This is a genomic window from Streptomyces sp. RKAG337 (assembly GCF_023701715.1).
Lineage (GTDB): Bacteria > Actinomycetota > Actinomycetes > Streptomycetales > Streptomycetaceae > Actinacidiphila.
The window spans coordinates 1,428,344-1,543,281 of the sequence record NZ_JAJOZA010000001.1; the positions used below are offsets into that span (position 1 = coordinate 1,428,344).

The following is a 114,938-nucleotide window of genomic DNA, read 5'->3' on the forward strand; positions in this document are numbered from 1 at the left end:
AGCGATCACTCGGCGGCCTTCGCCGCGTTCTCCCTGTTCAGGTAGTTGTAGACGGTGAAGCGGCTCACGCCCAGCGCGGAAGCGACCGTTTCGACCCCGTGCCGCACGGAAAACGCGCCGCGCTCCTCCAGGATCCGGACGACGCTCTGCTTGTCCTTCCGGTCCAGCTCGGACAGCGTTCCGTGCCGGCGCTGGAGGTCGGCCAGGATGTGATCGAGCGAATCGGCCAGATGGGGCAACCGGACGGCGAGCACCTCCTCGCCCTCCCAGCTGAGCACCACATCATCGCCTCGCGCCTGATCCGGCGCGACCATCTCGGCCCCCATCGCGTCCACCAGCGGCTTGACCGCCTCGGCGAACGGGTGCCCCCCGGTCCCGGTCACTGATCGCCCTCCCCGATGACGTTCACCTGAAGCGAGACCCGGGTGGCGCCCGCGGCGAGGGTGCGCCGGAGCAGTTCGGCCACCGCGGCCACCACCGCCTCGGGAGAGCCCTCGGCGGTGTTGCCGAACGGTCCGACGTCCACCGCGTCCAGGTCCGCCGTCTCGACGACCTCGCGGGCGACCAGCGCATGGCCGGGAGCCTCGTCCAGGTCGAACGGTTCCGTCGTGAATTCCAGCCTCAGTTTCACGGGCCCAACCTAACCGGTCGGCCTCATGTGGCGACATCCGCACTTGACAGCCGGCGTCCGGTTCGTTCAGTCTTCCGTTAAGCAGAAACTAACTTCCGCAATACGGAAGGAGCGCAACGCTAGTGAGCCTCTCCGAAGCGCGCTTCGATGTGAACCTCTCGATCCTCTTCACGGAACTCCCGCTCCTGGAGCGTCCCGCGGCAGCCGCCGCGGCCGGCTTCTCGGCGGTCGAGCTGTGGTGGCCCTGGATCGAAACACCCACCCCCGCCCAGGCCGAACTCGACGCACTGCGCGACGCGCTGAACGACGCCGGCACCCAGCTGGTGGGCCTGAACTTCTACGCCGGGCAGCTGCCGGGCCCCGACCGGGGCGCGCTGTCGATCCCCGGCGAGGAGTCGGACCGCTTCCGCGCGAACATCGAGGTCGCCGCGGAATTCGCCCGGTCGCTCGGGTGCAAGGCGCTCAACGCGCTCTACGGTAACCGGGTCGAGGGCGTCGACCCCGAGGTCCAGGACGCCCTGGCCCTGGAGAACCTGGTGCTGGCGGCCCGTGCCGCCGACCGGGTCGGCGCGATCCTCCTCGTGGAGGCACTCAACAAGCCCGAGTCGCCGCTGTGCCCGATCGTCAGCGCACCGCGGGCGATCGAGGTCGTCGACCAGGTCAACGCGGCCACCGGACTCGGCAACGCCAAGTTCCTGATGGACCTGTACCACCTGTCGATGAACGGCGAGGACCTCAACGAGGTCATCGACCGCTACGCCGACAGGACCGGCCATGTGCAGATCGCCGACAACCCGGGCCGCAACGCTCCGGGCACCGGCACGCTGCCGCTGGACGACCTCGTGGGCCGCCTCCAGAAGGCCGGCTACGACGGCTGGATCGGCCTCGAGTACAAGCCCCTCGGCCCGAGTGCCGACAACTTCCAGTGGCTCTCCGCCCACTGATCCGAAAGGTCAACCATGAGCAACCTCCCCAAGATCGCATGGATCGGCCTCGGCATCATGGGCTCCCCCATGGCCGAGAACCTGGTCAAGGCGGGCTACTCCGTCACCGGCTACACCCTTGAGCAGGACAAGCTGGACCGCCTCGCGGCCAACGGCGGCACCGCCGCCGGCTCCATCGCCGAGGCCGTCAGGGACGCCGACGTCATCATCACGATGGTGCCCGCCTCCCCGCAGGTCGAGGCCATCGCCTACGGCGAGAACGGCATCCTGGAGAACGCGAAGTCCGGCGCGCTCCTGATCGACACCTCCTCGATCACCCCGCAGACCTCCGTGGACCTGGCGAAGGCCGCGGCCGCCAAGGGCATCCGCGTACTGGACGCCCCGGTCTCCGGCGGCGAGGCCGGTGCCATCGAGGCCGTACTGTCGATCATGGTCGGTGGCGAGAAGGCCGACTTCGACGTCGCCAAGCCGATCCTCGACACGCTCGGCAGGACGATCGTCCTGTGCGGCCCGCACGGCTCCGGCCAGACGGTCAAGGCCGCGAACCAGCTCATCGTCGCGGTCAACATCCAGGTCTGCGCCGAAGCCGTGGTCTTCCTGGAGAAGTCCGGCGTGGACCTGGAAGCCGCCCTGGAGGTCCTCAACGGCGGTCTGGCCGGTTCCACCGTGCTGACCCGCAAGAAGGACAACTTCCTCAAGCGCGACTTCGCCCCGGGCTTCCGGATCGACCTGCACCACAAGGACATGGGCATCGTCACCGACGCCGCCCGCAACGTCGGCGCGGCCCTGCCCGTCGGCTCCGTCGTGGCCAACCTGGTCGCCTCGCTGCGCGCCCAGGGTGACGGCGGCCTGGACCACTCGGCGCTGCTGCGCGGTGTCGAGCGGCTGTCCGGCCTGCCCGTCAACAGCTGACGACCCGGCTTCGGCCACCCCGCGAGGCTCCGCCTCGCCCCTGATCCCGCCCGGCGGTGCGTGACCTGTCCTGTCGCGCCCAAACGCACCGCCGGGTGGCACCAAACCTCGCATCACCAGGAACTTCAACAAACTGTTGACATTCCTCGGGGCCGGTCCTTACTGTCCGGTCTACCGACCCACACGCTTTCGCTTCCCTTGGTAGTTACGGAAGGCCGCCATGCCCAAGCACACGCTGACAACTGAGTCCGGCGCACCAGTCGCCGACAACCAGAACTCCGCCTCCGCCGGCCTCGGCGGCCCTCTGCTGATCCAGGACCAGCAGCTCATCGAGAAGCTGGCCCGCTTCAACCGTGAGCGCATCCCGGAGCGCGTGGTGCACGCCCGCGGCTCCGGCGCGTACGGCTACTTCGAGGTCACCGACGACGTCACCGGCTTCACCCGCGCCGACTTCCTCAACACGGTCGGCAAGCGCACCGAGACGTTCATCCGCTTCTCGACCGTCGCGGACAGCCTCGGCGGCGCCGACGCGGTACGCGACCCGCGCGGCTTCGCGCTGAAGTTCTACACCGAAGAGGGCAACTACGACCTCGTCGGCAACAACACCCCGGTGTTCTTCATCAAGGACCCGATCAAATTCCCGGACTTCATCCACTCGCAGAAGCGCGACCCGTTCACGGGCATCCAGGAAGCCGACAACGTCTGGGACTTCTGGTCGCACTCCCCCGAGGCGACCCACCAGGTCACCTGGCTCTTCGGTGACCGCGGCATCCCGGCCTCGTACCGGCACATGAACGGCTACGGCTCGCACACGTACCAGTGGACGAACGCGCAGGGCGAGGCGTTCTTCGTCAAGTACCACTTCAAGACCAACCAGGGTGTGCGCTCGCTCTCCTCGGAGCAGGCCGCCGAGCAGGTCGGCGCGGACGCCAACAGCCACCAGCGCGACCTCGTGCAGGCCATCGAGCGCGGGGTGAACCCGTCCTGGACGCTGCACGTGCAGATCATGCCGGCGGCCGAGGCGGCGGACTACCGCTTCAACCCGTTCGACGTCACCAAGGTGTGGCCGCACTCGGACTACCCGCTGCAGCGCGTGGGCCGGCTGGTACTGGACCGGAACCCGGACAACGTGTTCCAGGAGGTCGAGCAGGCCGCGTTCTCCCCGAACAACTTCGTGCCCGGCATCGGCCCGTCCCCGGACAAGATGCTCCAGGGCCGGCTCTTCGCCTACGCCGACGCGCAGCGCTACCGCCTGGGTGTCAACCACACCCTGCTGGCGGTCAACGCGCCGAAGGCGACGGAGGCCGTCAACTACGGCCGGGACGGCCTGGCGGCCACCCGCAACGGCAAGCGCGGTCTGAAGAACTACGAGCCCAACTCGTACGAGGGCCCGTCGCAGACCGACCTGGCGCTGTCCGCCCCGCAGGCGGTGTCCGGCTGGACCGGCACCCACGAGGCGCCGCTGCACGTCAAGGACGACCACTTCTTCCAGGCCGGCGAGCTCTACCGGCTCATGTCGGAGGACGAGAAGTCCCGTCTGATCGCCAACATCGCCGGGTTCCTCTCGCAGGTCACCCGCGATGACGTGATCGAACGCAACCTGGCCCACTTCCACGCCGCGGACACCGAGTACGGTGCGCGCCTGGAAGAGTCGGTCCGCGCACTGCGCGAGGGCTGACCCAAGAGCTGGCCCGCGCCGCCGTGAACTTCTGAGGGGTAGGTCACGGCAGCGCGGGCTACAGGTTCCGCCCGGCGGCGCGACGACTGTCCTGTCGCGCCAACTGCGTCGCCGGGCGGGTCCAATCTCCTGCAAGATGGGGTAACCCCCATTGCCGGAGCCCGCCTTGGAGAACGAACCATGGCAGAGAGTGTGCCCGTGCGCTGCCCGGCCTGCCGCCGCGAGCACGCGTTCAGCACCACCACTTACCCCTGCGCCTGCGGCACCCCGCTGACGCTCCCGCTGCTGCGCGGCGGAGTCCCGGTCGAGATACGGCACCGTTCGTGGGACGACTCCTGGGTGAGCATGCGCTGCCCCGACTGCGGCCGGCAGGACCAGTGGCCGCAGCCCGAGTTCGGCTGCGATTGCGGTTCGGTGATCCGGCTGCCGGTCGACACCACGGCGCTCACTCCTCCCGGCCCGGCCACCGCCGCCCTGCGCCCGCTGTCCGCCGCCCCTTCACCGCCCGCGGTCCCCGGCCCGCCGCCGCCCGCGCCGCGGCCGCCGTTCCGCCCGGTCACCATCCGCACCGCCCGTGACGCGCTCACCGCCGCCGCCCAGTACCTGAAGTGGCTCGGCTTCGCCGGCGTACGGGTGGCGGGCGACCACGCCGCCAACGGCATCGATCTGCGCGGCGACGACCTCGTGGCCCAGATCGACCCCACCACCCAGCCCACCGCGCTGCGCGACATCGAGTGCCTGTGGCTCAACTGCCTGAACGAGGACGCCGTCGGCGCGTTCTTCTCGCTCGCGGGCTACGCGCACGACGCGCGGCTGCGCGCCGACCAGTTGGGCGTCCCGCTCTTCGTGATGGATCTGACAGGCACTCCGCAGCCGGTCAACGACGCGGCCGACACGCTCATGCGGACGGGGCCCGTCATCCCCTGACCTCCCGAGATTTCGCGCGTACCGAGAGCGGGCTGCCGGTCGGCAGCCCGCTCTTTCGCGTCCTGAACAGGTCCGGAGCGAGACCGGAGCAGGTACCGCCTTGACGGGCGGAAAGCCTCGTTCTAGATTACTTCCATATAGCAGAACTAGACTTCCGCATTACGGAAACTAGCACTACGGAAAACCGGGCGCCCTGGCCTCGCAGCAAGAGCCCACCCCGACAGTCCGACCCAGGAGTACTCGATGCCTCGTATGACTGCCGCCCGTGCGGCCGTGGAGATCCTCAAGCTCGAGGGCGTCACCGACGCGTTCGGTGTGCCGGGCGCCGCGATCAACCCCTTCTACGCCGCGCTCAAGGCCGGCGGGGGCATCGACCACACGCTCGCCCGCCACGTCGAGGGCGCGTCCCACATGGCCGAGGGCTACACCCGTGCCAACCCGGGCAACATCGGCGTCTGCATCGGTACGTCCGGCCCGGCCGGTACCGACATGATCACCGGGCTCTACTCGGCCATCGCGGACTCGATCCCGATCCTGTGCATCACCGGCCAGGCCCCGGTCGCGGTCCTCCACAAGGAGGACTTCCAGGCCGTCGACATCGCCTCCATCGCCAAGCCGGTCACCAAGGCCGCCACCACGGTCCTGGAGGCCGCGCAGGTCCCCGGCGTCTTCCAGCAGGCGTTCCACCTGATGCGCTCGGGACGGCCCGGCCCGGTCCTCATCGACCTGCCGATCGACGTCCAGCTGACCGAGATCGAGTTCGACCCCGAGACGTACCAGCCGCTGCCGGTCTACAAGCCGACCGCGTCGCGCGCCCAGGTCGAGAAGGCGATCTCGCTGCTGCTGGAGTCCGAGCGCCCGCTGATCGTCGCCGGTGGCGGCATCATCAACGCCGACGCCTCCGAGCTGCTGGTCGAGTTCGCCGAGCTGACCGGCACCCCGGTCATCCCCACCCTGATGGGCTGGGGCATCATCGCCGACGACCACCCGCTGAACGCCGGCATGGTCGGCCTGCAGACCTCGCACCGCTACGGCAACGCGACGATGCTCGAGTCGGACTTCGTCCTGGGCATCGGCAACCGCTGGGCCAACCGCCACACCGGCAAGCTGGACGTCTACACCAAGGGCCGCAAGTTCGTCCACGTCGACATCGAGCCCACCCAGATCGGCAAGATCTTCGCGCCGGACTACGGGATCGCGTCGGACGCCAAGGCCGCGCTGGAACTCTTCGTCGAGGTCGCCAAGGAGCTCAAGGCCGCGGGCAAGCTGCCCGACCGCGCCGAGTGGGCCGCGTCCACCCAGCACCGCAAGGCCACCCTGCAGCGCCGTACGCACTTCGACAACGTGCCGATCAAGCCGCAGCGCGTCTACGAGGAGATGAACCGCGCCTTCGGCCCGGAGACCCGGTACGTCACCACCATCGGCCTCTCCCAGATCGCCGGCGCGCAGATGCTGCACGTCTACAAGCCGCGGCACTGGATCAACTGCGGCCAGGCCGGCCCGCTCGGCTGGACCATCCCGGCCGCGCTGGGTGTCGCCAAGGCCGACCCCGAGGGCTCGGTCGTCGCGCTCTCCGGCGACTACGACTTCCAGTTCATGCTCGAAGAACTGGCGGTCGGCGCGCAGCACAAGATCCCGTACGTCCACGTCCTGGTGAACAACGCGTACCTGGGCCTGATCCGTCAGGCGCAGCGCAACCTCGACATCAACTTCCAGGTCAACCTGGAGTTCGAGAACATCAACTCCCCGGAGCTGGGCGTCTACGGCGTCGACCACGTCAAGGTCGTCGAGGGTCTGGGCTGCAAGGCGATCCGGGTCACCGAGCCGCACGAGCTGCTGCCCGCCTTCGAGCTGGCCAAGAAGCTCGCCGCCGAGTACCGCGTCCCGGTGGTCGTCGAGGCGATCCTGGAGCGCATCACCAACATCTCGATGAGCGGCAGCGACATCGCCAGCGTCAACGAGTGGGAAGACATCGCGACCGAGCCGGGCCACGCCCCGACCTCGATCCTGCCGCTCGTCTGATCCCGCTCCCCTTACGGCACGACCGCACCCCCGGAGGACGGCCTGGGGTGCGGTCGTGTTCTGTTTCCAGCCCTAACCGCCCAGCGCGCCGAGGTAGTCGTGCACCGCACCGGCGTCGCCGGCCGGGGCGGTGAGCGCGATGTGGCCGTCCGGGCGGACCAGCACCAGGGCGTCGCCGGTGACGCCGTACTCGCGGGCCGCGTGCCCCGCGAAGTCGTCCAGGCCGCCGGGGCCCGCACCGATCGCGTAGGTCCACACCGAGTCACCGTGCCGGTCGGCGCTCTCCCGGAGCGCCGCCGCACTGCCGGCGCCGAAGCCGAGCAGTGTGAAGTGCGTGCCGCTGAAGATCTCGAAGAGCCGGACGGCGGCGCCGTCGGCGTCCCGCAGCGGGGCGTCGGGCGCGCGGTCGCCGGCGCGCAGCGGAGCGTCGTCGGCGCGGGCGTCGTGCTCGACGGCCAGCGAGCTCCAGCGGTAGCCCAGCCCCAGGCCGAGGATGTCGGGCGTGACCACGCCCTCCGTCCCGCTGCCCGCGGTCCTGATCGACCGCGAGACCTGGCGCCACAGCTCACCGCTGGTGTCGATGGTCCAGGCGGCGATCGGCAGCCTCTCCTCCTGGTAGGTGTCGAGCAGCCCGTCGCCGGCCCGGCCGGCGGCCACCAGCGCGAGTTTCCAGCCGAGGTTGTAGGCGTCCTGGATGCCGGTGTTCATCCCGAGGCCGCCCGCGATGGAGTGCACATGGGCGGCGTCCCCGGCGAGCAGGACCCGGCCGACGCGGAAACGGTCGGCCATCCGCTCGTTGACGCGGTAGGTGGAGATCCAGGCGGGGTTGGTGAGCCTGATGCCGGGGATCCGCGCGTGCCGGTCGAAGATCCGCTGGAAGCTCTCCAGCGACGCCTCCACCGGGAGTCCCGCCGCGTCCCGCTCGGGGGCCGCCTGGAGCTGGAACACCGAGGTGGCGGGGAGCGGGCAGAGCATGATGCCGCCGTCCTCGTCGATCCACTGGTGCCACAGCTCCTGACTCAGACCCTCGGCCTCGACATCGCCGATGACCATCAGCTGCTCCGGCAGCGTCCGGCCCTCGAAGGTGACCGGCAGCGCTTTGCGGATCCCGCTGCGGCCGCCGTCGCAGCCCACCAGGTAGGACACCTCGAGCCGCTCGCCGCCCGCGAGCGTGGCGGTCACCGTGTCGCCGGTCTGCTCGAACCCCGTCAGTTCGGTGCCGAACTCGACGTGTACGCCCCATTCGGCGAGCCGGTCCCGCAGCACCCGCTCGACGTTCCACTGCGCGACGAGCAGCCCGCGTACGTACGGGGTGCCGGGCGACGGGGAGAAGGTCGCGAAGGGATCGGTGTCGGAGACCACCTCGCCGCCCCGGTACTTGCGGAAGTGCAGGTCGTCGCGCCCGATCGCCCGCATGCGGTCGAGAATCCCCATGCCCTCGAAGACCTCCAGGCTGCGCGCGTTGAGCCCCTTGCCCCGGGAACCCGGCTGCGGTCCCGGGGACCTCTCCACGATCCGGACGGCGGTGCCGCGCCGGGCCAGTTCACAGGCCAGTGTCAGCCCGGTCGGTCCCGCTCCCACGATCAGCACGCTGGTCATCCGCTGTCCCCTCATCGAGCTCATCGGCGTTCGTCTGACAGCGATGCAACCATGACCGAGTTTCATATTCAACCGAGTAACGTTTTTGACTTGATTGCACTTCGGTTAGGATGGGCGCCATGGAGAACCGGCCAGGACCAACGGGCGGACTGCGGGAACTGAAGAAGGCCAGGACCCGGCAGGCCATCTCGGACGCGGCCATCACGCTGTTCCTCCGGCACGGCTTCGACCAGGTGCCGGTCGCCGAGATCGCCGCCGCGGCCGAGGTGTCCAAGCCGACGCTCTTCCGGTACTTCCCCACCAAGGAGGACCTGGCGCTGCACCGGTTCGCCGACCACGAGGGCGAGTTCGCCCGGGTGGTGCGCGACCGCCCCGCGGACCAGGCGCCGCTCACCGCGCTGCACCGGCACTGCGCGGCGGGCCTCGACGCCCGCGATCCGGTCACCGGGCTCAACGACACCCCCGAGGTGCTGGCGTACCTCGCGCTGCTCTACTCGGCGCCCGGCCTGGTGGCACGGCTGGCCGAGTACACCGTCCGCGACCAGGAGGCGCTGACCGGGGCGCTGCGGGAGGCTTCAGCGGCCGCGCCCGGCGACCTGCTGCCACGCCTCGCGGCGGCGCAGATCATCTCCGTGCGCCAGGTCGTCGCGCTGGCCAACTGGCGGAAGCTGTCGGACGGGCGCAGCGCCGACGACGTGTATCCCGAGGCGGTCGCGGAGCTCGACCAGGCCTTCGGACTACTGGGGCGGGGTCTCGCCGTCCACTACGGATGACATCTCCCGGATCGCGTCCTCCCGCAGTTCGATCTTGCGGATCTTGCCGCTGACCGTCATCGGGAAGGCGTCCACCAGGCGCAGCCGGCGCGGGATCTTGTAGTGCGCGAGCTGTCCGCGGCAGAAGGCGCCGAGCTCCTCCAGGGTGAGCGGGTCCGCGGGGTCGCGGAGGATGACGCAGGCCAGGATCTCCTCGCCGTACCGCTCGTCCGGCACCCCGACGACCTGCACATCGGCGATCTTCGGGTGGGTGTACAGGAACTCCTCGATCTCCCGCGGATAGACGTTCTCCCCACCGCGGATGATCATGTCCTTGATCCGGCCGACGATGGACAGATAGCCGTCGGGGCGCATCACGGCGAGGTCGCCGGTGTGCATCCAGCGCGCGGCGTCGATCGCCTCGGCGGTCCGCTCCGGCTCCTCCCAGTAGCCCAGCATCACCGAATAGCCGCGGGTGCACAGCTCGCCCGCCGTGCCGCGCGGCACCGTCGCACCGGTGGCCGGATCGGCGACCTTCACCTCGAGGTGCGGCATGACGCGGCCGACGGTGGCGGTACGGCGCTCCAGGTCGTCGTCGCGCCGGGTCTGGGTGGAGACGGGCGAGGTCTCCGTCATGCCGTAGGCGATGGACACCTCCGCCATGTGCATCTCGGCGACGACGCGTTTCATCACCTCGACCGGGCACGGTGATCCGGCCATGATCCCGGTGCGCAGCGACGACAGGTCGAAGGTCGCGAAGTCCGGCAGGTCCAGTTCGGCGATGAACATCGTCGGCACGCCGTAGAGCGAGGTGCAGCGCTCCCGTTCGACCGCGTGCAGGGTGGCGACCGGGTCGAAGGCCGGGGCCGGGATGACGATGCAGGCGCCGTGGCTGGTGGCGCCCAGATTGCCCATCACCATGCCGAAGCAGTGGTAGAAGGGCACCGGCAGGCACACCCGGTCGTCCTCGGTGTAGCCGATCATCTCGCCGACGAAGTACCCGTTGTTGAGGATGTTGTGGTGCGAGAGCGTGGCGCCCTTGGGGAAGCCGGTGGTGCCCGAGGTGTACTGGATGTTGACCGGGTCGTCGCAGCTGTTCGCCGCCTCGCACGCGGCCAGGTGCCCGGCCGGCATCCGGGACCCGCCCGCCACCAGCTCGTCCCAGCCCGGGTCGCCGATGTACACGACCTCGCGCAGCAGCGGACAGCCGTCGCGTACCTGCTCCGTCATCGCCCGGTAGTCGCTGGCCTTGTACGCGGTCGAGGCGATCAGCACCCCGATGCCGGCCTGCCGGAGGACGAACTCCAGCTCGTGCACCCGGTAGGCCGGGTTGATGTTGACCATGACGGCGCCGAGCCGCGCGGTCGCGTACTGGACGAGCACCCACTCCGGGCAGTTGACCGCCCAGATGCCGACCCGGTCGCCCCGGGCCACGCCCTTGGCGGCCAGCCCCAGCGCCACCTCGTCGACGGCCCGGCCGAACTCGGTGTAGGTCCAGCGGCGGCCGGTCGGCACGTCCACCAGCGCCTCGCGCCCGGGGTACGCCGCGACGGCCCGGTCCAGGTTGCGGCCGATGGTGTCGCCGAGCAGCGGGGTGCCGCCGGTGCCGCTCGCGTAGGACGGTTCGGCCGGGGAGGGTTCGGCCGGCTCCTTCGCGGGCGACGGTCCGGCCGGTCCGGTCCCGGTCATCGGTGGTCCTCCTCGCGGTACTCGGCGCTGCCGTCCCGGGCCGTGGCCTCGCGCAGCTCGATACGGCGGATCTTTCCGGAGACGGTCTTGGGCAGCTCCGCGAACTCCAGGCGGCGGACGCGCTTGTACGGGGCGAGCGCCGCGCGGGAGTGCGCGAAGATCGCCTTCGCGGTCTCCGCGCCCGGCTCCCAGCCCGCGGCGAGCACGATGTACGCCTTCGGCACGGCGAGCCGCAGCGGGTCGGGCGCCGGCACGACGGCGGCCTCGGCGACCGCCTCGTGCTCCAGCAGCACGCTCTCCAGCTCGAACGGGGAGATCTTGTAGTCGGAGGCCTTGAACACGTCGTCGGAGCGGCCGACGTAGGTGATGTAGCCGTCGGCGTCCCGCGAACCGATGTCGCCCGTGCGGTAGTAGCCGCCCGCCATCGCCTCCGCGGTGCGCTCCGGGTCGCCCGCGTAGCCGGTCATCAGCCCCACCGGGCGGTGCGCGAGGTCCAGGCAGATCTCGCCCTCGTCACCCTCCTTGCCGGTGACCGGGTCGACGAGCACGACCACGTAGCCGGGGCACGGGCGGCCCATCGAGCCGGTCTTGAGCGGCTGGCCGGGGCTGTTGGCGACCTGCACCGCCGTCTCGGTCTGGCCGAAGCCGTCCCGGATGGTGACGCCCCAGGACCGGCGGACGTGCTCGATGACCTCGGGGTTCAGCGGCTCGCCCGCCGCGACCACCTCACGCGGCGGGGTGCGCAGCGCGCTCAGGTCCGCCTGGATCAGCATCCGCCACACGGTCGGCGGGGCGCAGAAGCTGGTGACGCCGCAGCGGTCCATCTCCGCCATCAGCCGGGCCGCGTCGAAGCGCGTGTAGTTGTGGATGAAGACCGTCGCCTCCGCGTTCCACGGTGCGAAGAGATTGCTCCAGGCGTGCTTGGCCCAGCCCGGCGAGGAGATGTTGAGGTGGACGTCCCCGGGCCGCAGACCGATCCAGTACATGGTGGCCAGATGGCCGACGGGGTACGAGAGGTGGGTCTGCTCGACGAGCTTGGGCCGGGCGGTGGTGCCGGAGGTGAAGTAGAGCATCAGCGGGTCGGCGCCCCGGGTGGGGCCGTCCGGTTCGAAGGAGGCCGGGCTCGCGTACGCCTCCTCGTACGGGTGCCAGTCCAGGGCCTCGCCGCCGACGACGATGCGGGTGTAGTCCCCCGGCACCCCGTCGAACTTGGCGGTGTCCTCGGCCCGCACCACGACGTGCTTGGCGCCGCCGCGCTCGATGCGGTCCGCCAGGTCGGCCGGCCCGAGCAGCGGGGTGGCGGGGATGACGACGGCGCGCAGCTTCATGGCGGCGAGCGCGGTCTCCCACAGCTCGACCTGGTTGCCGAGCATCACGACGATCCGGTCGCCGGCCCGCACTCCGAGGCCCCTGAGGTGGTTGGCGACGCGGTTCGACCGGTCGGCCAGCTCCGCGAAGGAGAAGACGCCTTCCGAGCCGTCCTCCTCCACGATCCACAGGGCGGTGCGGTCGTTGTCCTCGGCGATCCGGTCGAACCAGTCCAGCGCCCAGTTGAAGTACTCGGGCTCGGGCCAGCGGAATCCCGCGTAGGCCGTCGCGTACTCCTCGCGATGCCGCAGCAGGAAGTCGCGGGCCGCCCGGAACTCCCCGGTCGGCCCCTCGGTCGCTCCGGTCGTCCCACCGGTCACCGCCATGTGTCCTCCTCAGTGCCTGACCGCTGAGTAGCATCGTCCATCCAGTGACCCGGGTCTCACCACCCCCGGACGGGGGTGTCGGGCTGAAGGAGTGACCGTGACCGAATCCGGCGAAGCCGTCGACGTACGGGCGGCCCTGCTGCGCATGCGGCGGTCCGGCGGACTGCCGGTCGCCTTCGGCGGGCTGCTGTCGGGCGGCCGCCAGCTGCGGATCTCGGAGCTTTCCGGCACGGAGACCTCCGCCCTGCGCACCCTGGCGATCACCCCGGGCAACGGCCTGGGCGGCAAGACCATCGCCATGGCCCGGCCGTTCGCCGTCACCGATTACCACGCGTCGAGGGTCATCAGCCATGAGTACGACCAGGCCGTCGCCGCCGAGGGTCTGCGGTCGGTCCTGGCGGTGCCGGTGGTCGTCCGCAGCAGGGTCCGCGGGGTGCTGTACGGCGCGCTGCGCCAGCCCATGACGCTCGGGGACCGGCCGCTGACGGCCGCCGTGGACGCGGCGCGGGAGCTGGAGCAGTCCCTCACGGTCCGCGACGAGGCGCACCGGCTGCTGGCCGTCTTCCACCAGCCGGTCTCCGTCGACCCCCGGGCCTGGGAGGAGGTCCGCGAGGCGCACGGCGAGCTGCGCGCCCTCGCCCCGCGGATCACCGACCCCCGGCTGCGGCAGGCGCTGCTGACCGCCTGCGGGCGGATCGCGGCCGCGTCGGGGGCGGCGGGGCGGGACGGCGCGGTCCTCGATCCGCTGCCACCGCCGGCGGTGCCGGTCCCGCCGCTGGCGCCGCGCGAGATCGATGTGCTCACCGCGGTGGCCTCGGGCGCGACGAACGCGGCCGCCGCGCGGCGGCTGGGGCTCCGGCCGGAGACCGTCAAGAGCTATCTGCGCTCCGCGATGCGAAAACTGGGTGCTCACACCCGGCTGGAGGCGGTAGTGTCCGCGCGCCGGGCAGGCCTGCTGCCCTGACGGCCACGGAGGTGACGGTGATGGTCTCGACCGACCGCCTGCTGGCGTTCGCCGCGATGTCCCTGCTGCTGGTCCTGATACCGGGCCCCAGCGTGCTGTTCGTGCTCGGCCGGGCCCTCGCCCACGGCCGCCGCACCGCCCTGGAGAGCGTGCTCGGCAACACGGTGGGCTCCTATGTCCTGGTCGTGGCGGTGTCGCTCGGGCTCGGCTCGCTGGTGGCGGGCTCCGCCGCGGTGTTCCTGGCGCTGAAGCTGGGCGGCGCCGCGTATCTGGTGTTCCTCGGGGTGAAGGCGCTGCGGCACCGCGGCGATCTGACGATGGAGCGGAACGTCCCCGGCACCGCCGCCCACGGCGGGCTGCGGACCCTGTGGGAGGGGTTCGTGGTCGGTGTGACGAACCCCAAGACGATGGTCTTCTTCGCCGCCGTGCTCCCGCAGTTCGTGGACCGGTCCGCGGGCCGGGTGCCTCTGCAGCTGCTGATCCTGGGCATGGTCTTCAGCCTGACCGCGCTGGTCTTCGACAGCCTCTGGGCCCTCACCGCCTCCGCCGCCCGCACCTGGTTCGCCCGCTCCCCGCGCCGGCTGGCGGCGATCGGCGGCACGGGCGGTCTGGCGATGATCGGCCTCGGCGTCACGGTCGCGGTCACCGGCCGGACCGACTGACCCCCCGGCGATCGGGCCGCCCGGTCGCCGTCCGCCCGGGATACCGGTAGACGTACGGAGCCGGGCCGTCGGCGCCGCCCTCCCGGGCGACCGCGCGGACCAGGCCGTGGTCCGGGGAGAGACCACAGGCCGGGTCGGTGCGGGCGGCGTCGCCCGTCAGGGCGAAGGCCTGGCACCGGCACCCGCCGAAGTCCTCGTCCCGGCGGGAGCAGGACCGGCAGGTGTCGCTCATCCACGCGGTGCCCCGATAGCGGTTGAAGGCCGGGGACCGGTCCCATATCCACTCCAGGGTGTGGTCCCGGATGTTCGGCGCGTCCAGGCCGGGCAGCGTGGCGGCGGCCGGGCACGGCAGGACGGTGCCGTCCGGAGAGACCGTCAGCGAGACCGCGCCCCAGCCGCCCATGCACGGCTTGGCGACGCCGTCGAAGTAGTCGGGCACCACCCACACCAGGTCGGGGTTGCCGCCGAGCCGGGTACGCCACCGGTCGACCGCGTCCCGCGCCACGGCCAGCTGTTCGTGGGAGGGCAGCAGCGCGGCACGGTTGAGCAGGCCCCACCCGTAGAACTGGGCGTTGGCGAGTTCGATCCGGTCGACGCCCCAGGCCAGGCCCAGTTCGACGAGGGCGTCCAGGGCGTCCAGGTTGTCGCGGTGCAGGACGACGTTCAGGCCGAGCGGCAGTCCGGCGGCGCGCACCAGCGCGGCCGCCCGTTCCTTCGCGGCGAAGGAGCGGCTGCCGGCGATCCGGTCCGAGGCCGCCGGGTCCGCGTGCTGCACGGACAGCTGGACGCTGCGCAGCCCGGCCGCGGTGAGCGCGCCGAGCCGGGCCTCGTCGAGGCCGGTGCCGCTGGTGACCAACTGCGTGTAGATCCCGGCGGATTCGGCGGCGGTGATGATCTCCTCCAGATCGGGCCGCAACAGCGGCTCGCCGCCCGACAGATGGGTGTGCACGACGCCGAACTCCCCGGCCTGGCGCATCAGGTCCTGCCAGTCACTGGTCGACAGCTCCTGCGAACGGGCCTTCAGCTCGAGGGGGTTGGAGCAGTACGGGCAGTGCAGCGGACAGGCGTGGGTGAGTTCGGCGAGCAGCGCCCAGGGGCGCGGCACCGCGGGTTCGGACGGCGCGGATCCGGCAGGGGTGGCGGGGGCTGTGGGGGCGGCTGGGGTGGGGTCGGCGGGTACGTCCGGGGTGGTCATCGCAGCCAGCCCTCCGCCCGCAGCCGGTCGAGGAAGACGGGTACGTCCGTGGCCACGGGTGCGCCGGGGAAACGTTCGGAGAGTTCGCCGACGATCTCCGGAACGCTGTGGCCGCCGTCGCAGAGCCGGACGATGGCGCCCGCCCGGCCGCTCAGCACGACGACCCGCTCGGGCAGTACCAGCAGGTCCGTCGAACGGACCCGGTCGCGGCGCAGCAGGATGGCGGGGGCGAGCGCGGGCCGCCAGTCGTCGCTCGTCACGGTCGTCACGCGTGGTCCACGGCGTCGAGCAGCGCCCACAGCACATCGCACTTGAAGCGGAGCGCGGCCACCGCGCGCTCCTGGTCGTCCCGGGTACGGGCCCAGCGCATGACCAGATCGAGCGCCTCCCCACTGTCCCGGCGGCCCTGCGTGACGCGGGTACGGAAGTAGTGCAGCCCGTCCGGTTCGATCCAGCGGTAGTGCCGTTCGAAGGCGTCGATGCGGGTGCGCATCAGGTCGGGGGCGGACAGTTCGGTGAGCGAGGCCGCGACGGCTTCGAGCGCGGGGCGCAGCCGGCAGAAGTTGACGTACCCGTCGACCGCGAGACGTACCCCGGGCAGCACGGTGGCGCCGGAGAGCAGTTCCGCACGGTCGAGCCCCGCGGCCTCGCCGAGGCGGAGCCAGCGTTCGATGCCGCCCTCGCCGTCCCGCGAGCCGTCGTGGTCCTGGATACGGCGCAGCCACATCCGCCGCAGTGCGGGGGTGTCGAACTTCGCGGTGATCAGGGCGTCCTTGACGGGGATGTGCCGCTGGTAGTGGAAGCGGTTGGCGATCCAGCGGCGCAACTCGTCCTGGCTGAGCGTCCCTTCGTGCATTCGCAGGTTGAAGGGGTGGCGGTCGTGGTACCGCTCCTCCCCCACCGCGCGCAGCCGTGCCTCGAATGCGGCCGGGCTCCAGGGCCCGATGCCGATGGCGGAGTCCGTGGGCGCTGCCGTCATAGCTCGATCACCATCCCGTCGGAGGCCACCTCGATGCCCAGCCCGGCCAGCAGCTCGTGCTGCGGCGCGGCCGGGTCCACGAGGGGGTTGGTGTTGTTGAGGTGGGTGTACAGGCGGCGGCCCGGCAGGCCGGTGAGGCGTTCCGCGGTGCCGTGCGGGCCGTCGATCGGCAGATGTCCCATGCCGGTGGCGGTGCGCCCCGAGATTCCGGTGCGACGGGGCTCCTCGTCGTCCCAGAAGGTGCCGTCGACGATGACGCAGTCGGCCGCCGCCGCGGCCCGCTGGAGGGCGTCGGGCCAGTCGGCCAGGGCGGGGGCGTAGACGGCGGAGGCGCCGGTGGCGCGGTCCCGCAAACGGAGCGCGATGACCCAGGCGGCGTCGGGCGCGCTGTCGGCGGCGTAGCGCGGCCGTTTCCCGGACACCGGTATGGCGTCGATCTCCACGTCCGAGCCGGCGGCCAGCGGCTCCGCGCCGGTCCCCAACTCCCGCCATTCCAGGATCGTGTACGGCGTCAGGACGTCACCCAGGCGCAGCCTCGTCAGAAGTGCGTGTCGTACGGGCGCGGTCGACACCACCTGCAGTCCGCGGGCCTCACGGAGCCGGGCGAGGCCGAGGGTGTGGTCGAGTTCGGCGTCGGTGAGGACGATTCCGGCGACCGGCGACTGCCGTGCGCCGGGTCCGGGGCGCAGCTCCGGGCAGTCCTCGATCTGATCGCCGATGTCAGGGGTCGCGTTGACGATGTACCAGCGGCCGGTGGCCGCGCGGACCGCGAGCGACGCGTGGCGGCGGCGCCACCCCGGGTGGCGGCGTGCCCCGGAGCACCCGGGGCACGCGCAGTTCCACTGGGGGACGCCGCCGCCCGCCGCGGTACCGAGTACCCGCAGCAGCACGGCGGCGGGCTCAGCGAGTGGCGAGCGAGTAGGCGGTCACTTCGAGCGCGGTCTCGACGACCGTGTACTCGGGCGTACTCCAGACCGCCGGGCTCTCCGGTCGCTCCCCCTGAGCCGGGGGCTGTTCCGTCGTGTCGGCCATGGCTGTGCACCGTCCTTCCTGTCGTGATGTCCTCGCGTGGATAGATCCGATCAGTTGGTGCGCGTGTGATAGCAGAACTGCCACAGCAGGCAGCAGTGCCATCAATCGGAGCGTATTCATCCGATCTGCTATCTGTAAAGGTTCTTGACGATTACTCGGCGGGCTCCTACCTTTCCGGTGCCGACCCGAGGAGGATGCCGTGAGACCGCACCGCCTGCTCTGCTCCGTACTGGCCACCGCGACCATCGCCGCCGCCGGAACCTTCGTAGCCCTGGCCCCCGCCGCCCCCGCCCACGCCCTGGAGAACGGCCTGGCCCGCACCCCACCGATGGGCTTCAACAGCTGGAACACCACGCAGTGCAGCGCCACCTTCAACGAGGCGATGGTCAAGGGCGTCGCCGACAGCTTCGTGTCGCTCGGCCTCAAGGACGTGGGCTACCAGTACGTCAACATCGACGACTGCTGGGCCGAGAAGACCCGCGACGCGAGCGGCAACCTGGTGCCGGAGCACACCCGCTTCCCGCACGGCATCAAGTCCGTCGCCGACTACGTGCACGCCAAGGGCCTCAAGTTCGGCCTCTACACCAGCGCGGGCACCAAGACCTGCAACGGCACCGGCGGCTTCCCCGGCGGGCTCGGCCACGAACAGCAGGACGCCGACCTGTTCGCGTCCTGGGGCGTGGACTACCTCAAGTACGACAACTGCAACAACCAGGGCGTCGACGCGCAGCAGCGCTACAAGGCGATGCGTGACGCGCTCAAGAAGTCCGGCCGGCCGATCGTCTACAGCATCTGCGAGTGGGGCCGCACCGACCCCAAGGTGTGGACCTGGGGCGCCGACGTCGGCAACCTCTGGCGCACCACCGGTGACATCAGCGACAACTGGTCGAGCATGATCAGCAGGGTGCACACCAATGACGATCTCGCCGCGCACGCGGGGCCGGGCCACTGGAACGACCCCGACATGCTCGAGGTCGGCAACGGCGGTATGACCGCCACCGAGTACCGCACCCACTTCAGCCTGTGGGCCATGATGTCGGCGCCACTGCTGATCGGCAGCGATGTCCGCTCGGCGTCCGCCGCCACCCAGGCGATCCTGAAGAACACCGACGTCATCGCCCTGGACCAGGACCCGTTGGGCAAGCAGGCCACCATCGTCTCGGCCACCGGCGGCCTCGCCGTCTACAGCAAGCAGCTCGCCGACGGCGACCGGGCGGTGGCGCTGCTCAACGAGACCGGCGCGACGGCGACGGTCTCCACCACCGCCTCGGCGATCGGCCTCGGCGGCTCGCCCTCGTACACGCTCAAGGACCTCTGGTCCAAGGCCACCCGCTCCACGACCGGCGCGATCAGCGCGTCCGTGCCGTCACACGCCACCGTCGTCTACCGGGTCTCCCGGGCCGGAGCTCAGCCGGACGGCTGGTACCAGGCCGAGGACGCCACCGTCGCGCAGGGCGCGGTGGAGTCCGACCACACCGGCTACACCGGCAGCGGTTTCGTCAACTACGACAACGTGACCGGAAGTTACGTCCAGTGGTCGGTGACCGCCGCGCAGGCGGGGCCCGCCACGCTCACGCTCCGCTACGCGAACGGGACGACGACCGGCCGGCCGATGGACCTCGCCGTCAACGGCACGGCGGTCTCCACCGGGCACCCGTTCGCCGGGACCGGCGACTGGAACACCTGGCAGAGCGCGTCCCTGACGGTCACCCTCAAGGCGGGCGCGAACACCGTCCGCGCGATGGCGACCACTTCGAACGGCGGACCGAACGTGGACCGGCTGGAACTCACCCAGCCATAAGGATCACGGCACGCTCCGCAGGACCGGACCATGGCGCCCAGCACTGCCTTCCCGCGCGGTGGGCGCCATGGTCCCGGCGCCCGCCGTGCGCTAGGCTCGCGCGCATGTTCCTCACCTCTCGTGCCTAGGCCGCAGCCCGCCCTTCGCGCCGGCCTGCCCGCCTCTGCCTGAGGAACAACCACCATGTCTTCGCCACGCCCGACGGCGTCCTACGCCGCCGTCCTGCGGGTCCCCCATGCCCGCCGCACCTTCGCCGCCGCCCTGTTGGGCCGGCTCTCCTACGGGATCGTCTCCCTCTCCCTGCTGCTCTCGCTCGCCGCGGCGACCGGCTCGTACGCCGCCGCCGGCATGATCACCACGGTCTTCGCCGCGACCAGCGTCGTCCTCGGCCCGGCCCGTGCCGGGCTCATCGACCGCTGGGGGGCACGACGCGCCCTGCCCACCCTCGCCACCCCGTACGCGGTGGCACTGTCCGCGCTCTGCCTGGCCACCTGGCGGCCGGGTGCCCCGCTCTGGCTGCTCACCCTGCTGTCGGCGACCGCGGGCACCCTCACCCCGCCGCTCGGCCCGACCATGCGGGCGCTGTGGAGCGCCCTCGTTCCGGACAAGCGCCTGCTGCAGCGGGCGTTCAGCCTGGACACGGTGGCGGAGGAGGGCCTGTTCATGACCGGTCCGCTGATCGCCGTCGCCGTCCGCCCCGCGCTCGGTCTGGCCCTGTCCGCCGCCCTGGTCCTCATCGGCACTCTCGCCCTGACGGCGTCCCCGGCCGCGAAGCTGCTCACCGCGCGCGAGCCCTCGGCTCCGGCCGCGCGGCTGCGGTCGGCGGGGGTCCGCAGGGCGGCGTACGCGGCGGCCGGGCTCGGCTGCTGCCTGGGCGCCCTGGAGCTGTACGTCGTCGTCTTCGCCGACCACCACGACCGCGCCTCCGCCGCCGGCTGGATCCTCGCCGCGCACGCGGCGGGCAGCGCGATCGGCGGGCTCCTCTACGGCCGGATCGCCTGGCGGCGCCCGGCCGCCGGCCGGCTGCCGTATCTGCTAGCCGCCCTCGCCCTGCTCTTCGCCCTCACCGGCGCCGCCCCGACCGTCGTCCTCTTCGCCCTCGGCATCGCGGCCGCCGGCACCGTCGTCTCCCCCACCATGGCCACCGCGTACCTCGCGGCCGACGAACTCGCCCCGCCGGGGACCGCCACCCGCGCCAGCGCCTGGGTCAACACCGGTGTCAACGCGGGCTCCTCGCTGGGCTCCGGCACCGCCGGGCTGCTCGTCGACCGGCTGCCGCTGCCGCTGTGCTTCCTGCTGGCGGCCGCGCCTCCGCTGCTGCTCGCGCTCCGCGCGTATCCCCGGTCCGGGCGGGACGCTCAGGGCCGGAGCGCCGTGCCCCTCGCGGAGGCTTCCGAGGGCCGGGCGTAGCGGGTTCCGGGCCGATACCTCGCGTGTCCGCCCATACCTCGCCCGCCGCGTACTTCAATCGTCAACTTCCCTATGCCACAGGCATGTTGGCGCTTACTGTGGCCCGCAGCACCAGACGTCAAGGAGCTGCGGTGGGCAAGCGCCAATTAGGACAATATCCCCAGTCACGGTACACACACCTGCTCTCGTCCGAACGTAACAGCAACTACACACAGCACCGGCCGGCGACCTTCGAGATCCCCGTCGAACGGCCCCCGAAGGGCTGCCAGTCGTGCACCCTCGCCTGTGAGACCTGCCGTACGTCGCTCACGTACACGGTCTTCAGCATCCCGGCGACCAGAGCCCGGCGCTGGGCGTGGCTGCTCACCACCCTGGCGGGTATCGCGTCGATGCTCGTCTCGGTCCTGGCCATCCACCACCTCGGCGGCGAGCACCCCGGCGAGCCCGGCGAGGGCGTCAGCGGACTCCTGACCCTCGGCTCGGTCGGCGGCTTCATCGTCGCCGCCATCGGCCTGAGCTTCTGGTGGTACGAGGACGGCGTCCGCGGCCCCGGCCGGCTGATGGGCATCGGCGGCCACACCATCAAACGCTGACGGCGCGCCACCGGCCTCATGGCCGTGGCGCGCCGCAGTGGCGTGCGTTGTTCCGCGTGCGTCGTTCCGGGTGGGCGAAGGAGGATTTGAACCTCCACAGCCGAAGCGGGGGCTTTACAGGCCCTTGGGATCACCGATTCCCAGTTCGCCCGGGACGGAGGAGGTGGGGGTCGAACCCACACGGATGCTTGCGCACCCCAACGGTTTTCGAGACCGCGGCCGGCGCCGCCTTTCGGCTGGCTCCTCCATGAACTGCGGGACGTACGCGGAGAGTGCGCGGATCGAACGCGCGCGGGCTCGCACCCGACTACGGCTTAGCAAGCCGCTGCCTTACCACTCGGCCAACTCTCCCAGCTGCCGGACGAGGACTCGAACCTCGAATCTCCTGATGCAGAGTCAGGCGTGCTGCCCATTGCACTATCCGGCAGGGACACAGCAGACGGGCGGCCACGAAAAAGCCGCCCTGGCGGGAATTCCCGCGGGCGGCCCGGCGACATCCGTCACCGATGGCTAGGTGACCTGCCCGGGGCTCCCCTGCTGGGAAGGGGTACTGGAAGAGCGCTGATACGCCTGTGACAGACCGGCCTGGACGTTCATCGTGCGCTCCCCTCTCGCCTCGTTGGTGATGTCACCACTGTGCCGGGCGCCGACCGCCAGGGCAACGGATTATCCGCCGGGCTCAGCCGAACGCGGCAGGACGAGCAGCGCGTCGTCGGTGGGGTTGCCCTCCCCGCGGGCCGGGAAGTGGCGGACCAGCGCGTGGCGCATCCTGTCCACAGACGTTGGCCAACAAGCGTTGGCATCACCGCGAAGGGGGCACCACCATGAACGCCACCGCACTCCCCGCCACCACCCGGGTCGCGATCGTGGGCGCCGGTCCGACCGGCCTCGCACTGGCCGTCACGCTGGCCGGGGCCGGAGTCGACTTCGTACTGCTGGACCGGCTGAGCGAGGGCGCGAACACCTCCCGCGCCGGAGTGGTGCACGCCCGGACGCTCGAAGTGCTGGACGAGCTCGGTGCCTCGGCCGCTCTGATCGAACGGGGCCTGGTCATCGACCGGTTCCGGGTCCGCGACGGCAGCCGGCAGCTCGCCGCGATGGACTTCTCCGCGCTCCCCACCCCGTTCCCGTACGCGCTGATGGTCCCGCAGTACGAGACCGAGGCCGTGCTCCTCGCCCGGCTGCGCGAGCTCGGCGGTGACGTGCACCGGCCGTACGAGGTCGCCGGAGCCGAGCAGGACGACGACGGGGTCACGCTCACGATGGCCACCGGCGAGACGCTGCGCGCCGAGTACGCGGTCGGCGCGGACGGGATGCACAGCGTCGTCCGCGAGGCCGCCGGCATCGGCTTCCGGGGCGGTGCGTACGCGCAGTCGTTCGTGCTCGCCGATGTGACGATGGACTGGGCGCCGGGCCGCGACGAGGTGTCGCTGCAGTTCGACGCGGCGGGACTGGTCGTCATCGCACCGCTGCCGAAGGACCGTTACCGCGTGGTCGCCACCGTCGACGACGCCCCGAGCGAACCGGACACCGCCTACGTCCAGCGCATCCTGGACGAGCGCGCTCCCGGCCGCGCCAAGGTCACCGGGACGGTGTGGAGTTCACGCTTCCGGGTGCACCACCGGGTCGCCGACTCCTACCGCAACGGCCGGCTGCTGCTCGCCGGGGACGCCGCGCACGTACACAGCCCGGCCGGCGGCCAGGGCATGAACACCGGTATCCAGGACGCCTTCGCGCTCGGCCGCGCCATCGCGGAGGACCGGCTGGACGACTACGAGGCGCGGCGCCGCCCGGTCGCCGAGCGGGTCGTGGCGTTCACCGACCGGATGACCCGGATCGCCACCACCCGGAGCCGCGTGCTCCGCACGGCGCGCAACCTGGCGCTGCCGGTGGTCAGCCGGATCCCGGCCTTCCGCACCCGGCTGGCCACCGAACTGGCCGAGCTGAACTACCGCTGACCGGTGGCCGGCCGGCAGCTGGCGGCGCGGTGACGATCGCCTCCGGTTCAGGGTCAACCGGGCGTCGACGAGCGGTCCGCGAGGTGAGTGGGGACGGTGGGGGCGATACCGTCGGGAACGTCGGGGCGGCATCCGCACCGACGCCCCCGCCCCGCCCGGCCGCCCCGGCGCCGGAACCACCCGTCCGCTCCCCCCGGAGGACCGCAATGCCGCGCAGCCGCGCAGAAGAGCCCGGGAACGACGTCCCGGCGGGCCCGCTGTACGTACCCGTACGGCGCGGTCCCGCCGGTTACGCGCTGCGGCTGTGCCGTACGCCGCTCGGTTCGAGGACCGCCGTCGCCTTCACCAGCGAGCGGCGGCTGCGGTCGGTCATGGGCGCCGGGCAGGAGTGGATCCGGCTCTCCGAGCCGGCGGTCCGGGCGCTGTCGGCGCCGCTGGGCGCCGCCACGGTGACCGTCGACCCGCTGCTCACCGCCCGCCGGGTGCGGGACCCCGAGGCCGTCGCCGTCGCCCTGTGCTGACGACGGCCGCGTCCACCACCCCCGCTCACACCGCGGGCTGTACGTCGCCCACCATCGAGGAGGGGACGTCGCCGCGGCCCGCCAGATCGCCCGGCGGGATGCCGGGGTGGTGCCGGGCGGCCGCGTCCGGGCCCGGAGCCCCGGCCTCGCCGAGGGCGAGCCGGGAGACGATCCGGTAGCGGTCGCCGCGGTAGAGCGAGTGGACGTACTCGACCGGGCGGCCGGTCTCGTCCTTGGTGAGACGTTCGAAGAGCAGCGCCGGGGAGAGCAGCGGCACGCCCAGCAGCCGGGCCTCGACCTCGTTGGTGACGGTCGGCTCGATGGACTGGACCGCCTCGTGGACCCGCACCCGGTGCTGGTCGCGCAGGAACTGGTAGAAGTCCCCGGACTCCATGTCCGCCGGCCGCAGACCCGGCACGAGCAGGGCGGGCACGTGCAGGTACTCGATGGCCATCGGCTCGCCGTCGACGAGCCGGAGCCGGGCGATGTAGGTGATCTCGGCCGCGGGCGAGATGTGCAGTTTGCGGCCCACCCTGGCACCGGCCTGGACGGTGGTCAGCTCCAGGACCTTGCTGGACCAGGTGCCGTCGGCCTTCGGCAGCGAGAACGAGTGCTCGTCCGCCACCAGTTCCTGGGTGATCTTGGCGGGAGCGACGAACATCCCGCGCCCGTGCTCGCGGACGATCAGTCCGGTGTTGACCAGTTCGTCGACCGCGGAGCGCAGCGTCGGGCGGGAGACCGACAACTGCTCGCACAGGGTCCGCTCGGAGGGGATCGGATCGCCGGGCACATGGGATTCGACGAGCTCCAACAGGTAGTCACGCACCCGTTCGCGCTTGAGCGCCGACCGCGGCGACTCGCTTCCCATACCTGACTCCTTCGTGCCGTCCGGGGTCCGCCCCGGCGCGTCCGGGCTGTGTGCCGTCTGCGTCCTGTCCAGTCCCGCCCCTGAAGGCTATCCAGATCCTGACCAGTACGCCAGGCCGGTCCGTCCCGAGTCGGCGGACGGGTTGCGACCGGAACCGAAGATCCGGGGGAATCAGGGGGTCAGGCCTTTGCCTGCACGACCTCTTGACGGCATCACTGGTCTATGCCACCTTCTCCAACCAGCACCAGACCAGTTGTGAAGTGGTAAGTTCCGCCGCTCCTATTCGAGGTGACAGACCCCGTGAGAACCAGACTCCTTGCAGGCACCGCGGCGCTCGCGATCGCCGTAGCCGGCCTGAGCGCCTGCAGTTCCTCCTCCGACTCGTCGGACACCGCAGGCGACGGCAAGAGCCCCGCCGAGCTCACCGTGTGGATCATGAAGGGCAGCGTTTCCGATCCCTTCCTCCAGCGGTTCAGGACGGACTTCGAGACGACCCACTCCGGAACCACCCTGAAGATCCAGATCCAGGAGTGGGACGGTATCGGCGCGAAGATCACCAGTGCTCTGGCGAGCAAGGACGCGCCGGACGTCATCGAGGTCGGCAACACCCAGGTCGCGCAGTACGCCGCCAGCGGCGGGGTCAGGGATCTGACCGGGAAGGTCGCCGACCTCAAGGGCGCGGACTGGATACCGGGCCTGGCCGAGCCCGGCAAGATCGACGGCAAGCAGTTCGGCATCCCCTGGTACGCCGCCAACCGTGTGGTGGTCTACAACAAGGACCTCTTCACCCAGGCCGGCATCACCACCCCGCCCAAGACCCGCGACGAGTGGATCGCCGACACCACCAAGCTCAACACCGGTGGCAACGACGGGATCTATCTGACGGGACAGACCTGGTACGCGCTGGCCGGCTTCGTCTGGGACGAGGGCGGTGAGTTCGCCGTCAAGGACGGCGACCAGTGGAAGGGCACCCTCGACACGCCCCAGGCGCAGGCCGGGATGGCGTTCTACAAGAAGCTCCAGGCCCTGGGCAAGGGCCCGAAGGACTCCGACGAGGCCAAGCCGCTCCAGGCGGAGGTCTTCGCCAAGGGCAAGAGCGCGCAGATCATCTCGGTCCCCGGTGGCGCGGCCGCGATCATCAAGGCCAACCCGGCGATGAAGGACAAGATCGGCTTCTTCCCGATCCCCGGCAAGACGGCCGACAAGCCCGGCGCGGTCTTCACCGGCGGCTCCGACCTCATCATCCCGGAGGCGTCGCAGCACCAGGACGCCGCCTACGAGGTCGTCAAGGCGCTAGCCGGCGAGAAGTGGCAGACGGACATGGCCAAGGAGATGAGCTACGTCCCCAACAGGACGTCCTTGGCCGGTGTGCTGGCGGGCAACGAGGGCGGCGCGGTGATGGCGGTCGGCGCGGCCAACGGCCACGGCACCCCCAACTCCCCCAACTGGGCGGCCGTCGAGGCGAACAACCCGATCAAGCAGTACATGACGCAGTACCTCACCGGAGCGGACCCGGCCGCGGCCGCCCGTACCGCGTCCGAGGCCATCACCAAAGCCCTGAACACCGCTTCCTGAACGGGGACCGGTCCGTGCGGGCCCGCGCGGCCGCCCCCGCCTGACGAGAAAGCCCCCACCAGGACACCAGGAGAAGTGCCGTGCCCGCTGCACCCCCCGCCGCCCGCCGGCGGCCCCCTCAACAGGCCTCCGTGGATCCGCCGCCGGCACCCCGCCGCCGCCGGCGACCCGTGCTCGGCGCCGTCTGGCCGTATCTGTTGATCGCTCCCACCGTGGTGGGCACGGCCTTCCTCCTGCTCTACCCGCTGATCCGCAACACCGTGATGTCCTTCCAGCACTTCCGGCTGGGCGAACTGATCCGCGGCGGCGCCACCTTCGTCGGATTCGACAACTACTCGGAGGTGCTCAACGACCCCGAGTTCTGGACGGTGGTACGCCGCACCCTGTGGTGGACCGCGATCGACGTCGTTCTCATCATGGTGATCGGCACCCTGGTCGCGCTGATGCTGGCGCGGCTCGGCAAGCGGATGCGGCTGGCCGTGATGAGCGCCCTCGTCCTGACCTGGGCGACGCCGGTGATCGCCGCCACCACCATCTTCCAGTGGCTCTTCCAGTCCCGCTTCGGAGTGGTCAACTGGGTGCTGGTGGAGCTCGGGTTCGACTCCTACCGCGACTACTCCTGGTTCGCCGACGGGAACTCGACCTTCTTCATCCTGGTCACCCTGGTCGTCTGGCAGTCGGTGCCGTTCGCCGCGCTGACCCTCTACGGCGGGCTCACCACGATCCCCGCCGAGCTGTACGAGTCGGCCCGGCTGGACGGCGCCGGCGGCTTCCAGGTCTTCCGGCACGTCACCTTCCCCATGCTGCGGCAGCTGTTCGCCCTGGTCACCTCGCTCGAAGTGATCTGGTGCTTCAAGTGCTTCGCCCAGATCTGGGTGATCAGCGAGGGCGGCCCGAACGGGGCGACCACCACCCTGCCCGTCTACGCCTTCCAGATCGCGCAGTCGCTCCACAAGTACGACGTCGGCTCGGCGGTCTCCACGCTCACCGTGCTGATCCTGCTCGTGGCGCTCGTCTTCAATCTGCGCCGGATGTTCCGGCAGGAAGGAGAGGCGCTGTGACCCGGTCGCTGCGCAAGGTCCCGCTCAACCTCGCCGCGCTGTTCGTGGTGGCGGTGTCGGTCTTCCCCGTCTACTGGATGGTGCTGACCGCCTTCAAGCCGACCGTGGACATCCAGGCCGACACCCCGTCGTTCTGGCCCCGGCACCTCACCCTCGCCCACTTCTCCACCGCCGTGCACGCCGACGGCTTCGGCACCTTCTGGCGCAACAGCCTCACCGTCACGCTCGGCGCGGTGCTGCTCTCGCTGGCCGTCGCGCTGCTGGCCGCCTTCGCGGTCGGCCGGATGCGCTGGCGCGGCAGGCGGGCGTTCATCCTGATGGTGTTCACCGCGCAGATGGCGCCCTGGGAGGCGCTGCTGATCCCGATGTACGTCATCGCCCGGGACACCGACATGCTCGACAAGCTGTCGATGCTCACCCTGGTCTACTTCATGACCACGCTGCCGTTCACCATCGTGACGCTGCGCGGGTTCCTCGCCGCGATACCGGTGGAGCTGGAGGAGGCGGCCCAGGTGGACGGCTGCACCCGGCCGCAGGCGTTCCGCCGGGTGACGTTCCCGCTGCTCGCCCCCGGGCTGCTGTCCACCTCGCTGTTCGGGTTCATCACGGCCTGGAACGAGTTCGCGTTCGCCAACACGCTGATCATCAAGAACCAGGACGCCAGGACGCTGCCGGTGTGGCTCTCCTCGTTCAGCAATGTCTTCGGCACCGACTGGGGCGCCACCATGGCCGCCTCCTCGCTCTTCATGCTCCCTGTCCTGGTGGTCTTCCTCGCCCTGCAGAACCGGGTCACCTCCGGGATGACCGCCGGTGCGGTCAAGGGCTGATACGCGTGCTGAGCGGGCTGACCCGATTCCGTCCGGGCCTGGAGGCCGAGCTGTGATCATTCCCCACCCCAGTCATCTGGTCCGTATCCCGGGCCACTTCACCTTCACCACCGACACGACCGTCCGGGTCACCGAGGGCGCGGAGGGCGCCGCCCGGCTGCTGCGCACCCTGCTGGGCCCCGCCACCGGGCTCCCGCTCCGCTCCTCCCCCGACGGCAACGTCATCCTCGCCCTGGACCCGCAGCTCGGCGGGCTGGGCGCGGAGGGCTACGGGCTGACCGTCGGCCCGGACGCGATCCTGCTGCGGGCGGCGCAGCCGGCCGGGCTGCTGAACGGCGTTCAGACGATCCGCCAACTGCTGCCCCCCGAGGCGCTGTCGGCGGTGCCGGTCACCGGGGTGCCGTGGCGGCTGCCGTGCGTCCAGGCCACCGATGTGCCGCGGTACCACTGGCGCGGGGCGATGCTCGACGTCGCCCGGCACTTCCAGCCGGTGTCGTTCCTGCGGCGCTTCGTGGACCTGCTCGCCTTCCACAAGCTCAACGTGCTGCATCTGCACCTCACCGACGACCAGGGCTGGCGGATGCCGGTGCCCGGGTACCCGCTGCTGACGGAGACCGGCGGCCACCGGGCCCGCAGCATGACCGGCCGGGCCGGCAGCGCCAGTTACGACGACACCCCGCACGGCGGTGTCTACACCGCCGCCCAGCTGCGGGCGCTCGTCGGCTACGCGGCCGAGCGCGGTGTCACCGTCGTCCCCGAGATCGAGATGCCGGGCCATGCGCGGGCGGCGCTCGCCGCCTATCCACAGCTGGGGAACGTCCCCAGCCGGCAGCTGGACGTGTGGACCGAGTGGGGGGTGTGCGAGAACGTCCTGGGCGTGCACGACGAGGTGCTGGAGTTCTGCCGCACGGTGCTCGGCGAGGTCCTGGACGTCTTCCCGTCCCCGTACATCCACATCGGCGGCGACGAGTGCCCCACCGTCGAGTGGGAGAACAGCCCGCGGGCGCGGCAGCGGGCCGTGGCCGAACGGCTGGCGGGGCCGAAGGCGCTGCACGGCTGGTTCCTCGGACGGATCGGCGACTTCCTGCTGCGCGAGGGCCGCAAGCCGGTGTGCTGGGCGGAGGACGGCGGGATCCTGCCGCCGGAGTTCACCGTCATGCCGTGGCGGGACTCGGGCCACGGGCTGGCCGCCGCCCGCCGGGGCCATGACGTCGTGATGGCGCCGTACCGCTCCACCTATCTCGACTATCCGCAGACCGACCGGCCGGGCGAGCCCTTCGGGCAGTCCGGTGCCGTCGTCGATCTGCGGGCCGTGCACGGCAACGACCCCGCGCCGCCGGACTGGGAGCCGGCGGCCGCCGCCCGGGTGCTGGGCACGCAGGGGCAGTTGTGGACCGAGTTCGCCGCCACGCCCGCCCAGGTCGAGTACCTCGCCTTCCCCCGGCTGTCGGCGCTCGCCGACAGCGCGTGGAACCCCCGCAGCGACTGGACCACCGACTTCCTCCCCGCCATGCGCCACCACGAGGCCCGGCTCGCGGCGCTCGGCACCCACCGCTGACAGCCGTCCCGGCACCGCCGGGCGCGTCCCCCACAGATGTTCCACCGTGCACCACCCGCAAGCGCACCACCCGCAGTCGCACCAGCAGTAGTTCCTTCCAGCACCTCCCCCTGCGACACCCCCACCTGGAAAGGGATTCACCGTGTCCGCAAGATCACGTATACCCGTCCGCGTGCGTACGGCGATGGCCCTGTGCACCTCCGCGGGACTGGCCTGTGCCGCGCTGACGGCCATGCCCGCCTCGGCCGCCCAGGACTCGCTCAGCGCGCAGTACCGCACCAGCGCGACCGGGGCCACCGCCGACCAGTCGGAACCGTGGCTGAAGGTCACCAACACCGGCAGCACGACCGTGCCGCTCAGCGGTGTGACGGTGCGCTACTACTTCAAGGCCGACACCGCCGACTCCTCGTACCGCTTCGCCTGTTCCTGGGCGGTGCGCGGCTGTGCCAACATCACCGGCACGTTCGGCACCCTGGCGCACCCCACCGCCACCGCCGACCGCTATCTGGAGATCGGCTTCACCGCGGGCGCCGGCTCGCTCACGCCCGGCGCCGACACCAGCGACATGCAGCTGCGGTTCTACCGCTCCACCTGGGCGACGCTCCGGCAGAGCGACGACTACTCGTTCAACGGCGCCCAGACGTCGTACGCCAACTGGTCGAAGGTCACCGTGCAGCGCGGCGGGACGGTCCTGTGGGGCACCGCACCCGACGGCAACGACCCGACACAGCCGCCGACCGACCCGCCCACGACGCCCCCCACCACGCCGCCGAACCAGAACGGCCCCGCGCTCTTCGACGACTTCAACTACACCAGCAGCAGCGACCCGCTGGTGCAGCAGCACGGCTGGACGGTGAAGTCCGGGCAGGGCGGGCCCGGTGTCCCGGGCGCCACCTGGTCGCCGCAGGACGTCACCTTCGCGCCGGAGAACGGCAACAGCATCATGAACCTCCGGCTCACCACCGACGGAACGGCCGCCGGCACCAAGGAGACCGAGATCCAGACCACGGCGCGCAAGTTCCGCAACGGGACGTACGCCGCCCGCGTGAAGTTCAACGACACCCCCGCCACCGGCCCGGACGGGGACCACGTCAACCAGACGTTCTTCGCCTTCACGCCGCTCGCCCACGACATGGACCCCGACTACGGGGAGCTGGACTTCGAGTACCTGCCCAACGGCGGCTGGGGCGAGACCGGCGACATCATGTACACCACGTCCTGGGAGACCTACCAGAACGACCCCTGGAACGCGGTCAACACCCACACCGAGAGCCGGCAGAGCTACGACGGCTGGCACGATCTGATCGTCACCGTCGACAACACGAACATCAAGTACTACATCGACGGGCAGCTGTTCGGGACGCACGGCGAGCCGTACCTGCCGGAGACGCCGATGTTCATCGACTTCAACCACTGGCTCATCGACCTCGCGGGACAGACCGGCAGCACGCCCCGCTCCTACGACCAGAAGGTCGACTACGTGTACTTCGCCAAGGACCAGGTGCTGAGCCCGGCCCAGGTGCAGGCCCAGGTGGCCGCCTACCGGGCGGCCCATGTCACCCAGGTGGACACCGTCCCGGCGGGCTGAACCCGCCGGAGCGGCGGCACCGTCAGCCCGCGGGTTCGATCCGGACCTCGTGGGTCCCCGCCGCCGGGTCGCTGACGGCCAGCAGCCGCGCGCCCTCCGCCATGAGGGCGTCGCGGTCGCCGGCCGTCAGGCGTACGAAGGGCGTGACGCTCACCGCGGCGCCGGCCTTCGTACGATCGAACCGCCAGGTGCCGCCGACGAAGCCGTCGACCAGGATCGTGCCGCGGACGATGCCGTTGACCGTCATCACCCGCTTCCGGTGCTCGTCGGCGAGGATCCGGGTCCGGTCGGCGTGCGACAGCAGCAGGTTGTCGAAGTCGGCGACGAAGCGGGCCGGGACGGGGACGTCCCGGTCGGGGAGCGCCGCGCCGGGCAGATCGTGGAGCTCCCGGCCCTCCTCGTCACGGTATGGACGAAGGTCCAAGCCCGCCACGACCGAGCGCAGCCCGGTCAGTCCCGACCACTTCTGGATGTCGGCGACGGTCGCGGGGCCGAACGCCGCCAGGTAGCGCTCGACGACGGGGCCGGGGTCGGGGTCGGCGAGCGGCGCGCCGAGGTACTCCTCGACGGTGGCGTAGGTGGGCTGCCCGCTCTCCCCCCACAGCCCCCGCGGCGGCAGCTGCACCAGCGGCGCCCAGGTGCGCAGCGCCTTCTCCAGCGAGTCCGGTGCGGTGTCCGGCCAGCGGAGGGCGAGCAGCTCGCGCAGCTCAGCGGGATTGCGCGGACGCTCGGCGAGCAGCTCGCGGCCGGCGGCCACCAGCTCGTCGCGGTCCACGCCGGCCAGCGCCGCCCCGCCCCACGTCGCGCTCCCGGCCACCCGGTCGAGCATCGGCTGCAGCACCGGCCGCAGCAGCAGCGCGTCGGCCGCGCTCACCAGGTGCACGGTGCCGCGCATCAGCGTCAGCCGCACCGCGCCGCGGTCCTTCATCAGCCGCGCCAGCTCGTCGAAGGAGAAGTCCCGCAGCCGGGTCCACAGGCCGATGTACGGGGCGCTGGACGCCTGGGATTGCATGCCGAGCAGCCGCTCGATCATGTCGATCGCGGGCATCTCCGCCCGCTCCAGGAGGAGTTGGCGCTCCAGCAGAGCACGGTTGAGCGTACGGCGGTCCAGCGTCGTCGTCGGCATGGCGCCTACGCTACGACGCCTTGCGGACGGTTCCGGTCCGCAACAACGACGCGAGCAGGCGCTATGCCGCGGAGGAGCCGACCCGCCGGGCTATCGGGGGTTCGGCCTCGTGGTGGATCGGCGTGTGCGCTCCGGTCAGCGGGACGCCGCTGCCGCCGCGCCGGTGGGCGACGATCTCCGCGGCGATGGACAGCGCGGTCTCCTCGGGCGTCCGGGCGCCGAGGTCGAGGCCGATCGGCGAGCGCAGCCTGGCCAGTTCGAGCTCGGTGACGCCGACCTCCCGCAGCCGCTCCAGGCGGTCCAGGTGGGTGCGGCGTGAGCCCATGGCGCCGACGAAGGCGATGGGAAGCTTCAGGGCCCGCTCCAGCAGCGGTACGTCGAACTTGGCGTCGTGGGTCAGTACGCAGATGACCGTACGGCCGTCGACGCGTCCCGCGGCGGTGGTCTCGTCCAGGTAGCGGTGCGGCCAGTCGACGATGACCTCGTCGGCCTCCGGGAAGCGCGCGCGGGTGGCGAAGACGGGGCGCGCGTCGCAGAGCGTCACCTCGTAGCCGAGGAACTTGCCGACCTTGACGACGGCGCCGGCGAAGTCGATCGCACCGAAGACGATCATGCGGGGCGCCGGCACGCTGGACTCGACGAGCAGGGTGAGGGGTTCGCCGCAGCGGCTGCCGTCCGCGCCGATCCCGATGGTGCCGGTCCGGCCCGCCTCCAGCAGGGCGTGGGCCTCGGCCGCCGCCGTGCGGTCCCGCTCGGGGTCGCCGAGGCTGCCCTCGTACCGTCCGTCGGCCCGCAGGGCCAGGGCCCGGCCGAGCAGTTCGGCCGGTCCCTCGACGATCCTGGCCACCGCGGCCGTCTCTCCCGCTGCGGCGGCGGCCAGGGCCGCCGTGAACTCCGGCCGCACGCCGGGGTCCACTCGCTGGACGAAGATGTCTATGACGCCGCCGCAGGTGAGTCCCACGGCGAACGCATCGTCGTCCGAGTATCCGAAGCGCTGGAGCACGGGCTCCGCCGAGTCCCCCGACTCCAGCGCTTCCTTGCAGAGCTCGTAGACAGCTCCTTCGACACACCCTCCGGACACGCTGCCGATCGCGGTGCCGTCGGAATCGACGGCGAGCGCGGCACCGGGCTGCCGGGGAGCGCTTCCGCCCACCGCGACCACGGTCGCGACGGCGAACGGACGCCCCTGGCGGCACCAGCGGTGCAGCTCGTCAGCGATGTCCAGCATGGTGAACAGCTCCTCTACTTGACGCCGAGCCAGCTCTCGATGGGGTGGAGAGCGAAGAAGACGAAGAACACCGCCGTGAGCACCCACATGAAGAGGCCGGGCTCACGCCACTTGCCCTGCGCCGCCTTGATGGCGGTGTAGGAGATGACGCCCGCGGCGACACCTGCGGTGATGGAGTACGTGAAGGGCATGAGGGCCACGGTCAGGAAGACCGGGACCGAGACCGAGCGGTCCGACCAGTCCACGTGCCGGGCGTTGCTCATCATCATCGCGCCGATGACGACCAGCGCCGCGGCCGCGACCTGGCCCGGGACGATCTGGGCCAGCGGGGTGAAGAACAGGCCTGCCGCGAAGAGCAGACCGGTGACGACGCTGGACAGACCCGTGCGGGCGCCCTCGCCGACTCCGGTGGCCGACTCGATGAAGACCGTCTGGCCGGAGGCGCCGGCGACGCCGCCGATCGCACCGCCCGCACCGTCGATGAACAGTGCCTTGCTGAGGCCGGGCATCCGGCCCTGCTCGTCGGCGAGCTTGGCCTCGGTGCCGACGCCGATGATGGTGGCCATCGCGTCGAAGAAGCCGGCCAGCACCAGGGTGAAGACGATGACGCCGACGGTCATGCCGCCGATGGAGCCCCAGCCGCCGAACTCGACGTGTCCGAAGAGTCCGAAGTCGGGCATGGACACCGCGCTGCCGTGCAGCTCCGGGGCCGCACCGCCCCAGTCCTGGTCGGTCAGGCCGCCGACGGAGTTGACCACGACCGAGAGGATCGTGCCGACGACGATGCCGATCAGGATCGCGCCGGGGATGTTGCGGGCCTGCAGCATGAAGATCAGGAGCAGCGTGACGCAGAAGAGCAGGACCGGCCAGCCGGAGAGCTGTCCGCCGATGCCGAGGGTGACCGGGGCGGTGCCCTTCACGTCACCCTTGCCGACGAAGCCGGCGTTCACCAGGCCGATGAGGGCGATGAACATGCCGATGCCGATGGTGATGCCGTGCTTCAGGGCCAGCGGTATCGCGTTCATGACGATCTCGCGGAGCCCGGTCACCACCAGCAGCACGATGATGACGCCGTAGATCACGCACATGCCCATGGCCTGCGGCCACGTCATGTTGGGGGCCACCTGGGTGGCCAGTACACCGGAGACGCTCAGTCCCGCGGCGAGGGCGAGCGGAACCTTGCCGAGGAAGCCCATCAGCAGGGTGGAGACCGCCGCGGCGAGGGCCGTCGCGGTGATCAGTCCCGCATGGCTGAGCTTGTGCCCGCTGGCGTCCGGGCCGGAGAGCAGAAGGGGGTTGAGGAGCAGGATGTAGCACATCGCCATGAAGGTCGTGATGCCGCCGCGGACCTCGCGGGGAATCGTCGACTCTCTTTCGGAGATGTGGAAGTACCGGTCGAGCCAGGATCGGCCGGCCGGTGGGCGCGAGCCCGCGCCCGCGTCCTCCGCCGTGGTCTTCAGCTCTACAGGGGTTTGGGTCATGGTGCCGACTCCCAAGGTTCAATGGGACACCCGCACATGGTGTGCGGATTTTGGGATGCTGCTATGGCTGCACGACCCGGGGGACGGCCCGAGGCGAACGGGGTGGAGCGGGGTGGCCGGTGCGCGCGGCGGGAGCCGGGCACGGGCCGGAACGGCGTCCGGTCGGCGGCCGCGGGTGCGGCCGGTCCGGTCGGGGTGCCGTTGCCACGGAGGCCGGGTGGTGGCGCCTCGGTGGCCCCGGACGGGGCGGGGATCGTCATTCCCCCACCCCGTCCGGAGGTCGTCACGTGCCGGTGAGGTGTTCGGGCCTGACCGGTACGCGCTTGAGTGCCAGACCGGTCGCGGCGCGGATGGCGGCGACGACGGCGGGCGTGGAGGAGAGCGTCGGGGCCTCACCGATGCCGCGGAGCCCGTACGGGGCGTGCTCGTCGGCGAGTTCCAGCACGTCGACCGGGATGGTCGGCGTGTCGAGGATGGTGGGGATCAGGTAGTCGGTGAAGGACGGGTTCCGTACCTTCGCGTTCTTGTCGACGATGATCTCTTCCATGACGGCCAGGCCGAGGCCCTGGGTGGTGCCGCCCTGGATCTGGCCGACGACCGACAGCGGGTTGAGCGCCTTGCCGACGTCCTGGGCCGCGGCCAGCTCGATGACCTTGACCAGGCCCAGCTCGGTGTCGACCTCGACGACCGCGCGGTGGGCGCAGAAGGAGTACTGGACGTGACCGTGGCCCTGCCCGGTGACCAGGTCGAACGCCTGGGTCGGACGGTGCCGCCACTCCAGCTCGAGATCGATGGTCTCGCCCTCGATGACGTCCACCAGATCGGCGAGCACCTCGCCGCCGTCGGTGACGACCTTTCCGCCCTCCAGGAGGAGTTCGGCGGTGGCCCACGCGGGGTGGTAGCTGCCGAACCGGGCGCGGCCGAGCTCCAGGACCTTCTCGCGGACGGCCTCGCAGGAGTTCTTCACCGCGCCGCCGGTCACGTACGTCTGCCGGGAGGCGGACGTGGAGCCGGCGGAGCCGACCTGGGTGTCGGCGGGGTGGATCGTCACCTGCGCGACGCCGAGTTCGGTGCGGGCGATCTGGGCGTGCACGGTGACGCCGCCCTGGCCGACCTCGGCCATCGCGGTGTGCACCATGGCGACCGGTTCGCCGTTGATGACCTCCAGCCGCACACGGGCGGTGGAGTAGTCGTCGAAGCCCTCGGAGAAGCCGACGTTCTTGATGCCGACCGCGTAGCCGACCCCGCGCACGACACCTTCGCCGTGGGTGGTGTTCGACAGACCGCCGGGCAGCGCGCGGACATCGGTGCTCCGGCCGGCGGAGTCGCCGGCCAGCCACTGCTGCTCGGGCGGCATCGGGAGCGCCTTGACGCGGCGCAGCAGTTCGGCGACCGGGGCCGGGGAGTCGACCGGCTGGCCGGTCGGCATGATCGTGCCCTGGCTCATGGCGTTGAGCTGACGGAACTCGACCGCGTCCATGTCGAGCGCGGCGGCGAGCTTGTCCATCTGCGCCTCGTAGGCGAAGCACGCCTGGACCGCGCCGAAGCCGCGCATCGCGCCGCAGGGCGGGTTGTTGGTGTAGAGCGCGACGGCCTCGATCTCGACGTCGTCGATCACGTACGGGCCGACCGCCAGCGAGGAGGCGTTGCCGACGACGGCCGGGGAGGCCGAGGCGTAGGCGCCGCCGTCCAGCACGATCCGGCACTTCATGTGCGTGATCTTGCCTTCGCTGGTGACACCGTGCTCGTACCAGAGCTTCGCCGGGTGGCGGTGCACATGGCCGAAGAAGGACTCGAAACGGTTGTAGACGATCTTGACCGGCTTGCCGGTGCGGAGCGCCAGCAGGCACGCGTGGGCCTGCATCGACAGGTCCTCGCGGCCGCCGAACGCGCCGCCGACGCCGGACAGCGTCATACGGATCTTGTCCTCGGGCAGACCGAGGACCGGGCCGAGCTGGCCGAGGTCCGAGTGCAGCCACTGGGTGGCGATGTACAGGTCGACGCCGCCGTCCTCGGCGGGCACGGCCAGGCCGGACTCCGGGCCGAGGAAGGCCTGGTCCTGCATGCCGACCTCGTACTCACCGCTGATGACGATGTCGGCGCGCTGGGCGGCCTCGTTCGCGTCGCCGCGGATGATCGGCTGGCGGTGCACGATGTTCGGGTGCGTGACGTGGTCCGCGTGGTGGTCGTCGCGGTTCGGGTGCAGGATCGGCGCACCGTCCGCGAGCGCCGTCTCCTCGTCGATGACCAGCGGCAGCAGCTCGAACTCGACCTTGATCTTGGCGGCCGCGCGGCGCGCGGTCTCCGGGTGGTCGGCGGCGATGATCGCGATCGGCTCACCGTGGTAGCGCACGACGCCGTCGGCGAGGACCGGGGTGTCCTTGTACTCCAGCCCGTACTTGGTGAAGGCGGGCAGGTCGTCATGGGTCATGATCGCGTAGACGCCGGAGGTGGCGAGCGCCTCGCCGGTGTCGATCGACAGGATCTTCGCGTGGGCGTGCGGGCTGCGGAGCGTGAAGCCCCACAGCATGTCCTCGTGCCACATGTCCGAGGAGTACGCGAACTCACCGGTGACCTTCAGGGTGCCGTCCGGGCGCAGCGTGGACTCGCCGAGGCCGCCCTTGGTCTTGCTGCCCTGGGTGATGTTCGTGGGATTACGGGTAACGCCCATGGTCAGACGCCCTCTCCGGCGGTGACGGACTCGCCGCGCGCTGCCGCGAGGCGGACCGCGTCGAGGATCTTCTCGTAGCCGGTGCAACGGCACAGGTTGCCCGAGAGCGCCTCGCGGATGTCCTGGTCGGACGGGGACGGGTTGCGCTCCAGCAGTTCGTCGGCGGCGACGAGGAGGCCGGGGGTGCAGAAACCGCACTGCACGGCACCGGCGTCGATGAACGCCTCCTGGATCGGGGACAGGTCCCCGGACTCGGTGCTCTCACCGGTCTGCCCGTCGGCCGGCTTGGCGGCCCACTTCTGGGCCTCGCCGAGCGGGGTGCCGCAGGCGCCGGTCCCGCAGCGGCCGGCCGCGCGGTCCTTGGCGTAGTCCGCCAGGCCCTCCACGGTCACGACGTCGCGGTCCTGGACCTGAGCGGCGGCCACCAGGCACGCACACACCGGAACACCGTCGAGGCGGACCGTGCAGGAGCCGCACTCGCCCTGCTCACAGGCGTTCTTCGAGCCCGGGAGTCCCATGCGCTCGCGGAGGACGTAGAGAAGGCTCTCGCCTTCCCAGACGTCGTCGGCCTCCTGCGGGCGGCCGTTGACATTGAAGGTCACGCGCATGACTGCGTCCTCTCGTTCCCACGGTACTCGTCCCAGGTCCAGCCGAGCGTGCGGCGGGCCATGACGCCCAGCGCGTGACGGCGGTACGAGGCGGTGCCGCGTACGTCGTCGATGGGGTTGGCGGCCCCGGAGACCAGCTCCGCGAACTGCCGTGCCACGGCCGGCGGGATGATCTTGCCGTTCTCCCAGAAACCGCCCTCTTCGAGCGCGGCGGTGAGGAAGTCCTCGGCGACGCGGGCCCGCAGCGGGGTGGGAGCGGCCGAGCCGATGCCGGTCTTGACCGTCCTGGTCTCGGGGTGCAGCGCCAGGCCGAACGCGCAGACCGCGATGACCATCGCGTTGCGGGTGCCGACCTTGGAGAACTGCTGCGGCCCGTCGGCCTTCTTGATGTGCACGGCGCGGATCAGTTCATCGGCGGCGAGCGAGTTCCGCTTCACGCCGGTGTAGAACTCCTCGACCGGGATCAGCCGGGTACCGCGGACGGAGACGGCCTCGACCTCGGCGCCCGCGGCCAGCAGGGCCGGGTGCGAGTCGCCGGCCGGGGAGGCGGCACCGAGGTTGCCGCCGACGCTGCCGCGGTTGCGGATCTGCGGGGAGCCGACGGTGTGGGCGGCGAGCGCCAGACCGGGCAGCTCGGTCCGCAGGTGCTCCATGATCCGGGTGTACGGGACCGAGGCGCCCAGGCGGACGGTCTCCTCGGTCACCTCCCACTCCTGCAGCTCACCGATCCGGTTCAGGTCCAGCATCACGTCGGGCCGGCGGTGGTCGAAATTGATCTCGACCATCACGTCGGTGCCGCCCGCGATGGGCACAGCTGTGGGGTGCTCGGCCTTTGCGGCGAGCGCCTCCTCCCAGCTTGCGGGGCGCAGGAAGTCCATGGGGGTTCTCTTCTCGAATCTCGAGCGGGGCTGTTCACGTGTTGTTAACGCTGCGTGGGGCCCAGTACACGGCCCACCACCCTTCCGGGTGCAGTCACTGAAAACATGAAGGACTTGGCTGGCCAGTACTCATGTCTTGTAGATTCCTATGAAAGGGCGCCGTCCGAAACCTCGCGGCATCGGACCGGCAACACCGATGGAACGAACCAGGCGCCACCCTGGTAGGGCTTTGACCAGGCAAGCGTTCGAGACAAGGCGACAACGATGCGGCTGCGCGCACTGCTGGACACCGATGTTCTAGGCCTGCGCCTGCTCGGTGGTGAGGACGAGCTGGATCGCACGGTCCGTGGCGTGATGACCACGGATCTTCGCGATCCGAGCCGTTATCTCACGGGCGGTGAGCTGGTGCTCACAGGACTCGCCTGGCGGCACGAAGCGGAGGACTGCGAGCGATTCGTACGAATCCTCGCCTCGGCCGGTGTAGCGGGACTCGCGGCGGGCGAGGCCGAGCTGGGCTCCATCCCCGACGATCTGGTGGCGGCCTGCTTCCGGCACCGGCTGCCGCTGTTCGCCGTGGACGAGAACGTCGCCTTCGCCTCGATCACCGAGCACGTGGTCCGGCAGGTCTCCACGGAGCGGGCCGGCGATCTGGCCGCGGTCGTGGACCGGCACCGGCGGCTGATGTCGTCGGGCCCCGCGGGCGGCGGCCCCGACGCCGTGCTGGATCTGCTCGGCACCGACCTGGACCTGCGCGCCTGGGTGCTGTCGGCCACCGGGCGGCAGATCGCCGGCTCGGAGCATCCGCTGCCCACCGCGGTGCGCGCCGAGCTCGCCGGCGCCCATCTGGCCGCCATGCGCACCGCCCGGCCGTCCCCGCACCGCACGTCGATCGCGTCCGGCGGCACCACCAGCACGTACTCGCTCTTCCCGATCCGCACCGGCGGCACCACCCCCGCGGCCGACGTCCGGGCCACCCTGCTCTCGGACTGGTTCCTCGCCGTCGACGCCGACGCCGGGGACTGGCCCGCGGAGCGGCTGGACCTGCTCCAGGGCGTCACCCAGCTGATCGCCGTCGAGCGCGACCGCCACGACGCCGCGCGCACCGTGCGCCGCCGGCTCGCCCACGAGGTGCTGGAACTGGTCCAGGCCGGCTCGCCGCCGGCCGAGATCGCCGCCCGGCTGCGGGTCGCCGCCCCCGTCCTGGTCCCCGGGCTCGGCGCCGCGCCGCACTGGCAGGTCGTCGTCGCCCGGGTCGACTGGGCGGGCGGCGACGTGCCCGCGGGACCGGCCGCCCAGATGCTGCTGGAGGAGGCGCTGGTCGACCCGGCCGCCATCGGCCCCGACCCCACCGACCGCATCGCGGTGGCGCACGCGGGCGACGAGGCGATGGCCCTCGTACCGCTGCCGCCCGCCGACCCGTCCGACGACGGCTTCACCGACGACTGGCGCGCCGACGGCCTGCTCGACACCCTGCGGGGCCCGCTCAGCCGGGGCCTGGCCGACGACGGACGGCTCACCATCGGCGTCAGCGCCACCGTGCACTCCGCCGAGGGATTGCGCGGCGCCCTGGAGGAGGCCCGGCACGCCCGCCGGGTCGCCGCCGCCCGCCCCGGGCGGGTCTGCGTGGCCGGGCACGAGGAGCTCGCCTCGCACGTCCTGCTGCTGCCCTTCGTGCCGGACGACGTCCGCCGCGCCTTCACCGCGCGGCTGCTCGATCCGCTGCGCGCCTACGACCGGCGGCACCGCGCCGAGCTCATCCCGACCCTCGAGGCGTTCCTGGAGTGCGACGGCTCCTGGACCCGCTGCGCGACCCGGCTGCATCTGCACGTGAACACTCTGCGGTACCGTATCGGCCGGATCGAGCAACTGACCGGGCGTGATCTCGCGCGTCTGGAAGACAAGTTGGACTTCTTCCTCGCGCTCCGCATGAGCTGACGCCGTACCGGCGGACCCTCGATCACTCGGATCAGGAGCAATTGATCACCGCCCTCTTGGCGCGGGCCCCTGCGGCATGCTGGACTTCGACCACTTGGCTCGACGATGCGCTTGGGGGGTAGGTTGTGGCGGATACCGCCATGCCGGAATCTGTGGTGGGCACGCCCGATGTGTGGCGCCTCAGGGCCCGCGGCTGCTGGGCGGAGGCGGCGGCGATACTCGCCCCGTACTGCGCCGACAGCCCGGACACGGCGCTGCGCCGTGCCGCACTGCTCGTCGAGGGGTGCATGTTCACCCTCGACGGCTGGTCCGAGGCGGAGGACGCGCTGCGCTCCGCCGAGGCGCTGGCCGGCAGTGACGAGGAGCGGGGCGCCGCCGCGTGCGAGCGCGGCCATCTCGCGTACGCCGCCACGCTCTTCTCCGTCCGTGACCGCGCCGACGAGGCCCGGGCCGCGTTCGGCCGCAGCGCGGCACTGCTGAGCCAGGTGTCGCCGGGAAGGCCGCTGCTCGACTTCCGCCGGGGTCTGTTCGCCGAGAACGTCGCCCAGAACCCCACCGCCGCCCGCGCCGCCTACCGGCGCGCTCACGCGGGCGCCGTCGCCCACGGCGACGCGCTGCTGACCTCGTTCACCTGGCGCCATCTGGCCGGCCTCGCCGCCGCCGACGGCGACCTCGCCGAGGCCCACCGGGGCTTCACCGAGTCCCTCCGCATCCGCGTCGACATCGGCTACCTCGTGGGCACGGCCCCGGCCATGCTCGCCCTCGCCGCGGTGGAACCGGAACCCGCCGCGACGGCCCTGCGCGCCGAGGCCGCCCGCCTGCACGCCCTGCTGGGCGGAATCCCGGTCTGGCTCCCGCATCCGGCGGAGAGCGCCTGATCGGGGCCGGGCGCCGCGTCAGCCCCAGGCGGAGCCGGAGAAGTGCTCACGGACGAGTGATTCGACCGTGACCACGTCTCCGGCCACCAGCGCTTCCAGCAGCACGGCGTGCTCCGTCGCGTCGGCGAGCAGCTCCGCCGGGCGCGACGGAGTGCGGGACGGTCCGGAGACCGGCCACTGGGAGCGCCGGTGCAGCTCGTCCGCGACGGCGACCAGCTGGTGGTTTCCGGAGAGTTCGAGCATCGCGCGGTGGAAGACCCGGTCGGAGTCCGCGTAGGCGGCCCGGTCGCCGCGGGCGGCCGCGGCGACGGTGGCGGCGGCGAGCGGGCGCAGCGCCTCCCACCGCTCGGGGGCGATGGTGCGGGCGAGGCCGAGGACGACGGGGACCTCGATCAGCGCCCGGACCTCCGCCAGTTCCGCGAGGTCGCGCGCACTGCGTTCCGCGACCCGGAATCCGCGGTTGGGCATGGCCTCGACGGCACCCTCCCGGGCGAGCAGCTGCATGGCCTCGCGGACCGGCGTGGCCGATACGCCGTAGCGCTCGGCGAGCGAGGGCGCCGAGTAGACGGCGCCGGGCCGCAGTTCACCGCTGACCAGGGCGCTGCGCAGCGCGTTCAGCACCTGGTCGCGGACCGAGTAGCGCTCGGGCAGCCGCCGCTCGGCGGGGACGGTGTCACCGGCCGGTGCGGCGAATGCCGCGGCATGCGGGTGAGTTCCGCGGACCTGCCCGGGGCGGCGGGGCGGCGGGACGGACGGGGTTCCCGCAGGGCGCGCGGCGGCGGTGTCGTTCACCGGGTCCTTCCCTCTTGGACAGCACCACTCGTGTGGCGTAGTGCCGTTAGGTTAAACCCCCACCCCATCGGATAAGGTAAGCCTTACCTCCCTTGGAACCCTTTCTGGACGGTCCGCCATGCTCGCCATGCCTGTCACCGCGCCCGCCTACGCCCGCCTGACCGGGGCGTATCCCTCGCTGCGCGTGACCGAGGAAGCGCCCCGCAGCGGGGACGGCTGGGTGCGCGCCGACGAGCTGGCGGCGGGCGGAGCGGCCCTCGACGCCTTCCTGGCCTGGGACGAGCAGCAGGTACTGCGCGACCACGGGAAGCGCGCCCGCCCCGATGTGATCGCCGGCTTCGGCCTGCACCGCTACGCCTGGCCGGCCTGCCTGCTCTTCACCGTCCCGTGGTTCCTGCACCGCAGGGTCCCGTGGCTGCCGGTGTCCGATGTGTCGTTCCACCGCACCCAGGGCCGGCTGACGGTCCGCACCCATGACTTCAGCTGTCTGCCGGACGACCCGGCCGCCGTTCTCCCCGGAGCCCGCGTCGTGCCCTCCGAGGAGGCGCTGCGCCTGGAACTGCGCTCCGCGCTCGCCGAGCACCTCGGGCCGCTGCTGGACGGCTTCCAGTCCCGGCTGAGGCGGGGCAGGCGCGCCCTGTGGGGCATGGCGACCGACGAGGTCACCGAGGGCCTGTGGCGGGTCGGACATCTGCTCGGCGAGGGCGAGCGGGCGATGTCCGAGCTGACGGCCCTGCTGCCGGGTACCAGCGCCCCGTACACCGGCGGCGCGGGCTTCCGTGAACTGCGCGCACCCCGGCCGCTGCCGGACCGCGCGCCGTCCGGCACCCGGGACCGGGTCACCTGCTGCCTGTTCTACACGGTGCGCCCCACGGAGACCTGCGGCACCTGCCCGCGTACCTGCGACGCCGATCGGATCGAACGTCTGGCCGCCGCCAGCTGACCTGTTCGACCTTTCCATCCATAGGCGTGTTATTCCGGCGAAACCTCTTCACGTCCGTGCGCCGTTCGCCAAGATGGCGCCCGTAAGCCGTCCCGCGGCCCGAGCGCGACGGAAGCGACGCTAGGAATCGCACATGAGACTTACCGACATATCGCTGGACTGGACGCTCTCGGGGGCCGTGGGCCTGGCGGTCCTCGCGGCCTCGGCGGTCGCGCTGCGCAACCGCCGTGCGCGCGGCGGCGACGAGAACGTACCCGGCAGCGATTCATGGGAGCGCAGCGAGGAACGCCGGCGCCGCAAGGAAGCGGTCTACGGAAGCGCGTCGTACGTCCTGCTCTTCTGCTGTGCGGCGGTCGCCGCGGCGCTCTCCTTCCACGGACTGGTCGGCTTCGGCCGGCAGAACCTCAACCTCGACGGCGGCTGGGAGTACCTGGTCCCGTTCGGCCTCGACGGCGCGGCGATGTTCTGCTCGGTGCTCGCGGTGCGCGAGGCCAGCCACGGCGACGCGGCGCTGGGCTCCCGGATGCTGGTGTGGATGTTCGCGGGCGCCGCGGCCTGGTTCAACTGGGTGCACGCGCCACGCGGTATCGAGCACGCCGGTGCCCCGCAGTTCTTCGCCGGGATGTCCCTGTCGGCGGCGGTGCTGTTCGACCGGGCGCTCAAGCAGACCCGCCGGGCCGCGCTGCGCGAACAGGGCCTGGTGCCGCGTCCGCTGCCGCAGATCCGGATGGTCCGCTGGATGCGGGCCCCGCTGGAGACCTACGGCGCCTGGTCGCTGATGCTGCTGGAGAACGTGCGCTCGCTCGACGAGGCGGTGGAGGAGGTCCGCGAGGACCGCAAGCAGAAGGAAGTGAACGACGTCCGCCGCCGCGACCACGACCGGCTGGAGCGGGCCCGGGTCAGGGCGCTCAACCGGCAGCACCGCGGCTGGAGCCGGGACCGGGGCGACCGTCGCCCGGAACTGCCCGGCGGAGGTTCGGGCGGCGGAGGTCAGGGCGGCACCACGGAGCCCGTCATAACCGCCGGGACGGCCGAACTGCCGGTGCGCCCGCGTCCCCCCTTCCAGCCGGAGCGCTCGGAGCGGTCCGAACTGCCGGCGGCGTCACCGGTGCCGGCGGAAGCGCCGCTCACCGTCGACCTCACGGCCGAGGACGACACGCTGACGATCCCCAGGCTGGATTCACTGGAGCGCAAACTCCAGGACCTGGAACGGCAGTTCGGCTGATCGTCGGGAGCACCGTCGGCACGTCAGGCGGTGTCGACGTCCAGCTCGAACCAGACGACCTTCCCGGAGCCCAGTGAGCGCACGCCCCAGGAATCGGCGAGCGCCTGCACGAGCAGCAGCCCGCGGCCCGACGTGGCGTTCTCGCCCGGTGTGTGCAGCCGGGGGCGCCTGGCCGCGTGGTCGTGCACCTCGACGCGCAGCCGGTGCACCGGCCCGCCGGAGAGCGTCGCGGTGAGCACCGCTCCCTCGTCGGTGTGCTGGAGCGCGTTGGTGACCAGTTCGCTGGCCAGCAGTTCAGCGATGTCGACCAGTCCCGGCACACCCCAGTGCCGCAGCTGCTCGCGCAGCAGCCTGCGCGCCTCGGCTATCGCCGAGAGATCCGCGTGGCGCAGGGCGTGCCGCAGTTCCCGCACCTCGACGGTGCCTCGTGGTCCGTGGCCGCATTCTTCCTTCGGCTGACGCTCCATCGCTCCGCTCCGGCCGCCGCCCTCATCCCCGTCGAACATCCTGTCGGGATGCATGCCCACCGCGGGGCCATCCAGTCCTGGGCCCAGGCTCCTCCGGGGGCACGGCGGAGCCGCCCACGACCGGCCGGACGGGCGCTTGTTGCGGACGCTGGGGGAACGGGTAACCCCTCGCATGAGCCGATTCCGCCGGGGGGTGACCCCCGAACCCCTCAGGAGCCGTGATGCACGACGACCGGCAGTTGGTCGAAGGACGTCTGGACCGGGCGCTCTCCCAGTTCATCAGGCCCGCCCAGTACGCCGCCCGGGTGCCGCTGGCCCTGTCCGTGTGGCAGGTGGCCGGTGAACCGGTGCCGGTGGAACAGGCGCTGCGGGGGGTCTTCGAACCCTTCGCGCCCGGCACGGAATGGGGCACTCCGTGGTCGACCAGCTGGTTCCGGCTGGAGGGCGCCGTGCCGCAGAACTGGGTCGGGCAGCGCGTCGAGGTGGTCATCGACCCCGGATTCACCGGCGAGGGGCCGGGGTTCCAATGCGAGGGGCTGGTCCACGACGCCGCCGGGGTGCCGTTGAAGGGCATCCACCCGATGAACCGCCATGTCCCGGTGACCGCTTCGGCGCTGGGCGGCGAACCGGTGCACCTGCTGCTGGAGGCGGCCGCCAACCCGGCCGTGCTGCAGCACTTCGCCCCCACCCTGCTCGGTGACGTGCTGACCGCCGGGGACCGGCCGCTGTACCGTTTCGCCTCGGCCGACCTGGCGGTCCTCGACGAGCAGGTCTGGCATCTGCTGCTGGACATCGAGGTGCTGTCCGAGCTGATGGGCGAGCTGGCCCCGCACGAGCCGCGCCGGCACGAGATCCTGCGCGCGCTGGAGAACATGCTGGACGCCCTGGACCTGCACGATGTGCGCGGCACCGCGCGCGCCGCCCGCGCCGAGCTGGTCGAGGCGCTGTCCCGGCCCGCGCACGCCAGCGCCCACCGGATCTCCGCCGCCGGGCACGCCCACATCGACTCGGCCTGGCTGTGGCCGCTGCGCGAGACCGTCCGCAAGGCGTCCCGGACGTTCGCCAACGTCACCGCGCTCGCCCAGGACTACCCCGAGCTGGTCTTCGCCTGCTCGCAGGCCCAGCAGTACGCCTGGGTCAAGGAGCACCAGCCGCACATCTGGCAGCGCGTGCAGCGGGCCGTACGCGACGGGTCCTGGGCGCCCGTCGGGTCGATGTGGGTCGAGTCGGACGCCAACATGCCCGGCGGCGAGGCGCTGGCCCGGCAGCTCGTGCACGGCAAGCGGTTCTTCCTCGACGAGCTGGGGGTGGAGACCGAGGAGATCTGGCTGCCCGACTCGTTCGGCTACACGGCCGCCTTCCCGCAGCTGGCGGAGCTGGCCGGGGTCCGCTGGTTCCTCACCCAGAAGCTGTCGTGGAACCAGTCCAACAAGATGCCGCACCACACGTTCTGGTGGGAGGGCATCGACGGGACGCGGGTGTTCACCCACTTCCCGCCGGTCGACACCTACAACTCGCGCTTCGCGGGCCACGAACTCGCCCGCGCGGTAAGGAACTTCGCCGAGAAGGGCCGCGCCACCCGCTCCCTGGTGCCGTTCGGCTGGGGGGACGGCGGCGGCGGTCCGACCCGCGAGATGATGGAGAAGGCCCGCAGGCTGCGGTCGCTGGAGGGCTCACCGCGGGTCGACATCGAGAAGCCGGCCGCCTTCTTCGCGGCGGCGGAACGCGAGTACGCGCGCGAGGCGCCGGTCTGGTCCGGCGAGATGTACCTGGAGCTGCACCGGGCCACGTACACCACCCAGGCGAAGACCAAGCAGGGCAACCGGCGCAGTGAGCACCTGCTGCGGGAGGCCGAGCTCTGGGCCACCACCGCGGCGCTGCGCGACCCCGCGTACGGCTATCCGTACGACGACCTGGACCGGATCTGGAAGACGGTGCTGCTGCACCAGTTCCACGACATCCTGCCGGGCAGCTCGATCGCCTGGGTGCACCGCGAGGCCCGCGACACCTACGAGCGGGTGCGCGAGGAGCTGACGGGGATCACCGCCGCAGCCGTCCGGTCGCTGGGCGGTGGCGCCGCCGCCGTCCTCAACGCCGCACCGTACGGCCGGGACGAGGTGGTCGAGGCCGACGCCGCCGAGCTGCCGGACGGCGTCGGCGCCCAGCGGCTGGCGGACGGCCGGGCGGCGGTCGCCGTCCGGGTGCCCGCGCTCGGCTCCGCGCCGCTGGCCGGCACCGACCCCGGGCACACCCCGGTCTCGGTCACCGTCAGCGGTGGCACCCACGTCCTCGACAACGGCCTGCTGCGGGTGGTCGTCGACGCGGACGGGCTGCTGGCCTCCGTCATCGATCTGCGGGCCGGCGGACGCGAGGTGCTGGCGCCCGGCACCCGCGGCAACCTGCTGCAGCTGCACCCCGACCACCCCAACAAGTGGGACGCCTGGGACATCGACCGGCACTACCGGCGGCGGCGCACCGATCTGACGGCCGCCGAGTCGGTCGCGGCGACCGCCACCGGCCCGCTGCTCGCGGTGGTGCGCACCGTACGGGCCTTCGGCGCCTCCCGGGTACGGCAGGACATCCGGCTGCGCGCGGGCAGCGCGCGGCTGGACTTCGTCACCGAGGTGGACTGGCACGAGTCCGAGAAGGTGCTCAAGGCCGCGTTCCCGGTCGATGTGCACGCCGACCGCAGCGCGTCCGAGATCCAGTTCGGCCATGTCTTCCGCCCGACGCACACCAACACCAGCTGGGACGCGGCGCGTTTCGAGATCTGCGCGCACCGCTGGCTGCGGGTCGCGGAGCCCGGCTACGGCGTCGCGGTGCTCAACGACTCGACGTACGGCCATGACGTGACCCGCACGGTGCACGCCGGACGGACCGGGACCACCGTCCGGCTGACCCTGCTGCGCGCGCCGCACAGCCCCGACCCGGAGACCGACCAGGGCACGCACCGCTTCACCTACGCGCTGCTGCCGGGCGCCGGGACCGGCGACGCGGTGGCCGAGGGGCTGGCGCTGAACCTGCCGCTGCGGATCGCCGGGGCGCCGGCGTCGCCGTCACTGGTGTCCGCCGATCACCCGTCGATCACCGTCGAGGCGGTGAAGCTCGCCGACGACCGCTCGGGCGATGTGGTGGTGCGGCTCTACGAGTCGCGCGGCGGCCGCGCGGCCGGCACCCTCTCGACGGCGTTCCCGGTCGCCGACGCGACGGTGACGGATCTGCTGGAGCGTCCGCTGCGGGCCGCGGAGCGGGCCGGGGGCGGCGGCGTCGCGCTGGAGCTGCGGCCGTTCCAGATCCTGACGCTGCGACTGCGGCCGGCGCGTTCCTGAGCAACCACCGCAAGGGGCCGGGGTCAGGGCCGCGGCACGTTCCGCAGGTTGGAGCGCGCCATCTGCAGCATCCTGCCGACCCCGCCGTCGAGCACGGTCCTGCTCATCGACAGCGCGAAGCCGCCGATCTGCTCACCGGTGATCTTCGGCGGGATGGACAGCGCGTTCGGATCGGTGACCACGTCCACCAGCGCCGGCCCCTTGTGCCGGAACGCGCCGCGCAGCGCGTCCCGCAGCTCCTTCGGCTTCTCCACCCGGACCCCGTAGGCCCCGCACGCCCGCGCGACCGCCGCGAAGTCCGGGTTGTGGTTGGCCGTTCCGGACGCCGGCAGTCCCGCCACCAGCATCTCCAGCTCGACCATGCCCAGCGAGGAGTTGTTGAACAGCACGATCTTCACCGGCAGATCGTGCTGCACCAGGGTCAGGAAGTCGCCCATCAGCATCGCGAACCCGCCGTCGCCGGACATCGCGACGACCTGGCGGCGGCGGTCCAGGAACTGGGCGCCGATCGCCTGCGGCATCGCGTTGGCCATCGAGCCGTGGGTGAACGAGCCGATCACCCGGCGCCGGCCGTTCGGGGTCAGGTAGCGGGCCGCCCAGACGTTGCACATGCCGGTGTCGACGGTGAAGACCGCGTCGTCGGCGGCCTCCTCGTCCAGGACCGAGGCCACGTACTCGGGGTGGATCGGGACGTGCTTCTCGACCTTGCGGGTGTACGCCTTGACGACGCCTTCCAGGGCGTCGCTGTGCTTCTTCAGCATCCGGTCGAGGAACTTGCGCTGCGTCTTGACCCGCACCTTGGGCGTCAGACAGCTCAGCGTCTCGCGCACATCGCCCCACACCGCCAGATCCAGCTTGGAGCGGCGGCCGAGGTGTTCCGGGCGGACGTCCACCTGGACGATCTTCACGTCGTCGGGCAGGAAGGCGTTGTACGGGAAGTCCGTGCCGAGCAGGATCAGCAGGTCGCACTCGTGCATCGCCTCGTACGCGGCGCCGTAGCCGAGCAGTCCGCTCATGCCCACGTCGTACGGGTTGTCGAACTGGATCCACTCCTTGCCGCGCAGGGCGTGGCCCACCGGTGCCTTCACCCGCTCGGCGAACGCCATCACCTCGTCGTGCGCGCCGGCCGTGCCGCTGCCGCAGAACAGCGTCACCTTGTCCGCGGCGTCCACCATCCGGGCGAGCGCGTCGAGCTCGGCGTCACCGGGCCGCACCGAGGGCCTGCGGGTGACGAGCGCGTGCTCGATGCTGCGCTGCGGGGCGGGCTGCGCCGCGATGTCGCCGGGGAGGCTGATGACGGAGACGCCGCCGCGGCCGATCGCGTGCTGGATCGCGGTCTGCAGCACCCGGGGCATCTGCTGCGGGTTGGAGATCAGCTCGCTGTAGTGGCTGCACTCCTTGAACATCTGGTCCGGGTGGGTCTCCTGGAAGTAGCCGGTGCCGATCTCACTGCTGGGGATCTGCGCGGCCAGCGCCAGCACCGGGGCCATCGAGCGGTGCGCGTCGAACAGGCCGTTGAGCAGATGGACGTTGCCGGGGCCGCAGGAACCGGCGCAGGCCGTCAGCTTCCCGGAGATCTGCGCCTCCGCGCCCGCGGCGAAGGCCGCCACCTCCTCGTGGCGCACATGCACCCATTCGATGGCCGCGTTGCGCCGGATCGCGTCGACGACGGGGTTGAGGCTGTCGCCGACGACGCCGTACATCCGCTCCACCCCGGCGCGCACCAGGACGTCGACGAACTGCTCGGCCACGGTCTGCTTCGCCATCGGGCGCACCAATCGCTCGTCGCGGGGACTTCGCTCCATCTCCCCACGACGAGGACGGGTCCGCCACTCAGGCGCCCGCGGGCGCGTTCAGGCGTCCCAGACGCCGACGGCGGTGCGGTCGTCGGCGTAGCCCTTGACACGGGTCTGCGCCTCGGCCAGGAACGCGGTGAGACCGGGCGGGCGGCCGCTGCCCCACTGGTGGGCCAGCCGGGCGGCGAGGGCCGGCTCGCCGCGCAGCGGTTCGGCGAGGCCGCCGCTGCACAGCAGCAGCGCGTCGCCGGGGTGCGCGACGGAGGCCCGGAACCGGAAGCGCTCGCCGGGCTCCGGCTCCTTCCCGACCGGGTCCAGGTCCTGCCAGCTGCCGTCCCGGATCCGGAACAGCCCGCCGTCCCCGACCCCGAAGAACAGCCGGATGCGGCAGGACGGGTCCACCGGCAGCAGCAGACAGCGCAGCGAGGCCGTGTACTGGCCCTCCTCCAGGCCGAGATCCTCGCCGCGGGCGCGCAGCCGCCCGTAGCAGCGGTCGGTGAGCCGGTGCAGCCCCGACTTGAGCGAGCCGCGGCGGGCGGCGCGGATGTCCTCGGACAGCCGCAGCTGGCTCCGGCCGACCGCGCCGGCGATCCACCGGCAGGCGTCCTGCGCGGCCCGGGGCGCGTCATCGGCGGCCCGCGCTCCGCTGGCGACCGCCAGCAGCAGGAGGCCGTCGTCGCCGCTGCCGAAACGTGCCGTCAGCAGCGCGTCCCGGCGGGGCTGGCCCCGGTACCGCGCGGAATCCCCGCGCACGGAGGCGGTCCGCAGCGTCAGGACGCCGTACTGCGCCCCGTCCAGCACCGTGTCGGGTACGAGGCTGTCGAGCTCGTCCGGGTGCGCCACCGGCCAGGCCGTCGGCTCCGCGGCGTACGTCGGGGGCCCGTCGCCCACGAACGGCGGCGCCGTCTCGACGGCCGGCTCCGCCGCCGCCCACCCGGGCGGCAGGTCCGGCGCCGGGCCGGGATCAGGATCGCTCCAGGTCACCGGGCCTTCGCCGAAGGCGGTCGGCGCCGGTGCCTCGTAGGGCTGCTGGTACGCCTGCCGCGGTTCCCCGTAAGGCTGCTGGTACGACTGCGGCCCCCACGCCTCGCCCGCGGTGGGGATCACCCCGCCGCGCGGCGGCCGGTCCGCCGGGGCCGGCTGCGGGGTCATCGGCGGGGCCGTCTGCTGGGACGGGACGGTGGGCGATGGCGATGCGGGCGGTGCGGGTGGTGCGGGCGCCACGGGCGGTGCCTGCGCTGGTGCGGCCTGGGCGGCGGTCTGGCCGGTCCGGCGGAGCCGGAGGGTGTCGGGCGGGCCGGGGTCGTCGTGCTCGGGCGCGTCCTGGTCGTACGGGCTCCGGTCGTACGGGCCCGCTGCGTACGGATCCCGGGCGGGCGGCACCCCGTCGGCGGACGGCTCGTCTCGAACAGGCGGATCGTCCCGAACAGGTGGATCGTCCCGGACAGCCGGTTCGTCCGGAGCGCCCACGGCGGACAGGGCCGAGGCGTAGTGGTCGTCGACCGTTTCGGCCGACTCCTGTGGATCGCCCGGCTCCGGGCTCCCGTACAACTGGCGCCACCACTCGTCCTCTTGACGAGGGTGCGTCTCCCCCTGCTGGCTCATGCCCTTATTGTCCACCGCGAAGGGCCTTCGGAAACGGTGGATGGCATACCTGACGCGGGTCCGTCGGCCGGCCCTCCCCCCACGGTGGGGTCGGCCGACGGCGCTCGAGCGAAACGACCCAAGTCGTGCCAAGTCATGCCCGCATCGCCGCCACACTGGCAGAACAGGGGGGTGAGCAGGGAAGATGTCCGCGGCGGGAAACCGCCGTGGCTCATTCCCGCCACCTTGGGGAGGGGGCGCCGTGCTCGGTGCCATAGGACTCGACGACGTCCAGGAGTCCGCTTACCGCGCGTTGATCGGTCTCGGTGCCGCCGAGATATCCGATCTCGCGCAGCGCCTCGGCACGTCCGAGGAGGATGCGGCCCGCACACTGCGGCGGCTGGAGGGGCACGGGCTGGTGGCCCAGTCCTCGGCCCGGCCGGGCCGCTGGGTGGCCGCACCGCCGGGCGTCGCGCTGGCCGCGCTGCTCACCCAGCAGCGGCATGAACTCGAACAGGCGGAGCTCGCGGCGGCCGTGCTCGCCTCGGAGTTCCGGGCCGAGGCCACCGAACCCGCCGTCCACGACCTGCTGGAAGTGGTGACCGGCGCGAACGCCGTCGCCCAGCGCTTCCTGCAACTGCAGCTCGGCGCGGAGAAGGAGGTCTGCGCCCTGGTCACCGGCACCCCGGTGGCCGTGACCGGCATGGACAACAGTGCCGAGGAGCAGGCCGCGGAGCGCGGTGTCGCCTACCGCGTGGTGATCGAACGCGAGATCCTCACCAGCGCGAACGGCATCACCGAGCTCTCCGCCGCGATGAACCGCAGCGAGCAGGTACGGGTGATCGACCGGGTCCCGACGAAGCTGGTGGTGGCCGACGCGTCGCTCGCCATGGTGCCGCTGACCCGCCGCACCGGACAGCCCGCCGCGCTGGTCGTGCACGCCAGCGGGCTGCTCGAATCCCTGATGGGGCTCTTCGAGGGGGTGTGGCGCACCGCGATGCCGCTGCGCCTGAACGGCCCCGGCGTCGACGAGGTGCCACTGGACGCGCCCGACTTCGTCGATCTGCAGATCCTCTCGCTGCTCCTCGCCGGGCTCACCGACGCCAGCGTCGCCAAGCAGCTCGATCTCGGGCTGCGCACCGTACAGCGCCGGGTCAAGCACCTCATGGAGATCGCCGGGGTCACCACCCGGCTCCAGCTCGGCTGGCACGCCTACGAGCGCGGCTGGGTCGCCCGGCACGGGTGACCACCCGGCCGATATCCGGGGGCGGGCGCGGCGACTATCCGGCAGGGTGAGCCCATGGGGACACCACAGCTGTGCCTGATCGGCGTCGTGATGCTGCTCGGCCTGCTCGGCGTGCTGGTCCCCGGTGTGCCCGGGTCGCTGCTGTGCTGGGGCGCCGTCCTGTGGTGGGCGACCAATCTGCACACGCCGCTGACCTGGGGGGTCCTCGCCGGCGCCACCGGTCTGCTGGCGCTCAACCAGGTGGTCCAGTGGCTGCTGCCGGCCCGCCGCATCCGCGATTCGGAACTCACCTGGCGCAATGTCTTCGCCGCCGGTTGCACCGCCATCGCCGGGTTCTTCGTCCTCCCGGTGATCGGCGCGCCCATCGGCTTCGTGGCGTACATCTACGCCGTGGAACGCGTCCGGCTCGGGTCGCACGGCGGCGCCTGGACCGCCACCCGCACGGCCATGCGCGCCATCGGCCGCTCCGTCCTCGCCGAGCTCTTCGCCTGCCTCCTGGTGGCGGGCGCCTGGCTCGGCGCCGTCGCCTTCGGCTGACGGCAGGCTTCATGGGCCCATGGGCCCAGGCCGGACCTAGGTCCAAGAGCTGATGCACCGGCGTCACCCCGGTGTGAGGCTGGCCGTATGACGATTTTCAGCGCGGACGAGCGGGCGTATCTGGACGAGCAGAAGCTGGGCCGGCTGGCGACGGTGGACGGGAAGGGGCAGCCGCAGGCGAACGCGGTGGGGTTCGTGGTGCGGGACGACGGCTCGATCGACATCGGCGGTCATGCGATGGGGACGACGAAGAAGTGGCGGAACATCGCGGGGAATCCGCTGGTGTCGCTGATCGTCGACGACATCGTCACCCAGCATCCGTGGGCGGTGCGCGGCATCGAGATCCGGGGGGACGCGGAGCAGCTGACCGGGGCGCACGATCTGGGCGCCTACCTCAGCCCGGAGGTGATCCGGATCCGGCCGCGCCGGGTGATCACCTGGGGCATCGGGGGCGGGGAGCCCGGGATGCACGGGCGGACGGTGTCAGAGGACGCCCTCTAGCGCGAGCAGGGTCCGCTTGCGCTCCAGACCGCCGGAGTAGCCGGTGAGGCTGCCGTCCGCGCCGATCACGCGGTGGCAGGGGCGGACGACGAGCAGCGGGTTGGCGCCGACCGCGCCGCCGATGGCACGTACCGCGCCGGGCGATCCGGCGGCTTCGGCGAGCCCGCGGTAGCTGACGGTCGCGCCGTACGGAACGGTATCGAGCGCGTTCCACACCCGGAGCCGGAAGTCGGATCCGGCGGGGGCGAGCGGGAGGTCGAACGTCCGGCGCTCGCCGGCGAAGTACTCCTTGAGCTGGCGCTCGGCCCCGGCGAACGCGGTGGGCTCACGGCGCCAGCCGGGCAGGACGGTGGCACCGCCGCGCTGGCCGGGGACGGAGAGCGAGGTGAGGGCGGTGCCGTCGCCGGTGAGGAGCAGCTCCCCGAGGGGGCTGTCGACGGTGGTGTAGAGGGTCACCTGGCCGGCCGCGGGGGTCGCGGAGGCTACGGGCGGTACGGAGGCTGCGGGCGGTGCGGGGCTTACGGGGCTGGTCATGTGGTCGTCATCTCCAGTCGGGGGCGGGCGCGGTGGCCCGTGGCCCAGAGGTGGTGCAGGGCGTAGCTCCGCCACGGGCGCCACGCGTCGCTGAGCGGTGGTTCGTTGGGCAGCGCGACATCGGGGTCGCCGAGGGCGCGGAGCCGGATGTATCCGGCCGTCCACGCGTCGACGCCCGGCAGGGCCAGCAGTGCGCGGCCCGCCTCGTCGCGGTCGGCGCCCGGGTCGAGGCGCAGGGTGCCGGCGGCGAGCGCGGTGGTCAGCGGGCGCAGGGCGGGATCGTCGATGCGGGCGGGTTCGGGGAAGAGATGGGTGAGTCCGCCGTCGGGGGCGGGGAGCGGATCGCCGCAGGCCGTGACGAGCTCCCCGGCGGCGGCCGGGTCGGCGAGTACCGCGCGCACGGCGAGCTCGTCGGGGTCGGCGGCGCCCGGTGAGCGCAGCCCCGGCCGGGCGGCGACCAGCGGTCCGAGGAGCGGGTCACCGCCCAGCGAGTCCGCGACGGCGTACGGGTCGGCGTCCAGGTCGAACAGCCGGCGTACCCGCTGGACGGCGGTGGTCAGGTCCCGCAGGTCGGCGAGGCGGAGCCGGCAGTCGAGCCAGCCGGCCCGGCGGCGCTCGTCCACCTCGGCCACGCCGGGGCCGTGCGGCAGCCGCAGCGTCCGCCGGTAGGTGCGCCGGCCGGGCGGTCCGGTGATCTCCTCGATCCCCGGCACCAGGTCCGTGTGCAGGAAGTCGAAGACCCCCCGCGCGTCGTAGGGACCGCGGTAGGCGAGCCGCAGGGGCACCCCGGAGGCCGAGCCGGGCTCCGCCGCCCGCCCGGTGGTGGCGGGGACGGTGCCGGCCCGCGCGGCGGCGCGCAGCTCGCTCGGGGTGCGGGCGTAGATCTCGCGGATGGTGTCGTTGAACTGGCGGACGCTGGCGAAACCGGCGGCGAAGGCCGTGTCGGTGACGGACAGGGTGGTGGTCTGCAGCAGGACCCGTGCGGCCAGCGCGCGCTGCGCGCGGGCCAGCGCCACCGGGCCCGCGCCGACCTCGGCGGTGAGCTGGCGGTGGACCTGGCGGGAGCTGTAGCCGAGCCGGTCGGCCAGGCCCGCCACGCCCTCGCGGTCGACGACGCCGTCGCCGATCAGCCGCATGGCGCGGCCCACGACGTCGGCGCGGACGTTCCACTCCGGGGAGCCGGGCACCGCGTCCGGCCGGCAGCGCCGGCAGGCGCGGAAGCCACCGCTCTGGGCGGCGGCGGCCGTGGGGTAGTAGCGCACGTTCCGCTGCTTGGGCGTCACCGCCGGGCAGCTGGGGCGGCAGTAGATGCCGGTCGTCGCGACCGCGAAGAAGAAGACGCCGTCGAAACGGGCATCGCGGCCGCGTACCGCCGCATATCCGGTCTCTTCGTCAATCATGTTCCCCAGTCTGCGGCATCGGGCGGCCGTCGACTGGCGGAAATCGGACAGGGAGATCAGCGGGAGATCAGGGATGAGCGGCAACCTATGAGAGCGCTCTCCCGAGGCTGGACCAGGGAGATACCCTGTCCGCATCCAGCTCGCAGAGGAGCGTGCAGTGTCCGAGCAGACCTTCCCGTCCCGTCCCACCCTGGAGGCCGTCGCCGAGCGGGCCGGGGTGTCACGGGCCACCGCCTCCCGCGTGGTCAACGGTGGTGCGGGGGTGCGCGCGCCGCTGGCCGACCGGGTGCGGCAGGCGGTCGACGAGCTGGGCTACGTACCGAACCAGGCGGCCAGGACGCTGGTCACGCGCCGCAACGACGCGGTGGCCGTGGTGGTCGCGGAACCCGAGACCCGGTTCTTCTCCGACCCGTTCTTCGCCCAGCAGGTGCGCGGCATCAGCAAGGAGCTGACCGCGCACGACAACCAGCTGGTGCTGCTGCTGGTCGAGGGCACCGCCGACTACGACCGGGTCGGCCGCTATCTCGCGGGCGGCCATGTCGACGGCGCGCTGATCTTCTCGCTGCACGCGCACGACCCGCTGCCCGAGCTCGCCCGCAAGGCGGGCATCCCCACCGTCTTCGGCGGGCGGCCCGGCTGGGCGGAGACCGACCGGGACCGCAACGCGCTCTATGTGGACTGCGACAACCGGGGCGGGGCGCGGACCGCCGTGCGCCATCTGACGGGGCTCGGCCGCCGCCGGATCGCCCACATCAGCGGGCCGCTCGACCAGACCGCGTCCGTCGACCGGCTCGACGGTTTCCGCGACATCCTGCCGAACGCCGATCCGGCGCTGATCGCCGAGGGCGACTTCACCCCCGACGGCGGCGAGCGCGCGATGGCCGAGCTGCTGGACCGCTGCCCGGACCTGGACGGCGTCTTCGCCGCCTCCGACCTGATGGCCTCGGGGGCGCTGCGGGTGCTGCGGGAGCGCGGGCGCAGCGTGCCGGACGACGTCGCGCTGGTCGGCTTCGACGACATGGTCCAGGTCGCGCAGCTGACCGATCCCCCGCTGACGACGGTCCGTCAGGACATCGAGGAGATGGGACGGCTGATGGCCCGTCTGCTGCTGCGCAGCCTCGACCCGCGGCGTGACGCCCCCGGCGCTCTGCCGCTGTCCTCGGTGGTCACCCCCACCCACCTGGTCCGACGGCGCTCCGCCTGACGCGGTGGGCGAGCACGGTCCGGCCGGGGTCGCCGGGGGTGGGATCCGGCCGTCGAAGTACTGGTTCCCGCTGGGACGGTTGGGAACGGAAGGCAACGGGAAGGTCACGGAACGACAGCGATTGTGAAGGTGCGGTGACGGTACGCACCCCCGCCAACAGGAGGACGCTCATGGTCTACACGATCATCCTCGGCATTGTGATCGTGGCCCTCGGTATCGCGAGCGTCGTGGCCACGTTCTGGAGCGAGGGAAGCCCGATCGCGATCCGGCGCCGTCATCGTCACAACGGCGCCGGCTGAACCCGCGCTCACCGCGGCCTCGTTGAAGGCCGTGGCGGGTCCGTCACCGGACCCGCCACCGGACCGTCTCAGGCCTGCCTGCGGTGGCCGCCACCACCACCGCGCTTCGCCTCGTACATCGCCCGCCCCGCCGCCGACTTCATCTTCCAGTCACGGCGCATCTCGGCACGCAGCCGCTGGTCGGTGCGGGAGGCGATCCAGGCGTTCTCGCGCAGCAGTTTGCGATAGCTCTCCAGCCTGCGGTGCGGCAGCGAGCCGTCCTCCAGGGCGGCGAGCACCGCGCAGCCGGGCTCCGCGACGTGCGAGCAGTCGTGGAAGCGGCAGTCGGCGGAGAGCGCCTCGATCTCCGAGAAGACCTGTGAGAGCCCGGACTCGGCGTCCCACAGCCCGACCCCCCGCAGCCCGGGGGTGTCGATCAGCACCCCGCCGGACGGCAGCGGCAGCAGATCCCGCGTGGTGGTGGTGTGCCGCCCCTTGCCGTCGGCGTCACGGATGGCCTGGACCTCCTGGATCTCCTGGCCCAGCAGGGCGTTGGTGAGGGTGGACTTGCCCGCGCCGGACTGACCGAGGAGCACGGAGGTGCTGCCGGCTAGCACCGCGGCGAGCACCTCGATGCCCTCGCCGGTGGCGGCGCTCACCACGAGCACCTGGACGCCGGGCGCCGCGCCCTCGGCGTCGGCCAGCAGATGCGTCGTGTCGGGCACGACGTCCGCCTTGGTCAGGACGACGAGCGGCTGCGCGCCGCTCTCCCAGGCCAGGGACAGGAAGCGTTCCAGCCGGCCCAGGTCGAGTTCGGCGGCCAGCGACACGGCGATCACGGCGTAGTCGATGTTGGCCGCCAGCACCTGGCCCTCGGAACGGCTGGACGAGGTCGAGCGGACGAAGGCCGTCCGGCGCGGCAGCAGCGCGCGCACGGCGGGACCGGTCGGCGCGTCCGGGTCGAGGGCCACCCAGTCGCCGGTGCAGGCCAGCTTCATGGGATCGGACGACGAGTTGACGAAGGTGGTGTCCGCGCGCAGCGTGCCGTCAGGGGTGACGACGTCGCAGAGCCCGCGGTCGACCCGCACGATCCGGCCGGGCAGCAGGCCCTGGTCGGCGTACGGGGTGAATTCGGTGTCGAGAATGGAGTCCCAGCCGTACGAGGTGAACGGGAGGGAAGCAGATCCGTTGGTCAACGGAATGCCCTTCGAAAGGGCGGCCCCGGAGCTGAGGGTCTGGAAGAGGTCAGCCGGCGACCGCGGAAGTGAGGATGCTGTGCGACGGAATGAGGGCAGCGCCCTGCGCAATGACAGTCATCGAAAAACACCTCCGCGTTCGTGTGCCGGCCGCGGTCTTCCACCGCTGCGGTCCTGAGGACGGTACGACGGGGCCCGAAGCGCTGTCCATCGATTTATCGCGACGGGTTTGTCGCGACGAGTTCGTCGCGACGGGGCGAAGCGGTTCGATGTCCGATTCGTTCAAGACCCCGGGGCCACGGCGCACCTAACGTGGCGGCCATGACTCCTCGATTCGCGTTCATCGGTCTGCTCGCCTCCGACATGGCCGCGTCGCTGGCCTTCTACCGCCGGCTCGGCCTGGACATCCCGGCGGATGCCGACACCCAGCCGCATGTGGAAGCGGCGCTTCCGGGCGGTCCGCTCCTCGTCTGGGACACCGAGGAGGTCGTACGGTCCTTCACCCCGGACTGGCAGGCCCCGCCGCAGGGCAGCGGCCGGGCCGGACTGGCCTTCACCTGCGACGGTCCGGCGGCGGTCGACAAGGTCTACGCCGACCTCACGGGCGCGGGTCACACCGGGCACCTCGCACCGTTCGACGCCCCGTGGGGCCAGCGCTACGCCACCGTCCTGGACGCCGACGGCAACCACGTCGACCTGCTGGCGGCGCTGCCGGCCGAGCCGGGCCCCGCCGCATAGGGACTGTCCGGCCTCAGCCGACGAGCTCGCCGAGCGGCACCCCGGCCAGCGCCTTCACCTCGCGCGCGAGGTGGGCCTGGTCGGCGTACCCCGCCGCCACCGCGACCCCGGCGAACGGGGTGCCGCGCCGGGCCAGTTCCAGCGCCCGCTGCAGGCGCAGGACCCGCGCGAGCGTCTTCGGGCCGTAGCCGAACGCCGCCAGGCTGCGCCGGTACAGCTGCCGCTCGCCCAGCCCGGCGGCTGCCGCCGCGGCGGCCACGCTCCCGCCGGAGGCCAGCCGGGACGCGGTCGCGGCCAGCAGCGGGTCCGCGGCTCCGGGCTCGCGCCGGGCGCCGGTCCCGGGTACGGACCCGGTCACCGCGTCCTCCAGCGCGCTCCCCGGGTCGGCCGCGTCCCCGATCCGCTCGGCGATCCGCCGCGCGGTGCCGCCGGGCCACACCGCGTCCAGCGGCACCCGCAGATCCCGCAGTTCGTACGCCGGAACGCCCAGCACGCCCGGCCCCTGCCCGGGCGCGAACCGCAGCCCGGCGAAGCGCGCGCCGGCGGGGGTCTGCGCGACGTGGGCGCGGGTGTCGGGGCCGGTGACGATCAGTTCCCCGTCGCACCAGATCACGTCCATGCAGCCGTCGGGCAGCACCCGGTAGGGCCCGCCCTCCCCGGCCCCGACGGTCCGGGTCCAGAGGACCGCGCCCGCGACCCGCGACCGCCTCTCCTGGTACACGGCTCTATTCTGCGCCGCGCCGGTCGCGGCGGCGAAGGCGCGCGCGGACGTCCGACGGCGGCAGGAAGCGCGTCCAGCGTTCGGGGAACTCGGCGGGCGGGGGGTCGTCCGGGCCGAGATCCCCGTCGTCGTCGAAGTCGTCGTCGCGGCCGTCCTCCGCCGCACGCCGTCGGGCGGCGTCGGCGACCACCCGGACCGCGGCCGCCTCCAGGGCGCGGGCGTTCTGCGCACGGGCGGCGGCGGTGGCGAGCGACGGCCAGATACGGTCCACGGCCGCGTTGACGGCGGCGCCCACGAGCACCGCGAAGGCGGAGATGCCGATCCACAGGAGCACCGCGACGGGCGCGGCCAGCGAACCGTAGATCGTCGGGCCCTCGACGGTGTTCGTGAGGTAGATGCGCAGCAGGAAGCTGCCGAGGACCCACATCATGAGCGCGATGAGCGCGCCCGGCACGTCCTCGTACCAGGGCGACCGCACGGGCACCGACACGTGGTAGAGCGTGGTGAGGAAGGCGATCGACACCAGCAGGACGACCGGCCAGTAGAGGATGTGGATGGTGCCCTGGCTGCGCGGCAGCAGCGAGACGAACGCGTCGGGTCCTGCCACCATCAGCGGCAGCACCAGCGCGCCGACGACGAGCGCCACGATGTACAGCAGCAGGGCGAGCAGCCGGGTCTTGACGATCCCGCGGTGCCCTTCCAGGCCGTACATGATCGTGATGGTGTCGACGAAGACGTTGACGGCGCGGGAGCCGGACCAGAGCGCGATCACGAAGCCGAGCGAGATGAGATCGGGCCGCCGCCCGTGGAAGACGCTGTCCACCAGCGGCCGGACCAGCTGGTTCACGCCCTTGTCCGACAGGACCGTCGCGGACGCGGTGAGGATGTTCTCGCGCAGGTGCGCGATGGTGTCGGTGCGGATGACGGTGTCCACGTAGCCGAGCGCGCCGACGAGGCCGAGCAGCAGCGGCGGGAGGGACAGCAGCACGAAGAAGGCCGCCTCCGCGGCGAGTCCGGTGACCCGGTACTCGATGGAGGAGTTGACGGTGTCCTTCAGCAGCAGCCAGCCGACCTTGCGCTTCGACACGTTCCGGTACAGAGCCCGAGCCCTGCCCCAGCGGCCGGGAGGCCGCCCTTTTCTTCCATCCGCTGCTTGCACCCGCCTACGGTATCCGCCCCGGGCGGGCCCGGTCCCACCCCCTGCCGGGCTCTCCTGCCGGCCCGGCGGCGGCGGGTGCGGCGCCTTCCTTCCGGCGCGCGCGGGCGCCTACGGTTGCTGCCATGAGCGCCCCCACGCACACCGTGACCAACCAGCCTCCGCCGCTGGTCGGATATGACGTCCACGCCTCCGACACCGCGCTCGTCGAGGCCGTCGAACGCCACGCCGCTCCGGAGCGGCTGGCGGAGATCCAGAACGAACTGGGCGAGCTGGGCCGGGCCGCAGGTTCGGCCCAGGCGCAGCGCTGGGGGGACGAGGCGAACAGCAGTTCCCCGGTGCTGCGCACCCATGACCGGTACGGCAACCGGATCGACGAGGTCGACTTCCATCCGTCCTGGCACCGGCTGCTGGGCCACGCCGTGTCGGCGGGCCTGACCGACGCCTGGTCCCGCCCCGACGGACATCTGCGCCGCGCGGCCGGGTTCCTGGTCTGGTCGCAGGCCGAGGCCGGACACGGCTGCCCGGTGTCGATGACGCACGCGGCGGTGCCGGCCCTGCGCGCCGATCCGGCGCTGGCCGCCGAGTGGGAGCCGCGGCTCCGCTCGCGGATCTACGATCCGCTGCTCGCCCCGGCCGGCGCGAAGCCCGGCGCGCTGTTCGGCATGGGGATGACGGAGAAGCAGGGCGGCTCCGACGTCCGGGCCAACACCACCCGAGCGGAACCGCTCGCCGAGGACGGCGCCTACGCGCTGACCGGCCACAAGTGGTTCTGCTCCGCGCCCATGTCGGACGGCTTCCTGGTGCTGGCCCAGGCCCCGGACGGGCTCAGCTGCTTCCTGCTGCCGCGGGTGCTGCCGGACGGGACCCGTAACGTCTTCGCGATCCAGCGGCTGAAGGACAAGCTCGGCAACCGTTCCAACGCCTCGTCCGAGGTGGAGTTCGACGGGACGTGGGCGCGCCGGGTCGGGGAGGAGGGCCGCGGGGTGGCGACCATCATCGAGATGGTCGCGGCGACCCGGCTGGACTGCGCCGTCGGGTCCGCGGCCATCATGCGGCAGGCGGTCGCCCAGGCGGTGCACCACGCCACCCACCGCGGCGCGTTCGGCGGCCCGCTGATCGACAAGCCGCTGATGCGCAATGTCCTGGCGGACCTCGCCCTGGAGTCGGAGGCCGCCACGACCACCGCGCTGCGGCTCGCCGCCTCCTACGACACCGGCACCGAGCAGGAGCGGCACTTCCGGCGGCTGGCGGTGGCCGTCACCAAGTACTGGGTGACGAAGCGCTGTCCGGCCGTCGCCGTGGAGGCGCTGGAGTGCCTCGGCGGCAACGGGTACGTCGAGGAGTCGGGGATGCCCCGGCTGTTCCGCGAGTCACCGCTGAACTCGGTCTGGGAGGGTTCGGGCAACGTCCAGGCACTGGACGTGCTGCGGGTGCTGCGGCGCGACCCGATGGCCCTGAACGCGTTCCTCACCGAGATCGGCCTGGCCCGCGGCGCGGACCACCGGCTGGACGGTGCCATCAAGGGGCTGCTGACCGAACTCGCCGACCTGGACGGTGTGGAGGCCCGTGCCCGGCGCATCGTCGAACGGATGGCCCTGATCCTCCAGGGCTCCCTGCTCGTACGGTTCGCCCCGTCCGCCGTGGCCGACGCGTTCTGCGCCTCGCGGCTCGGCGGCGACTGGGGAGCCACCTTCGGCACCCTGCCGCACACCCTCGACCTGGCCTCGATCGTGGACCGCGCCCGGCCGCTCACGGACTGAGCGCCGCTACGTGCCGGGCGCGGAGGGGGTGCGGGGCGGCGCAGGTGGTCGCGGGAGGGGTGGCAGGGGTGGCGCGGCGGCGGCTCTCACCCTCGGAGGGGGGCCTGGAAGGGTGAGCGGCCGCCACCGCGCCGGCAGAGGGTGGCGCCGCGCCGACTCGGCACCACCCCCGGTCCTGGTGCCCTCGATGCCCGAGGGCAGCCGTGCCGGAATCACGAGGTCGGCCGGGACGGCGAGCGACGCCGACAGCCCGTCCACACAGGCTACTTGGGAGCGTGAAGAAGGGGACCCGTCAAGCACGTATCCGACGTCGGGAGCACCACCGGTGACCACCCGGGACGGAGTGGTCGACATGGCGGGATTCCCCCCTTGTGTGGCGCGTCGGACGGTGCAACGGATCTCGCCGGACCGGATGCGGCACCGTCGCGTCACTGTCCGTCGGGCCCCCGCGCACCCGCAACAGTTGCAGCTCGTTGCAATGGATATGCCGGTTGCCGGGGCACCGCGGACGGAGCGGCGGCACCATGGGCAGCAGGACGTGAGAAGCAGGCAAACCGGGGGCAATGTGTCAGACCCACCGATCGGTCTCGGCCGTCTCGGGGCCATGGGCGTCCGCGAGTCGGCGCGGTTGCTCGCCGGCGTGCACGAGGCCGCCCTGGCGGGTGACGCCCCGCCCGCGGTGCCCCGCACGGTGATCAGCGAGTCCTGGCTGCGGGTCAGGAACCACGGTGTGGATCCGGACATCGGCCGGCACGCCGGCCTGCTCTCCACGGAGGAGCTCGAACACCGCCGACAGTCCTCGCCGCTGGGCGACGTCATGCCGCTGCTGCGCGAGGGGCTGCTGACCGTCGCCGACGTCGCCTGGCACATCATGGTGGTCACGGACGGCGAGGGCCGGGTGCTGTGGCGGGACGGCAGCCTCGCGGTGCGCAGGAGCGCGGACCGGCTCGGCTTCGCCGAGGGCGCCTCCTGGGCCGAGGACGTGGTCGGCACCAACGCGATCGGCACCGCGCTGGTGACCCGCGCGCCGGTCCAGGTGCACTCCTCCGAGCACTTCGTACGGACCCACCACGCGTGGACCTGCGCCGCCGCGCCCCTGCACGATCCGCGGGACGGCCGGCTGCTCGGCGTCGTGGACATCAGCGGCCCCGCCGCCACCATCCATCCGGCCACCCTGTCCCTGGTCACCGCCGTGACCCGGGTCGCCGAGGGCGAACTGCGGCTGCGGCACTGGGCCTCCATCGAACGGCTGCGGGCGATCGCGGCACCGCTGCTGGCGCGGATGGCGGGGTCGGACGACCGGGCCGTCGCGGTCGACCGCAACGGCTGGACCGCCGCGGTCACCGGCATGGCGCCCCCGGACCGGGTGGCCCTGCCGGCCGCCGTACGGTCCGGCGAGATGTGGCTGCCGAGCCTGGGCAGGTGCTCCCTGGATCCGCTGCCCGGCGGCTGGCTGATCCGGCTCGGCGACGACCGAGACCCGGCGGCCCCCATGAGCCGCGTCGTCCTGGACGTCAGCCGGGCACGCGCCTGGACGGTGACGGTCTCGGGCGCGGCGGGCAGCTGGGCACAGCAGCTCAGCCCGCGCCATGCCGAGCTCCTCTTCGTCCTGGCGCTGCACCGGGGCGGCCGCAGCGCGGCGGAACTGGCCCAGGACCTGTTCGGCGACGCGGGACGGACGGTGACGGTCCGCGCCGAACTGTCGCGGCTGCGCCGCAACCTTGCGGGGGTGCTGGCGCATCGGCCCTACCGCTTCGCGGACGGGGTCGAGGTGGAGTTGGTGCGTCCGGAGCGGGGTGTCGATCTCCTGCCGCATTCGGTGGCACCGGCGGTTCTGGCTGCTCGGCGCTAACCGTTGCCCACGGGCAGGAGAGAACCGGCCGCAAGCGCAGCCTTAGAACTGGTGCGGCCAGGGCGGGTTCGCGCCCTGGACCGCGCACGTGGCGGCGGCCACCGCCGTGCCCAGGGCCACCGCCTCCCGGACCCCCGCGGGGGTGAGTGCGGTGAGCCGGCCGCCCAGGTGACCGGCGGCGTACAGATGGTGCAGGAGGCCCGCCATGAACGCGTCGCCCGCTCCGACGGTGTCGACGACGTCGCACGGCTGGGCCGGTACCTGGAGCCGTTCGCCGTCGAGGGAGGCGAGGGCCCCGTCGGGGCCGAGGGTGATGACGACGAGGGGGACGCCGAGGGCGTGCCATTCGTCGCAGGCTTTCTCCAGCGGGGTGCCGGGGTGCAGATGGGCGAGGTCGTCGTCGCTGAGGCGGAGGATGTCGGCCGCCGCGCACCAGCGGGACAGCCGCTGCCGGTAGCGGTCCGGGGGTACGAGGCCCGGCCGGACGTTGGGGTCGATGCTGATGGTGGTGCGGGGGCGGAGGTCGTCGAGGAGCTCTTCGATACGGCCGGCCCCGGGGTCGCGCACGAGGGCGAGGGAGCCGGTGTGCAGACAGGCCGGGTCGGCGGGCAGCCCGGCCGTCAGCTCGGCCGCCGTCCACTGCCAGTCGGCGGTGCCTTCGGCGTGGAAGGTGTAGCGGGCCCGGCCGGCCGCGTCGAGATCCGCGACGGCGAGCGTGCTGGGCTCGGCCGCGTCGGGGCAGCCGGTCAGGTCGGCGCCGGAGCCGGCCAGCCGCTCGCGGAAGAGCCGGCCGAAGACGTCGCCCGACAGCCGGCCGAGGAACCGGGTGGGCGTGCCGAGCCGGGCCAGCGCGACCGCGGTGTTGGCGGGGCCGCCGCCCGGGACGACGGTCAGGTCGAGACCGGCGGCCGGCTCGCCGGACCGGGGGGCGGCGAAGGCGTCGGCCACGCATTCGCCGAGGACGACGACGGGGCGGCTCGGACTCGTGCGGGACATGCGGGACAGCGTACGAGGCCCTGCCGGGTGGCGGCAGGGCGTGGAGGGGGCCGGCTCCGGCGGCCGCGGGGCGCGCGCTCCGCGCCACCCGATCGCCTGTCAGCTGTCGCCGCCCGCCCGCCGCGCGTCTAGCGTTTCGGAGGGTGGTCCCCCCGGGGGCCCCGAGCGGGAGGAAGGCCATGGCCACGGAGCAGCCGGCGCGCAAGGGCATCGGCGCACCCGTCGCCGTCGCCCTGATCGCCGTCGTCGGGGTGGCCCTGATCCGCGGCGGTGCCGCGGAGCGGGCCCTTCCGCCGCAGCCCGCCGCGGCGGCCGGCGTCGACACGATTCCCGGTGTCGTCCCGCCTGCCGCCCGGCAGGTCACGCCGCCGTTGCCGGCCTCGCCGCCGGTCCGGGTCAGGATCCCGTCCATCGGGGTGAACGCCCCGCTGATCACCGTCGCGCTCGACAAGGACGGCTGGGTGGGCTCGCCGCCGCCGGCCGACAAGAACCTGGCGGGCTGGTTCAGGAACTCCCCCGCGCCGGGCGCGGCCGGCACCTCCGTCATCGACGGACATGTCGACAATCTGGCCGGGCCCGCCGTCTTCTACGGGCTCGGCGCCCTGAAGAAGGGCGGCCGTATCGAGGTGACCCGCAAGGACGGCCGCACCGCGGTCTTCGACGTGTACGGCGTCGAGGTGTTCGCCAAGAACGCGTTCCCGGCGAAGCGGGTGTACGGCGACACCGGCGCGGCCGAGCTGCGCCTCATCACCTGTGGCGGCGGGTACACGGAGAAGGGCGGATACGACGGGAACGTCGTCGTCTTCGCGCGGCTGGGCGCGGTGCGCTGATCCGGTCACGGCCGTCGGGTCGTGGCCGGCCGGCGGCGGCTGTCCCGCGGCGGCGAATTAGGCTGGTGTCATGAGCATCAGCGTGACCACCTGGTCCCTCGAACAGACCGCACCGGCGGATCTGCGGCCCTCGGCCGTGCCCGCCGCCGGGTCGGGGGTCCGGATCGTGGCCGCCGAGGTGCCGTCGCCCGACTTCAGCCGCTTCCTCTATGCGTCGGTCGGCGCGGACTGCCGCTGGACCGACCGGCTGGGCTGGACGTACGGCCGCTGGCAGGCGCATCTGGACCGGCCGGGCTCGGAGACGTGGGTGGCGTACGACCGGGGCACCCCGGCCGGGTTCGTGGAGCTCGACCCGCAGGACGACGGCGTCGTGGAGATCATGTACTTCGGGCTGCTGCCGGCCTTCCGGGGCCGCGGGATCGGCGGCCATCTGCTGTCGTACGGAACCGCCCGCGCCTGGGACCTGGCCGGCCGGTGGCCGGGGCGGGCCGCAACGAAGCGGGTGTGGGTGCACACCTGCAGCCTGGACGGGCCGCACGCGATGGCGAACTACGAGCGGCGCGGCTTCCGGCTCTTCGACACCAGGACGGCGGACGAACCGGATCAGCCGGTCCCGGCCGGGCCGTGGCCCGCGGAGCAGTGACGCAGAGCACAGTGTCTCACCTGATGGGATATTCTGGTCCACATACTGGACGACGGTGGACTCGTCCAAGACCCTCATGCCACGCTTCCGACATGTCCCGCACTGGAATCGCCTTGGTAGGTCGGCCGCACGTCGACTTCTGCCGCGTGTCCAGCGCCATCTGTCCGGCGAGCTGATCGCGCCGCGCCGGTTGGCGCCGGCACCCCCGCCACCCTCTCGCGCCGTGGTCGCGCATGCGCCCCGCCGCCGCCAACTGCCCTGATCGTTTTCAGGTTTCCGCAGGCCATAGGGTGCATCCGCGCTACCACCGACGTATTCGCCCCTGCCCGAAGGACGCATCGCCATGGCCTCCACTCCTGATCAGCCAGCCGACACCACGGCCCGCCGCAAGGCCGGACGCCACCGTGGTGAGGGCCAGTGGGCCATGGGCCACTTCACGCCGCTCAACGGCAACGAGCAGACGAAGAAGGACGACGACGGTCTCAACGTGCGGACACGCATTGAGACGATCTACTCCCAGCGCGGTTTCGACTCGATCGACCCCGCCGACCTCCGCGGCCGCATGCGCTGGTGGGGTCTCTACACCCAGCGCAGGCCCGGGATCGACGGCGGCAAGACCGCCATCCTGGAGCCGCACGAGCTCGACGACGAGTACTTCATGCTGCGGGTCCGCATCGACGGCGGCCGGCTCACCACCGAGCAGCTGCGCGTCATCGGTGAGATCTCGCAGGAGTTCGCCCGCGGCACCGCCGACCTGACCGACCGGCAGAACGTCCAGTACCACTGGATCCGGATCGAGGACGTGCCGGAGATCTGGCGCCGGCTGGAGGCCGTCGGCCTGTCCACCACCGAGGCGTGCGGCGACACCCCGCGCACCATCCTCGGCTCGCCGGTGGCGGGCATCGCGGCCGACGAGATCATCGACGGCAGCTCCGCGATCGACGAGATCCACTCGCGCTACATCGGCTCCAAGGACTTCTCCAACCTCCCGCGCAAGTTCAAGACGGCGATCTCCGGTTCGCCGCTGCTGGACGTGGCGCACGAGATCAACGACATCGCGTTCGTCGGGGTGCACCACCCCGAGCACGGCCCCGGCTTCGACCTGTGGGTCGGCGGCGGGCTGTCCACCAACCCCAAGCTCGGGGTGCGGCTCGGCGCGTGGGTCCCGCTGGACGACGTCGCCGACGTGTGGGCCGGTGTGATCGGCATCTTCCGCGACTACGGCTACCGCCGGCTGCGCACCCGCGCCCGGCTGAAGTTCCTGGTCGCCGACTGGGGCCCGGAGAAGTTCCGGCAGATCCTCGAGGACGAGTACCTCCAGCGCAAGCTCACCGACGGCCCCGCCCCGGAGTACCCCGAGCAGCAGTGGCGTGACCACGTCGGTGTGCACCGCCAGCAGGACGGCCGCTTCTACGTGGGCTTCGCGCCGCGGGTCGGCCGGATCGACGGCTCGACGCTCTCCAAGATCGCGGACCTGGCCGCCGAACACGGCTCAGGCCGGCTGCGCACCACCGTCGAGCAGAAGATGATCGTGCTGGACGTCGAGGAGCCGCGGGTCGAGTCCCTGGTGGCCGGTCTCGAGGCGCTCGGCTTCCAGGTGAAGCCGTCCCCGTTCCGGCGCGGCACCATGGCCTGCACCGGCATCGAGTTCTGCAAGCTGGCCATCGTCGAGACCAAGGCGCGCGGCGCCTCCCTCATCGACGAGCTGGAGCACCGGCTGCCGGACTTCGACCAGCCGCTGACCATCAACGTCAACGGCTGCCCCAACTCCTGCGCCCGCATCCAGGTGGCGGACATCGGTCTCAAGGGCCAGCTGGTCACCGACGAGAACGGCGAGCAGGTCGAGGGCTTCCAGGTGCACCTGGGCGGCAGCCTCGGTCTGGAGCCCGGCTTCGGCCGCAAGGTGCGCGGGCTGAAGGTCACCTCCGCCGCGCTGCCCGACTACGTCGAGCGGGTGCTGCGGCGCTTCGAGGAGGAGCGCGAGGACGACGAGCGCTTCGCCACCTGGGCCGCCCGCGCCTCCGAGGAGGCGCTGTCATGACCGAACGCGCCGCGCCGTTCTACTGCCCGTACTGCGGGGACGAGGATCTGCGCCCGTCCGAGGAGAAGGTTCCGCACGGTTCGGGTGCCGCCTGGGAATGCCGGGCGTGCAACCGGGCCTTCCAGTTGAAGTTCCTCGGTCTGCTGACCGAGGGACTTCGCAAGAACCCCCCGACCGGAGGCGAGTCGTGACCACCGCACAGCACACCGCCGAGGACCTGCGCGGTCTGGCCGAGCAGGCGGGCCGCGACCTGGAGGACGCGTCCCCGCTGGACATCCTGCGCTGGGCCGCCGAGACGTTCGGCCCGCGCTTCTGCGTCACGTCCTCGATGGAGGACGCCGTCGTGGCGCACCTCGCGTCCCGCGCCTTCCCGGGCGTGGACGTGGTGTTCCTCGACACCGGCTACCACTTCCCCGAGACCATCGGCACCCGTGACGCGGTCGGCGCGGTGATGGACGTCAACCTCATCACGCTGACCCCGGTCCAGACCGTCGCCGAACAGGACGCCGAGTACGGGCCGAAGCTGCACGACCGCGACCCGGACCTGTGCTGCGCGCTGCGCAAGGTCAAGCCGCTGGAGCAGGGCCTGACCGGGTACGACGCCTGGGCCACCGGGCTGCGCCGCGACGAGTCCCCGACCCGCGCGAACACCCCGGTCGTCGGCTGGGACGAGAAGCGCCGCAAGGTGAAGATCTCCCCGATCGCCCGCTGGACGCAGGCGGACGTGGACGCGTACGTCGCGGAGCACGGGGTGCTGACCAACCCGCTGCTGATGGACGGTTACGCGTCCGTCGGCTGCGAGCCGTGCACCCGCCGGGTGCTGGAGGGCGAGGACGCCCGCGCCGGCCGCTGGGCCGGCCGCGGCAAGACCGAGTGCGGACTGCACGGCTGATGACCACTCAGATATCCCAGGAGCGAGCGATGAGCGTGCCGGCGAGCCCGCAGCAGGCGGGTGCCACGGTGTGGCTCACCGGTCTGCCGAGCGCGGGCAAGACCACGGTCGCCTTCGCGCTGGCCGACCGGCTGCGTGACGCGGGCCACCGGGTGGAGGTGCTGGACGGCGACGAGATCCGCGAGTTCCTCTCCGCCGGGCTGGGCTTCAGCCGCGAGGACCGGCACACCAACGTGCAGCGGATCGGCTTCGTCGCCGAACTGCTGGCCTCGAACGGCGTCAAGGTCCTCGTCCCCGTCATCGCTCCCTACGCGGACAGCCGCGAGGCGGTCCGCGGGCGCCACCGGAAGCAGGGCACCCCGTACTTGGAGGTGCACGTGGCCACACCGGTCGAGGTGTGCTCCGAGCGCGATGTGAAGGGGCTGTACGCCAAGCAGGCCGCGGGTGAGATCTCCGGTCTCACCGGGGTCGACGACCCGTACGAGGCGCCCGGGGCACCGGATCTGCGCCTCGAGACCCACGGCCGCACCGTCGAGGACTCCGCCGCGGCGCTGGAAGCGCTGCTCGTCGAGAGGGGACTGGCACTGTGACCACCGTCGCCGCACCCAATGAATCCGCGTACGCGCTCAGCCACCTGGACGCGCTCGAGTCCGAGGCCGTGCACATCTTCCGCGAGGTCGCGGGCGAGTTCGAGCGGCCGGTGATCCTCTTCTCCGGCGGCAAGGACTCCATCGTCATGCTGCACCTGGCGCTGAAGGCGTTCGCGCCCGCCGCGGTGCCGTTCTCGCTGCTGCACGTGGACACCGGCCACAACTTCCCCGAGGTGCTGGAGTACCGGGACCGTACGGTCGCCGAGCACGGACTGCGGCTGCACGTGGCGCGGGTGCAGGACTACATCGACGACGGCCGGCTGCGCGAGCGCCCCGACGGGACCCGCAACCCGCTGCAGACGGTGCCGCTGCTCGACGCGATCGGCGAGGGAAAGTACGACGCGGTCTTCGGCGGCGGCCGCCGCGACGAGGAGAAGGCCCGCGCCAAGGAGCGCGTCTTCTCCCTGCGCGACGAGTTCGGCGCCTGGGACCCGCGCCGCCAGCGCCCCGAACTGTGGCAGCTCTACAACGGCAAGCACGCGGCCGGCGAGCACGTCCGGGTGTTCCCGCTGTCCAACTGGACCGAGCTGGACGTGTGGCAGTACATCGCCCGCGAGGGCATCGAACTGCCGCAGATCTACTACGCGCACGAGCGGGACGTCTTCGCCCGCAGCGGCATGTGGCTGACGGCGGGCGAGTGGGGCGGCCCGAAGTCCGGGGAGACCGTCGAGAAGCGGCTCATCCGCTACCGCACCGTCGGTGACATGTCCTGCACGGGCGCGGTGGACTCCGACGCCTTCACCATCGACCAGGTCATCGTGGAGATCGCCGCGTCCCGGCTCACCGAGCGGGGCGCGACCCGCGCCGACGACAAGATGTCCGAGGCCGCGATGGAAGACCGCAAGCGCGAGGGGTACTTCTAAATGACCACCATCAGCGACGTCACCAGCGCCGAGCAGATCGCGGCCACCTCGCAGCTGCGCTTCGCCACCGCCGGCTCCGTCGACGACGGCAAGTCCACCCTGGTCGGGCGGCTGCTGCACGACTCCAAGTCGGTCCTGACCGACCAGCTGGAGGCCGTCGAGCACGCCTCGCGCCGCCGCGGCCAGGAGGCGCCGGACCTGGCGCTGCTCACCGACGGCCTGCGGGCCGAGCGCGAGCAGGGCATCACCATCGATGTGGCGTACCGGTACTTCGCCACACCGCGGCGCCGGTTCATCCTCGCCGACACGCCGGGCCATGTGCAGTACACCCGCAACATGGTCACCGGTGCCTCGACCGCGGAGCTGGCCGTGGTGCTCGTCGACGCCCGCAACGGCGTCGTGGAGCAGACCCGGCGCCATGCCGCGGTGGCCGCGCTGCTGCGCGTCCCGCACGTGGTGCTGGCCGTCAACAAGATGGACCTGGTGGAGTACGCGGAGCCGGTGTTCGCCGCCATCGCCGAGGAGTTCACGGCGTACGCGGCATCGCTCGGCGTCCCGGACATCACCACGATCCCGATCTCGGCGCTCGCCGGGGACAACGTGGTGACGCCGTCCGCGAACATGGACTGGTACGGCGGCCCCACCGTCCTGGAGCACCTGGAGACGGTGCAGGTCGGCACCGACCTGACGGACGCCCCGGCCCGCTTCCCGGTCCAGTACGTGATCCGTCCGCAGACCACCGAGCACCCGGACTACCGCGGCTACGCGGGCCGGATCGCCTCCGGCATCCTGCGGGTCGGTGACGAGGTGACGGTCCTGCCGTCCGGCGCGACCAGCACCATCACCGGCATCGACGCCCTCGGCGAGCCGGTCGACGTCGCCTGGGCGCCGCAGTCGGTGACCGTGCTGCTCGCCGACGACCTGGACATCTCGCGCGGCGACCTGATCGCGCCGACCGCCTCGGCGCCGGCGACCACCCAGGACGTCGAGGCGACCGTCTGCCATCTGCACGAGCGGCCGCTGAAGGTCGGCTCGCGGGTGCTGCTCAAGCACGCGACGCGCACGGTGAAGGCCGTCGTCAAGGCGCTGCCGTACCGCATCAATCTCACGGCCGGGCTCGCGCACGAGTCCGGGCCGGCGCAGCTGGACGTCAACGACATCGGCGCCGTCGTGCTGCGCACCGCCGAGCCGCTGCCGCTGGACGCCTACGCGGACTCGCGGCTGACCGGCTCCTTCCTGCTGATCGACCCGGCGGACGGCACGACGCTGACCGCGGGCATGGCGGGCGAGGCGTTCGCCGAACCCGCGGCGGCCGGTGCGTCCGCCGTGGAGAAGGAACAAGAGGGGTGGGACTTCTGATGGTCGATGCCTATTCGGGCTTCGCGAAGGAGGGTGGCCGCGTCGGCAGCGGCCTCCTCGGCGCCGGCACGGGCGGGGTGGCGCGATGTGCGCTCTAACCGCTCAGCCCCGCACCCGCACGCGAGTACGCCCGCACCACCGAAGACCTGACGACTTTCCGGCCGCGCCCAGATAGGCGCGCTCCGGCTCTCCGAGAGGAACACCTCCCGTGTCTGCCGCAAGAACCACCCGCAGCCTGAAGCGATCGATCGCCGCTGCCGCGACCCTCCCGCTGCTCTTCGGCGCTCTCGCCGCCTGCGGGTACGGCTCGAAGTCCGACGACACGAAGGACAGCAACGCTGCCCCGGTGGCCAGTTCGGGCGCGAAGAAGCTCTCCGCCGACGAAGTGAAGATCGGCTACTTCCCGAACCTCACCCACGCCACCGCGCTCGTCGGCCTCAACCAGGGCCTGTTCGCGAAGGAGCTGGGCGGCACCGCCATCAAGACCCAGACCTTCAACGCGGGCCCGTCCGAGATCGAGGCGCTGAACGCCGGCTCCATCGACATCGGCTGGATCGGCCCCTCGCCGTCCATCAACGGCTACACCAAGTCGAAGAGCACCAGCCTGCGGATCATCTCCGGCTCCGCCTCGGGCGGCGTGAAGCTGGTCGTCAACCCCGCGAAGATCAAGACCCTGGACGACCTCAAGGGCAAGAAGATCGCGACCCCGCAGCTGGGCAACACCCAGGACGTGGCGTTCCTCAACTGGATCGCAGAAAAGGGCTGGAAGGTCGACGCGCAGAGCGGCAAGGGCGACGTCTCCGTCTTCCGCACCGACAACAAGGTCACGCCCGACGCCTACAAGTCCGGTTCCATCGACGGCGCGTGGGTGCCGGAGCCGACCGCGTCCAAGCTGGTCTCCGAGGGCGGCAAGGTACTGCTCGACGAGCGCGACCTGTGGCCCGACAAGAAGTTCGTGATCACCAATGTGATCGTGTCGCAGAAGTTCCTGACGGCGCACCCGGACGTCGTCGAGGCGGTGCTGCGCGGTTCGGTGAACACCAACGCGTGGATCACGGCCAACCCGGACAAGGCCAAGGCCGCCGCGAACGCCCAGCTCAAGAAGGACACCCAGAAGGCGCTGCCGGCCGAGATCATCGACCCGGCCTGGGCGAGCATCCAGGTCCTCGACGACCCGCTCGCCAAGTCGCTGACGTCCGAGGCCGACCACGCCGTCAAGGCCGGTCTGCTGAAGAAGCCCGACCTCGCCGGGATCTACGACCTGACGCTGCTCAACAAGGTCCTCACGGCCGCCGGCAAGCCCACGGTGGACGCGGCGGGACTCGGCAAGCAGTAGCAGCACCGCGTCACGGAAACACCCGGAAGCAGCCGGTGTCCGGCCCGCGATGGCCGGACACCGGCGGCCTGCAGCACGCACCGCCCGCCCACGTACCAGGAGGTGACCGGATGGCCACGGCAGTCAGGACCACCGAGCAGCACAGCGCGGACACCGCCGTCGCGGACGGCGCGCCCGCCGTTCGCATCGACCACGTCCACAAGGTCTTCGGCCGTCCGGGCTCCGCCCAGGCGGTGCTCGACGACATCACCCTCGACGTCCGTCCCGGTGAGTTCGTCTGCCTCCTGGGTGCCTCCGGCTGCGGCAAGTCGACGCTGCTCAACCTGGTCGCGGGCCTGGACCGGCCGACGGCGGGCACCATCACGGTGCCGGGCGGCGGCCGTCCGGCGCTGATGTTCCAGGAGCACGCGCTCTTCCCCTGGCTCACCGCCGGCAAGAACATCGAACTGGCGCTGCGGCTGCGCGGCGTGCCGCGCGCCGAGCGCCGCCCGGAGGCCGAGCGGCTGCTCAGCCTGGTGCGCCTCGACGGCTCCTACGGCAAGCGGGTCCACGAGCTGTCCGGCGGTATGCGGCAGCGCGTCGCGCTCGCCCGTGCGCTGGCCCAGGACTCCAACGTGCTGCTGATGGACGAGCCGTTCGCGGCGCTGGACGCCATCACCCGGGACGTCCTGCACGGCGAGCTCACCCGTATCTGGGCCGAGACGGGCGTCTCCGTCCTCTTCGTCACGCACAACGTCCGCGAGGCCGTCCGGCTCGCGGAGCGCGTGGTGCTGCTGACGTCCCGGCCCGGCCGGGTCGCCCGCGAATGGGCCGTGGACATCCCGCAGCCGCGCCGTATCGAGGACGCCGCGGTCGCCGAGCTGTCCATCGAGATCACCGAAGAACTGCGTGGGGAGATCCGCCGACATGGCCAGCACTGAGACCGTTCCGGCCGACAAGAAGGGTAGTGCGGGCTCCCAGGACCTCGCGGGTCTGGAGGCCGGGCTCGACGCCCTGGACGCGGTCCAGGTCCGGCGCACCCCGTTCACCCAGGTCCTGGTCAAGAAGGTCCTGCCGCCGGTCTCGGCGGTCCTCCTGGTGCTCGTGGTGTGGCAGCTCGCCGTGCTGGCCGGCTTCGCGCCGGAGACCAAGCTGCCCGCCCCCCGGGCGGTCGGCAGCAGCTTCATGACGCTGTGGAACGAGGGCCAGCTCCTCGACATCATCTGGACCAGCGTCGAACGCGGGCTGCTGGGCTTCCTCGCCGCGGTCGCCATCGGCACCCCGGTCGGCCTCGTCGTGGCCCGCGTCCCGTTCGTCCGGTCCGCCATCGGGCCGATCCTGTCGGGCCTGCAGTCACTGCCGTCGGTGGCCTGGGTGCCCGCCGCGGTCATCTGGCTCGGCATCACCGACTCCGCGATGTACGCCGTCATCCTGCTCGGCGCGGTGCCCTCCATCGCCAACGGGCTGATCTCCGGCATCGACCAGGTGCCGCCGCTCTATCTGCGCGCCGGCCGCACGCTCGGCGCCAGCGGGGTGAGCGGTGCCCGGCACATCCTGCTGCCGGCCGCGCTGCCCGGCTACCTGGCCGGCCTCAAGCAGGGCTGGGCGTTCTCCTGGCGCTCCCTGATGGCCGCCGAACTCATCGCCTCCTCCCCCGACCTCGGTACCGGCCTGGGGCGCTACCTGGAGAACATGCGCGAGGGGTCCGACATGCCGGGTATCTTCCTCGGCATCATCCTCATCCTCGTCGTCGGTATCGCCATCGATCTGCTGATCTTCAGCCCGCTGGAGCGCCGTGTGCTGCGCACCCGCGGCCTGGTGTCCCGGAGCCAGTGATGAACGGTCCCGCCCTCCCGTCGCCCGCCACCACCCTTGCAACGTGGCTCCCCCAGACTCCGTCCGGGGGGACCCCCGACGCGCCGCCCCTTCTGATCATCGCCCACGGCAGTCGCGATCCGCGCCATGCCGCGACCGTCCATGCGCTGACCGAGCAGGTACGGGCCGCCCGGCCGGGGCTCCGCGTCGTCACCGGATATCTCGACTTCTGCGCGCCGACCGTGGCGCAGGTCGTCGACCGCCTCGCGGCGGAGGGGGTCCGCGACATCGTCGCGCTGCCGCTGCTCCTCACCCGCGCCTTCCACGCGAAGGCCGACATCCCCGCCGTGCTGCGCGAGTCGACCGCCGCGCACCCCCGGCTGCGGGTCGCGGTGGCCGATGTCCTCGGCCCCTCGCCGCTGCTGACCGCCGCCCTGGAGCGGCGGCTGGCCGAGGCCGGGGTCACCCCCGGCGACCGCTCGACCGGGGTCGTCCTGGCCTCGGCGGGCTCCACCGACCCGGAGGCGATCGCAGTGATCGCTGAAATCGCGCGGGAGTGGCGGCACACCGGTTGGTGCGCCGTGCGGCCTGCGTTCGCCTCCGCATCCCTGCCCCGGACCGAGGACGCGGTCCGGCAGCTGCGGGCCGAGGGCGTACGCCGTATCGCCGTCGCCCCGTACGTCATCGCGCCGGGCTTCCTGCCCGACCGCATCGTCCGCGGTGCCCGCGAGTCCGGCGCCGACGCCCTCGCTCCTGTGCTGGGCGCGGCCCCGGAACTCGTCGAGCTGCTGCTGGAGCGCTATGCGGGGGCCCTTCTCCCCCGCCGGATGCTGCTCTCGGCCTGACGCGTCAGGCGGTGGGTGTGGTGCCGTTCGCGGTCACCGAAGGACCGGTTCCCGCGGCGGTGACCGCCGCGATGGTGACCTGGTACGCGGTGCCCGGCGTGAGACCGCCGACGACGCGGAACATCCCCTTGCCCGACGGCTGCGTGACCAGCGCGTCCCGGCCGGCGACCTCGATCGTGCGGCCGTCGGAGACGGTGATCAGATAGCCCGTGACCTCGGCGGCGCCGGTGTTCACCGGCGGCGTCCAGACGACGGTCGCCGCGTGCGCCTGGACGCGGAGCTTCGCCCCGGTGGGTGCGGCGGGCAGCGTCGTCACGGCGGCGGGCACCAGAGCGTTCGACGGCAGCGAAGCCGCTCCGCTTCCAAGGGAGTTGGCCGCGCTCACGGCGACGGTGTACGGCTCACCGGACCGCAGCCCGGTGACCCGGAGGTAGCCGCGGGTGCGGAACTCCGCGGCCGTGACCGGCACCGTGGCCGTCTCATGGCCCGCGGCGTCGTACACATGGGCCGTGTAGGACGTCACGGGCGCTCCGCCGTCGGCGAAGGTGGGGTTGAAGGTGACGACCAGCGCGGTCGTGCCGCCGGAACTGGTGCCGACGCGTGACGGTGCCTCAGGAGTGCTGAGTGCGCCGATCCGCCGGTTCAGCAGCCCGCGGTAGGCGGGTTCGAGGCCCGCGTTGGCGACGATCGCCGCGGGGGCGTCGGAGGGGGCGGCGATGATGCGGTTGCCGGTGGTGACGAGTCCCTTGTTGTCGGCGTCGCCGGTGCCCTCCTCCCACCAGTTGTCCTTGACGAGCGTCGGGTCGTTGTTGCCGAGCGCGTCGCGGAAGTCGGTGTGGCGGCTGGCGACGTTGGCGTACGAGGCGCCGTACAGGACGTTGCCCTGGACCGTCTCGTACGTGCAGCCGTTGTCGGTGTAGACGCTCTTGCCCAGGCCCCACTGGCCGTGGATGACGTTGCCGGTGACCTTCTCGCCGTCGGCGATCGAGCTGCCGGTCAGCCCCTGGGTGTAGATGCCGCCGCCGTCGTCCAGCATCTGCATGTAGTCGAAGATGAGGTTGTCGCGTACCGCGTTGTCGTGACTGCTGTTCGGGGTCGCGGGCGAGCCGACCTTGTCGGGCCAGCCGCCCCAGCCCAGTGAGATCGCGGAGTAGCCGACGTGGTCGATCTGGTTGTGGGCGATCGTGGTGCGCTGGGTGTAGCCGTTGACGATCGCGACCCCGCCGTGGAATTCGCGGGGCAGCGCGTAGAGGTGGTTGTCGGTGACCTGGACGCCGGTGGCGGGCTCGGCGCCGTCGACCCCGCCGATCTCCAGGCCGTTGCCGGAGATGTCGGTGAAGATGCTGCCGCTGACCCGGGCGTCCTTCGTCCCGGTGCCCAACTCCAGTCCGGCGGCGCCGAGATGCGCGAAGACATCACCGGAGAACTCGACTCCGCGGCTGTGCGCCAGGGAGACGTTGCCCGGCATCTTCGTCCAGTCGGCGAACGGGCAGGTGCCGCCCTCGACGAAGTGGCACAGGCCCTGGGTGGCCCAGCCGGTCGGCCCGGTGATCGTGTAGCCGGCCTGGATCTCGGAGAACCCGCCGGGACCCGACGGGGTCAGCCAGGTCGCGTAGCTGAACTGCAGCCCGCGGAAGGAGACGTCGTGCAGGGGCACCGCGGCCGTTCCGCCGCCGTCGATCAGCTTCTGCGCGGCCGGTGCCTCGACATCCGCGTGCCGCGGGTCCTCGCCGGGGCGCGGGAGGTAGTAGACGGTGTGGGCTCTGCGGTCGAAGTACCACTCGCCGGGCTGGTCGAGCAGCTCGTAGGCGTTCTCGATGTACGAGGCGTGGCCGCTGTTGGTGAGCTTGCCGGGGCCGACCATGCTGACGGTCCGGCCGGGGATGTCGGGGAACTCGACACGTTTGTTGGAATTGTCCCAGCAGGGCTGGGCCATGGTGATCGTGGTGCCGGTGGCGGAGGCGATGGGGCAGCGCGGCTCGGTCCACTGGCCGAGGCCGTCGCGGTCGATGTTCCACAGCGATTCGCCGCTGGTGTAGACGAACTCGGCGTCGCCGATGTTCCGCCAGCCGGCGAGGGTGCCGGCGGAGGCCGTGTAGCCGGTGGCGGTGGCGGTCAGTCCGACGGGCACCTGGCCACGGGCGCGCTGGGCGCGCACCCCGTCCACGTACAGCTGCCGGGTGTTGGTGAGGCCGCTCGGTGCGGGTGCGGACCACAGTCCGGGCCGGCCGGCGACCTGGTGCCAGCCGGTCACCTGGCGGCCCCCGCTGATGACCGCGGACCCGGCGCCGTCCCAGATCACCCGGTGGCCGTTGCCCCCGGAGTCGCGGGCGTCGAGCACGAGGGGCTTGGACTGCCGGTAGGTACCGGGTGCCAGATGGACGGTCAGATCGGCGGTGAGGTGTCCGGCGCGGGCGCGGACGAGGTCGCGGGCGTGCTCCAGGGTGCGGACGGGGTGCTTGGTGGTGCCGGCGGCGTGGTCGTCACCGGCCGGGGAGACGTAGACATCGCGTGCCGCGGCCGCCGGAGCTCCGGCGGCCGGGGATATTCCGGTGGTGGCGAACACGGCGACGGCCGCCAGCGAAGCGCAGACGGCTGCGGCTCTGCGGCGAACGGGCCTCAGGGGTGCGGGCATGGTCCCTCCCGTGGGATCGGCCTCGTAAGTGCCGGAAACATACGACCACTGACAGTCGATGGTCAAGGAAATACGCAGCAATCACCGCTTCATTGCGGGGAAGTTGGCTGATTCATCGGAGCACTGAAGGATGGTTTCCTTAGGCGATCTTTATAGGTGTAAGGGACCGGCGTCCTCTGAGGGTGGGGCTAGCCTCCCCTGGATGGGGGAGAACCCCCACCGCCAAGTCACCTGGAAGCCTGATGGGTCGGCCGCCCCTCAGCCCCTAGCGTCATGGGTGAAGCAAGCGGTGCGGTGCCGCTGCCATGACGAGGGGGAACCGTGAGTCGCGGACGCGCACACGGCAGCAAAATGGGAATCGCTGCGGCAATGGGTGGCTGGAGCGCCCGGCACCGCTGGACCGCCGTCATCGGCTGGTTGGTCTTCGTGGTCCTCGCGCTCGCCATCGGACAGATGGCCGGCCGGGTGGACGCCAGCCAGGAGGAGGGCCTGCCGGGTGAGGTCAGCCAGGCGGCGGGGATCATCGACGACGCGGGCATCAAGGGTGCCGCCGGCGAGATGGTGCTCATCCAGGTCAAGTCCGGCGGCACGGTCGCGGACCCCGCGGTCCACACCGCCGTGGACGCGGTCATAGCCGCGGTCAAGGGCACCGGCCAGACCACCAACATCAGCTCGCCCTACGACACCAAGGCGATCTCCGCGGACCAGAAATCCGCACTGGTCCGGTTCGAGATGACCGGCGAGAAGGAGACCGCCGACGACCGCGTCACCAAGGTCACCGACGCGGTGGCGGGCACCCAGGCCAAGTACCAGGACCTGCGGATCGAGGAGTTCGGCGACGCGAGCTCCGAGAAGGTGCTCGGTGACGCGTTCGGCGACGACTTCAAGACCGCCGAGTTCTCCGCGGTCCCGGTCGCGCTCGGCATCCTGCTGATCGCCTTCGGCGCGCTGGTCGCCGCCCTGCTGCCGGTCCTCCTCGCGGTGACCGCCTTCGTGGCGACCACCGGCCTGGTCGCCGTCGTCAGCCACCTGGTGCCGATGAGCGACACCGCCAACTCCGTGATGCTGCTGGTCGGTCTGGCTGTCGGCGTCGACTACTGCCTGTTCTACCTGCGCCGCGAACGTGAGGAGCGGGCCGCGGGACACGATGCGCAGACCGCCATCAAGATCGCCTCGGCGACGTCCGGCCGCGCCATCCTCATCTCCGGCATCACCGTGATCGTCGCGATGGCCGGCATGCTCTTCACCGGCATCGCGGACTTCAAGGCCATGGGTGTGGCCACCATGATGGTCGTCGCGGTCGCCATGTTCGGCTCCGTGACCGTCCTTCCCGCCCTGCTCTCGCTGCTCGGCCACCGGGTCGAGAAGGGCCGTCTCCCGTTCCTCAACCGCGCCCGGAAGAACACCTCCCAGCGCTCCGCCACGAGCAACAGCCGCTTCTGGACGGCCGTTCTCACCCCCGTGCTGCGCAACCCGAAGACCGCCACCGTCATCGCGGGCGGCGCACTGATCCTCATCGCCTCCCCGGCGCTCGGGCTGCACACCGCGAACCTCACGATGAACCAGGAGCTCGGCGACGGCCTGCCGATCATCCAGACCTACGACCGCATCAACGTGGCGTTCCCCGGCGGCCCCGACCCGGCGCACGTGGTCGTCAAGGCCGACGACATCAACGCGGCGCCCGTCAAGCAGGCGATCGAGGACTTCCGCGCCGAGGCCGTCTCGAAGGGCGCCAGCAAGGGCCCGGTCACCGTGGTCGTCCACGCCAAGGAGAACATCGCGCAGATCGACGTCCCGCTGGCGGGTGGCACGGACAAGACGAAGGCCGAGGCCGGGCTGGTCCAACTGCGGGACGAGGTAAGGCCCGACACTCTTGGCAAGGTCCCGGGGCTCGAAGCGCCCATCACCGGTCAGACGGCCGGCTCGATGGACTTCACCAACAAGATCACGAGCAGCGTCCCGCCGGTCTTCGCCTTCGTGATCGTCTTCGCCTTCCTCCTGATGCTGCTGTCCTTCCGCTCCCTCACCATCGCCGCCACCTCCATCGTCCTCAACCTGCTGTCGGTGGGCGCGGCCTACGGTGTCCTCGCCGCCGTCTTCCAGCACGGCTGGGGCGCGGGACTGGTGGGTGCCACGGGAACGGGCGCGGTCGTCGCCTGGCTGCCGCTCTTCCTCTTCGTGATCCTGTTCGGGCTGAGCATGGACTACCACGTCTTCGTGGTCTCCCGGATCCGTGAGGCCAAGATGCGCGGCCTCAGCACCCAGAGCGCCATCCAGCACGGCATCACCACCACGGCGGGCGTCGTCACCAGCGCGGCGGTCATCATGGTCGCGGTGTTCGCCATCTTCGGAACGCTCTCCATGCAGAGCATGAAGCAGATGGGTGTCGGCCTGGCGGTGGCCGTCCTCATCGACGCGACCGTCATCCGCGGGGTCCTGCTCCCCGCCGTCATGGCCCTGCTCGGCGAGCGCAACTGGTACCTGCCCAAGTGGCTCGGCTGGCTCCCGGACATGACCCACGACGAGGCCGTACTGGCCCCGCCGGTGCCGGCCCCGGCCGCCCGCCCCGCCGAGGAGTACGACGCGGCCCGCGTCTGACCTTCTCCCGCTCACTGCCGGCCCGGTCTCTCACGGGGGAGACCGGGCCGGCCCATGTTCCTTTCCGCCTTCTGGCCCGCTACCGCTGGTAGCGGGCCAGGACGCGGTTGCCGTCGGAGACCAGGCGGTGGCGCAGCTCGTCGAGGCCGATGGCGCCGCTGTAGTACTCCTGGAAGGCGGGCGTGGCGACCTTGTCCTTCCACTCCGGGTAGCCGCGCACGGACTGGGCCGGCGCGGAGCGGAGGTAGGGGGCCAGCGCGGTGCCGGTGGACCAGCCGTTCCGATCCGTGTGCAGGGCCGGGTCGCGCAGGGCGGCCGTGGCGGTGGGGAGCATCCAGTCGCCCTTGGCGAGCCGGACCACGTTGTCCGTGCGCAACAGGAAGTCGATGAACCGCACGGCCTCCTTCTTGTGCGCGCAGTCCTCGGAGACGGACAGGGTCTGCGGGCTGACGCCCTGCGCGCGGTTGCCGTCGGGTCCCATGGGGGCGGGGAGCACGATCCAGTCGAAGCCCTTCGGGGCCTGCTGCTGGATCTGCTGACGGTAGGAGAACCCCAGCGGGACCATGGCGTACTTGCCGCCGAAGAAGCCGGGGAGGGTGTCGGAGCCACCCATGCCGAGCGTGGTGCGCGCTGCGCTGTGGTCGGTGTTGACCATGTCGTGAATGGCACGCGGTACGGCCTGGTCGGCGGCGTCGAACCGGACGGTGACCTTGCCGTCTGCACCCCGCTGGAAGATCTGTCCGCCGGTGGACAGCGAGAGGTTGAGGGTCGAGCTGACCGGCTCCTTGAGCGGCCAGGCGACCCCGTAGGTCCCGTTGCCGGTCAGCTTCTTCGCGGACTGCTGGAACTCCTCCCACGTCCAGGGGGTGTCGGCGGTCGGGATCCGGACGCCGGACTTCACCAGCAGGGCGCGGTTGGCGATGATCATGCGCGGTTCCTGGAGGAACGGCACTCCGTAGACGCCCTTGCCGAAGGTCGTGGTCTGCCAGGAGGCGCCGGGGATCGCGTCGCGCAGCGTGGCGGGCAGCAGGCCGCCCAGCTCGGCGAGGTCGCCGCCGTACGCGAAGTCCGCGAGGTCGTCGGACGCGTCATGGATGATGTCCGGCGCCTCCCCGCCCTCGAAGGAGGTGAGGAGCTGGTCGTGGACGCTGTCCCAGCTCCCCTGCACGTACTCGACCCGGACGTCGGGGTGGGTACGGTTCCACTCGGCCACGAGCTGCTTGTTGGCGGCGACGGAGTCCTGCTGCCAGGCCAGGCTCTGGAAGCGGAGCGTGATCCGCCCGTCGTCCGAGGTACCGCCCCCGGAGCAGCCGGCCGTCAGCAGGGCGAGCGCGGCGCCGATCGCGGCCGCGCACCGCGAGAGCCTGGGGTAAGGGGAGACCATCAGCCCTTCACCGCCCCGGCCACCATGCCGCCGGCGATCCGCCGCTGGATCAGCGCGAAGAGCAGCAGGCTGGGAAGGGTCGCGAGCAGCGCCGCGGCGGCGAGCGGACCGAGGTCCGCGACGCCCTCGGCGCCGATGAAGTGGGTGAGGATGATCGGCATGGTCTGCTTCTCCGGGGTTTTCAGCAGCACCAGCGCGAAGAAGAACTCGTTCCACGCGGTGATGAAGGCGAACAGGCCGGTGGCGACGATGCCGGGGGCGAGCAGCGGCGCGGTGATCGAGACGAGGGTGCGGAGCCGGCCGGCGCCGTCGACCGCGGCGGCCTCCTCCAGCTCGCGCGGCACGGCGCGGACGTAGCCCGTCAGCATCCACAGCGCGAACGGCAGCGTCCAGACGACATAGACCATCACGAGGCCCGGCAGCGCGTTGATCAGCTGCAGTCGCTTGAGGATCAGGAACAGCGGGATGATCACCAGCACGAACGGGAACGCCTGGCTGACCACGACCCACCCGGTGGCGGCCCGGCTCAGCCGTGAGCGGTGCCGCGCCATCACGTACGCCATCGGCGTCGCGAGGAGCACCGCGATGACGGCGGAGCTCAGCGCCACCAGCAGGCTGTTCAGTGCGGCGTGCAGCAGCGGCTGCTCGTCGAAGGCCTGCCGGAAGTTGTCGAGGGTCGGGTGCTTCGGCCACCAGGTGGGGTGCAGGGTGGCCAGCTCGCGCGGCGGTTTGAACGCCGTCGACACCAGCCACAGCAGCGGGAAGCCGAGGAAGACCAGATAGCCGACGAGCGCGAGGTACTGGCCGGTGCGGCCGGCCCGGCGCTTGATCAGCCGGGTACGGGCGGTCGGGGTGCGGGCGGCATGTGTGCGGGCGGTCGGGGTGCGGGCGGTCGTCACTGGTCGTCCCCCTGGAGCCGGCCGGCCAGATACCCGGCCAGGAGTACGGAGATCACCGCGACCATGACGCAGCCCATCGCCGCCGCGTAGCCGAACTGCCCGTAGCGGAAGGCCTCTTCGTAGGCGAAGAGCATGGGCAGCCGGGTGCGGCCGCCGGGGCCGCCGTTGGTGAGCACGTAGACCAGCGCGAACGAGTTGAAGTTCCAGATGAAGTTCAGGGCCGTCATGGCGAGCGCCACCGGCCGGAGCGCGGGCCAGGTCACCGTCCGGAATCTGCGCCAGGCGCCGGCGCCGTCCACCGCGGCGGCCTCGTGCAGCTCGCGCGGTACGTTCTGCAGCCCGGCGAGGAGCGAGACGGTGGTGGTCGGCATCCCGGCCCAGATGCCGACGACGATCACGGCGGGCAGCGCGGTGGACAGCCCGGCGAGCCAGTCGGTGCCGTCGCCGAGGTGGAGTTGGCGCAGCGTCTCGTTGAGCACGCCCGCGTCCGGGTGGTAGACGAGGCGCCACATGATGCCGACGACGACCTCCGGCATCGCCCACGGGACGATGGCCAGCGCGCGGGCCAGCCAGCGCATCCGCAGCGGCTGGTTGAGCAGCAGCGCCAGGCCGAGCGCGAGCAGGAACTGGGGCACGGTCACCCCGACCGCCCACACCAGGCCGATCCGGAACGAGTCCCAGAAGAGGGAGTCGTGCAGCAGGTCGGAGAAGTTCTGCAGCCCGGTCCACCGGGTCGGCTGAGTGCGGCCCGACTGCGAGTCGGTGAACGCGAGCCCGATCCCGTACAGCAGCGGTCCGACGCTCAGCAGCAGGATCGGGATCAGTGCCGGCAGGACGAGGATCCACACGCCCCGGTCATGACGCCGCGGGCGGGTCCTGGGTGGCGCGGTGGCCAGGGTCACGGCAGGCGGCTCCTTCGCGCGGCTCCGTCGGACGGGCCGCCCGGCCGGTGCGGAGCCGGCCCCGGCGGGCCCCCGTCATGGTCCGGACCCCCGGGCGGCCCGTCAAGACCATGTGACGGCACGTCGGCTCCGGGCCGGCGGCCGCGGGCGGCTGCCCGCGGGCAGGTGCGAGACTGTCGGTGATCATTCGAACGGGGAGCGGCGGAGGCGGTCGTGGAGCAATCGGGCACGGCGTTCACGGAGGAACGGGCACGGGCCGTCCTGGCGGCAGCGGCGAGGCCCGCGGCGGCTTCCGCCGCGGCCTCCGCAGCGGATCCGGCGGTCTCCGGGGCGCCGGACGCGGCCGGGGCGCGGCTGCTGGCGCTGGGCGAGAACGCGGTGTTCGCGGTGGGCGACGGTCTCGTCGTCAAGGTCGGCCGCAGCGCCGAACTGCTCGAGCGCGCCGAGCGCGAGGTGCGGATCGCCGGCTGGCTGGCGGAGCACGATGTGCCGGCGGTCCGGGCGGCCTCGCCGCGGGCCCGGCTGGTCGACGGCCATCCCGTCACGTACTGGGTGCGGCTGCCCGAGCCGGTGCGCCCCGCCGGGCCCGCCGACCTCGCCGGACTGCTGCGGCTGGTGCACGCGCTGCCGGAGCCGTCGGGCCCGTCCGCCCCCGTGCTGCCGCCGCGCGATCTGCTGGGCGGGGTGGAGCGCTGGCTGCGGCTCGCGGGCGAGGCGATCGATCCGGCGGACGCCGCTTATCTGCGCGACCGGCGGGACGGATTCGCCGCGGCCGCCGCCGCGCTGACGCCCCGGCTGCCGCGCGGCCCGGTGCACGGCGACGCGCTGCCGCGCAACGTCCAGGTCGGCCCCGACGGGCCGGTGCTCGTCGACCTGGAGACGTTCTCCTCCGATCTGCGCGAACACGATCTGGTGGTGATGGCGCTCAGCCGGGACCGTTACGGTCTCGACCCGGCCGCCTACGACACGTTCACGGCGGCCTACGGCTGGGACGTGCGTGAGTGGGACGGCTGCGCCGTGCTGCGCGGCGCGCGGGAGACCGCGAGCTGCGCCTGGGTCGCCCAGCACGCGCCCGCGAACCCGGCGGCACTCGCCGAGTTCCGCCGCCGCGTCGCGTCCCTGCGGGACGGCGATCCGGCGGTGCGCTGGTACCCGTTCTGAACGACGGCGTCCACGTCCCTGCGGGCGCCGGAGGGGGTCAGCCCTGGCCCGGCAGATCCGACTCGTCCAGCAGCGGGACGCCGCCGACCGGCGCGGCGCGCTGCTGCGGGAGCAGAGCGTCCAGCCGCAGCGGCCAGGACGCGTCGACGACGGCCTCCGGGTCGCGGTCCCGGCGCAGCCACTTCTGGTAGCCGGTGGCCCAGTCGGTGTACCAGCGGATCTGGGAGCGGTGCAGGTCCCAGAGCTCGGCCTCGCCGGCCTCCGGGTACCGCTCGCCCAGCGCGCGGGCGACCCGGACGGCGGCGAGGGCGTCGGCGCCCGCCTCGTGCGCGTCGTCCAGCACCACCCCGTACACCGCGCAGGCGGCCTCCAGATTGCGCTTGCCCTTGCGGTACTTGTCCAGCGCCCGGTCCATGACCAGCGGGTCCAGGACCGGTCCGACGGCCGGGCCGGGGGCGCCGCCGAGGCCGGGCAGCTCATGGCGGCGCAGCTCGGCGGCGAGCAGGCTCAGGTCGAAGGGGGCGTTGTAGACGACGACCGGTACACCGTCCGCCCAGTACTCGCGCAGCGCGCGGGCTATCTCGGCGACGGCCTCCCGGGCGGGGCGGCCCTCCGCCACGGCCCGCTCGGTCGTGATGCCGTGGATGGCGGTCGCGCCCTCGGGAATGGCCACGCCGGGATCGACGAGCCACTCCCGGTGCCGTATCGGCTCACCGCCCTTGACCTCGGTCACCGCGGCCGTGACGATCCGCGCCTCGTGCGGGTCCGTCCCCGTCGTCTCCAGGTCGAAGCCGACGAGCAGCTCCCGATGCCATGCCATGCGCCTACCTCCCACTGGTCCCCCGTGTGCTCTGCCATCCTCTCGTGCACCACTGACAGTGGGTCCCCCGGGTCCGCGCCGCCGGGCGCGTCCGGCCGGACGCGGAACCCCCGGCTGTCAGGACACCGGCCGGGAGTCGGCCCAGACTCCTTCGAACTCCTCGCGGTAGACGTCGAAGAGTCCGCTGTGCTCACCGCGCCGGTCGTCCTTGACGACATGGCGCGAGGGACCGCGCAGCACCATCACCGGGACCTCCATCCCGCGGGCCTTGCGCAGATAGGACTGGACGACCGCGAGTCCGTCGGCGCTGTCGCCGTCGACGAGGTACGCGGTGAAGCGCGGGGTCTCGTCGAAGACCCGGATCTCGAAGGCCGCGGGGTCGCGCAGCCGGGCCCGGACCCGGCGCATGTGCATGATGTTCATCTCGACGGAGCGGCTCAGCTCGCCGCGCCCGAGCCCCAGCTCGCGCTCCCGGCGGCGGACCGCGCTGCTGGCGGGGTTGAGGAAGAGCAGCCGGATACGGCAGCCCGACTCCGCGAGCCGCATCAGCCGGCGGCCGGAGTAGTTCTGCACGAGGAGGTTCAGGCCGATGCCTATCGCGTCCAGCCGGTGCGCCGAGCCGAAGAGGTCCTCGGCGGGCAGCTGGCGCTGGAGCCGGACCCGGTCGGAGTAGACGCCGACGACATCGGCGTAGCGGTCGGCGACCAGTTCCTCGACGACGTCGACGGGGAGCCGGTCGGCCGCCGCGTAGCCGGATCCGGAACCGAGGATGTCCAGCAGCCGGGCGGCGGCCCGTTCGGCCTGCGCGAGGACGGTGCGGGACAGCGCGCGGTTGCGGGAGACGACATGCCGGGCGACCTCGAGCTCGTCGAGCGCGAGTTCGAGATCGCGGCGCTCGTCGAAGTACGGCTCGAAGCACGGCCAGTGCTGCACGACGAGCTCCCGCAGCTGCGGGAGGGTCAGGAAGCTGAGGATGTTGTCGTCGGCGGGGTCGAGCAGGAAGCCCTTGCGGCGGCTGACCTCACGGACGGCGGCAGCGCGCTGCACCCATTCGTGTCCGGCCGGGCCCGCGGCGGCGACCACCCACTCCTCGCCGTGCACGGGCTCGTAGATCGGGCGCAGCACGGCGTTCACGACGGCGCGCAGGCGCTGCTCGACGAGGTTGAGCCAGACGTATGCCCGCCCGGCGCGGCTGGCACGGGTGCGCACCTCCGCCCAGGCGTCGGCGCCCCAGTCCAGTTCCGCTCCTATCTCCAACGGCTGCGCGAGCGTGACCGCGCCGGGCGCACCGTCGGCAGTGGCGCCGCTCTGGTCTCCCTGATCTCCGCCACTGGGGAGCACAAGGCCTCCCGACGTCACCACGCCACCGCCTCCCTCCCCCGTCCACGATCAAGGAAGGCTACTGCCCACCGGGTGGCACCGCAGCCCTATCGACCCTACTTGACTACAACCGCACCGCGTCATCACCCTTACGGTTGCTGGCCGTTGGGACACCGGGTGACGTACTGAACCCTTTCCGGGGAAGATCCGATCTTCGCAAATGGCACTTTTGCCCCCACATCTACGCGAAGATACAGCGTTGACAACGATGTGACCGGGCGAGCGGCCTACCGTCATCCGGTCCCGGAGTGGAAGAGTCGCGACATGCAAGTCTGGCCGGGTACGGCATATCCCCTCGGCGCCACGTACGACGGCGCGGGCACCAATTTCGCCCTCTTCTCCGAAGTAGCCGAACGCATCGAACTGTGCCTGCTGCACGACGACGGCTCCGAAACGGCCGTGGAGCTGCGGGAGGCCGACGCCTTCGTGCGGCACGCCTATCTGCCGGGCGTGATGCCGGGTCAGCGGTACGGATTCCGGGTGCACGGCCCGTACGAGCCGGCCAAGGGCAACCGCTGCAACTCGTCGAAGCTGCTGATGGACCCCTATGCGAAGGCCGTGAGCGGGTCGATCGACTGGGACGAGGCGGTGTACGGCTACCAGTTCGGCCAGCCGGAGACCCGCAACGACCAGGACTCGGCGCCGCACACCATGACCTCGGTCGTGGTGAACCCGTACTTCGACTGGTCCGACGACCGGCCGCCGCGGATCGACTACCACCGCATGGTGATCTACGAGGCCCACGTCAAGGGCCTGACGATGCTTCACCCCGATCTGCCCGAGGAGATCCGCGGCACCTACGCGGCCCTGGCACACCCGGCGGTCATCGGCCACCTGGTGGAACTGGGGGTGACCACGCTGGAGCTGATGCCGGTTCACCAGTTCGTGCTGGACCACCGGCTGGCGGACGCGGGGCTGAACAACTACTGGGGTTACAACACCATCGGTTTCTTCGCCCCGCACAACACGTACTCCTCGCTGGGCGACCGGGGGCAGCAGGTCCTGGAGTTCAAGACCGCGGTGCGGGCGCTGCACGCCGCCGGTATCGAGGTGATCCTCGACGTGGTCTACAACCACACCGCCGAGGGCAGCCACCTGGGTCCGACGCTGTCCTTCCGGGGGCTCGACAACGCGTCGTACTACCGGCTGGGCGACGACAAGCGCTACTACATGGACACCACCGGCACCGGCAACTCGCTGCTGATGCGCAGTCCGCACGTACTGCAGATGATCATGGATTCGCTGCGCTACTGGGTCACCGAGATGCACGTGGACGGCTTCCGCTTCGACCTCGCGGCGACGCTGGCCCGGCAGTTCCACGAGGTGGACCGGCTGTCGTCCTTCTTCGACCTGGTCCAGCAGGACCCGGTGGTCAGCCAGGTCAAGCTGATCGCCGAGCCGTGGGACGTCGGCGAGGGCGGCTACCAGGTGGGCAACTTCCCGCCGCTGTGGGCCGAGTGGAACGGCAAATTCCGCGACACCGTCCGGGATCTGTGGCGGGGCGAGAACGCCACCCTCGCGGAGTTCGCCTCCCGGCTGACCGGCTCCTCGGACCTCTACCAGGACGACGGCCGCCGCCCGCTGGCCTCCATCAACTTCGTGACCTGCCACGACGGCTTCACCCTCAACGACCTGGTCTCGTACAACGACAAGCACAACGAGGCCAACGGCGAGGACAACCGCGACGGCGAGAGCCACAACCGGTCGTGGAACTGCGGCGAGGAGGGCGAGACCGAGGACCCGGGCATCCTGGCCCTGCGCGGCCGCCAGCTGCGCAACTTCATCGCCACCCTGATGCTCTCCCAGGGCGTGCCGATGCTCTCCCACGGCGACGAGTTCGGCAGGACCCAGCGCGGCAACAACAACGCGTACTGCCAGGACAACGAGCTGGCCTGGGTGCGCTGGCCGAAGGCGGACGAGACCGGGGCGCAGCGGCTGCACGAGTTCATCCGCACCATGGTCTGGCTGCGCCGCGACCATCCGGTCTTCCGCCGCCGGCGCTTCTTCCACGGCCGTCCGGTGGAGGGAACCCACGACGAGCTCTCCGACATCGCCTGGTTCACCCCCGAGGGCGAGGAGATGGCCCAGCGGGACTGGCAGGCGGCGCACGCCAAGTCGCTGGTGGTGTTCCTCAACGGCAGCGCGATCTCCGAACCGGGCGCGCGCGGCGAGCGGATCACGGACGACTCCTTCCTGCTGCTGTTCAACGCGCAGGCCGATGAGCTGGAGTTCGTGGTTCCGGTCAACCACGGCAAGGAGTGGCAGCTGGTGGTGGACACCGGACGGGCCGAAGGGGTGGAGCCGGGCAGCGGGCGGAAGGTCAAGGCCGGCGACCGGCTGCAGCTGACCGACCGGAGTCTGGTGGTGCTGCAACGGCCGGCGTAATCGATCGGTCGATGTGATCGTAGGACCGTGCGGCGGGGTACGCACTCCTGCATGACCCCGCCGACGGCCGCCGTGCCCACTGCCACCTACCGGCTGCAGCTGCAACCGGACTTCACGTTCGCCGACGCCGAGGCGGTGGTGCCCCACCTCGCCGCACTCGGCGTCTCCCATCTGCATCTGTCCCCGGTGCTGCAGGCCGCGCCCGGCTCCACGCACGGGTACGACGTGGTCGACCACACCCGGATCAGCGCGGAGCTGGGCGGTGAGGAGGGGCTGCGGGCGCTGTCCAGGACCGCCCGGGCGCACGGGCTCGGCCTCGTCCTGGACACCGTGCCCAACCACATGGCGGTGCCGGCTCCGGAGTACCTCAGCCGCCCGCTGTGGTCGGTACTGCGGGAAGGGACGGACTCCCCCTACGCCCGGTGGTTCGACATCGACTGGGCGGCGCTGGACGGCAAGCTGCTGATGCCGGTCCTGGGCGCCCCGCTCGACGAGGTGCTGGGCCGGCTGCGGGTCGAGGACGACAAGGCGCTCGGCGAGCCGGTGCTGCGCTACTACGACCATGCCTTCCCGCTGCGTGCCGGCACCGAGGAGCTCCCGCTGCGCGCGCTGCTCGACGCCCAGTGGTACCGGCTCGCCCACTGGCGGGAGGCGCGGACCGATCTCAACTACCGGCGCTTCTTCACGATTTCCGATCTGATCGCGGTCCGGGTCGAGGACCCGGAGGTCTTCGACGCGACCCACGCCAAGCTCCTGGAGCTGCTGCGCGAAGGGGTCGTGGACGGCCTGCGCATCGACCATCCCGACGGCCTCGCCGACCCCGCCGGATATCTGCGCCGGCTGGCCACGGCGACCGGCGGCCGCTGGACCGTCGTGGAGAAGATCCTCGGCCATGACGAGCGGCTGCCCGCCGACTGGGCCTGCGCGGGGACCACCGGGTACGACTCCCTGGACCGGGTCGACGGGCTGTTCGCCGATCCGGCCGGGGTGGAGCGGATCACCGCGGGGTACGCCGACTTCACCGGCCAGGACGCCGACCGGGGCGGCGAGTGGGCGCCCACCGCTCGGCGTGCCGCCTACAAGATCGTGACCCGGGACCTGGCCGCCGAGGTGAGCCGGCTCGGCCGCACCGCCGCCCGTGCGCTGCCGGACCAGGACCCGGCCGTGCTGCGCCGGGCCATCCGCGAGCTGCTGGTCCGGCTGCCGGTCTACCGCCCCTACGTCGTGCCGGGCGAGGACGCGCCGGCCGAGGCGGTCACCATGCTGGAGACCGCGGCCCGCGAGGCGGGGGTGCCGGGCGCGGTGGAGATCCGTGATCTCGCGCTCGGCGCGGACGCCCGCTTCGCGGTCCGCTTCGCCCAGGTCGCCTCCGCGCTGCACGCCAAGGCCGTCGAGGACACCGCCTTCTACCGCTGGTACCCGCTGCTGCCGCTCAACGAGGTCGGCCGCGACCCCGCGCACCCCACCACCACTCCGGAGGAGTTCCACGCCTTCTGCGCCCGCCTCCAGCGCGACTGGCCGGCCACCGGCACCGTCCTGTCCACCCACGACACCAAGCGCAGCGCCGACGTCCGCGCCCGGCTCGCGGCGATCTCGGAGCACCCGGCCCTGTGGCGGTCCTGGCTGCGCCGCGAATCGGACCATCTGCGCAGCTACTTCACCCGCGCCGGCATTCCGCTGGTCGACCGGCACGCCGAGTACCTGGCGTGGCAGTACGCCGTGGTCTTCTGCAGCTACGGCGCCGAGGACGTGGTCGCCGCGACGCTGCTGAAGTCGGAACGCGAGGCGGGGCTGCGCACGAGCTGGACGGAGCAGGACCCGGCGTACGAGAAGCGGCTCGACACCTTCACCCGCGAGCTGATCACCGGGCCGACCTACTACGCGACGGCCGACATCTCGCGCGCGATCGAGGCGCCCTCACAGGTCAACCGGCTCGGCGCGGTGCTGCTGCATCTGACGATGCCGGGCGTGCCGGACATCTACCAGGGCGACGAGCACCCCCAGCTGCTCCTCGTCGATCCCGACAACCGCCGTCCGTACCGGCCGGAGGACCGGCGGGCGGGCGGGCCGGACGGCCCGAAGGAGCTGGTGACGACGACGGCGCTGCTGCTGCGCCGCGAGCACCCCGGCTGGTTCGGCCCCGAGGCCACGTACGAGCCCCTGTGCGCCACCGGCCCGGCCGCCGCCCACTGCGTCGCCTTCGTCAGGACCGGACGCTCGATCACCGCCGTCACCCGTCTCTCGCACGGTCTGGAGCAGGCGGGCGGCTGGCGGGACACCGAACTGGCCCTGCCGCCGGGCGACTGGACCGACCGGCTGACGGGCACTCACCACCGCGGCACCGTACCCGTCGCGGACCTCTTCGCGACGCATCCGGTGGCGCTGCTCACGGCGTAGCGCCACCGGCTCCGAGGGCTCCCCGGTCGGTGTCGGGGAGCCAGTGCCTCGCGGGGTCGTAGGCGAGCCAGTCGTGGGCCCGCGCGGTGCGGGCGAAGGCGTCGAGGAGCGGTCCCAGGGCCGGGTGGCTCTCGCTCGCGCGCCAGATGACGTGCCAGGCGTAGAGCGGCGTCGGGTCCACCACGGGGATCTCGACCAGGCCCGTGCCGGACGGGATCTCCACATCGGTGGGCAGCAGCGAGAAGAGGTCCGGGCGGCCGCGCAGATGGTCGAGGAAGGGTTCGAGACCGAGGTTGATCCCGCCGAAGTCGCCCGGGATGTCGAAGCGTTCCACGAAGCTCCGGAGGAATTCGAGCTTCTCTATCGCGGCCGGGAACCACAGCCGGCCGGCCCGCAGATCGTCCGGGCGCAGCGCGGAGGCGGCGGCGAGCGGGCTGTCCCGGCTCAGCACCGCCTTCACCGGGTCGAGCCGCACCAGCCGGCGGGTGAGGGTGCGCGGCCACGGCTCGTCCAGGCCGTGGGTGCGGCCGAGCGCGAAGTCGATCTCGTCGGCCCGCAGACCGGCCAGCGCCGTCACGAATCCGGGCCGCAGGCTCAGCTCGATGTCCAGGTCCGGCTGTTCCCCGACGACCAGCCGGATCGTCCGCAGCGGGACGAACATATGGCCCCACACGGTCACCCGCAGCGGGCGCTCGCTGTGCCGGGCGGCCGCCACCGCCGCCTCCCCGGCCCGGACGACGTCCTGGGCGGGCCCGAGGAACCGCTGCCCGGCGGGGGTCAGCCCGACGCCGTGCCCGGTGCGGTCGAAGAGCCGCACGCCGAGCGCGTCCTCCAGGCGGGCGATGCGCTTGGACAGCGCCTGCTGGCTGAGGAACAGCTCGGCGGCCGCCTGGCCGAAGTGCAGCCGCTGCGCCGTGACGACGAAGGCCCTGACCTGCGCGAGATCGAGATCCACCGCCGACGTTCCCCCGTTCCGGTACGGCTCATGCCTGCCGGGTCGGCTGCACGATCACCTGGCGCAGATTAACGTGCGCGGGGCGGCTGGCGACAAACCCGATGATGTCGGCGATCTCGTCCGACGACAGGGTGCCCATCGCCTCGTACATGCCCCCGAGCTGCGCCGACAGCTCCTGGTTGTCGATGTGGTGGCCGAGCTCGGTGTCGGTCAGCCCCGGCTCGATGTTGGTGACGCGGACATCGCGCGGGCCGAGTTCGGAGCGCAGCGACGCCGACAGATGGGTGAGCGCGGCCTTCGTCGCGCCGTAGACGGCGTAGTTGGGGAACGTCACATGCGCGCCGATCGAGGAGATGTTGACCAGATCGGCGGGCCGCCGCTCGGCCGCGGCGGCGACGAGGTCGGCGGTGAAGGCGCGGATGATCCGCAGCACGCCCGTCACATTGGTGTCGATCATGCGGGACCATTCGTCGATCCGGCCGTCGTCGAGCGGGTTCGGCAGCATGACGCCGGCCGAGTTCACCACCAGGTCGACCGGTCCGTACGCCTGGTGGATCCGGTCGGCGGCCGCGTCCACGGACGCTCCGTCGGTGACGTCGACCGGTACGGCCAGCGCCTGGCCGCCGGCCGCGGCGATCTTCCCGGCCAGCTCGTCCAGCCGGTCCGCGCGGCGGGCCAGCAGCGCGACCCGGGCGCCGTGCGCGGCGAGCAGCCGGGCGGTGGCCTCACCCATGCCGCTGGCGGCTCCGGTGACGACCGCGGTACGGCCGGCGAGGTTGTCGTAGCTCATGAGGAGTGCTCCCTGAAGTGGTGGTGCGGGGGTGTCCTGCTGACGAGCTCCACTCTGCGACCGTTCGCGAAGGCCACCCAGGGCTGTGCTTTTCCTGGGTCCGGCAGTACCAGGCTGGCTTTCGGGCGGCGCTCTACCCTCTGTCCATGGACAGAGATCTGAGCGGGTTCCTGCAGTCACGCCGCGCGCGTATCCAGCCGGACGACGTGGGCCTGCCCGCGCACGGCCGGCGGCGAGTGCCGGGGCTGCGCCGCGAGGAGGTCGCCCAGCTCGCCGGGGTGAGCGTGGACTACTACATCCGGCTGGAGCAGGGCCGCGGCCAGAACGTGTCCGACGCCGTGCTCGACGCGATCGCTCGCGTGCTGCGGCTCGACGAGACCGAGCAGGAGCACCTGCGGGCGCTGGCCCGGCCGGCCCGTACCGCCCGCGCGGCGGCGCGCGGCAGCCGGCGGGTACGGCCGGGGCTGCGGCTGCTGCTCGACTCGATGAGCGGGCCGGCCTTCGTGCTGGGGCGGCGGATGGACGCCCTGGCGTGGAACGCGCTCGCTGACGCCGTCTCCGGGTTCTCCGCGTACCCGGACGGCGAGTGCAACATCGCCCGGTCGGTGTTCCTGGACGAGCAGACCCGCGGCCTGTATCCGGACTGGAACGCGGTGGCCGCCGAGACCGTCGCGTATCTGCGGCTGGACGCGGGGCGGCACCCGGACGACCAGCGGATGGCCGCGCTGATCGGTGAGTTGTCGCTCAAGAGCGACGAGTTCCGGCGGCTGTGGGCCGATCATCTGGTCAAGGAGAAGACCTACGGGATGAAGCGGATCGCCCACTCCGTCGTCGGCGAGCTGGACTTCGGCTACGAGACGCTCACGCTGCCCGGTGATCCGGACCAGACGCTGGTCGCGTACACCGTCGCGCCCGGCTCGAAGACGGCCGAGCGGCTGGCGCTGCTCGCCAGTTGGATCACGGAGCCGGCCGTCCGGACCCCGTGACACCCCCTGGAGTGCACTGACAACCGACGGTTGTCGAGACCGCCAAAAGGCTGTTGGACACACCCTCTGACCTGCGGCTTTCCTGGATCTCAGCGCGGCACACCCGCACCGCGCCGGATCGAGGAACAGACGATGAAGGCACTGCTGCCCACCGGGCGCCCCGACGGCCTGGTGGTCCTGGGCGACACCGAGGAGCCCCGGCCCGCGCCGGACGAGGCGCTGGTCAAGGTCGAGGCGTTCTCCGTCAACCGGGGTGAGGTCTTCCGGCTCCACACCCCGCAGCCGGGGCAACGGCCCGGCAAGGACATCGCGGGTCTGGTCGTCCAGGCCGCGGCGGACGGGTCGGGGCCGCGGGCCGGACAGCGGGTCGTGGGTCATCCGGCGGGCGGCGGCTGGGCCGAGTACGCGGCGGTCCGCACCGACGCGCTCGCCGTCCTGCCGGACGGCGTCTCCTCGATCCGCGCCGCCGCGCTGCCGCTGGCCGGGCTCACCGCGCTGCGGCTGCTGCGCACCACCGGCTGTGTGTCCGGACATCCACTGCTGCTCACCGGCGCGTCCGGCGGCGTCGGCCACTACTTCACCGAACTGGCCATCGGCGCGGGCGCCGAGGTCACCGCCGTCACCGCGACGCCCGAACGCGGCAAGCGGCTGGCCGAGTTCGGTGCGACCGTCGTGCATGACCTGGCCGACGCCCGCGGCCCGTTCCACACGGTGCTGGAGTCGGTGGGTGGCGCGTCCACCGCCCGGGCGCTGGCGCTGCTGCGGCCGCGCGGCACGCTGATCTGGTTCGGCCAGGCGTCCCGCGAGCCCGCCGAGCTGAGCTTCTTCGGCTTCTTCCAGGGCCCCCGCTCCGGCACCGTGCGGCACTTCCACTACGAGCACTTCGACGAGGCGTTCGGCCCCGATCTGGCCGCCCTCGTCCGGCTGGTGGCGAACGACCGGCTGCACCCGGAGATCGGGCGCCTGACCGGCTGGCAGGACACCGCCGCCACTCTCAACGACCTCCGCGACCGGCGGATCACCGGCAACGCCGTACTCACGATCGGACAGTAGTGATGACCACCCTCACCACGTCACCCGCCACCGAGGACGGGGCCGCTACCGGCCAGGACGGCCTCCTCCGGATGACCGCCCGTCAGCGCCTCGTCCTCCTGCTGCTCCTCGGCTCGCAGTTCATGCTCGCCGTCGACTTCTCGATCCTCAACGTGGCGCTGCCCGAGATCGGCCACGGTCTGGGCTTCTCGCTCGCGAACCTGCAGTGGATCGCCACCGCGATGATGCTGCCCGCCGCCGGGTTCACGCTGCTCTTCGGCCGGCTCGCCGACTTCGTGGGCCGGCGCAGGATGCTGCTGGCCGGCATGGCCCTGCTGGCCGCCGGATCGCTGGCCGGCGGGCTCGCCACCGGTCCCGAGATGCTGCTCTGCGCCCGTGTCGCCCAGGGCCTGGCCTCCGCGATGGCCACCCCCGCCGCGCTCTCGCTGCTCACCACCTCCCTGCCGGAAGGTCCGCTGCGGGCCAGGGCGCTGGGTCTGAACGGCACCCTCATGTCGGCCGGCTTCACCGTCGGCGCGATCTTCGGCGGCATCCTCACCGACCTGCTGAGCTGGCGCTGGGCCTTCTTCCTCAACGTGCCCGTCGCCCTGGTCATCCTCTTCGCCGCCCCGGCCGTGATCGAGGAGAGCCGCGGCGCCCGCTCCAAGCTCGACGTCCCCGGCGCGATCACCGTCACGGGCGGGCTGCTCGCCCTGGTCTACGGCGTCACCCTGGCCGGCCAGCACGGCTGGACCGACACCACCGCGCTGGGCTGCCTCGCCGCCGCCGCTCTGCTGTTCCTCGCCTTCTGGCGCATCGAACTGCGCGCCGAGGCCCCGCTCGCCCCGCTGCGGATACTGACCCGGCCCGCCGTCAAGTGGGGCAACTTCGGCGGCCTGATCACCTTCACCATGGAGAGCTCGGTCGTCTTCCTGCTGACGCTGTACATGCAGCAGGTGCTGGACTACTCGCCGCTCCGGACCGGCCTGTCGTTCTGCGGTCTCGGCGTCGCCGCCTTCGCCGGCGGGATGGCCGCCCCGCGGCTCATCGGCCGCCACGGCACCCGCACCGTGATGACCTGCGGGCTCCTCGTCCAGGCCGTGGCCACCGCCGCCTTCTGCTGGCTGGGCACCGGCGGCGGCAGCGCCCTGACGCTGCTCCTGGCCGCCTCCGCGGTGGGCGCGTTCGGCCACCTCGCGGCGATCGTCGGCTACATGGTCACCGCGACCTCCGGTCTGCCCGACGACGAGCAGGGCCTGGCCACCGGTCTCGCCTCGATGACCCAGCAGGTCGGCATCACGATGGGCATCCCGGTGCTCAGCGCGATCGCCACCGCCCGCACCACCGCCACCGGTTCGGTGCTGAGCGGCATCCACACCGCGCTGCTCGTCGACGCGCTGATCGTGCTGGCCGGCTCGGCCCTGGTCTTCGCCGGACTGCGCCGCCGGTAGGCCGGTGGAACGGCGGAGTCCCCCCTGTCACCGCTGGGGGGACTCCGCCGTTCCGCGGTCGAACGCATCGGCGATCGCTCATACTCACCGGCGTGACCACCGACTTCATCGACTCCGCCGAGCAGGAGACCCTGCGGGTCAGCCCGCTGGAACTCTTCTTCGACCTCGTCTTCGTCTTCACCATCACCCAGCTCACCGCCAGCCTCGCCCACCATCTCGACGGGGGCGGGCTGCTGCGCGTCGTGATCATGCTCGCGGTGATCTGGTGGATGTACGACGCGTTCATCTGGCTCACCAACGCGGTGCCGCCCACCTCCCACAGCCGGCGCGGGCTGATGCTCGCCGGCATGGCCGGCTTCCTGATCATCTCGCTGGCGATTCCGCACGCCTTCGACGGCAGCGGTGTCGTCTTCGGCCTCGCCTACCTCTTCGTCATAGCCGTGCACACGGGCACGTTCGCCGCCTCGGGGGTGGACCTGAGCTCGGTGGCCCGGATGGGCGCGCTGAACGTCCTCAACGCCGCCCTCGTCGTCATCGGCGGCTATCTGGAGGGCACCGCGCAGCTCTCCCTGTGGGCGGTGTCCCTCGTCATCCAGCTCTCCACGCCCCGGCTGGTGGGCCTGGGGGAATTCACCATCCGCTGCGGCCACTTCGTCGAACGGCACGGCCTGGTCATGATCGTGGCGTTCGGCGAGTCCGTGATCGCGATCGGCGCCGGGGCGGGCGACGCGCCACTCACCGCCGGGCGGGTCAGCGCCGCCGTCCTGATGCTCTGCGTCTGTCTCGGGCTGTGGTGGGCGTACTTCGGCCACGGGAACGACGAACGGGGAGAGCACGCCCTGGCGGAACTGCCCGCCCGGCAGCGGAACTTCGCGGCCGTGCGGATCTACAACCTCGGCCACTACGGGCTGCTGCTCGGCGTCCTGCTCTTCGCCGCGGGCGTCAAGTCCGCCGTCGGCCACGCCGGGGACCAGCTCGGCGACGCCCAGGCCTGGGCGCTCGCGGGCGGCATCGCGCTCTTCCTCGCCGCCGACACCGCCATCCGCCGCGCCATCCGCCTCGGGCCGCTCCTCCCCCGGCTCTGCGCCGCGGCCCTGCTCGCCGTCACCGTCCCGCTCGGCACCCGTGTCACGGCGCTCGCCCAGGTCGGCGGCGCCGTCCTGGTGCTGGGTCTCTGCTTCGGCTACGAGGAGCTGACGGCGCGCAGCGTTCCCGCGTCGGCCGGCACCGTCCAGGCGTAGCGGCGCTTCTCCCGGGAGGTGGCGCCGAGACGGTCGTAGAACCGGATGGCGCCCTCGTTCCAGACCGGGGTGTTCCACTGCACCTCCTGCAGACCGAGCGCCGCCGCCTCGGCCGCGACCGCGTCGATGAGCAGCCGGCCGAGGCCCAGGCCGCGGTGCTCGCCGTCGAGGAACAGACAGTCCATGTGCAGGTACTCATGCCCGGACCAGGTGGCGAACTCGGGGGTGCAGGTCGCGTAGCCGGCGAGCGAGCCGTCCCGCAGCTCCGCCACGAGGCAGATCAGCCGGGGCTCGGGACGGTCGAAGAGCGCGTCGGCGAGCCGCTCCGCGAAGCCTGCGGCGGGCGGGTCGGCCTGCTCGTAGGCGGCATGGGAGATGGCGAGTTCCGCGACGCGCGGCAGGTCGGACCTGGTCGCATGCCGGACGACGGGTACATCCTGGCTCTGGATCATCCGGCCAAAGTAGTCCCTGGACAGCCTCGCCGGGACCGGGCTACGGTGTGCGGACGCCCGAGAAGATCACGGAAGGAGGCGAGAGCGATGTCGAGCACTGTCTGCCCGCGCTCCCGCCCTGCCGTCCGGGCGTCACGTATCTGAGGGAGCGCGTCACTCTCCCGAAGGATCCGCATGTCTGATCTGGTCATCCGTCCGCTCGTCGCGGACGAAACACCGCTGTTCCACTCCCTCACCGATCCCGGCCTCGTCGGCCGTGTCGTCCTCGGCGAGCCGTACCGCATGGCCGCCGACGGCGGCGAGTACCGCCCCGAATGGACCTGGGTCGCGCTGCGCGACGGTGTCGTCGTGGCCCGTGCCGCCTGGTGGGCGGGCCCGGACGACGAGCAGCCGAAGGCGCTCGACTGGTTCGACTTCGCCGACGGCGAGACCGAGGCCGCCGTCCAACTGCTCAGGACCGCCCCGCTGTACGGCGAGTTCAGCCTGCTGCTGCCGCCCGGCTGGCGCGACCGGCCGGAGCTGGTGGCCGCCGCCCGCTCCCGGATCGACGCGGTCACCGCGGCCGGGCTGCAACAGCTCGTCGAGCGCTACCGCTACACCTGGACCATCGCCGACCCGCTCCCGGCGCGCACCGGCCGCCTCGAGTACCGGCCGGTGACCGAGGACGCGGTGATCCTGGACGTGCTGCTCCGCATCCAGCAGGACACCTTGGACGCGCACGACCGTGCGGAGATCGAGAAGAACGGCCACGAGGCCGCCGCCCGGGAGGCGCTGGAGTTCCTCGACTGGTTCCCGTCACCGCGCGACTGGTGGCGGCTGGCCTACACCCCCGGCGGTGAGCTCGCGGGCATCCACATCCCGGCCCGCAATCCGGCGAACTGGGTCATCGGCTACCTCGGCGTGCTGCCGGAACAGCGCGGCCGCGGGTACGCCTACGACCTGCTCGTCGAGTGCACCCACGACCTGGTGGAGCGGGGCGCGGAGCGGATCGCGGCCGCCACCGACCAGGGCAACTTCCCGATGGCGGCGAACTTCGCGAAGGCGGGCTACCCGGTCTCCCAGGAGCGGATCGACTTCGTCTGATCCGTCCGCCGCGCCATGGTCCCCGTGACGGGGCGCGCCGTGCCGGGTGGCCGGGCCCTGATGCCCGGCCGCCCGCCGGACACTAGGGTGCGAAGGTCCGCGAAGGCCGAAGAACGTCCCCGAGGGACCGATCCGAGGAGCCGCCAGTGCTGTTCGAGGTGTGGGCGCCGAACGCGGCGCGCGTCGACGTGCTGACCGGGGACCGCACCCGTCCCCTGGCGCCGGATCCGGCCCGCGGCGGCTGGTGGCGTACCGAGGCGCCGGCGGGCCCGGACGGCCGCTATGCGTACGTCCTCGACGGCGGCCCGCCGCTGCCCGACCCGCGCTCGCGCCGCCAGCCGGACGGCCCGGACGGCGCGAGCGCCGTCGTGGACCATGACGCGTTCGACTGGACGCTGCCGTGGGACGGCCGCCCGCTGCCGGGCGCGGTGCTGTACGAGCTGCACGTCGGCACGTTCACCCGTGAGGGCACCTTCGACGCCGCGATCGGGCACCTGCCGCATCTGGCGGAGCTGGGCGTCACCCATGTGGAGCTGATGCCCGTCTGCCCGTTCCCCGGCACCCACGGCTGGGGCTACGAGGGTGTCTCGCTGTGGGCCGTGCACGAGCCCTACGGGGGGCCCGACGGGCTCAAGCGGTTCGTGGACGCGGCGCACGCGCACGGCCTCGGGGTGGTCCTGGACGTGGTCCACAACCATCTCGGCCCGTCCGGGAACCATCTCCCGCCGTTCGGCCCGTACTTCACCGACCGGCACCACACCCCGTGGGGCGACGCCGTCAACCTCGACGCGCCGGGTTCCGACGAGGTGCGCGCGTTCCTCATCGGCAGCGCGCTGGCCTGGCTGCGCGACTACCACCTCGACGGGCTGCGGCTGGACGCCGTGCACGCGCTCGTCGACACGCGGGCGCTGCACTTCCTGGAGGAGCTGTCGGCGGCGGTCGACGCGCTGTCGGACTCGCTCGGCCGCCCGCTGTTCCTGATCGCCGAGTCCGACGTCAACGACCCGCGCACCACCACCCCCGCGAGGCCGGCGGGCTCGGTCTGACCGCGCAGTGGAACGACGATCTCCACCACTGTCTGCACACCGCGCTGACCGGTGAATCCCAGGGCTACTACGCCGACTTCGCGCGCGAGCCGCTCACCGCGCTCGCCAAGACGCTGACCCGCATCTTCTTCCACGACGGCAGCTACTCGTCCTTCCGCGGCCGCCGCCACGGCCGGCCGGTGGACCGTGCGACGACCCCGGCCCACCGTTTCCTCGGCTACTCGCAGACCCATGACCAGATCGGCAACCGCGCCACCGGCGACCGGCTCACCCCGGAGCAGCTGGCCCTCGCCGCCGCGGTCGTCCTCACCTCGCCCTTCACCCCGATGCTCTTCATGGGCGAGGAGTGGGGCGCGGCCACGCCCTGGCAGTTCTTCACCGATCACGACGACCCGGACCTCGCCGCGGCGATCACGCGGGGCCGCCGCCGGGAGTTCGCCGGGCACGGCTGGGCCGCCGAGGACATCCCGGACCCGCAGGACCCCGCCACCCGCCAGCGGTCCTGCCTCGACTGGTCGGAGCCCGACCGCGATCCGCACGCCCGGCTGCTCGGCTGGTACCGCGAACTGATCGCGCTGCGGCAGGCCGAGCCGGAGCTGTCCGGCGCCGGGCTGCTGACGCCCCCGCCCGACATCGGCATCGCCGGGGAGGTGCTCACCGTGCGCCGCGGGCGCTTCCTGACCGCGGTGAACTTCTCGGACGGTCCGGCGGCCGTCCCGCTCACCGGCCCGTTCGCCGCCGAGCCCGCGGGGACCGCGGTCGCCGCGGCCTGGCCCCCTGCGAGCCGCCCGGCCCGGACGGCGTGCTGCACCTGGCCGCCCGCGCGGCCGTGGTGCTGCGCAGTACGGTGGACGGGTGACCGAGTGCTACGCCGACCCCGGCGAACCCGAAGCGGCCCCCGCCCCGCCCCTCACACAGGACGGGCCGCGCGCCGCCTGCGTGCTGTGCGGCAAGCCGACGGAGTATCCGGCCTCGCTGCCCGGCCTGACGATGTGCCCGGTCTGCGAATGGCAGGAGGCGCAGCGCACCGCCTGTTCCGGCTAGGTCCGCACCGGACTCGCGGTCAGGATTCGAGCAGCCGCGCCCGGCACTCCTCGACGTCGAAATCGCCCTTCGGGTAGGCCGGGTCCATCAGCTCCAGGTGTTCCAGCAGCAGCTTGCTGATCGCCCAGTTCCGGTACCATTTGCGGTCCGCGGGGACCAGGTACCAGGGCGCGGCGTCGGTGGAGCACTTCTGCAACGCGACCTCGTACGCCTGCTGGTAGTCGGGCCACAGGGCCCGTTCCTCGATGTCACCTACGTTGAACTTCCAGTGCTTCTCCGGGTTGTCGAGCCGCTCCAGCAGCCGGTCGCGCTGCTCGTCGTGGCCGATGTGCAGGAAGACCTTCACGATGGTGGCGCCGTCGTCGACGAGCGACTGCTCGAACGCGTTGATCGTCCGGTAGCGCTTGGACCAGGTGGCGCGCGGCACCAGGTTCCGGACCCGGACGATCAGCACGTCCTCGTAGTGCGAGCGGTCGAAGATGCCGACCTCGCCGGGGCGCGGCAGCGCCCGGCGGATCCGCCAGAGGAAGGGGTGCTGCTGCTCCTCGTGCGTCGGCGCCTTGAAGGCGCGCATCCGCAGCCCTGACGGGTTGAACTGGCCGACGACGTGCTTGACCGTGCCGCCCTTGCCGGAGGTGTCCATGCCCTGCAGCACCAGCAGCAGGGCGCGCGGGTCGCCCGCCGTGCTCTGCGCGAAGAGCCGTTCCTGCAGTTCGGCCAGGCGTACGCCCATCTCCGCGGTCTCGGCCAGCGCCTGCTTCTTGCCGGACGGCCCGCCGGGGGTGCCGGAGGAGTCGTGCGCCTTCAGCCGGACCGGGCCACCGCCCGGTGTCACCCGCAGCAGCGAGCGGAGGTCGGCGACGGGGGCGTCCACGTCGTCCCGCGTCCCGCCCTTGCCGCTCTTCCGGTCCGGTTCGTCCTTGCCGTGCTTGCCGGCCTTGTCACTCTTTCCGGCCTTGTCGCTCTTGCCGTCCTTCGCCATGCCTCGATCCTGCGACGGATCAGGCGGTGGCGCCAGCGCCGGGGAGCTGCTTCGCGTCACGGGCGAGCGCGGTGAGCCGCGATATGGCCCGGAAGTACTTCTTGCGGTAGCCGCCGGCCAGCATCTCCTCGCTGAAGATCTGGTCGAACGGGGTGCCGGAGGCCATCACGGGCACCTCGCGGTCGTACAGCCGGTCGGCGAGCACCACCAGCCGCAGCGCCGTGGCCTGGTCGGTCACCGGTTGCACGGCCCGCAGGAAGACAGCGTCGACGCCGTCGCACAGCGCTCCGTAGCGGCTGGGGTGGACCCGCGCCAGGTGGTCGAGGAGCGGGCCGAAGTCGTCGAGCGAGGCTCCCGGCTTACGGTCCGCCGCCTCGGTGACCTGCCGGTCGGAGTAGGGCGACGGGGCCTCGGGCAGTCCGCGGTGCCGGTAGTCCTGGCCGTCGATGCGCAGCGGGAGGAAGCGGGAGGACAGCCCCTGGATCTCCCGCATGAAGTCGGAGGCGGCGAAGCGGCCCTCGCCGAGCTTGCCCGGCAGCGTGTTCGACGTCGCGGCGAGCTTCACGCCCGCGTCGGCGAGCTTGCCGAGCAGGGAGGACACCAGCACGGTGTCGCCCGGGTCGTCCAGCTCGAACTCGTCGATGCAGACCAGCCGGTGGCCGCTCAGGGCCTGTACCGCCTGCTGGAAGCCGAGCGCCCCGACGAGGTTGGTGAGCTCCACGAACGTGCCGAACGCCTTCAGCTCGCGCGGCGCGGGGGCCGCGTGCCAGAGCGAGGCGAGCAGGTGGGTCTTGCCGACGCCGTACCCGCCGTCGAGGTAGACCCCGCCGGGCCCGGCCGGGGCCTGGGACTCGCGCCGGAACCAGCGCTTCCTGCCGCCGTTGACCGCCGTCGCCCCGCCGAGGGTCGCCGCGAAGCCGCTGAGCGCCTTCACCGCGTCCGTCTGGCTGGGCTGATCGGGGTCCGGGAGGTAGTTGTCGAACCGGACGGTGTCGAAGCGCGGCGGCGGCACCATTTCGGCGACCAGCCGGTCCGCGGGTACCTGGGGCATCCGGCCGCACAGGGTCGCCGGGCCTCCGGCGACGGGGGCGGAACCGGCGGTCTGGGCGAGGGCGGAGACAGGGGTTGACACAACCATTCAGCCTAGTCCCTCCGGCACGCAGTGCCACGGCAGTGTGGCGGACCCCACTCCCGGCTTCGGGCGGCCGGCCGGGCCGGTCCCGCCCGGCGTCCGGAGAGCGGCCGGCCGGGCCGGTGCCCGTTCGGAGCGGGCCGATCATCGCCCTGGAAAGGGCCGCGTGCCAGACTGCGGGGCATGCGCCGCCTGTTTCCCGTGCCCAGTGCCCGTCCCGCCCCCAGCGCCGGCGAGAGCCCCGCCGCGCCCGGGTCCCGGCACCCGAGGGACTCCCCGGGCTCCCCGGCTGCTCCGGACGCCGCGGACCCGCTGGACTCGCTCGACGGGCTGGCCGACGCGTATGCCTATCCGGACCGGGCCGGAGGCCCGTGGCTGCGGGCGAACATGGTGGCGTCCCTGGACGGCGCCGCCTGGCATGACGGGAAGTCCCAGGGGTTGTCCTCGGCGGCCGACCTGCGGGTGTTCGGCACACTGCGGGCGCTGGCCGACGTGGTGGTCGTCGGCGCGGAGACGGTCCGGCAGGAGGGCTACCGGCCGGCGAAGGCGCGGGAGGCGTTCGCGGAACGGCGGGCGGCCGCCGGCCAGTCGCCGGCGCCGGTGATCGCCGTCGTCAGCGCGAGCCTGGACCTGGACTTCTCGCTGCCGCTGTTCACCGCGCCGCTGATCCCGACGCTGATCCTGACCGGCGCCACCGCGCCCCCGAGCGGGTGGCGGCTGCCACGAAGGCCGGCGCGCACGTCGTCACGGCGGGCGACGGGGCCGGCGCCGATCCGGTGCGGGCGGTCCGCGAACTGGCGGAGCTGGGGCTCACCAGGCTGCTGCACGAGGGCGGTCCGCGGTTGTTGGCACAGTTCACCGCTGCCGGGGTAGTCGACGAGCTGTGTCTGACCATCGCTCCACTCCTGACCGCGGGGGATGCCCCGCGGATCATGAACGGCCCCGGAGTCACCGTGCCGGAACGTTTCTCCCCCACCTCGATCCTCGAAGAGGACGGTTTCCTGTTCACCCGTTACACCCGCGGCTGACAATCTGCGGAATATGTCGTTCCGTTTGCTGTCGTGCGGGAACACTTACACCGCGTGCCCCGTACGGAGTCGGGGCAGGATGGTTTCTGTGCCGGCCCGGTGGCCCACGAGAAAGAAGGACGCGTCCGTGTTCACGACCGTACTCATGATCGAGAAGCCGCTCGCCCCCGCCGATGTGGAGCTCGTGACCACACTCCACGGCGACGAGCCCGTCTCCTTCGTCGTACTCATGCAGCCGCGCGGCGACCAGGACCGGCTTCTGCGGGCCGTGGACGATGTCGCCCTCGGCTACCTGGACGACGCCGCCAAGGAAAACGAGGTACCCGAGGGGCAGGAGGCCACGCTTCCGGCCGAGCGGGCCCTGAGCCACTCGCTGGCCTCGCTGCGCGCCGCCGGCGTGGAGGCGATCGGCGAGGTGGTCGAGGACCACCCGCTGGACCTGCTGAAGTCGGTGGTCGAGCAGACCCATGCCGACGAGGTGATCGTGCTGACCGCGCCGCACTTCGTGGAGGAGTTCTTCCACCGCGACTGGACGTCGCGGGCGCGGCACAAGGTGGGGGTCCCGGTCCTGAAGCTCTTCGCTCAGCACGACTGAGAACCGACCACGACGGAGAATCGGCGGAACAGCGCGACCCCGGCCGGGAACGGCCGGGGTCGCGCTGCTGTCAGGGCCGGCCGGCAGGCGTCGGAACCGCGGCCAGCCGGCCGTCCGTCATGTCCAGGAGGCGGTCGGCGCGGGCCATCAGGGCGCGGTCGTGGGTGACCATGACGGTCGCCGTGCCGTGCTCGGCGGTGACACGGGCCAGCAGGTCGACGATCCGCGCGCCGCGTTCGTGGTCGAGGGCCGAGGTCGGTTCATCGACCAGCAGGACCGCCGGGCGGCCGAAGAGCGCGCGGGCGATGTTCACCCGCTGGCGCTCCCCACCGGACAGCTGGTGCGGCCGCCGGGCGCGCTTCGCCGCGTCGAGGCCGACCGAGTCGAGCAGCGCCCCGGCCCGCTCCCGGGCCGCCCGCACCGGCCGGCCGCGCAGGTGCTCGACGACGAGCAGCTGCTCCAGCGCGGTCAGCGAACCGAGCAGGTTCGACTGCTGGAAGACGATGCCGATGTGCTCGCGGCGCAGCGCGGTGCGCTCCTTGTCGGTCAGCCGCGTGGTGTCCCGGCCGGCCACGACGACCTGTCCGGAGTCGGGCCGCAGCAGGGTCGCGGCCACCGCCAGGAGGCTGGACTTGCCGGAGCCCGACGGCCCGGCCACCGCCAGCAGTTCACCCGCCGCGACCTCCAGGGACACGGCGTCGAGCGCGGTCAGCCGGCGGTCCCCGTCCGGATAGGTGAGCCGGACGGAGTCGAGCGAGAGGACGGTCATCGGTTGGCTCCCAGCGCGGTCAGCGGGTCGACGGAGGTGATGCGGGCGATCGCGAGGGCCGAACCGGCCAGGCCGAGCAGCACCATGACGGCGACGGGCACGGCGACGGTGGCCGGGCCGACCGCGAACGGCACCGCCGAGGCGGCGACCGCGCCTCCCCCGGCCCCGATCGCACCGCCGAGCAGCGCCCCGCCGCCGAGCACCGCCAGCGCCTGCGCGAGCGCGTCGCGCACCAGATAGCCGCTGCTCGCGCCGATCGCCTTGAGCACCGCCACGTCGGGCTTGCGCTGCACCGTCCAGACCGTGAAGAACGCGCCGGTCACCAGGGCGCTCACCGCGAACAGGAACACCTGGATCATCTGCAGGCTGAGGTGCTCGGCCTGGTAGCCGTCGATTCCCACGAGCGCGTCGCCGCGCGCGACGGTCCTGGTCCCCCGCGCCGCGTCGGCCGCTCCCAGGTCCGCCCCTGACCGGCGGACGGCGAGCACGGTGGGCTGCCGCTGGCCGCTGATCCGCTGCCAGGTGGCGAGGGTGGTCCAGACGGTCGCGGCGTGCCCGTACGAGCGGGTGGCGGTGATCCCCGACACCGTGACCTTCTCGGTGCCGAGCCCGAGCGTCCCGCCGGGGCCGACGCCGTAGGTGTCCGCGACCGACCGGCTCACCGCGACCTGGCCGTCGCGCGGGGCGCTGCCGGAGAGCAGCGGCGGCAGCAGGTCCGCCGCGCCGCCGAAGAGGCTCACCGAGCCCGCCGCGGTGGCCCCCGCGGCCCGGGTCATCGCGACGCCGAGCGGTTCGGCGGAGCCGACGCCGGGGGTGCCGGCCCAGGCCGCGGCCTGGGCGGCGCTGATCGTGCTGCTGCTGAACGACACCTCGGCGGCGGCTCCGGCCGGGGCGCCGAACACGATGTCGGTCACGGGCAGCTCGTCGACGGCGGACGAGGCGTCGCGGCCGAGCCCGCCCGTCAGGCCGTAGAGGAACACGACGAGCGTGGTGATGAGCGTGACGACCACGCCCATGAGGGCGAACCGCCCCTTGGCGAATCTGATGTCACGGAGTGCGACGAACACCTTCTGGACCCTCCTGGGTCGGACTGCTCGGTTCGGCCGGGTCGTCCGGCTGCGCCTTCTCCCGGCTCTTCCTCAAGGCTGTCCGGCCGGGCCGCCGCTGCCATCAGGGAGAGGAGCGGTACCGGAATCCATCGAAAGGTTGATGCCGCGCCGCCGCCGGGGCCGTCCGGCTCCCCGTACCCTCGGTAGATGTGAGCAACTCCGGCATATCCCTGTCCCCGGGCCGGCCCACCGGCTCCCGTACGCCCGAGGACACCCCCGCACTGCGCCTGATGCGCGCCGCCCTGCACGGCACCTTCTTCGTGCTGCTCGCCGTGGCGCTCGGCCCCGTCGCGTTCGGCGGCGGGCCGGCCGCGCTGCTGGTGCCGGGCCTGCTGCTCGGGCTGGTCTACGGCGCGGGCGTGCTGCGCGAGCGCCGGGACCCCTCGCGGTCCTGGGTGCTGGGCTGGCTCGCCGCCGTCACCGCCCTGTGGATCGGACTGCTGCTCGCCGACCGGGACTTCAGCTACGTCGTCTTCCCGCTGTTCTTCCTGTATCTGCACGTGCTGCCGCCGCGCTGGTCGCTGCCGGCCGTCGGCGCCGCGACCGCGCTGATCGTCGTCGCGCAGTCGCACGGGCCGGACGGTCTCACCGCCGCGAAGGTCATCGGACCGTCCGCGGGCGCGGCCGTCGCCGTGCTCACCGCGTTCGGGTACGCGGCGCTGTACCGCGAGAGCAGGCAGCGCCAGCGGCTGATCGACGACCTGACGAGGACGCGGGACGAACTGGCGGCCTCCCAGCGCGAGGCCGGCCGGCTCGCCGAGCGGCAGCGGCTCGCCCGGGAGATCCACGACACGCTGGCGCAAGGGCTGTCCAGCATCGTGCTGCTGGCCCGTGCCGCGGACAGCGCGCTGCTGCCCGGCGGCGCGGGCGCCGGCACGGCGAGCGAACGGATCCAGGAGGCAGGACGCACGGCGTCGGAGAACCTCGCCGAGGCCCGCCGCTTCGTGCAGGACCTCACGCCGCCCGCCCTCCAGGACGCCGCGCTGCCGGAGGCGCTGCGCCGCATCACGGCCGGTTTCGGCTCCGGCCCGCAGGCGTCCGCGCAGCCCGCTCCAGAAATCGTCTTCCGGCTGGACGGCGATCCGTACCCGCTGCCCATCGAGGCGGAGGTCGCCCTGCTGCGGCTCACCCAGGAGGCGCTGGCCAACGTCGCCCGGCACGCGCGGGCCCGCAACGCCGCCGTGACGCTGGTCTTCCTCGACGGCCAGGTGACGCTGGACGTGTACGACGACGGGGTCGGCTTCACCCCGCAGGACCCCGGCGGCCGGCCCGCGGCCGGTGAGCGCGTCTCCTTCGGCCTGCACGGCATGCGCGAGCGCATCGCCGGGCTCGGCGGCACGCTGACCGTCGAGTCCGCGCCGGGCGAGGGCACGGCGGTCGCGGCGGCCCTTCCGGTGCCCGCGGCCGACGCGGTCGTTCCGGCACCGGACGCACGGCCGGCACTGGTCGCGGTGCCGAGGTGATCCGGATCCTGATCGTCGACGACCACCCCGTCGTACGGCGCGGGCTGCGCGCCATGGTCGACGACCTGCCGGAGCTGGCGGCGGTCGGCGAGGCCGCCGACGGCGCCGAGGCGTTGCGGCTGCTGGCCGGCGGGACCGTACCGCGTCCTGACGTGGTCCTCATGGATCTGCAGATGGGCACCGGCATGCACGGGGTGGAGGCCACCCGGCGGATCACCGCGCTGCCGGACCCGCCGGCCGTCCTCATCCTGACCACGTACAGCACCGACGCCGACATCCTGGCGGCCGTCGAGGCCGGCGCCACCGGCTATCTGCTCAAGGACGCGCCTCCGGAGGAGGTCGCCGCCGCCGTCCGCTGCGCCGCGCGGGGCGAGACGGTGCTGGCCCCGCCGGTCGCCGCCCGGCTGCTGGGCAGGGTCAGGTCGGGGCGGCCCACGCTGTCGCCGCGGGAGGCGGAGATCCTGCAGCTGCTCGCCGAGGGGCTGGCCAACAAGCAGATCTCCCGCCGGCTCTTCATCAGCGAGGCCACCGTCAAGACGCATCTGGTGCACATCTACGACAAACTCGACGTCGACAGCCGCACCGGCGCCATCGCGGCGGGGCTGAGCAGCGGGCTGATCCGGGCCTCCTGAAATGTGGCATCGGTGCTACTGACAACGCTGCGCCGAGCCAGTAGAGGAAAGTGCGAGAATCGGGACCGCAGGCAAGCCGTTCGAGACGTCCCGGGAGATCCACGTATGAGCCCCACCATTCCCTCCACGATGGACCGACCGCACTTCATCGGCATCGGCGGAGCCGGAATGTCGGGGATCGCCAAGATCCTCGCGCAGCGCGGCGCCACGGTCGCGGGCAGCGACGCGAAGGACTCCGAGACGGCCGAGGCGCTGCGCGCCCTCGGGGTCGCGGTGCGCATCGGCCATGACGCCCGGCATCTGGCCGCCGACGCCACCTGCGTGGTCGTCTCCAGCGCCATCCGCGCGGAGAACCCGGAGCTGGCGGCGGCCGCCGAGCGCGGCATCCCGGTCGTGCACCGGTCCGACGCGCTCGCCGCGCTGATGGACGGCACCCGCCCGATCGCGGTGGCCGGCACCCACGGCAAGACCACCACCACCTCGATGCTCGCGGTCAGCCTCACCGCGCTCGGCCTCGACCCCTCGTACGCCATCGGCGGCGACCTGGACGCGCCCGGCTCCAACGCCCAGCACGGCGGCGGCGAGATCTTCGTGGCGGAGGCGGACGAAAGCGACCGCAGCTTCCACAAGTACGCCCCCGAGGTCGCGATCATCCTCAACGTGGAGCTGGACCACCACGCCAACTACGCGTCGATGGACGAGATCTACGACTCCTTCGAGACGTTCGTCGGCCGGATCCGGCCCGGCGGCACGCTCGTCATCTCCGCCGACCAGCCGGGCGCCGTCGAGCTGACCTCGCGGGTCCGCGACATCGGCGGGCTGAACATCGTCACCGTCGGGGAGTCCGAGGGCGCCGACCTGCGGATCACCAAGATCAACCAGCGGGGTCTGACGAGCGAGGTCACCGTCCTGCTCGACGGGCGGATGCTCACCTTCACCGTGTCCGTGCCCGGCCGGCACTACGCGCACAACGCGGTGGCGGCGCTCGCCGCCGGTATCGCGCTCGGCACGCCCGCGCGCAATCTCGCCTCGGCGCTCGCCAAGTACACCGGCGTCCGGCGCCGCCTGCAGCTCAAGGGCGAGGCGGCCGGCGTCCAGGTGATCGACTCCTACGCCCACCACCCCACCGAGATGACCGCCGACCTGGAGGCCATCAAGGGCGCCGTTGGGGGCCCCTCCCGGCCGGAGGTTGGGGGAGGATCGCGCGTGCTGGTGGTCTTCCAGCCGCACCTGTTCAGCCGCACCCGTGAGCTCGGCGTGGAGATGGGCCAGGCGCTGGCGCTGGCCGACGCCTCCGTGGTGCTGGACATCTACCCGGCCCGCGAGGACCCGATCCCCGGCATCACCAGCGCCCTGATCACCGACGCGGCCACCGCCGCGGGCGCCGATGTGACGACCGAGCACGACAAGGACGCGATCCCGGACGTGATCGCCGGAATGGCCAAGCCCGGCGACCTTGTTCTCACTATGGGCGCGGGCGACGTGACCGACCTCGGTCCGCTCATCCTGTCCCGCCTGGAGAGCCAGAACTGAGGAGCAACGGCATGCCGTACGAAGTCGAGAAGTCCGACGAGCAGTGGCGCGAGGAGCTGTCCCCCCAGGAGTACGCGGTCCTGCGCGAGGCCGGCACCGAACGGCCCTTCGTCGGCGAGTACACCGACACCAAGACCACCGGTGTCTACTCCTGCCGTGCCTGTAGTGCGGAGCTGTTCCGCTCGGACACGAAGTTCGAGTCGCACTGCGGCTGGCCGTCCTTCTACGACCCGGCCGACTCGGCCGCCGTCGAGCTGATCGAGGACCGCAGCATGGGCGCGGTGCGCACCGAGGTCCGCTGCGCGACGTGCGGATCCCACCTCGGCCATGTCTTCGAGGGCGAGGGCTACGGCACGCCCACCGATCAGCGCTACTGCATCAACTCGATCTCGCTGCGGCTGGCCCCGCAGGAGTGACCCCGGCCCCGCGGGAGTGACCCACCGGGAGTGATCCCGCGGGCACGGGCCGTGCATCCAGGGGGTGCGCGGCCCGGCCGATGCCGTGGTTCGGCCCAGGGCAGGCAGGCATTCAGGCACCTCACATCACGGCGCCTCGCAATGGTCACGTCAAGTCCAGCCGGCGCGGCGATGAAGTACCCATGACGACCCTGGAATCCTTCGCCACCGCCGTCCCCGACTCCTCCGCCCCTTCCATCACCCCTCCCCCCGCCTCCCCAGCCGCCGCCGGAAGCCCGCGCTACTCCGTGTCGCTGGCCCGGGACGCGGCGGACGTACGGGCCGCGCAGCGGCTGCGCCACCAGGTCTTCGCCGGTGAGATGGGAGCACTGCTCGACTCCCCGGAACCCGGCTGGGACATCGACTCCTTCGACGCCCACTGCGACCACCTGATCGTCCGCGAGGAGACCACCGGCACGGTCGTCGGCACCTACCGGCTGCTGCCGCCGGAGCGCGCCGCCGCGGCCGGGCGGCTGTACGGGGAGAGCGAGTTCGACCTCTCCCGGCACGCGGCCATCCGCGGCGACCTGGTCGAGGTCGGCCGGTCCTGCGTGCACCCCGACCACCGGGACGGAGCGGTGATCAGCCTGATGTGGGCGGGTATCGCCCGCTATCTGGTGCGCACCGGCCACAACTGGCTGGCCGGCTGCTGCTCGGTGCCGCTCGCCGACGGCGGGACGTCCGCCGCCGGGGTGTGGGACACCGTGCGGACCCGCCACCTGTCGCCCGAGGAGCACCGGGTGCGGCCGCTGCGCGCCTGGGACCCGACGGGCATCGAACGGCCGCGCCCCGGCGGCCGCAACGCCCTGCCGCCGCTGCTGCGCGGCTATCTGCGGCTGGGCG

Annotated in this window: 100 protein-coding genes, 4 tRNA genes and 2 pseudogenes (1 of these 106 cut by a window edge); 62 read left to right on the forward strand and 44 right to left on the reverse strand. The window is 72.2% G+C overall.

Going from position 1 to position 114,938, the window contains the following annotated elements:
* Positions 1-5: 5 nt before the first annotated feature.
* Together LNW73_RS06300 and LNW73_RS06305 are read right to left on the reverse strand one after the other, a co-directional pair.
* Positions 6-326, reverse strand: coding sequence for a helix-turn-helix domain-containing protein (locus tag LNW73_RS06300; RefSeq protein ID WP_250992822.1), 321 nt, complete (start codon positions 324-326; stop codon positions 6-8).
* A gap of 53 nt (positions 327-379) precedes the next feature.
* Positions 380-631: a hypothetical protein gene (locus LNW73_RS06305; protein WP_138357452.1), complete on the reverse strand. Its 252-nt coding sequence runs from the start codon at positions 629-631 to the stop codon at positions 380-382.
* 122 nt (positions 632-753) lie between these two features.
* Between LNW73_RS06305 and LNW73_RS06310 the strand changes: the two genes are divergently transcribed.
* From LNW73_RS06310 to gcl, 5 genes are all read left to right on the forward strand, one after another.
* Positions 754-1,575 carry a TIM barrel protein gene (locus LNW73_RS06310; RefSeq protein ID WP_250989253.1) on the forward strand — a complete coding sequence of 274 codons (822 nt, stop codon included), beginning with the start codon at positions 754-756 and terminating at the stop codon, positions 1,573-1,575.
* 15 nt (positions 1,576-1,590) lie between these two features.
* Positions 1,591-2,487, forward strand: a complete 897-nt coding sequence (locus LNW73_RS06315; protein ID WP_250989254.1) for a 2-hydroxy-3-oxopropionate reductase — start codon at positions 1,591-1,593, stop codon at positions 2,485-2,487.
* Between the two features lie 220 nt (positions 2,488-2,707).
* Positions 2,708-4,165 carry a catalase gene (locus tag LNW73_RS06320; protein WP_250989255.1) on the forward strand — a complete coding sequence of 486 codons (1,458 nt, stop codon included), beginning with the start codon at positions 2,708-2,710 and terminating at the stop codon, positions 4,163-4,165.
* Positions 4,166-4,345: 180 nt separating this feature from the next.
* Entirely contained in the window at positions 4,346-5,092 is a 747-nt protein-coding gene (locus tag LNW73_RS06325; protein WP_250989256.1) for a hypothetical protein, read from the forward strand.
* Positions 5,093-5,335: 243 nt separating this feature from the next.
* On the forward strand, positions 5,336-7,114 hold the full coding sequence (gene gcl, locus LNW73_RS06330) for a glyoxylate carboligase (RefSeq protein ID WP_250989257.1): 1,779 nt from the start codon (positions 5,336-5,338) through the stop codon (positions 7,112-7,114).
* 72 nt (positions 7,115-7,186) lie between these two features.
* On the opposite strand, the gene LNW73_RS06335 is transcribed toward gcl, so the two are convergent.
* Positions 7,187-8,713, reverse strand: a complete 1,527-nt coding sequence (locus tag LNW73_RS06335) for an FAD-dependent monooxygenase (protein ID WP_250989258.1) — start codon at positions 8,711-8,713, stop codon at positions 7,187-7,189.
* Between the two features lie 119 nt (positions 8,714-8,832).
* On the opposite strand from LNW73_RS06335, the gene LNW73_RS06340 reads away from it, so the two are divergent.
* A complete protein-coding gene (locus LNW73_RS06340) occupies positions 8,833-9,486 on the forward strand; it encodes a TetR/AcrR family transcriptional regulator (protein WP_250978296.1) in 654 nt (217 codons plus the stop codon).
* Here LNW73_RS06340 and LNW73_RS06345 read toward each other — a convergent pair.
* Positions 9,451-11,154, reverse strand: coding sequence for an AMP-binding protein (locus tag LNW73_RS06345; protein WP_250989259.1), 1,704 nt, complete (start codon positions 11,152-11,154; stop codon positions 9,451-9,453). The genes LNW73_RS06340 and LNW73_RS06345 overlap by 36 nt on opposite strands.
* Positions 11,151-12,848: an AMP-binding protein gene (locus LNW73_RS06350; RefSeq protein WP_250989260.1), complete on the reverse strand. Its 1,698-nt coding sequence runs from the start codon at positions 12,846-12,848 to the stop codon at positions 11,151-11,153. The genes LNW73_RS06345 and LNW73_RS06350 overlap by 4 nt, the downstream gene beginning before the upstream one ends.
* A 97-nt stretch (positions 12,849-12,945) precedes the next feature.
* On the opposite strand from LNW73_RS06350, the gene LNW73_RS06355 reads away from it, so the two are divergent.
* Both LNW73_RS06355 and LNW73_RS06360 read left to right on the forward strand, forming a co-directional pair.
* Entirely contained in the window at positions 12,946-13,812 is an 867-nt protein-coding gene (locus LNW73_RS06355; protein ID WP_250989261.1) for a helix-turn-helix transcriptional regulator, read from the forward strand.
* A 20-nt stretch (positions 13,813-13,832) separates the two neighbouring features.
* Positions 13,833-14,474, forward strand: a complete 642-nt coding sequence (locus LNW73_RS06360) for a LysE family translocator (RefSeq protein ID WP_250989262.1) — start codon at positions 13,833-13,835, stop codon at positions 14,472-14,474.
* On the opposite strand, the gene pqqE is transcribed toward LNW73_RS06360, so the two are convergent.
* The 5 genes from pqqE to pqqA are packed head-to-tail and all read right to left on the reverse strand — an operon-like array spanning position 14,455 to position 17,680.
* A complete protein-coding gene (gene pqqE, locus LNW73_RS06365) occupies positions 14,455-15,669 on the reverse strand; it encodes a pyrroloquinoline quinone biosynthesis protein PqqE (protein ID WP_250989263.1) in 1,215 nt (404 codons plus the stop codon). The genes LNW73_RS06360 and pqqE overlap by 20 nt on opposite strands.
* Positions 15,666-15,938, reverse strand: a complete 273-nt coding sequence (gene pqqD, locus LNW73_RS06370; protein ID WP_250989264.1) for a pyrroloquinoline quinone biosynthesis peptide chaperone PqqD — start codon at positions 15,936-15,938, stop codon at positions 15,666-15,668. Before pqqD ends, pqqE begins: the two co-directional genes overlap by 4 nt.
* Positions 15,935-16,648, reverse strand: coding sequence for a pyrroloquinoline-quinone synthase PqqC (pqqC, locus tag LNW73_RS06375; protein WP_250989265.1), 714 nt, complete (start codon positions 16,646-16,648; stop codon positions 15,935-15,937). Before pqqC ends, pqqD begins: the two co-directional genes overlap by 4 nt.
* Positions 16,645-17,538 (reverse strand): pyrroloquinoline quinone biosynthesis protein PqqB, encoded by an 894-nt coding sequence (pqqB, locus tag LNW73_RS06380; protein ID WP_250989266.1) that lies wholly within the window; start codon positions 17,536-17,538, stop codon positions 16,645-16,647. Before pqqB ends, pqqC begins: the two co-directional genes overlap by 4 nt.
* 10 nt (positions 17,539-17,548) lie before the next feature.
* On the reverse strand, positions 17,549-17,680 hold the full coding sequence (gene pqqA, locus LNW73_RS06385) for a pyrroloquinoline quinone precursor peptide PqqA (RefSeq protein WP_250989267.1): 132 nt from the start codon (positions 17,678-17,680) through the stop codon (positions 17,549-17,551).
* A gap of 229 nt (positions 17,681-17,909) precedes the next feature.
* On the opposite strand from pqqA, the gene LNW73_RS06390 reads away from it, so the two are divergent.
* The 3 genes from LNW73_RS06390 (at position 17,910) to LNW73_RS06400 (ending at position 21,484) form a co-directional block, all read left to right on the forward strand.
* Entirely contained in the window at positions 17,910-19,481 is a 1,572-nt protein-coding gene (locus LNW73_RS06390) for a carbohydrate-binding protein (protein ID WP_441349488.1), read from the forward strand.
* A 183-nt stretch (positions 19,482-19,664) separates the two neighbouring features.
* Complete coding sequence (locus tag LNW73_RS06395) at positions 19,665-20,891, forward strand: MFS transporter (RefSeq protein ID WP_250989268.1); 1,227 nt, start codon at positions 19,665-19,667, stop codon at positions 20,889-20,891.
* A gap of 131 nt (positions 20,892-21,022) precedes the next feature.
* Positions 21,023-21,484 carry a hypothetical protein gene (locus tag LNW73_RS06400; RefSeq protein WP_250989269.1) on the forward strand — a complete coding sequence of 154 codons (462 nt, stop codon included), beginning with the start codon at positions 21,023-21,025 and terminating at the stop codon, positions 21,482-21,484.
* Positions 21,485-21,555: 71 nt separating this feature from the next.
* Here the strand turns inward: LNW73_RS06400 and LNW73_RS06405 are convergent.
* From LNW73_RS06405 to LNW73_RS06420, 4 genes are all read right to left on the reverse strand, one after another.
* Positions 21,556-21,635 (reverse strand) — tRNA-Tyr (locus tag LNW73_RS06405).
* Between the two features lie 4 nt (positions 21,636-21,639).
* Positions 21,640-21,731, reverse strand: a tRNA-Ser gene (locus tag LNW73_RS06410).
* A gap of 19 nt (positions 21,732-21,750) precedes the next feature.
* Positions 21,751-21,835, reverse strand: a tRNA-Ser gene (locus LNW73_RS06415).
* 3 nt (positions 21,836-21,838) lie between these two features.
* A tRNA-Gln gene (locus LNW73_RS06420) sits at positions 21,839-21,911 on the reverse strand.
* Between the two features lie 397 nt (positions 21,912-22,308).
* Between LNW73_RS06420 and LNW73_RS06425 the strand changes: the two genes are divergently transcribed.
* Together LNW73_RS06425 and LNW73_RS06430 are read left to right on the forward strand one after the other, a co-directional pair.
* On the forward strand, positions 22,309-23,442 hold the full coding sequence (locus LNW73_RS06425; protein ID WP_250989270.1) for an FAD-dependent oxidoreductase: 1,134 nt from the start codon (positions 22,309-22,311) through the stop codon (positions 23,440-23,442).
* A gap of 206 nt (positions 23,443-23,648) precedes the next feature.
* On the forward strand, positions 23,649-23,963 hold the full coding sequence (locus LNW73_RS06430; protein WP_250989271.1) for an SAV_915 family protein: 315 nt from the start codon (positions 23,649-23,651) through the stop codon (positions 23,961-23,963).
* 25 nt (positions 23,964-23,988) lie between these two features.
* Here the strand turns inward: LNW73_RS06430 and LNW73_RS06435 are convergent, their stop codons facing one another.
* A complete protein-coding gene (locus tag LNW73_RS06435) occupies positions 23,989-24,831 on the reverse strand; it encodes a GntR family transcriptional regulator (RefSeq protein WP_250989272.1) in 843 nt (280 codons plus the stop codon).
* A gap of 300 nt (positions 24,832-25,131) precedes the next feature.
* Here LNW73_RS06435 and LNW73_RS06440 point away from each other — a divergent pair, with 300 nt between their 5' ends.
* The 5 genes from LNW73_RS06440 to LNW73_RS06460 all read left to right on the forward strand — a co-directional run bounded on the left by LNW73_RS06440 (position 25,132) and on the right by LNW73_RS06460 (position 31,440).
* Entirely contained in the window at positions 25,132-26,406 is a 1,275-nt protein-coding gene (locus LNW73_RS06440; RefSeq protein ID WP_250989273.1) for an extracellular solute-binding protein, read from the forward strand.
* 80 nt (positions 26,407-26,486) lie between these two features.
* A complete protein-coding gene (locus LNW73_RS06445) occupies positions 26,487-27,467 on the forward strand; it encodes a carbohydrate ABC transporter permease (RefSeq protein ID WP_374118043.1) in 981 nt (326 codons plus the stop codon).
* Positions 27,464-28,294 carry a carbohydrate ABC transporter permease gene (locus LNW73_RS06450; protein WP_250989274.1) on the forward strand — a complete coding sequence of 277 codons (831 nt, stop codon included), beginning with the start codon at positions 27,464-27,466 and terminating at the stop codon, positions 28,292-28,294. The genes LNW73_RS06445 and LNW73_RS06450 overlap by 4 nt, the downstream gene beginning before the upstream one ends.
* Before the next feature lie 52 nt (positions 28,295-28,346).
* Positions 28,347-29,852 (forward strand): beta-N-acetylhexosaminidase, encoded by a 1,506-nt coding sequence (locus LNW73_RS06455; RefSeq protein ID WP_374118044.1) that lies wholly within the window; start codon positions 28,347-28,349, stop codon positions 29,850-29,852.
* 184 nt (positions 29,853-30,036) lie between these two features.
* Entirely contained in the window at positions 30,037-31,440 is a 1,404-nt protein-coding gene (locus LNW73_RS06460) for a cellulose binding domain-containing protein (RefSeq protein WP_250992826.1), read from the forward strand.
* 22 nt (positions 31,441-31,462) lie between these two features.
* Here LNW73_RS06460 and LNW73_RS06465 read toward each other — a convergent pair whose 3' ends face one another.
* The 6 genes from LNW73_RS06465 to LNW73_RS06490 form a co-directional block, all read right to left on the reverse strand.
* Positions 31,463-32,566, reverse strand: a complete 1,104-nt coding sequence (locus LNW73_RS06465) for a winged helix DNA-binding domain-containing protein (protein WP_250989275.1) — start codon at positions 32,564-32,566, stop codon at positions 31,463-31,465.
* A 61-nt stretch (positions 32,567-32,627) separates the two neighbouring features.
* The gene (locus LNW73_RS06470) at positions 32,628-33,794 is read right to left on the reverse strand and encodes an XdhC family protein (protein ID WP_250989276.1); all 1,167 of its coding nucleotides are present in this window, start codon (positions 33,792-33,794) and stop codon (positions 32,628-32,630) included.
* A gap of 14 nt (positions 33,795-33,808) precedes the next feature.
* Positions 33,809-35,275 carry an NCS2 family permease gene (locus LNW73_RS06475; protein ID WP_250989277.1) on the reverse strand — a complete coding sequence of 489 codons (1,467 nt, stop codon included), beginning with the start codon at positions 35,273-35,275 and terminating at the stop codon, positions 33,809-33,811.
* Between the two features lie 283 nt (positions 35,276-35,558).
* Positions 35,559-37,946 (reverse strand): xanthine dehydrogenase family protein molybdopterin-binding subunit, encoded by a 2,388-nt coding sequence (locus LNW73_RS06480; RefSeq protein ID WP_250989278.1) that lies wholly within the window; start codon positions 37,944-37,946, stop codon positions 35,559-35,561.
* A gap of 2 nt (positions 37,947-37,948) precedes the next feature.
* Positions 37,949-38,554, reverse strand: a complete 606-nt coding sequence (locus LNW73_RS06485; protein ID WP_250978278.1) for a (2Fe-2S)-binding protein — start codon at positions 38,552-38,554, stop codon at positions 37,949-37,951.
* The gene (locus LNW73_RS06490) at positions 38,545-39,432 is read right to left on the reverse strand and encodes an FAD binding domain-containing protein (protein WP_138358062.1); all 888 of its coding nucleotides are present in this window, start codon (positions 39,430-39,432) and stop codon (positions 38,545-38,547) included. The genes LNW73_RS06485 and LNW73_RS06490 overlap by 10 nt, the downstream gene beginning before the upstream one ends.
* Positions 39,433-39,696: 264 nt before the next feature.
* Between LNW73_RS06490 and LNW73_RS06495 the strand changes: the two genes are divergently transcribed.
* On the forward strand, positions 39,697-41,367 hold the full coding sequence (locus LNW73_RS06495; protein ID WP_250989279.1) for a PucR family transcriptional regulator: 1,671 nt from the start codon (positions 39,697-39,699) through the stop codon (positions 41,365-41,367).
* 140 nt (positions 41,368-41,507) lie between these two features.
* Positions 41,508-42,245, forward strand: coding sequence for a hypothetical protein (locus tag LNW73_RS06500; RefSeq protein WP_250989280.1), 738 nt, complete (start codon positions 41,508-41,510; stop codon positions 42,243-42,245).
* A gap of 18 nt (positions 42,246-42,263) precedes the next feature.
* Here LNW73_RS06500 and LNW73_RS06505 read toward each other — a convergent pair whose 3' ends face one another.
* Positions 42,264-43,037 carry a GntR family transcriptional regulator gene (locus tag LNW73_RS06505; protein WP_250978275.1) on the reverse strand — a complete coding sequence of 258 codons (774 nt, stop codon included), beginning with the start codon at positions 43,035-43,037 and terminating at the stop codon, positions 42,264-42,266.
* A 118-nt stretch (positions 43,038-43,155) separates the two neighbouring features.
* Between LNW73_RS06505 and LNW73_RS06510 the strand changes: the two genes are divergently transcribed.
* The gene (locus LNW73_RS06510; protein WP_250989281.1) at positions 43,156-43,980 is read left to right on the forward strand and encodes a (2Fe-2S)-binding protein; all 825 of its coding nucleotides are present in this window, start codon (positions 43,156-43,158) and stop codon (positions 43,978-43,980) included.
* Between the two features lie 133 nt (positions 43,981-44,113).
* Positions 44,114-45,205 (forward strand): DUF2637 domain-containing protein, encoded by a 1,092-nt coding sequence (locus LNW73_RS06515; RefSeq protein WP_250989282.1) that lies wholly within the window; start codon positions 44,114-44,116, stop codon positions 45,203-45,205.
* Between the two features lie 23 nt (positions 45,206-45,228).
* Here the strand turns inward: LNW73_RS06515 and LNW73_RS06520 are convergent, their stop codons facing one another.
* A complete protein-coding gene (locus tag LNW73_RS06520) occupies positions 45,229-45,711 on the reverse strand; it encodes an ATP-binding protein (RefSeq protein WP_374118045.1) in 483 nt (160 codons plus the stop codon).
* Between the two features lie 182 nt (positions 45,712-45,893).
* Between LNW73_RS06520 and LNW73_RS06525 the strand changes: the two genes are divergently transcribed.
* Positions 45,894-49,001 carry an alpha-mannosidase gene (locus LNW73_RS06525; protein WP_250989283.1) on the forward strand — a complete coding sequence of 1,036 codons (3,108 nt, stop codon included), beginning with the start codon at positions 45,894-45,896 and terminating at the stop codon, positions 48,999-49,001.
* 23 nt (positions 49,002-49,024) lie between these two features.
* On the opposite strand, the gene LNW73_RS06530 is transcribed toward LNW73_RS06525, so the two are convergent.
* The gene (locus LNW73_RS06530; RefSeq protein ID WP_250989284.1) at positions 49,025-50,767 is read right to left on the reverse strand and encodes a pyruvate dehydrogenase; all 1,743 of its coding nucleotides are present in this window, start codon (positions 50,765-50,767) and stop codon (positions 49,025-49,027) included.
* An 87-nt stretch (positions 50,768-50,854) separates the two neighbouring features.
* A complete protein-coding gene (locus tag LNW73_RS06535) occupies positions 50,855-52,402 on the reverse strand; it encodes a protein phosphatase 2C domain-containing protein (RefSeq protein WP_250989285.1) in 1,548 nt (515 codons plus the stop codon).
* A 241-nt stretch (positions 52,403-52,643) separates the two neighbouring features.
* Here LNW73_RS06535 and LNW73_RS06540 point away from each other — a divergent pair, with 241 nt between their 5' ends.
* The 3 genes from LNW73_RS06540 to LNW73_RS06550 all read left to right on the forward strand — a co-directional run bounded on the left by LNW73_RS06540 (position 52,644) and on the right by LNW73_RS06550 (position 54,665).
* A complete protein-coding gene (locus LNW73_RS06540) occupies positions 52,644-53,627 on the forward strand; it encodes a helix-turn-helix domain-containing protein (RefSeq protein ID WP_250989286.1) in 984 nt (327 codons plus the stop codon).
* A gap of 54 nt (positions 53,628-53,681) precedes the next feature.
* Positions 53,682-54,164 carry a DUF456 domain-containing protein gene (locus tag LNW73_RS06545; protein WP_250989287.1) on the forward strand — a complete coding sequence of 161 codons (483 nt, stop codon included), beginning with the start codon at positions 53,682-53,684 and terminating at the stop codon, positions 54,162-54,164.
* A gap of 87 nt (positions 54,165-54,251) precedes the next feature.
* Positions 54,252-54,665 carry a PPOX class F420-dependent oxidoreductase gene (locus tag LNW73_RS06550; protein ID WP_250989288.1) on the forward strand — a complete coding sequence of 138 codons (414 nt, stop codon included), beginning with the start codon at positions 54,252-54,254 and terminating at the stop codon, positions 54,663-54,665.
* Here the strand turns inward: LNW73_RS06550 and LNW73_RS06555 are convergent.
* Positions 54,648-55,199, reverse strand: a complete 552-nt coding sequence (locus LNW73_RS06555) for a methylated-DNA--[protein]-cysteine S-methyltransferase (protein WP_285390703.1) — start codon at positions 55,197-55,199, stop codon at positions 54,648-54,650. The two genes, LNW73_RS06550 and LNW73_RS06555, sit on opposite strands and share 18 nt — an antisense overlap.
* Entirely contained in the window at positions 55,196-56,599 is a 1,404-nt protein-coding gene (locus LNW73_RS06560) for a bifunctional transcriptional activator/DNA repair enzyme AdaA (RefSeq protein WP_250989289.1), read from the reverse strand. Before LNW73_RS06560 ends, LNW73_RS06555 begins: the two co-directional genes overlap by 4 nt.
* 157 nt (positions 56,600-56,756) lie before the next feature.
* On the opposite strand from LNW73_RS06560, the gene LNW73_RS06565 reads away from it, so the two are divergent.
* Positions 56,757-57,803, forward strand: coding sequence for a LacI family DNA-binding transcriptional regulator (locus LNW73_RS06565; RefSeq protein WP_250978265.1), 1,047 nt, complete (start codon positions 56,757-56,759; stop codon positions 57,801-57,803).
* Between the two features lie 170 nt (positions 57,804-57,973).
* Positions 57,974-58,102, forward strand: coding sequence for a hypothetical protein (locus tag LNW73_RS35905; RefSeq protein WP_269276532.1), 129 nt, complete (start codon positions 57,974-57,976; stop codon positions 58,100-58,102).
* 68 nt (positions 58,103-58,170) lie between these two features.
* On the opposite strand, the gene rsgA is transcribed toward LNW73_RS35905, so the two are convergent.
* Positions 58,171-59,277, reverse strand: coding sequence for a ribosome small subunit-dependent GTPase A (rsgA, locus tag LNW73_RS06570; RefSeq protein ID WP_250978264.1), 1,107 nt, complete (start codon positions 59,275-59,277; stop codon positions 58,171-58,173).
* A gap of 321 nt (positions 59,278-59,598) precedes the next feature.
* Between rsgA and LNW73_RS06575 the strand changes: the two genes are divergently transcribed.
* The gene (locus LNW73_RS06575; RefSeq protein WP_250989290.1) at positions 59,599-60,015 is read left to right on the forward strand and encodes a VOC family protein; all 417 of its coding nucleotides are present in this window, start codon (positions 59,599-59,601) and stop codon (positions 60,013-60,015) included.
* 13 nt (positions 60,016-60,028) lie between these two features.
* On the opposite strand, the gene LNW73_RS06580 is transcribed toward LNW73_RS06575, so the two are convergent.
* Positions 60,029-60,736, reverse strand: a complete 708-nt coding sequence (locus tag LNW73_RS06580; protein WP_250989291.1) for a helix-turn-helix domain-containing protein — start codon at positions 60,734-60,736, stop codon at positions 60,029-60,031.
* A gap of 4 nt (positions 60,737-60,740) precedes the next feature.
* Positions 60,741-61,895, reverse strand: coding sequence for a YihY/virulence factor BrkB family protein (locus LNW73_RS06585; RefSeq protein WP_250978261.1), 1,155 nt, complete (start codon positions 61,893-61,895; stop codon positions 60,741-60,743).
* A gap of 122 nt (positions 61,896-62,017) precedes the next feature.
* Between LNW73_RS06585 and LNW73_RS06590 the strand changes: the two genes are divergently transcribed.
* On the forward strand, positions 62,018-63,655 hold the full coding sequence (locus tag LNW73_RS06590) for an acyl-CoA dehydrogenase family protein (protein WP_250989292.1): 1,638 nt from the start codon (positions 62,018-62,020) through the stop codon (positions 63,653-63,655).
* A gap of 565 nt (positions 63,656-64,220) precedes the next feature.
* Positions 64,221-65,507 (forward strand): GAF domain-containing protein, encoded by a 1,287-nt coding sequence (locus LNW73_RS06595; protein ID WP_374118046.1) that lies wholly within the window; start codon positions 64,221-64,223, stop codon positions 65,505-65,507.
* Between the two features lie 42 nt (positions 65,508-65,549).
* Here LNW73_RS06595 and LNW73_RS06600 read toward each other — a convergent pair whose 3' ends face one another.
* Positions 65,550-66,503 (reverse strand): carbohydrate kinase family protein, encoded by a 954-nt coding sequence (locus tag LNW73_RS06600; protein ID WP_250989293.1) that lies wholly within the window; start codon positions 66,501-66,503, stop codon positions 65,550-65,552.
* A 179-nt stretch (positions 66,504-66,682) separates the two neighbouring features.
* On the opposite strand from LNW73_RS06600, the gene LNW73_RS06605 reads away from it, so the two are divergent.
* The 13 genes from LNW73_RS06605 (at position 66,683) to LNW73_RS06660 (ending at position 77,756) form a co-directional block, all read left to right on the forward strand.
* Positions 66,683-67,333 (forward strand): class F sortase, encoded by a 651-nt coding sequence (locus tag LNW73_RS06605; RefSeq protein ID WP_250989294.1) that lies wholly within the window; start codon positions 66,683-66,685, stop codon positions 67,331-67,333.
* Positions 67,334-67,403: 70 nt separating this feature from the next.
* Entirely contained in the window at positions 67,404-67,976 is a 573-nt protein-coding gene (locus LNW73_RS06610) for a GNAT family N-acetyltransferase (RefSeq protein WP_250989295.1), read from the forward strand.
* 92 nt (positions 67,977-68,068) lie between these two features.
* Positions 68,069-68,152, forward strand: coding sequence for a putative leader peptide (locus LNW73_RS36630; RefSeq protein WP_331283982.1), 84 nt, complete (start codon positions 68,069-68,071; stop codon positions 68,150-68,152).
* 167 nt (positions 68,153-68,319) lie between these two features.
* The gene (locus LNW73_RS06615) at positions 68,320-70,017 is read left to right on the forward strand and encodes a nitrite/sulfite reductase (protein WP_250989296.1); all 1,698 of its coding nucleotides are present in this window, start codon (positions 68,320-68,322) and stop codon (positions 70,015-70,017) included.
* A complete protein-coding gene (locus LNW73_RS06620) occupies positions 70,014-70,208 on the forward strand; it encodes a hypothetical protein (RefSeq protein WP_138354334.1) in 195 nt (64 codons plus the stop codon). Before LNW73_RS06615 ends, LNW73_RS06620 begins: the two co-directional genes overlap by 4 nt.
* Entirely contained in the window at positions 70,205-70,909 is a 705-nt protein-coding gene (locus LNW73_RS06625) for a phosphoadenylyl-sulfate reductase (protein ID WP_250989297.1), read from the forward strand. Before LNW73_RS06620 ends, LNW73_RS06625 begins: the two co-directional genes overlap by 4 nt.
* Complete coding sequence (gene cysC, locus LNW73_RS06630) at positions 70,909-71,499, forward strand: adenylyl-sulfate kinase (RefSeq protein WP_250989298.1); 591 nt, start codon at positions 70,909-70,911, stop codon at positions 71,497-71,499. Before LNW73_RS06625 ends, cysC begins: the two co-directional genes overlap by 1 nt.
* Positions 71,496-72,422 carry a sulfate adenylyltransferase subunit CysD gene (gene cysD, locus LNW73_RS06635; protein WP_250978253.1) on the forward strand — a complete coding sequence of 309 codons (927 nt, stop codon included), beginning with the start codon at positions 71,496-71,498 and terminating at the stop codon, positions 72,420-72,422. Before cysC ends, cysD begins: the two co-directional genes overlap by 4 nt.
* Entirely contained in the window at positions 72,423-73,781 is a 1,359-nt protein-coding gene (locus tag LNW73_RS06640) for a sulfate adenylyltransferase subunit 1 (protein ID WP_250978252.1), read from the forward strand. It abuts the gene before it with no gap.
* Between the two features lie 208 nt (positions 73,782-73,989).
* On the forward strand, positions 73,990-75,117 hold the full coding sequence (locus LNW73_RS06645) for an aliphatic sulfonate ABC transporter substrate-binding protein (protein ID WP_250989299.1): 1,128 nt from the start codon (positions 73,990-73,992) through the stop codon (positions 75,115-75,117).
* A gap of 110 nt (positions 75,118-75,227) precedes the next feature.
* Positions 75,228-76,037, forward strand: coding sequence for an ABC transporter ATP-binding protein (locus LNW73_RS06650; RefSeq protein ID WP_138354327.1), 810 nt, complete (start codon positions 75,228-75,230; stop codon positions 76,035-76,037).
* A complete protein-coding gene (locus LNW73_RS06655; RefSeq protein ID WP_250989300.1) occupies positions 76,024-76,932 on the forward strand; it encodes an ABC transporter permease in 909 nt (302 codons plus the stop codon). Before LNW73_RS06650 ends, LNW73_RS06655 begins: the two co-directional genes overlap by 14 nt.
* Positions 76,932-77,756 (forward strand): sirohydrochlorin chelatase, encoded by an 825-nt coding sequence (locus LNW73_RS06660; RefSeq protein WP_250989301.1) that lies wholly within the window; start codon positions 76,932-76,934, stop codon positions 77,754-77,756. The genes LNW73_RS06655 and LNW73_RS06660 overlap by 1 nt, the downstream gene beginning before the upstream one ends.
* A gap of 4 nt (positions 77,757-77,760) precedes the next feature.
* Here LNW73_RS06660 and LNW73_RS06665 read toward each other — a convergent pair whose 3' ends face one another.
* Entirely contained in the window at positions 77,761-80,391 is a 2,631-nt protein-coding gene (locus LNW73_RS06665; RefSeq protein WP_250989302.1) for a fibronectin type III domain-containing protein, read from the reverse strand.
* Between the two features lie 351 nt (positions 80,392-80,742).
* Between LNW73_RS06665 and LNW73_RS06670 the strand changes: the two genes are divergently transcribed.
* Positions 80,743-82,989, forward strand: a complete 2,247-nt coding sequence (locus tag LNW73_RS06670; RefSeq protein WP_250989303.1) for an MMPL family transporter — start codon at positions 80,743-80,745, stop codon at positions 82,987-82,989.
* A 79-nt stretch (positions 82,990-83,068) separates the two neighbouring features.
* Here the strand turns inward: LNW73_RS06670 and LNW73_RS06675 are convergent, their stop codons facing one another.
* From LNW73_RS06675 to LNW73_RS06685, 3 genes are all read right to left on the reverse strand, one after another.
* Positions 83,069-84,373 (reverse strand): ABC transporter substrate-binding protein, encoded by a 1,305-nt coding sequence (locus tag LNW73_RS06675; RefSeq protein WP_250989304.1) that lies wholly within the window; start codon positions 84,371-84,373, stop codon positions 83,069-83,071.
* The gene (locus tag LNW73_RS06680; RefSeq protein ID WP_250992830.1) at positions 84,373-85,206 is read right to left on the reverse strand and encodes a carbohydrate ABC transporter permease; all 834 of its coding nucleotides are present in this window, start codon (positions 85,204-85,206) and stop codon (positions 84,373-84,375) included. The genes LNW73_RS06675 and LNW73_RS06680 overlap by 1 nt, the downstream gene beginning before the upstream one ends.
* Before the next feature lie 62 nt (positions 85,207-85,268).
* Entirely contained in the window at positions 85,269-86,174 is a 906-nt protein-coding gene (locus tag LNW73_RS06685) for a carbohydrate ABC transporter permease (RefSeq protein WP_374118047.1), read from the reverse strand.
* A gap of 213 nt (positions 86,175-86,387) precedes the next feature.
* Here LNW73_RS06685 and LNW73_RS06690 point away from each other — a divergent pair, with 213 nt between their 5' ends.
* Complete coding sequence (locus LNW73_RS06690) at positions 86,388-87,335, forward strand: phosphotransferase enzyme family protein (RefSeq protein WP_250989305.1); 948 nt, start codon at positions 86,388-86,390, stop codon at positions 87,333-87,335.
* Positions 87,336-87,372: 37 nt separating this feature from the next.
* Here LNW73_RS06690 and LNW73_RS06695 read toward each other — a convergent pair whose 3' ends face one another.
* Positions 87,373-88,155 (reverse strand): 3'-5' exonuclease, encoded by a 783-nt coding sequence (locus LNW73_RS06695; RefSeq protein WP_250978241.1) that lies wholly within the window; start codon positions 88,153-88,155, stop codon positions 87,373-87,375.
* A 117-nt stretch (positions 88,156-88,272) separates the two neighbouring features.
* Positions 88,273-89,514 (reverse strand): SAV2148 family HEPN domain-containing protein, encoded by a 1,242-nt coding sequence (locus LNW73_RS06700; RefSeq protein ID WP_187145341.1) that lies wholly within the window; start codon positions 89,512-89,514, stop codon positions 88,273-88,275.
* A 285-nt stretch (positions 89,515-89,799) separates the two neighbouring features.
* Here LNW73_RS06700 and glgX point away from each other — a divergent pair, with 285 nt between their 5' ends.
* Together glgX and treY are read left to right on the forward strand one after the other, a co-directional pair.
* Positions 89,800-91,920, forward strand: coding sequence for a glycogen debranching protein GlgX (gene glgX / locus LNW73_RS06705; RefSeq protein ID WP_250989306.1), 2,121 nt, complete (start codon positions 89,800-89,802; stop codon positions 91,918-91,920).
* Between the two features lie 51 nt (positions 91,921-91,971).
* On the forward strand, positions 91,972-94,317 hold the full coding sequence (gene treY, locus LNW73_RS06710) for a malto-oligosyltrehalose synthase (protein ID WP_250989307.1): 2,346 nt from the start codon (positions 91,972-91,974) through the stop codon (positions 94,315-94,317).
* Here treY and LNW73_RS06715 read toward each other — a convergent pair.
* Entirely contained in the window at positions 94,307-95,272 is a 966-nt protein-coding gene (locus LNW73_RS06715) for a LysR family transcriptional regulator (RefSeq protein WP_250978238.1), read from the reverse strand. The two genes, treY and LNW73_RS06715, sit on opposite strands and share 11 nt — an antisense overlap.
* A 28-nt stretch (positions 95,273-95,300) precedes the next feature.
* Positions 95,301-96,062, reverse strand: a complete 762-nt coding sequence (locus LNW73_RS06720) for an SDR family oxidoreductase (protein WP_250989308.1) — start codon at positions 96,060-96,062, stop codon at positions 95,301-95,303.
* 146 nt (positions 96,063-96,208) lie between these two features.
* On the opposite strand from LNW73_RS06720, the gene LNW73_RS06725 reads away from it, so the two are divergent.
* The 4 genes from LNW73_RS06725 to LNW73_RS06740 all read left to right on the forward strand — a co-directional run bounded on the left by LNW73_RS06725 (position 96,209) and on the right by LNW73_RS06740 (position 100,772).
* Entirely contained in the window at positions 96,209-97,048 is an 840-nt protein-coding gene (locus LNW73_RS06725) for a helix-turn-helix transcriptional regulator (protein ID WP_250989309.1), read from the forward strand.
* Positions 97,049-97,180: 132 nt separating this feature from the next.
* Complete coding sequence (locus tag LNW73_RS06730; protein WP_250989310.1) at positions 97,181-98,101, forward strand: zinc-binding dehydrogenase; 921 nt, start codon at positions 97,181-97,183, stop codon at positions 98,099-98,101.
* 2 nt (positions 98,102-98,103) lie between these two features.
* On the forward strand, positions 98,104-99,531 hold the full coding sequence (locus LNW73_RS06735) for an MFS transporter (protein ID WP_374118048.1): 1,428 nt from the start codon (positions 98,104-98,106) through the stop codon (positions 99,529-99,531).
* A gap of 92 nt (positions 99,532-99,623) precedes the next feature.
* Positions 99,624-100,772, forward strand: a complete 1,149-nt coding sequence (locus tag LNW73_RS06740) for a low temperature requirement protein A (protein WP_250989311.1) — start codon at positions 99,624-99,626, stop codon at positions 100,770-100,772.
* Here the strand turns inward: LNW73_RS06740 and LNW73_RS06745 are convergent.
* Positions 100,715-101,224 carry a GNAT family N-acetyltransferase gene (locus LNW73_RS06745; RefSeq protein WP_250989312.1) on the reverse strand — a complete coding sequence of 170 codons (510 nt, stop codon included), beginning with the start codon at positions 101,222-101,224 and terminating at the stop codon, positions 100,715-100,717. The genes LNW73_RS06740 and LNW73_RS06745 overlap by 58 nt on opposite strands.
* A 174-nt stretch (positions 101,225-101,398) precedes the next feature.
* Here LNW73_RS06745 and LNW73_RS06750 point away from each other — a divergent pair, with 174 nt between their 5' ends.
* The 3 genes and pseudogenes from LNW73_RS06750 to LNW73_RS36290 all read left to right on the forward strand — a co-directional run bounded on the left by LNW73_RS06750 (position 101,399) and on the right by LNW73_RS36290 (position 104,397).
* Positions 101,399-102,307, forward strand: coding sequence for a GNAT family N-acetyltransferase (locus tag LNW73_RS06750; protein WP_250989313.1), 909 nt, complete (start codon positions 101,399-101,401; stop codon positions 102,305-102,307).
* 146 nt (positions 102,308-102,453) lie between these two features.
* A pseudogene (gene treZ, locus LNW73_RS06755) lies at positions 102,454-104,212 on the forward strand (malto-oligosyltrehalose trehalohydrolase).
* Positions 104,209-104,397: a hypothetical protein gene (locus LNW73_RS36290; RefSeq protein WP_250978230.1), complete on the forward strand. Its 189-nt coding sequence runs from the start codon at positions 104,209-104,211 to the stop codon at positions 104,395-104,397. Before treZ ends, LNW73_RS36290 begins: the two are co-directional and overlap by 4 nt.
* A gap of 19 nt (positions 104,398-104,416) precedes the next feature.
* On the opposite strand, the gene LNW73_RS06765 is transcribed toward LNW73_RS36290, so the two are convergent.
* Together LNW73_RS06765 and zapE are read right to left on the reverse strand one after the other, a co-directional pair.
* A complete protein-coding gene (locus LNW73_RS06765) occupies positions 104,417-105,379 on the reverse strand; it encodes a polyphosphate kinase 2 family protein (RefSeq protein WP_250989314.1) in 963 nt (320 codons plus the stop codon).
* A 19-nt stretch (positions 105,380-105,398) separates the two neighbouring features.
* On the reverse strand, positions 105,399-106,511 hold the full coding sequence (zapE, locus tag LNW73_RS06770) for a cell division protein ZapE (RefSeq protein ID WP_374118049.1): 1,113 nt from the start codon (positions 106,509-106,511) through the stop codon (positions 105,399-105,401).
* A 183-nt stretch (positions 106,512-106,694) separates the two neighbouring features.
* On the opposite strand from zapE, the pseudogene LNW73_RS06775 reads away from it, so the two are divergent.
* Positions 106,695-107,539 (forward strand): annotated as a pseudogene (locus LNW73_RS06775) (pyrimidine reductase family protein).
* 127 nt (positions 107,540-107,666) lie between these two features.
* Positions 107,667-108,134 (forward strand): indole-3-glycerol phosphate synthase, encoded by a 468-nt coding sequence (locus tag LNW73_RS06780; protein ID WP_250978227.1) that lies wholly within the window; start codon positions 107,667-107,669, stop codon positions 108,132-108,134.
* A gap of 70 nt (positions 108,135-108,204) precedes the next feature.
* Here the strand turns inward: LNW73_RS06780 and LNW73_RS06785 are convergent, their stop codons facing one another.
* Together LNW73_RS06785 and LNW73_RS06790 are read right to left on the reverse strand one after the other, a co-directional pair.
* A complete protein-coding gene (locus tag LNW73_RS06785; RefSeq protein ID WP_250989315.1) occupies positions 108,205-108,903 on the reverse strand; it encodes an ABC transporter ATP-binding protein in 699 nt (232 codons plus the stop codon).
* Positions 108,900-109,970: an FtsX-like permease family protein gene (locus tag LNW73_RS06790; RefSeq protein WP_250989316.1), complete on the reverse strand. Its 1,071-nt coding sequence runs from the start codon at positions 109,968-109,970 to the stop codon at positions 108,900-108,902. Before LNW73_RS06790 ends, LNW73_RS06785 begins: the two co-directional genes overlap by 4 nt.
* A gap of 191 nt (positions 109,971-110,161) precedes the next feature.
* Between LNW73_RS06790 and LNW73_RS06795 the strand changes: the two genes are divergently transcribed.
* From LNW73_RS06795 to LNW73_RS06815, 5 genes are all read left to right on the forward strand, one after another.
* Positions 110,162-111,475 carry a sensor histidine kinase gene (locus LNW73_RS06795; protein ID WP_250989317.1) on the forward strand — a complete coding sequence of 438 codons (1,314 nt, stop codon included), beginning with the start codon at positions 110,162-110,164 and terminating at the stop codon, positions 111,473-111,475.
* The gene (locus LNW73_RS06800) at positions 111,472-112,107 is read left to right on the forward strand and encodes a response regulator (RefSeq protein WP_250989318.1); all 636 of its coding nucleotides are present in this window, start codon (positions 111,472-111,474) and stop codon (positions 112,105-112,107) included. The genes LNW73_RS06795 and LNW73_RS06800 overlap by 4 nt, the downstream gene beginning before the upstream one ends.
* A gap of 105 nt (positions 112,108-112,212) precedes the next feature.
* Positions 112,213-113,640, forward strand: coding sequence for a UDP-N-acetylmuramate--L-alanine ligase (gene murC, locus LNW73_RS06805; protein WP_250989319.1), 1,428 nt, complete (start codon positions 112,213-112,215; stop codon positions 113,638-113,640).
* An 11-nt stretch (positions 113,641-113,651) separates the two neighbouring features.
* Positions 113,652-114,056, forward strand: coding sequence for a peptide-methionine (R)-S-oxide reductase MsrB (gene msrB, locus LNW73_RS06810; RefSeq protein ID WP_250978221.1), 405 nt, complete (start codon positions 113,652-113,654; stop codon positions 114,054-114,056).
* Positions 114,057-114,238: 182 nt separating this feature from the next.
* Positions 114,239-114,938, forward strand: partial view of a GNAT family N-acetyltransferase gene (locus LNW73_RS06815; protein WP_250989320.1) — the 5' portion only. 128 nt of this gene lie beyond the right edge of the window; 700 of the gene's 828 nt are visible here — the first part of the coding sequence; the start codon lies at positions 114,239-114,241; its stop codon lies beyond the right edge, outside the window.

Coding starts and splice junctions, on each gene's coding strand:
- LNW73_RS06300 (WP_250992822.1), bottom strand. CDS start 326: ATGGGGGCCGAGATGGTCGCGCCGGATCAGGCGCGAGGCGATGATGTG.
- LNW73_RS06315 (WP_250989254.1), top strand. CDS start 1,591: ATGAGCAACCTCCCCAAGATCGCATGGATCGGCCTCGGCATCATGGGC.
- LNW73_RS06320 (WP_250989255.1), top strand. CDS start 2,708: ATGCCCAAGCACACGCTGACAACTGAGTCCGGCGCACCAGTCGCCGAC.
- LNW73_RS06325 (WP_250989256.1), top strand. CDS start 4,346: ATGGCAGAGAGTGTGCCCGTGCGCTGCCCGGCCTGCCGCCGCGAGCAC.
- gcl (WP_250989257.1), top strand. CDS start 5,336: ATGCCTCGTATGACTGCCGCCCGTGCGGCCGTGGAGATCCTCAAGCTC.
- LNW73_RS06335 (WP_250989258.1), bottom strand. CDS start 8,713: ATGACCAGCGTGCTGATCGTGGGAGCGGGACCGACCGGGCTGACACTG.
- LNW73_RS06340 (WP_250978296.1), top strand. CDS start 8,833: ATGGAGAACCGGCCAGGACCAACGGGCGGACTGCGGGAACTGAAGAAG.
- LNW73_RS06345 (WP_250989259.1), bottom strand. CDS start 11,154: ATGACCGGGACCGGACCGGCCGGACCGTCGCCCGCGAAGGAGCCGGCC.
- LNW73_RS06350 (WP_250989260.1), bottom strand. CDS start 12,848: ATGGCGGTGACCGGTGGGACGACCGGAGCGACCGAGGGGCCGACCGGG.
- LNW73_RS06360 (WP_250989262.1), top strand. CDS start 13,833: ATGGTCTCGACCGACCGCCTGCTGGCGTTCGCCGCGATGTCCCTGCTG.
- pqqE (WP_250989263.1), bottom strand. CDS start 15,669: ATGACCACCCCGGACGTACCCGCCGACCCCACCCCAGCCGCCCCCACA.
- pqqC (WP_250989265.1), bottom strand. CDS start 16,648: ATGACGGCAGCGCCCACGGACTCCGCCATCGGCATCGGGCCCTGGAGC.
- pqqA (WP_250989267.1), bottom strand. CDS start 17,680: ATGGCCGACACGACGGAACAGCCCCCGGCTCAGGGGGAGCGACCGGAG.
- LNW73_RS06395 (WP_250989268.1), top strand. CDS start 19,665: ATGTCTTCGCCACGCCCGACGGCGTCCTACGCCGCCGTCCTGCGGGTC.
- LNW73_RS06425 (WP_250989270.1), top strand. CDS start 22,309: ATGAACGCCACCGCACTCCCCGCCACCACCCGGGTCGCGATCGTGGGC.
- LNW73_RS06430 (WP_250989271.1), top strand. CDS start 23,649: ATGCCGCGCAGCCGCGCAGAAGAGCCCGGGAACGACGTCCCGGCGGGC.
- LNW73_RS06435 (WP_250989272.1), bottom strand. CDS start 24,831: ATGGGAAGCGAGTCGCCGCGGTCGGCGCTCAAGCGCGAACGGGTGCGT.
- LNW73_RS06460 (WP_250992826.1), top strand. CDS start 30,037: ATGGCCCTGTGCACCTCCGCGGGACTGGCCTGTGCCGCGCTGACGGCC.
- LNW73_RS06465 (WP_250989275.1), bottom strand. CDS start 32,566: ATGCCGACGACGACGCTGGACCGCCGTACGCTCAACCGTGCTCTGCTG.
- LNW73_RS06470 (WP_250989276.1), bottom strand. CDS start 33,794: ATGCTGGACATCGCTGACGAGCTGCACCGCTGGTGCCGCCAGGGGCGT.
- LNW73_RS06475 (WP_250989277.1), bottom strand. CDS start 35,275: ATGACCCAAACCCCTGTAGAGCTGAAGACCACGGCGGAGGACGCGGGC.
- LNW73_RS06480 (WP_250989278.1), bottom strand. CDS start 37,946: ATGGGCGTTACCCGTAATCCCACGAACATCACCCAGGGCAGCAAGACC.
- LNW73_RS06485 (WP_250978278.1), bottom strand. CDS start 38,554: ATGCGCGTGACCTTCAATGTCAACGGCCGCCCGCAGGAGGCCGACGAC.
- LNW73_RS06490 (WP_138358062.1), bottom strand. CDS start 39,432: ATGGACTTCCTGCGCCCCGCAAGCTGGGAGGAGGCGCTCGCCGCAAAG.
- LNW73_RS06495 (WP_250989279.1), top strand. CDS start 39,697: ATGCGGCTGCGCGCACTGCTGGACACCGATGTTCTAGGCCTGCGCCTG.
- LNW73_RS06500 (WP_250989280.1), top strand. CDS start 41,508: ATGCCGGAATCTGTGGTGGGCACGCCCGATGTGTGGCGCCTCAGGGCC.
- LNW73_RS06510 (WP_250989281.1), top strand. CDS start 43,156: ATGCTCGCCATGCCTGTCACCGCGCCCGCCTACGCCCGCCTGACCGGG.
- LNW73_RS06515 (WP_250989282.1), top strand. CDS start 44,114: ATGAGACTTACCGACATATCGCTGGACTGGACGCTCTCGGGGGCCGTG.
- LNW73_RS06520 (WP_374118045.1), bottom strand. CDS start 45,711: ATGTTCGACGGGGATGAGGGCGGCGGCCGGAGCGGAGCGATGGAGCGT.
- LNW73_RS06525 (WP_250989283.1), top strand. CDS start 45,894: ATGCACGACGACCGGCAGTTGGTCGAAGGACGTCTGGACCGGGCGCTC.
- LNW73_RS06530 (WP_250989284.1), bottom strand. CDS start 50,767: ATGGCGAAGCAGACCGTGGCCGAGCAGTTCGTCGACGTCCTGGTGCGC.
- LNW73_RS06535 (WP_250989285.1), bottom strand. CDS start 52,402: ATGAGCCAGCAGGGGGAGACGCACCCTCGTCAAGAGGACGAGTGGTGG.
- LNW73_RS06545 (WP_250989287.1), top strand. CDS start 53,682: ATGGGGACACCACAGCTGTGCCTGATCGGCGTCGTGATGCTGCTCGGC.
- LNW73_RS06550 (WP_250989288.1), top strand. CDS start 54,252: ATGACGATTTTCAGCGCGGACGAGCGGGCGTATCTGGACGAGCAGAAG.
- LNW73_RS06555 (WP_285390703.1), bottom strand. CDS start 55,199: ATGACCAGCCCCGTAAGCCCCGCACCGCCCGCAGCCTCCGTACCGCCC.
- LNW73_RS06560 (WP_250989289.1), bottom strand. CDS start 56,599: ATGATTGACGAAGAGACCGGATATGCGGCGGTACGCGGCCGCGATGCC.
- LNW73_RS35905 (WP_269276532.1), top strand. CDS start 57,974: ATGGTCTACACGATCATCCTCGGCATTGTGATCGTGGCCCTCGGTATC.
- LNW73_RS06575 (WP_250989290.1), top strand. CDS start 59,599: ATGACTCCTCGATTCGCGTTCATCGGTCTGCTCGCCTCCGACATGGCC.
- LNW73_RS06590 (WP_250989292.1), top strand. CDS start 62,018: ATGAGCGCCCCCACGCACACCGTGACCAACCAGCCTCCGCCGCTGGTC.
- LNW73_RS06600 (WP_250989293.1), bottom strand. CDS start 66,503: ATGTCCCGCACGAGTCCGAGCCGCCCCGTCGTCGTCCTCGGCGAATGC.
- LNW73_RS06605 (WP_250989294.1), top strand. CDS start 66,683: ATGGCCACGGAGCAGCCGGCGCGCAAGGGCATCGGCGCACCCGTCGCC.
- LNW73_RS06610 (WP_250989295.1), top strand. CDS start 67,404: ATGAGCATCAGCGTGACCACCTGGTCCCTCGAACAGACCGCACCGGCG.
- LNW73_RS36630 (WP_331283982.1), top strand. CDS start 68,069: ATGTCCCGCACTGGAATCGCCTTGGTAGGTCGGCCGCACGTCGACTTC.
- LNW73_RS06615 (WP_250989296.1), top strand. CDS start 68,320: ATGGCCTCCACTCCTGATCAGCCAGCCGACACCACGGCCCGCCGCAAG.
- LNW73_RS06620 (WP_138354334.1), top strand. CDS start 70,014: ATGACCGAACGCGCCGCGCCGTTCTACTGCCCGTACTGCGGGGACGAG.
- cysC (WP_250989298.1), top strand. CDS start 70,909: ATGACCACTCAGATATCCCAGGAGCGAGCGATGAGCGTGCCGGCGAGC.
- LNW73_RS06640 (WP_250978252.1), top strand. CDS start 72,423: ATGACCACCATCAGCGACGTCACCAGCGCCGAGCAGATCGCGGCCACC.
- LNW73_RS06650 (WP_138354327.1), top strand. CDS start 75,228: ATGGCCACGGCAGTCAGGACCACCGAGCAGCACAGCGCGGACACCGCC.
- LNW73_RS06655 (WP_250989300.1), top strand. CDS start 76,024: ATGGCCAGCACTGAGACCGTTCCGGCCGACAAGAAGGGTAGTGCGGGC.
- LNW73_RS06660 (WP_250989301.1), top strand. CDS start 76,932: ATGAACGGTCCCGCCCTCCCGTCGCCCGCCACCACCCTTGCAACGTGG.
- LNW73_RS06665 (WP_250989302.1), bottom strand. CDS start 80,391: ATGCCCGCACCCCTGAGGCCCGTTCGCCGCAGAGCCGCAGCCGTCTGC.
- LNW73_RS06670 (WP_250989303.1), top strand. CDS start 80,743: ATGGGAATCGCTGCGGCAATGGGTGGCTGGAGCGCCCGGCACCGCTGG.
- LNW73_RS06675 (WP_250989304.1), bottom strand. CDS start 84,373: ATGGTCTCCCCTTACCCCAGGCTCTCGCGGTGCGCGGCCGCGATCGGC.
- LNW73_RS06695 (WP_250978241.1), bottom strand. CDS start 88,155: ATGGCATGGCATCGGGAGCTGCTCGTCGGCTTCGACCTGGAGACGACG.
- glgX (WP_250989306.1), top strand. CDS start 89,800: ATGCAAGTCTGGCCGGGTACGGCATATCCCCTCGGCGCCACGTACGAC.
- treY (WP_250989307.1), top strand. CDS start 91,972: ATGACCCCGCCGACGGCCGCCGTGCCCACTGCCACCTACCGGCTGCAG.
- LNW73_RS06720 (WP_250989308.1), bottom strand. CDS start 96,062: ATGAGCTACGACAACCTCGCCGGCCGTACCGCGGTCGTCACCGGAGCC.
- LNW73_RS06725 (WP_250989309.1), top strand. CDS start 96,209: ATGGACAGAGATCTGAGCGGGTTCCTGCAGTCACGCCGCGCGCGTATC.
- LNW73_RS06730 (WP_250989310.1), top strand. CDS start 97,181: ATGAAGGCACTGCTGCCCACCGGGCGCCCCGACGGCCTGGTGGTCCTG.
- LNW73_RS06735 (WP_374118048.1), top strand. CDS start 98,104: ATGACCACCCTCACCACGTCACCCGCCACCGAGGACGGGGCCGCTACC.
- LNW73_RS06745 (WP_250989312.1), bottom strand. CDS start 101,224: ATGATCCAGAGCCAGGATGTACCCGTCGTCCGGCATGCGACCAGGTCC.
- LNW73_RS06750 (WP_250989313.1), top strand. CDS start 101,399: ATGTCTGATCTGGTCATCCGTCCGCTCGTCGCGGACGAAACACCGCTG.
- LNW73_RS06765 (WP_250989314.1), bottom strand. CDS start 105,379: ATGGCGAAGGACGGCAAGAGCGACAAGGCCGGAAAGAGTGACAAGGCC.
- LNW73_RS06785 (WP_250989315.1), bottom strand. CDS start 108,903: ATGACCGTCCTCTCGCTCGACTCCGTCCGGCTCACCTATCCGGACGGG.
- murC (WP_250989319.1), top strand. CDS start 112,213: ATGAGCCCCACCATTCCCTCCACGATGGACCGACCGCACTTCATCGGC.
- msrB (WP_250978221.1), top strand. CDS start 113,652: ATGCCGTACGAAGTCGAGAAGTCCGACGAGCAGTGGCGCGAGGAGCTG.